115 protein-coding genes and 1 riboswitch (2 of these 116 running past the window's edge) are annotated in these 111,834 nt (G+C 68.3%); of the genes, 57 read left to right on the forward strand and 58 right to left on the reverse strand.

Annotation, left to right across the window (positions count from 1 at the left end):
- Together AB0F51_RS30480 and AB0F51_RS30485 are read left to right on the forward strand one after the other, a co-directional pair.
- A protein-coding gene (locus AB0F51_RS30480; protein WP_360285426.1) for an alkaline phosphatase D family protein crosses the window boundary here: on the forward strand, positions 1 to 294 show its end. Its footprint begins 1,353 nt before the window's first position; only the last 294 of its 1,647 coding nucleotides appear in the window; its start codon lies beyond the left edge, outside the window; its stop codon occupies positions 292 to 294.
- 152 nt (positions 295 to 446) lie between these two features.
- Complete coding sequence (locus AB0F51_RS30485) at positions 447 to 1,328, forward strand: S1 family peptidase (RefSeq protein ID WP_360285427.1); 882 nt, start codon at positions 447 to 449, stop codon at positions 1,326 to 1,328.
- 95 nt (positions 1,329 to 1,423) lie between these two features.
- On the opposite strand, the gene AB0F51_RS30490 is transcribed toward AB0F51_RS30485, so the two are convergent.
- The 3 genes from AB0F51_RS30490 to cysS form a co-directional block, all read right to left on the reverse strand.
- Positions 1,424 to 3,046 carry a cellulase family glycosylhydrolase gene (locus AB0F51_RS30490; protein ID WP_360285428.1) on the reverse strand — a complete coding sequence of 541 codons (1,623 nt, stop codon included), beginning with the start codon at positions 3,044 to 3,046 and terminating at the stop codon, positions 1,424 to 1,426.
- A 216-nt stretch (positions 3,047 to 3,262) separates the two neighbouring features.
- Entirely contained in the window at positions 3,263 to 4,219 is a 957-nt protein-coding gene (gene rlmB / locus AB0F51_RS30495; protein WP_360285429.1) for a 23S rRNA (guanosine(2251)-2'-O)-methyltransferase RlmB, read from the reverse strand.
- A 1-nt stretch (position 4,220) separates the two neighbouring features.
- Entirely contained in the window at positions 4,221 to 5,654 is a 1,434-nt protein-coding gene (gene cysS, locus AB0F51_RS30500) for a cysteine--tRNA ligase (RefSeq protein ID WP_360285430.1), read from the reverse strand.
- 107 nt (positions 5,655 to 5,761) lie between these two features.
- Between cysS and AB0F51_RS30505 the strand changes: the two genes are divergently transcribed.
- A complete protein-coding gene (locus AB0F51_RS30505; RefSeq protein ID WP_360285431.1) occupies positions 5,762 to 6,316 on the forward strand; it encodes a GNAT family N-acetyltransferase in 555 nt (184 codons plus the stop codon).
- A gap of 100 nt (positions 6,317 to 6,416) precedes the next feature.
- The gene (locus tag AB0F51_RS30510; RefSeq protein ID WP_360285433.1) at positions 6,417 to 7,706 is read left to right on the forward strand and encodes a peptidase C39 family protein; all 1,290 of its coding nucleotides are present in this window, start codon (positions 6,417 to 6,419) and stop codon (positions 7,704 to 7,706) included.
- A gap of 68 nt (positions 7,707 to 7,774) precedes the next feature.
- Here the strand turns inward: AB0F51_RS30510 and AB0F51_RS30515 are convergent, their stop codons facing one another.
- Positions 7,775 to 8,695: an NAD-dependent epimerase/dehydratase family protein gene (locus tag AB0F51_RS30515; RefSeq protein WP_360285434.1), complete on the reverse strand. Its 921-nt coding sequence runs from the start codon at positions 8,693 to 8,695 to the stop codon at positions 7,775 to 7,777.
- 115 nt (positions 8,696 to 8,810) lie between these two features.
- Between AB0F51_RS30515 and AB0F51_RS30520 the strand changes: the two genes are divergently transcribed.
- The gene (locus AB0F51_RS30520; RefSeq protein WP_360285436.1) at positions 8,811 to 9,743 is read left to right on the forward strand and encodes an AraC family transcriptional regulator; all 933 of its coding nucleotides are present in this window, start codon (positions 8,811 to 8,813) and stop codon (positions 9,741 to 9,743) included.
- Here the strand turns inward: AB0F51_RS30520 and AB0F51_RS30525 are convergent.
- Positions 9,740 to 11,437 (reverse strand): DUF2207 domain-containing protein, encoded by a 1,698-nt coding sequence (locus AB0F51_RS30525; protein WP_360285438.1) that lies wholly within the window; start codon positions 11,435 to 11,437, stop codon positions 9,740 to 9,742. The two genes, AB0F51_RS30520 and AB0F51_RS30525, sit on opposite strands and share 4 nt — an antisense overlap.
- Positions 11,438 to 11,592: 155 nt before the next feature.
- Between AB0F51_RS30525 and AB0F51_RS30530 the strand changes: the two genes are divergently transcribed.
- From AB0F51_RS30530 to AB0F51_RS30545, 4 genes are all read left to right on the forward strand, one after another.
- A complete protein-coding gene (locus tag AB0F51_RS30530; protein ID WP_360285440.1) occupies positions 11,593 to 12,840 on the forward strand; it encodes a neutral zinc metallopeptidase in 1,248 nt (415 codons plus the stop codon).
- Between the two features lie 653 nt (positions 12,841 to 13,493).
- Positions 13,494 to 14,636, forward strand: a complete 1,143-nt coding sequence (locus AB0F51_RS30535; protein WP_360285441.1) for a neutral zinc metallopeptidase — start codon at positions 13,494 to 13,496, stop codon at positions 14,634 to 14,636.
- Positions 14,637 to 14,735: 99 nt separating this feature from the next.
- A complete protein-coding gene (locus tag AB0F51_RS30540; RefSeq protein ID WP_360285442.1) occupies positions 14,736 to 14,876 on the forward strand; it encodes a hypothetical protein in 141 nt (46 codons plus the stop codon).
- Between the two features lie 9 nt (positions 14,877 to 14,885).
- Complete coding sequence (locus AB0F51_RS30545; protein WP_360285444.1) at positions 14,886 to 16,499, forward strand: neutral zinc metallopeptidase; 1,614 nt, start codon at positions 14,886 to 14,888, stop codon at positions 16,497 to 16,499.
- Between the two features lie 64 nt (positions 16,500 to 16,563).
- Here AB0F51_RS30545 and AB0F51_RS30550 read toward each other — a convergent pair whose 3' ends face one another.
- On the reverse strand, positions 16,564 to 18,249 hold the full coding sequence (locus AB0F51_RS30550) for a DUF2207 domain-containing protein (protein ID WP_360285446.1): 1,686 nt from the start codon (positions 18,247 to 18,249) through the stop codon (positions 16,564 to 16,566).
- A gap of 110 nt (positions 18,250 to 18,359) precedes the next feature.
- On the opposite strand from AB0F51_RS30550, the gene AB0F51_RS30555 reads away from it, so the two are divergent.
- The 3 genes from AB0F51_RS30555 to AB0F51_RS30565 all read left to right on the forward strand — a co-directional run bounded on the left by AB0F51_RS30555 (position 18,360) and on the right by AB0F51_RS30565 (position 25,056).
- A complete protein-coding gene (locus AB0F51_RS30555; protein ID WP_360285447.1) occupies positions 18,360 to 19,499 on the forward strand; it encodes a neutral zinc metallopeptidase in 1,140 nt (379 codons plus the stop codon).
- Positions 19,500 to 19,768: 269 nt separating this feature from the next.
- Entirely contained in the window at positions 19,769 to 23,710 is a 3,942-nt protein-coding gene (locus AB0F51_RS30560) for a Pls/PosA family non-ribosomal peptide synthetase (protein ID WP_360285448.1), read from the forward strand.
- A 53-nt stretch (positions 23,711 to 23,763) separates the two neighbouring features.
- Entirely contained in the window at positions 23,764 to 25,056 is a 1,293-nt protein-coding gene (locus AB0F51_RS30565; RefSeq protein WP_360285449.1) for a M1 family metallopeptidase, read from the forward strand.
- On the opposite strand, the gene AB0F51_RS30570 is transcribed toward AB0F51_RS30565, so the two are convergent.
- Positions 25,053 to 25,919 (reverse strand): LysR substrate-binding domain-containing protein, encoded by an 867-nt coding sequence (locus AB0F51_RS30570; protein WP_360285450.1) that lies wholly within the window; start codon positions 25,917 to 25,919, stop codon positions 25,053 to 25,055. The two genes, AB0F51_RS30565 and AB0F51_RS30570, sit on opposite strands and share 4 nt — an antisense overlap.
- 64 nt (positions 25,920 to 25,983) lie before the next feature.
- On the opposite strand from AB0F51_RS30570, the gene AB0F51_RS30575 reads away from it, so the two are divergent.
- The gene (locus AB0F51_RS30575; protein ID WP_360285451.1) at positions 25,984 to 26,955 is read left to right on the forward strand and encodes a nitrilase family protein; all 972 of its coding nucleotides are present in this window, start codon (positions 25,984 to 25,986) and stop codon (positions 26,953 to 26,955) included.
- On the opposite strand, the gene ispF is transcribed toward AB0F51_RS30575, so the two are convergent.
- From ispF to AB0F51_RS30590, 3 genes are read right to left on the reverse strand one after another with little or no spacing between them, the layout of a single operon-like run.
- The gene (ispF, locus tag AB0F51_RS30580) at positions 26,949 to 27,419 is read right to left on the reverse strand and encodes a 2-C-methyl-D-erythritol 2,4-cyclodiphosphate synthase (RefSeq protein WP_360285453.1); all 471 of its coding nucleotides are present in this window, start codon (positions 27,417 to 27,419) and stop codon (positions 26,949 to 26,951) included. The two genes, AB0F51_RS30575 and ispF, sit on opposite strands and share 7 nt — an antisense overlap.
- Complete coding sequence (gene ispD, locus AB0F51_RS30585) at positions 27,416 to 28,111, reverse strand: 2-C-methyl-D-erythritol 4-phosphate cytidylyltransferase (protein WP_360285454.1); 696 nt, start codon at positions 28,109 to 28,111, stop codon at positions 27,416 to 27,418. Before ispD ends, ispF begins: the two co-directional genes overlap by 4 nt.
- Before the next feature lie 59 nt (positions 28,112 to 28,170).
- Positions 28,171 to 28,656 carry a CarD family transcriptional regulator gene (locus AB0F51_RS30590; protein ID WP_012918679.1) on the reverse strand — a complete coding sequence of 162 codons (486 nt, stop codon included), beginning with the start codon at positions 28,654 to 28,656 and terminating at the stop codon, positions 28,171 to 28,173.
- 254 nt (positions 28,657 to 28,910) lie between these two features.
- On the opposite strand from AB0F51_RS30590, the gene AB0F51_RS30595 reads away from it, so the two are divergent.
- Positions 28,911 to 29,468: a hypothetical protein gene (locus AB0F51_RS30595; protein ID WP_360285455.1), complete on the forward strand. Its 558-nt coding sequence runs from the start codon at positions 28,911 to 28,913 to the stop codon at positions 29,466 to 29,468.
- A gap of 43 nt (positions 29,469 to 29,511) precedes the next feature.
- Here the strand turns inward: AB0F51_RS30595 and AB0F51_RS30600 are convergent, their stop codons facing one another.
- A complete protein-coding gene (locus AB0F51_RS30600) occupies positions 29,512 to 30,522 on the reverse strand; it encodes an iron-siderophore ABC transporter substrate-binding protein (RefSeq protein WP_360285457.1) in 1,011 nt (336 codons plus the stop codon).
- Between the two features lie 130 nt (positions 30,523 to 30,652).
- Here AB0F51_RS30600 and AB0F51_RS30605 point away from each other — a divergent pair, with 130 nt between their 5' ends.
- Positions 30,653 to 31,114 carry a hypothetical protein gene (locus AB0F51_RS30605; RefSeq protein ID WP_360285459.1) on the forward strand — a complete coding sequence of 154 codons (462 nt, stop codon included), beginning with the start codon at positions 30,653 to 30,655 and terminating at the stop codon, positions 31,112 to 31,114.
- A gap of 7 nt (positions 31,115 to 31,121) precedes the next feature.
- Here AB0F51_RS30605 and AB0F51_RS30610 read toward each other — a convergent pair whose 3' ends face one another.
- The 3 genes from AB0F51_RS30610 to AB0F51_RS30620 form a co-directional block, all read right to left on the reverse strand.
- Complete coding sequence (locus AB0F51_RS30610; RefSeq protein ID WP_360285461.1) at positions 31,122 to 31,838, reverse strand: VOC family protein; 717 nt, start codon at positions 31,836 to 31,838, stop codon at positions 31,122 to 31,124.
- A gap of 657 nt (positions 31,839 to 32,495) precedes the next feature.
- Entirely contained in the window at positions 32,496 to 33,173 is a 678-nt protein-coding gene (locus tag AB0F51_RS30615; RefSeq protein ID WP_343969754.1) for a response regulator transcription factor, read from the reverse strand.
- Entirely contained in the window at positions 33,170 to 34,390 is a 1,221-nt protein-coding gene (locus AB0F51_RS30620) for an ATP-binding protein (protein WP_360285462.1), read from the reverse strand. Before AB0F51_RS30620 ends, AB0F51_RS30615 begins: the two co-directional genes overlap by 4 nt.
- Positions 34,391 to 34,597: 207 nt before the next feature.
- Here AB0F51_RS30620 and phoU point away from each other — a divergent pair, with 207 nt between their 5' ends.
- Positions 34,598 to 35,314, forward strand: coding sequence for a phosphate signaling complex protein PhoU (phoU, locus tag AB0F51_RS30625; RefSeq protein WP_360285463.1), 717 nt, complete (start codon positions 34,598 to 34,600; stop codon positions 35,312 to 35,314).
- Between the two features lie 79 nt (positions 35,315 to 35,393).
- Here the strand turns inward: phoU and AB0F51_RS30630 are convergent, their stop codons facing one another.
- From AB0F51_RS30630 to AB0F51_RS30650, 5 genes are all read right to left on the reverse strand, one after another.
- Complete coding sequence (locus tag AB0F51_RS30630) at positions 35,394 to 35,921, reverse strand: hypothetical protein (protein WP_360285465.1); 528 nt, start codon at positions 35,919 to 35,921, stop codon at positions 35,394 to 35,396.
- 4 nt (positions 35,922 to 35,925) lie between these two features.
- Entirely contained in the window at positions 35,926 to 36,672 is a 747-nt protein-coding gene (locus AB0F51_RS30635) for a phosphoglyceromutase (RefSeq protein WP_360285466.1), read from the reverse strand.
- Positions 36,673 to 36,681: 9 nt separating this feature from the next.
- Positions 36,682 to 37,170, reverse strand: coding sequence for a YbjN domain-containing protein (locus AB0F51_RS30640; protein WP_360285468.1), 489 nt, complete (start codon positions 37,168 to 37,170; stop codon positions 36,682 to 36,684).
- Positions 37,167 to 38,417 (reverse strand): D-inositol-3-phosphate glycosyltransferase, encoded by a 1,251-nt coding sequence (mshA, locus tag AB0F51_RS30645; RefSeq protein ID WP_360285713.1) that lies wholly within the window; start codon positions 38,415 to 38,417, stop codon positions 37,167 to 37,169. The genes AB0F51_RS30640 and mshA overlap by 4 nt, the downstream gene beginning before the upstream one ends.
- Positions 38,418 to 38,506: 89 nt before the next feature.
- A complete protein-coding gene (locus AB0F51_RS30650) occupies positions 38,507 to 39,412 on the reverse strand; it encodes a helix-turn-helix transcriptional regulator (protein ID WP_360285470.1) in 906 nt (301 codons plus the stop codon).
- Between the two features lie 145 nt (positions 39,413 to 39,557).
- On the opposite strand from AB0F51_RS30650, the gene AB0F51_RS30655 reads away from it, so the two are divergent.
- Positions 39,558 to 40,343 carry an SDR family oxidoreductase gene (locus AB0F51_RS30655; protein ID WP_360285472.1) on the forward strand — a complete coding sequence of 262 codons (786 nt, stop codon included), beginning with the start codon at positions 39,558 to 39,560 and terminating at the stop codon, positions 40,341 to 40,343.
- Positions 40,344 to 40,387: 44 nt separating this feature from the next.
- Positions 40,388 to 41,134 carry an SDR family NAD(P)-dependent oxidoreductase gene (locus tag AB0F51_RS30660; RefSeq protein WP_360285474.1) on the forward strand — a complete coding sequence of 249 codons (747 nt, stop codon included), beginning with the start codon at positions 40,388 to 40,390 and terminating at the stop codon, positions 41,132 to 41,134.
- 1 nt (position 41,135) lies between these two features.
- Here the strand turns inward: AB0F51_RS30660 and AB0F51_RS30665 are convergent, their stop codons facing one another.
- Positions 41,136 to 41,771, reverse strand: coding sequence for a TetR/AcrR family transcriptional regulator (locus AB0F51_RS30665; RefSeq protein ID WP_360285475.1), 636 nt, complete (start codon positions 41,769 to 41,771; stop codon positions 41,136 to 41,138).
- A 302-nt stretch (positions 41,772 to 42,073) separates the two neighbouring features.
- On the opposite strand from AB0F51_RS30665, the gene typA reads away from it, so the two are divergent.
- Both typA and AB0F51_RS30675 read left to right on the forward strand, forming a co-directional pair.
- Positions 42,074 to 43,936, forward strand: a complete 1,863-nt coding sequence (gene typA / locus AB0F51_RS30670; protein WP_360285476.1) for a translational GTPase TypA — start codon at positions 42,074 to 42,076, stop codon at positions 43,934 to 43,936.
- Between the two features lie 128 nt (positions 43,937 to 44,064).
- Entirely contained in the window at positions 44,065 to 44,646 is a 582-nt protein-coding gene (locus AB0F51_RS30675) for a L,D-transpeptidase (protein WP_360285478.1), read from the forward strand.
- Positions 44,647 to 44,705: 59 nt separating this feature from the next.
- On the opposite strand, the gene AB0F51_RS30680 is transcribed toward AB0F51_RS30675, so the two are convergent.
- Entirely contained in the window at positions 44,706 to 45,200 is a 495-nt protein-coding gene (locus tag AB0F51_RS30680) for an O-acetyl-ADP-ribose deacetylase (RefSeq protein ID WP_360285480.1), read from the reverse strand.
- Positions 45,201 to 45,325: 125 nt separating this feature from the next.
- On the opposite strand from AB0F51_RS30680, the gene AB0F51_RS30685 reads away from it, so the two are divergent.
- Entirely contained in the window at positions 45,326 to 46,135 is an 810-nt protein-coding gene (locus AB0F51_RS30685) for a L,D-transpeptidase family protein (protein ID WP_360285482.1), read from the forward strand.
- A 9-nt stretch (positions 46,136 to 46,144) separates the two neighbouring features.
- Here AB0F51_RS30685 and AB0F51_RS30690 read toward each other — a convergent pair whose 3' ends face one another.
- The 5 genes from AB0F51_RS30690 to AB0F51_RS30710 all read right to left on the reverse strand — a co-directional run bounded on the left by AB0F51_RS30690 (position 46,145) and on the right by AB0F51_RS30710 (position 49,860).
- Positions 46,145 to 46,495, reverse strand: coding sequence for a DUF2516 family protein (locus AB0F51_RS30690; RefSeq protein ID WP_360285484.1), 351 nt, complete (start codon positions 46,493 to 46,495; stop codon positions 46,145 to 46,147).
- A 90-nt stretch (positions 46,496 to 46,585) separates the two neighbouring features.
- Positions 46,586 to 47,119, reverse strand: coding sequence for a hypothetical protein (locus AB0F51_RS30695; protein ID WP_360285486.1), 534 nt, complete (start codon positions 47,117 to 47,119; stop codon positions 46,586 to 46,588).
- A gap of 33 nt (positions 47,120 to 47,152) precedes the next feature.
- Positions 47,153 to 47,635 (reverse strand): helix-turn-helix transcriptional regulator, encoded by a 483-nt coding sequence (locus AB0F51_RS30700; RefSeq protein ID WP_360285488.1) that lies wholly within the window; start codon positions 47,633 to 47,635, stop codon positions 47,153 to 47,155.
- A 76-nt stretch (positions 47,636 to 47,711) separates the two neighbouring features.
- The gene (locus AB0F51_RS30705) at positions 47,712 to 48,713 is read right to left on the reverse strand and encodes an asparaginase (RefSeq protein WP_360285490.1); all 1,002 of its coding nucleotides are present in this window, start codon (positions 48,711 to 48,713) and stop codon (positions 47,712 to 47,714) included.
- 58 nt (positions 48,714 to 48,771) lie between these two features.
- A complete protein-coding gene (locus tag AB0F51_RS30710; RefSeq protein WP_360285492.1) occupies positions 48,772 to 49,860 on the reverse strand; it encodes a folate-binding protein in 1,089 nt (362 codons plus the stop codon).
- Positions 49,861 to 49,967: 107 nt separating this feature from the next.
- On the opposite strand from AB0F51_RS30710, the gene AB0F51_RS30715 reads away from it, so the two are divergent.
- Positions 49,968 to 50,792 (forward strand): LLM class flavin-dependent oxidoreductase, encoded by an 825-nt coding sequence (locus AB0F51_RS30715; protein WP_360285494.1) that lies wholly within the window; start codon positions 49,968 to 49,970, stop codon positions 50,790 to 50,792.
- 72 nt (positions 50,793 to 50,864) lie between these two features.
- Here AB0F51_RS30715 and AB0F51_RS30720 read toward each other — a convergent pair whose 3' ends face one another.
- Positions 50,865 to 52,250 (reverse strand): cation:dicarboxylase symporter family transporter, encoded by a 1,386-nt coding sequence (locus AB0F51_RS30720; RefSeq protein ID WP_360285496.1) that lies wholly within the window; start codon positions 52,248 to 52,250, stop codon positions 50,865 to 50,867.
- Positions 52,251 to 52,412: 162 nt separating this feature from the next.
- Here AB0F51_RS30720 and AB0F51_RS30725 point away from each other — a divergent pair, with 162 nt between their 5' ends.
- Entirely contained in the window at positions 52,413 to 53,669 is a 1,257-nt protein-coding gene (locus tag AB0F51_RS30725; protein WP_360285498.1) for an ATP-binding protein, read from the forward strand.
- Positions 53,662 to 54,339: a response regulator gene (locus AB0F51_RS30730; RefSeq protein WP_360285500.1), complete on the forward strand. Its 678-nt coding sequence runs from the start codon at positions 53,662 to 53,664 to the stop codon at positions 54,337 to 54,339. Before AB0F51_RS30725 ends, AB0F51_RS30730 begins: the two co-directional genes overlap by 8 nt.
- Here AB0F51_RS30730 and AB0F51_RS30735 read toward each other — a convergent pair.
- Complete coding sequence (locus tag AB0F51_RS30735) at positions 54,336 to 54,830, reverse strand: FABP family protein (protein WP_360285502.1); 495 nt, start codon at positions 54,828 to 54,830, stop codon at positions 54,336 to 54,338. The two genes, AB0F51_RS30730 and AB0F51_RS30735, sit on opposite strands and share 4 nt — an antisense overlap.
- A 164-nt stretch (positions 54,831 to 54,994) precedes the next feature.
- Here AB0F51_RS30735 and AB0F51_RS30740 point away from each other — a divergent pair, with 164 nt between their 5' ends.
- Positions 54,995 to 55,357 (forward strand): DsrE family protein, encoded by a 363-nt coding sequence (locus AB0F51_RS30740; protein WP_360285504.1) that lies wholly within the window; start codon positions 54,995 to 54,997, stop codon positions 55,355 to 55,357.
- Between the two features lie 32 nt (positions 55,358 to 55,389).
- Here AB0F51_RS30740 and AB0F51_RS30745 read toward each other — a convergent pair whose 3' ends face one another.
- Complete coding sequence (locus tag AB0F51_RS30745) at positions 55,390 to 56,922, reverse strand: hypothetical protein (RefSeq protein ID WP_360285506.1); 1,533 nt, start codon at positions 56,920 to 56,922, stop codon at positions 55,390 to 55,392.
- On the reverse strand, positions 56,922 to 57,485 hold the full coding sequence (locus AB0F51_RS30750; RefSeq protein ID WP_360285508.1) for a hypothetical protein: 564 nt from the start codon (positions 57,483 to 57,485) through the stop codon (positions 56,922 to 56,924). Before AB0F51_RS30750 ends, AB0F51_RS30745 begins: the two co-directional genes overlap by 1 nt.
- Positions 57,486 to 57,682: 197 nt before the next feature.
- On the opposite strand from AB0F51_RS30750, the gene AB0F51_RS30755 reads away from it, so the two are divergent.
- The gene (locus AB0F51_RS30755; RefSeq protein WP_360285509.1) at positions 57,683 to 58,852 is read left to right on the forward strand and encodes a molybdopterin-dependent oxidoreductase; all 1,170 of its coding nucleotides are present in this window, start codon (positions 57,683 to 57,685) and stop codon (positions 58,850 to 58,852) included.
- On the forward strand, positions 58,849 to 59,298 hold the full coding sequence (locus AB0F51_RS30760) for a hypothetical protein (RefSeq protein WP_360285511.1): 450 nt from the start codon (positions 58,849 to 58,851) through the stop codon (positions 59,296 to 59,298). Before AB0F51_RS30755 ends, AB0F51_RS30760 begins: the two co-directional genes overlap by 4 nt.
- Here AB0F51_RS30760 and AB0F51_RS30765 read toward each other — a convergent pair.
- Positions 59,241 to 60,065 (reverse strand): 3-keto-5-aminohexanoate cleavage protein, encoded by an 825-nt coding sequence (locus AB0F51_RS30765; protein WP_360285512.1) that lies wholly within the window; start codon positions 60,063 to 60,065, stop codon positions 59,241 to 59,243. The genes AB0F51_RS30760 and AB0F51_RS30765 overlap by 58 nt on opposite strands.
- Before the next feature lie 93 nt (positions 60,066 to 60,158).
- Here AB0F51_RS30765 and dtd point away from each other — a divergent pair, with 93 nt between their 5' ends.
- Positions 60,159 to 60,584 carry a D-aminoacyl-tRNA deacylase gene (gene dtd, locus AB0F51_RS30770; protein WP_360285514.1) on the forward strand — a complete coding sequence of 142 codons (426 nt, stop codon included), beginning with the start codon at positions 60,159 to 60,161 and terminating at the stop codon, positions 60,582 to 60,584.
- 160 nt (positions 60,585 to 60,744) lie between these two features.
- Here the strand turns inward: dtd and AB0F51_RS30775 are convergent, their stop codons facing one another.
- The 7 genes from AB0F51_RS30775 to AB0F51_RS30805 form a co-directional block, all read right to left on the reverse strand.
- On the reverse strand, positions 60,745 to 61,971 hold the full coding sequence (locus AB0F51_RS30775; RefSeq protein WP_360285515.1) for a choice-of-anchor P family protein: 1,227 nt from the start codon (positions 61,969 to 61,971) through the stop codon (positions 60,745 to 60,747).
- A 332-nt stretch (positions 61,972 to 62,303) separates the two neighbouring features.
- Entirely contained in the window at positions 62,304 to 62,600 is a 297-nt protein-coding gene (locus AB0F51_RS30780; protein ID WP_360285517.1) for a DUF1416 domain-containing protein, read from the reverse strand.
- A 1-nt stretch (position 62,601) separates the two neighbouring features.
- Entirely contained in the window at positions 62,602 to 63,450 is an 849-nt protein-coding gene (locus AB0F51_RS30785) for a sulfurtransferase (protein ID WP_360285519.1), read from the reverse strand.
- Between the two features lie 12 nt (positions 63,451 to 63,462).
- Positions 63,463 to 63,918 carry a DUF4395 domain-containing protein gene (locus AB0F51_RS30790; RefSeq protein WP_360285521.1) on the reverse strand — a complete coding sequence of 152 codons (456 nt, stop codon included), beginning with the start codon at positions 63,916 to 63,918 and terminating at the stop codon, positions 63,463 to 63,465.
- 276 nt (positions 63,919 to 64,194) lie between these two features.
- The gene (locus AB0F51_RS30795) at positions 64,195 to 65,184 is read right to left on the reverse strand and encodes an RDD family protein (RefSeq protein WP_360285522.1); all 990 of its coding nucleotides are present in this window, start codon (positions 65,182 to 65,184) and stop codon (positions 64,195 to 64,197) included.
- 887 nt (positions 65,185 to 66,071) lie between these two features.
- Positions 66,072 to 66,554, reverse strand: coding sequence for a thioredoxin family protein (locus tag AB0F51_RS30800; protein WP_360285524.1), 483 nt, complete (start codon positions 66,552 to 66,554; stop codon positions 66,072 to 66,074).
- 89 nt (positions 66,555 to 66,643) lie between these two features.
- The gene (locus AB0F51_RS30805; RefSeq protein ID WP_360285525.1) at positions 66,644 to 67,738 is read right to left on the reverse strand and encodes an OmpA family protein; all 1,095 of its coding nucleotides are present in this window, start codon (positions 67,736 to 67,738) and stop codon (positions 66,644 to 66,646) included.
- Between the two features lie 358 nt (positions 67,739 to 68,096).
- Here AB0F51_RS30805 and AB0F51_RS30810 point away from each other — a divergent pair, with 358 nt between their 5' ends.
- The 3 genes from AB0F51_RS30810 to AB0F51_RS30820 are packed head-to-tail and all read left to right on the forward strand — an operon-like array spanning position 68,097 to position 72,720.
- Positions 68,097 to 69,440, forward strand: a complete 1,344-nt coding sequence (locus tag AB0F51_RS30810) for a glycosyltransferase (RefSeq protein ID WP_360285714.1) — start codon at positions 68,097 to 68,099, stop codon at positions 69,438 to 69,440.
- Positions 69,437 to 71,452: a right-handed parallel beta-helix repeat-containing protein gene (locus tag AB0F51_RS30815; protein ID WP_360285526.1), complete on the forward strand. Its 2,016-nt coding sequence runs from the start codon at positions 69,437 to 69,439 to the stop codon at positions 71,450 to 71,452. The genes AB0F51_RS30810 and AB0F51_RS30815 overlap by 4 nt, the downstream gene beginning before the upstream one ends.
- Complete coding sequence (locus AB0F51_RS30820; RefSeq protein WP_360285527.1) at positions 71,449 to 72,720, forward strand: right-handed parallel beta-helix repeat-containing protein; 1,272 nt, start codon at positions 71,449 to 71,451, stop codon at positions 72,718 to 72,720. Before AB0F51_RS30815 ends, AB0F51_RS30820 begins: the two co-directional genes overlap by 4 nt.
- 105 nt (positions 72,721 to 72,825) lie before the next feature.
- Here the strand turns inward: AB0F51_RS30820 and AB0F51_RS30825 are convergent, their stop codons facing one another.
- Positions 72,826 to 73,323, reverse strand: coding sequence for a cupin domain-containing protein (locus AB0F51_RS30825; protein WP_360285528.1), 498 nt, complete (start codon positions 73,321 to 73,323; stop codon positions 72,826 to 72,828).
- Between the two features lie 70 nt (positions 73,324 to 73,393).
- Here AB0F51_RS30825 and AB0F51_RS30830 point away from each other — a divergent pair, with 70 nt between their 5' ends.
- From AB0F51_RS30830 to AB0F51_RS30850, 5 genes are read left to right on the forward strand one after another with little or no spacing between them, the layout of a single operon-like run.
- Positions 73,394 to 74,041 (forward strand): TetR family transcriptional regulator, encoded by a 648-nt coding sequence (locus tag AB0F51_RS30830; RefSeq protein WP_360285716.1) that lies wholly within the window; start codon positions 73,394 to 73,396, stop codon positions 74,039 to 74,041.
- Positions 74,042 to 74,050: 9 nt separating this feature from the next.
- Entirely contained in the window at positions 74,051 to 74,476 is a 426-nt protein-coding gene (gene arfB, locus AB0F51_RS30835; RefSeq protein ID WP_360285529.1) for an alternative ribosome rescue aminoacyl-tRNA hydrolase ArfB, read from the forward strand.
- Positions 74,477 to 74,511: 35 nt separating this feature from the next.
- Entirely contained in the window at positions 74,512 to 75,135 is a 624-nt protein-coding gene (locus AB0F51_RS30840; protein ID WP_360285530.1) for a hypothetical protein, read from the forward strand.
- Positions 75,132 to 75,782 (forward strand): hypothetical protein, encoded by a 651-nt coding sequence (locus tag AB0F51_RS30845; RefSeq protein WP_360285531.1) that lies wholly within the window; start codon positions 75,132 to 75,134, stop codon positions 75,780 to 75,782. The genes AB0F51_RS30840 and AB0F51_RS30845 overlap by 4 nt, the downstream gene beginning before the upstream one ends.
- Complete coding sequence (locus tag AB0F51_RS30850) at positions 75,779 to 76,390, forward strand: hypothetical protein (protein WP_360285532.1); 612 nt, start codon at positions 75,779 to 75,781, stop codon at positions 76,388 to 76,390. The genes AB0F51_RS30845 and AB0F51_RS30850 overlap by 4 nt, the downstream gene beginning before the upstream one ends.
- Here the strand turns inward: AB0F51_RS30850 and AB0F51_RS30855 are convergent.
- Together AB0F51_RS30855 and AB0F51_RS30860 are read right to left on the reverse strand one after the other, a co-directional pair.
- The gene (locus AB0F51_RS30855) at positions 76,356 to 77,663 is read right to left on the reverse strand and encodes a hypothetical protein (protein WP_360285533.1); all 1,308 of its coding nucleotides are present in this window, start codon (positions 77,661 to 77,663) and stop codon (positions 76,356 to 76,358) included. The genes AB0F51_RS30850 and AB0F51_RS30855 overlap by 35 nt on opposite strands.
- A 1,053-nt stretch (positions 77,664 to 78,716) precedes the next feature.
- Positions 78,717 to 78,956 (reverse strand): MoaD/ThiS family protein, encoded by a 240-nt coding sequence (locus AB0F51_RS30860; RefSeq protein WP_360285534.1) that lies wholly within the window; start codon positions 78,954 to 78,956, stop codon positions 78,717 to 78,719.
- Between the two features lie 162 nt (positions 78,957 to 79,118).
- On the opposite strand from AB0F51_RS30860, the gene AB0F51_RS30865 reads away from it, so the two are divergent.
- Positions 79,119 to 79,832, forward strand: coding sequence for a response regulator transcription factor (locus tag AB0F51_RS30865; protein ID WP_360285535.1), 714 nt, complete (start codon positions 79,119 to 79,121; stop codon positions 79,830 to 79,832).
- A 223-nt stretch (positions 79,833 to 80,055) separates the two neighbouring features.
- Positions 80,056 to 80,361, forward strand: coding sequence for a hypothetical protein (locus AB0F51_RS30870; protein ID WP_360285536.1), 306 nt, complete (start codon positions 80,056 to 80,058; stop codon positions 80,359 to 80,361).
- Between the two features lie 135 nt (positions 80,362 to 80,496).
- On the opposite strand, the gene AB0F51_RS30875 is transcribed toward AB0F51_RS30870, so the two are convergent.
- Positions 80,497 to 82,272: a bifunctional metallophosphatase/5'-nucleotidase gene (locus tag AB0F51_RS30875; protein ID WP_360285537.1), complete on the reverse strand. Its 1,776-nt coding sequence runs from the start codon at positions 82,270 to 82,272 to the stop codon at positions 80,497 to 80,499.
- 119 nt (positions 82,273 to 82,391) lie between these two features.
- Here AB0F51_RS30875 and mshD point away from each other — a divergent pair, with 119 nt between their 5' ends.
- The 3 genes from mshD to AB0F51_RS30890 all read left to right on the forward strand — a co-directional run bounded on the left by mshD (position 82,392) and on the right by AB0F51_RS30890 (position 85,030).
- Positions 82,392 to 83,324 carry a mycothiol synthase gene (gene mshD / locus AB0F51_RS30880; RefSeq protein ID WP_360285538.1) on the forward strand — a complete coding sequence of 311 codons (933 nt, stop codon included), beginning with the start codon at positions 82,392 to 82,394 and terminating at the stop codon, positions 83,322 to 83,324.
- Positions 83,325 to 83,492: 168 nt separating this feature from the next.
- Complete coding sequence (locus AB0F51_RS30885; RefSeq protein WP_360285540.1) at positions 83,493 to 84,101, forward strand: DUF6318 family protein; 609 nt, start codon at positions 83,493 to 83,495, stop codon at positions 84,099 to 84,101.
- A 455-nt stretch (positions 84,102 to 84,556) separates the two neighbouring features.
- Positions 84,557 to 85,030, forward strand: a complete 474-nt coding sequence (locus AB0F51_RS30890; RefSeq protein ID WP_360285541.1) for a hypothetical protein — start codon at positions 84,557 to 84,559, stop codon at positions 85,028 to 85,030.
- Here the strand turns inward: AB0F51_RS30890 and AB0F51_RS30895 are convergent, their stop codons facing one another.
- Entirely contained in the window at positions 85,031 to 86,104 is a 1,074-nt protein-coding gene (locus AB0F51_RS30895) for an alpha/beta hydrolase (RefSeq protein WP_360285542.1), read from the reverse strand.
- A 138-nt stretch (positions 86,105 to 86,242) separates the two neighbouring features.
- On the opposite strand from AB0F51_RS30895, the gene AB0F51_RS30900 reads away from it, so the two are divergent.
- From AB0F51_RS30900 to AB0F51_RS30915, 4 genes are all read left to right on the forward strand, one after another.
- A complete protein-coding gene (locus AB0F51_RS30900; RefSeq protein ID WP_360285718.1) occupies positions 86,243 to 88,330 on the forward strand; it encodes an RNA degradosome polyphosphate kinase in 2,088 nt (695 codons plus the stop codon).
- A gap of 10 nt (positions 88,331 to 88,340) precedes the next feature.
- A complete protein-coding gene (locus AB0F51_RS30905) occupies positions 88,341 to 89,222 on the forward strand; it encodes an NUDIX domain-containing protein (protein ID WP_360285544.1) in 882 nt (293 codons plus the stop codon).
- 151 nt (positions 89,223 to 89,373) lie between these two features.
- Positions 89,374 to 89,838, forward strand: a complete 465-nt coding sequence (locus AB0F51_RS30910) for a bifunctional nuclease family protein (protein WP_360285720.1) — start codon at positions 89,374 to 89,376, stop codon at positions 89,836 to 89,838.
- A gap of 120 nt (positions 89,839 to 89,958) precedes the next feature.
- On the forward strand, positions 89,959 to 91,284 hold the full coding sequence (locus AB0F51_RS30915) for a hypothetical protein (protein ID WP_360285545.1): 1,326 nt from the start codon (positions 89,959 to 89,961) through the stop codon (positions 91,282 to 91,284).
- A gap of 139 nt (positions 91,285 to 91,423) precedes the next feature.
- On the opposite strand, the gene AB0F51_RS30920 is transcribed toward AB0F51_RS30915, so the two are convergent.
- Positions 91,424 to 91,642, reverse strand: coding sequence for a hypothetical protein (locus tag AB0F51_RS30920; RefSeq protein ID WP_360285546.1), 219 nt, complete (start codon positions 91,640 to 91,642; stop codon positions 91,424 to 91,426).
- A gap of 3 nt (positions 91,643 to 91,645) precedes the next feature.
- On the opposite strand from AB0F51_RS30920, the gene AB0F51_RS30925 reads away from it, so the two are divergent.
- The 6 genes from AB0F51_RS30925 to AB0F51_RS30950 all read left to right on the forward strand — a co-directional run bounded on the left by AB0F51_RS30925 (position 91,646) and on the right by AB0F51_RS30950 (position 96,692).
- Positions 91,646 to 91,804 carry a hypothetical protein gene (locus tag AB0F51_RS30925; protein ID WP_360285547.1) on the forward strand — a complete coding sequence of 53 codons (159 nt, stop codon included), beginning with the start codon at positions 91,646 to 91,648 and terminating at the stop codon, positions 91,802 to 91,804.
- 219 nt (positions 91,805 to 92,023) lie between these two features.
- Positions 92,024 to 93,154 (forward strand): phosphate ABC transporter substrate-binding protein PstS, encoded by a 1,131-nt coding sequence (gene pstS / locus AB0F51_RS30930; RefSeq protein WP_360285548.1) that lies wholly within the window; start codon positions 92,024 to 92,026, stop codon positions 93,152 to 93,154.
- 121 nt (positions 93,155 to 93,275) lie between these two features.
- On the forward strand, positions 93,276 to 94,340 hold the full coding sequence (gene pstC, locus AB0F51_RS30935; protein WP_360285550.1) for a phosphate ABC transporter permease subunit PstC: 1,065 nt from the start codon (positions 93,276 to 93,278) through the stop codon (positions 94,338 to 94,340).
- A complete protein-coding gene (gene pstA / locus AB0F51_RS30940) occupies positions 94,337 to 95,257 on the forward strand; it encodes a phosphate ABC transporter permease PstA (RefSeq protein ID WP_360285551.1) in 921 nt (306 codons plus the stop codon). Before pstC ends, pstA begins: the two co-directional genes overlap by 4 nt.
- A 21-nt stretch (positions 95,258 to 95,278) precedes the next feature.
- Complete coding sequence (gene pstB, locus AB0F51_RS30945) at positions 95,279 to 96,055, forward strand: phosphate ABC transporter ATP-binding protein PstB (protein WP_360285552.1); 777 nt, start codon at positions 95,279 to 95,281, stop codon at positions 96,053 to 96,055.
- A gap of 58 nt (positions 96,056 to 96,113) precedes the next feature.
- The gene (locus AB0F51_RS30950) at positions 96,114 to 96,692 is read left to right on the forward strand and encodes a DUF4190 domain-containing protein (RefSeq protein WP_360285553.1); all 579 of its coding nucleotides are present in this window, start codon (positions 96,114 to 96,116) and stop codon (positions 96,690 to 96,692) included.
- A 31-nt stretch (positions 96,693 to 96,723) separates the two neighbouring features.
- Here the strand turns inward: AB0F51_RS30950 and AB0F51_RS30955 are convergent, their stop codons facing one another.
- Positions 96,724 to 97,164 (reverse strand): DUF2752 domain-containing protein, encoded by a 441-nt coding sequence (locus AB0F51_RS30955; RefSeq protein WP_360285554.1) that lies wholly within the window; start codon positions 97,162 to 97,164, stop codon positions 96,724 to 96,726.
- Positions 97,165 to 97,263: 99 nt separating this feature from the next.
- Between AB0F51_RS30955 and AB0F51_RS30960 the strand changes: the two genes are divergently transcribed.
- Together AB0F51_RS30960 and AB0F51_RS30965 are read left to right on the forward strand one after the other, a co-directional pair.
- Positions 97,264 to 97,830 (forward strand): RDD family protein, encoded by a 567-nt coding sequence (locus tag AB0F51_RS30960; protein ID WP_360285556.1) that lies wholly within the window; start codon positions 97,264 to 97,266, stop codon positions 97,828 to 97,830.
- Positions 97,831 to 97,855: 25 nt separating this feature from the next.
- A complete protein-coding gene (locus AB0F51_RS30965) occupies positions 97,856 to 98,572 on the forward strand; it encodes an RDD family protein (protein ID WP_360285558.1) in 717 nt (238 codons plus the stop codon).
- Here AB0F51_RS30965 and AB0F51_RS30970 read toward each other — a convergent pair whose 3' ends face one another.
- The 3 genes from AB0F51_RS30970 to thiC all read right to left on the reverse strand — a co-directional run bounded on the left by AB0F51_RS30970 (position 98,573) and on the right by thiC (position 101,629).
- A complete protein-coding gene (locus tag AB0F51_RS30970; protein ID WP_360285559.1) occupies positions 98,573 to 99,127 on the reverse strand; it encodes a hypothetical protein in 555 nt (184 codons plus the stop codon).
- Positions 99,124 to 99,681, reverse strand: a complete 558-nt coding sequence (locus AB0F51_RS30975; RefSeq protein WP_360285560.1) for a transposase — start codon at positions 99,679 to 99,681, stop codon at positions 99,124 to 99,126. The genes AB0F51_RS30970 and AB0F51_RS30975 overlap by 4 nt, the downstream gene beginning before the upstream one ends.
- Before the next feature lie 322 nt (positions 99,682 to 100,003).
- Positions 100,004 to 101,629 carry a phosphomethylpyrimidine synthase ThiC gene (gene thiC / locus AB0F51_RS30980; RefSeq protein WP_360285562.1) on the reverse strand — a complete coding sequence of 542 codons (1,626 nt, stop codon included), beginning with the start codon at positions 101,627 to 101,629 and terminating at the stop codon, positions 100,004 to 100,006.
- Positions 101,621 to 101,741, reverse strand: a riboswitch (TPP riboswitch). (Overlaps the previous gene by 9 nt.)
- Positions 101,742 to 101,857: 116 nt before the next feature.
- Between thiC and AB0F51_RS30985 the strand changes: the two genes are divergently transcribed.
- Positions 101,858 to 102,607 (forward strand): lysophospholipid acyltransferase family protein, encoded by a 750-nt coding sequence (locus AB0F51_RS30985; RefSeq protein WP_360285564.1) that lies wholly within the window; start codon positions 101,858 to 101,860, stop codon positions 102,605 to 102,607.
- 211 nt (positions 102,608 to 102,818) lie between these two features.
- On the forward strand, positions 102,819 to 103,355 hold the full coding sequence (locus AB0F51_RS30990; RefSeq protein ID WP_360285566.1) for a hypothetical protein: 537 nt from the start codon (positions 102,819 to 102,821) through the stop codon (positions 103,353 to 103,355).
- A gap of 17 nt (positions 103,356 to 103,372) precedes the next feature.
- Here AB0F51_RS30990 and AB0F51_RS30995 read toward each other — a convergent pair whose 3' ends face one another.
- The 7 genes from AB0F51_RS30995 to AB0F51_RS31025 form a co-directional block, all read right to left on the reverse strand.
- Positions 103,373 to 104,371 (reverse strand): inorganic phosphate transporter, encoded by a 999-nt coding sequence (locus tag AB0F51_RS30995; protein WP_360285567.1) that lies wholly within the window; start codon positions 104,369 to 104,371, stop codon positions 103,373 to 103,375.
- A 2-nt stretch (positions 104,372 to 104,373) separates the two neighbouring features.
- Positions 104,374 to 105,006, reverse strand: coding sequence for a DUF47 family protein (locus AB0F51_RS31000; RefSeq protein WP_360285569.1), 633 nt, complete (start codon positions 105,004 to 105,006; stop codon positions 104,374 to 104,376).
- A 138-nt stretch (positions 105,007 to 105,144) separates the two neighbouring features.
- Positions 105,145 to 105,450, reverse strand: a complete 306-nt coding sequence (locus tag AB0F51_RS31005) for a DUF202 domain-containing protein (protein ID WP_360285571.1) — start codon at positions 105,448 to 105,450, stop codon at positions 105,145 to 105,147.
- A complete protein-coding gene (locus AB0F51_RS31010) occupies positions 105,447 to 105,785 on the reverse strand; it encodes a DUF202 domain-containing protein (RefSeq protein ID WP_360285572.1) in 339 nt (112 codons plus the stop codon). Before AB0F51_RS31010 ends, AB0F51_RS31005 begins: the two co-directional genes overlap by 4 nt.
- A complete protein-coding gene (locus AB0F51_RS31015) occupies positions 105,782 to 107,056 on the reverse strand; it encodes a glycoside hydrolase family 3 N-terminal domain-containing protein (protein ID WP_360285573.1) in 1,275 nt (424 codons plus the stop codon). Before AB0F51_RS31015 ends, AB0F51_RS31010 begins: the two co-directional genes overlap by 4 nt.
- 23 nt (positions 107,057 to 107,079) lie before the next feature.
- Complete coding sequence (locus AB0F51_RS31020; protein ID WP_360285574.1) at positions 107,080 to 107,586, reverse strand: MarR family transcriptional regulator; 507 nt, start codon at positions 107,584 to 107,586, stop codon at positions 107,080 to 107,082.
- On the reverse strand, positions 107,561 to 108,523 hold the full coding sequence (locus AB0F51_RS31025; RefSeq protein WP_360285576.1) for a DMT family transporter: 963 nt from the start codon (positions 108,521 to 108,523) through the stop codon (positions 107,561 to 107,563). Before AB0F51_RS31025 ends, AB0F51_RS31020 begins: the two co-directional genes overlap by 26 nt.
- 37 nt (positions 108,524 to 108,560) lie before the next feature.
- Between AB0F51_RS31025 and AB0F51_RS31030 the strand changes: the two genes are divergently transcribed.
- Complete coding sequence (locus AB0F51_RS31030; protein ID WP_360285578.1) at positions 108,561 to 109,181, forward strand: helix-turn-helix domain-containing protein; 621 nt, start codon at positions 108,561 to 108,563, stop codon at positions 109,179 to 109,181.
- 31 nt (positions 109,182 to 109,212) lie between these two features.
- Here AB0F51_RS31030 and AB0F51_RS31035 read toward each other — a convergent pair whose 3' ends face one another.
- Entirely contained in the window at positions 109,213 to 109,869 is a 657-nt protein-coding gene (locus AB0F51_RS31035; protein ID WP_360285579.1) for a potassium channel family protein, read from the reverse strand.
- Positions 109,866 to 110,411, reverse strand: coding sequence for an acyl-CoA thioesterase (locus AB0F51_RS31040; protein WP_360285580.1), 546 nt, complete (start codon positions 110,409 to 110,411; stop codon positions 109,866 to 109,868). The genes AB0F51_RS31035 and AB0F51_RS31040 overlap by 4 nt, the downstream gene beginning before the upstream one ends.
- 174 nt (positions 110,412 to 110,585) lie before the next feature.
- On the opposite strand from AB0F51_RS31040, the gene AB0F51_RS31045 reads away from it, so the two are divergent.
- On the forward strand, positions 110,586 to 111,557 hold the full coding sequence (locus tag AB0F51_RS31045; RefSeq protein ID WP_360285581.1) for a hypothetical protein: 972 nt from the start codon (positions 110,586 to 110,588) through the stop codon (positions 111,555 to 111,557).
- A 10-nt stretch (positions 111,558 to 111,567) separates the two neighbouring features.
- On the opposite strand, the gene AB0F51_RS31050 is transcribed toward AB0F51_RS31045, so the two are convergent.
- A protein-coding gene (locus AB0F51_RS31050) for a hypothetical protein (protein ID WP_360285582.1) crosses the window boundary here: on the reverse strand, positions 111,568 to 111,834 show its 3' portion. It continues 30 nt past the right edge of the window; only the last 267 of its 297 coding nucleotides appear in the window; its start codon lies beyond the right edge, outside the window; it ends in the stop codon at positions 111,568 to 111,570.

The raw sequence follows: 111,834 nt of genomic DNA on the forward strand, positions 1-111,834 counted from the left end.
ATCCGGCAGCTGACCATGTCGCCGTTCCGCAACCCGGTCGGGCGGCACATCCAGCTCGCCAACAAGCTGCTCGACAGCCGGGTGCTGACGAAGGTGCTGCACCGGCTGGCCCGGTCGGCCCGAGTACCGGACGTCGCGGCGAGCTGGCGGACGGCGTACGGGCCGTGGTTCGACAACGGGGTGATGACGGTGACCGTGGACGGCGACGACGTCGCGGTGGACGTGGATCACGCGGCGGTCGAGCAGGGGCGGCAGGTGCTCGGCTCCACCCTGCACTACCAGATCAGGGCCTGACTTTCGATCTCCCTCACGGAGAGTGCGCGAAGGATTACCCTTACGCTCTGAGTTCGCCCGCGCACTTTATGACAGTTTCAGGTAGAACAGATCACGGTTGAGTCAAGGACGCACCCGCCCCGAGCGCGTCCTCATCGTGAGGAGGCACAACCATGAAACTCCGTCCCATCGTTGCCCTGCTGGCTACCGCCGGTCTGGCCACGACCACCGCCCTGCTCTCCACCCAGGCCAGCGCGGCTCCGGGTCCCGAGTCGATCGCCTCGGCGAGCACCATCACCTCCACCCTGGCCAAGGAAGCATCCATCCCCGGCACCGCCTGGATGACGGATGAGGCCTCCGGCCGGATCATCGTCTCGTACGACGAGACCGTGACCGGCGCCAAGTTCAACGCACTCACCGCGGTCACCAAGCGCTTCGGCAGCCAGGTCACCCTGGAGAAGCTGAACGGCAAACTCAGCAAGCACATCAGCGGCGGCCAGGCCATCTACGGTGGCGGCTACCGGTGCTCGCTGGGCTTCAACGTCCGCAGCGGTACGACGTACTACTTCATCACCGCGGGCCACTGCACCAACGCGGCCGGCACCTGGTACGCCAACTCGTCGCAGACCACCGTGCTCGGCACCCGGACCGGCACCAGCTTCCCGGGCAACGACTACGGCATCGTCCGGTACAGCTCGTCGTACACCAACCACCCCGGCAACGTGTACCTCTACAACGGTTCCTACCAGGACATCACCGCGTCGGGGAACGCGTCGGTCGGCCAGGCAGTCCGTCGCAGCGGTAGCACCACCGGCGTCCGGAGCGGCTCGGTCACCGGCCTCAACGCCACCGTCAACTACGCCGAGGGCACCGTCACCGGCCTGATCCGCACCAACGTCTGCGCCGAGGGCGGCGACTCCGGCGGCCCGCTCTTCGCCGGCAGCATCGCGCTCGGCCTCACCTCCGGCGGCAGCGGCAACTGCTCCTCCGGCGGTACGACGTTCTTCCAGCCCGTCAACGAGGTCCTCAGCCGCTACGGCGTGAGCGTCTACTGATCACCAGCGCCTGCTGATCAACAGACAACAGAACGCCCCCTGCCGGTCGCGGCAGGGGGCGTTCGTCGTTCACCGTGCGGAGATCAGTGCGCGGATCAGGAGGCCGTGCAGGTGAATCCGGTCGGGCTCTGAGCGTCCCCGCCGGGTTTGGTGACCTGGAAGCCGAACGTGGTCTTCGCGCCGGCGGCCAGGTTGCCGTTGTAGGACAGGCTCGTTGCCGTGATCGTGCCGGTGGTCCCGGACAGTGTCGCGCTCCAGGAACCGGCGATCGAGTGACCAGGCGGCAGGGTGAAGGTCACCTTCCAGCCGGTGATCGCCGACGTCCGGGTGTTCGTCACCGTGACCGGCTGTACGACGTACCCGCTGTCCCACCGGCTCTGCACAGTCGACACGGCCGAGCAGCCACCTCCCGGGTCGCCGCCACCGGTGGTCTTGCCCGTCACCACTGCCGAGGGCGCAGAGGTACCGGCGGCGTTCGAGGCCGTGACCCGGTAGCAGTAGGACGTGTCTGCCGTCAGACCGGTGTTGGTGAAGGTCGAGGCGGCAGTGCTGCCAACCTGGCTGAAGGTGCTGTTCGCGGCGCAGGCACCGACGGCCCGCTGCACCTGGTACTGGGTGGCGGCGGAAGAGCCGGTCCACGACAGTGAGACCGAGCTGGACGTAGTACCGGAGACTGCGAGTCCGCCGGGTGCGGCTGGGGCCGTGCCGCCGGGGCCGCAGCCGGAGTACACCGTTGCGCACCGCGAGGTCTCGGAGACGCCGTTCGGTCCCTTGAAGACCCGTTGGCCCCAGGTCGTCAGCTGTGTCGGGTCGAAGGCCACCGTCTGGTCGAGATAGGGCTCCGTGTTGCCGCTGTACGACCAGGCCATCCAGCCGATCCCGCGGGCCTGGGCCTCGGCCATGATGGTGTCCTCGTCGACGTTCTGGCCTTGGTGTTCATGGCCGAACTCGCCGACGATCAGCGGCAGGCCGGCCTGTGCGAACGCGTCGAAGTAGCTCTTGATCGAGGCCGCGGTTCCGTACACCTGGTACATGTGGACGGAGAAGAGCGTGTTCTGCAGCGTGTCGGCGTTCCAGACCGTCTGCGCGTTGTCGCGCATGGTGTTGCTCCAGTCCTGACCCCAGTTCGGCGCATCCACGACGAGCGTGTGCTGGAACCCGAGCGTGCGCATCCGCTGGACGGCGTTGGCAGTGGCGGTCGTCCACTGCCCCGGGTTGGTGTTGCCGATCGGCTCGTTGCCGATGTTGATCAGGACGTAGGCCTCCTGGCCGACCAGCACCTCGCGGATGCTGTTCCAGTACGTGACGGCCTGGTCCAGCGTTGCCGCGGCAGCGTCCTCGCCGTACCCGGTCGTGTCGTGCGCCTCCAGCACGCAGACCAAGCGATTCGCCTTGCACATGCTGATCACGTTGGCGACGTCGGCGGCAGGGCTCGGACCCCAGCGCTGGCCGCTGCCGAGCACCACGCGGACGGTGTTGGCGCCCAGACCTGCGATCTCGGCGTACGACCCGGTCTCACCCTGGTACCAGACGTGCGGGTGGCTGGTGCCGCGCATGACGAACGGGGTGCCGTTGGCGTCCAGCAGGTTCCGGCCGCTGATGTGGAAGCCCGGCGCCGGGGCGGCGGGCTCAGCGCCGGCCGGGGTGGACGGCATCAGCGTGAGCAGCGAGAGGATGAGTGCTGGGAGCGCTCCCAGCGACAGTAATCGGAGCTTCATGTTCGATCCTTCGGGGAATGCGGGCGCGAGCGACCGATCGCGCCGCGGGGCGGATACAACTGGCCGCGCTCGGAACCGGCTGCCGGTGACTCCGCGCGCGGACCCGAGAACTCAGAGTGGCACTTACCCGGTTAAGTGACAAGAGTTCGCGACCGCCGGCAGCAACGAAACGCCCCCTGCCAGTGATGGCAGAGGGCGTTCGGCGTGGTGCTGGAATCAGCCGCGGCGGCGGGAGATTTCGTAGAGGGCTACGCCGGTGGCGATACCGGCGTTGAGGGACTCGGTGGCCGTCGTCATCGGGATGGAGACGATCAGGTCGCAGTTCTCCCGGACCAGGCGGGCCAGGCCTTTGCCCTCGCTGCCGACGACCAGGACGATCGGCTCGGTGGCGGCCTCCAGGTCGGGGAGCTCCACCTCGCCGCCCATGTCGAGGCCGATGATCATCAGGCCGGCGTCCTTGTAGGACTTCAGCGCGCGGTTCAGGTTGGTCGCGCGGGCGACCGGGATCCGGGCCGCGGCACCGGCCGAGGTCTTCCACGCCGACGCGGTCATCGACGCCGTACGCCGCTCCGGCACCAGCACGCCGTGCGCCCCGAAGGCCGCAGCCGAACGGGTGATGGCGCCCAGGTTGCGCGGGTCGGTGACGCCGTCGAGCGCGACGATCAGCGGCACCTGGCCGGCGTCGTGCGCACGGGACAGCAGGTCGTCCGGGTGGGCGTACTCGTACGGCGGGATCTGCACCGCGAGGCCCTGGTGGGCGCCGTGGCTGGTCAGCCGGTCCATCTCGGTCCGCGGCACCTCGAGCAGGGAGATGCCGTGCTCGGTGGCGATCAGCAGCGCCTCGCGCAGCCGGGCGTCACGTTCGGTGCCTTCGGCAACATAAAGCGCGCTGACCGGAACGCCCGCGCGCAACGCCTCGACCACCGGGTTGCGGCCGTAGACCCACTCGACGGTCGCCTCGGTGTCCTTGCGGTCCGGCCGGCGGCTGCCGCGCTTCTCGGCGCGTTCCTTGGCCTTCGCCCGTTTGTGCGCGGGGTGCTTGGTGCGGTCCACCGCCTTCGGCGTCGGGCCCTTGCCCTCCAGGCCGCGGCGGACCCGGCCACCGGAACCGGCGGTCGGGTTGCCCCGGGGCTTCTTGCGGATGGCGCCCTTGCGCTGACTACTGCCTGGCACTTCAGTTTCCTTCGGTCGGTTCGGGCCCGGCGATCGTCCAGCGGGCACCCTGTGGGGTGTCCTCGACGACGACGCCGAGCGCCTTGAGCCGGTCGCGGATCTCGTCCGACGCGGCATAGTCCTTGCGTTCACGGGCGGCCTGCCGCTGGTCCAGCAGCGCCTTCACCAGGCCGTCGACGACCTCGGTGAGCTCTTCGGTGCCGCCGGCCCGGGAGGCCCACGGCTCGGCCAGCGGGTCCAGCCCGAGTACACCGAGCATCGCCCGGACGGCGGCCAGATTCTCTTGCAGGGCAGCCGAATCGCCGTCGGCGACCAGCTTGTTGCCGTCCCGCACGGTGTTGTGCAGTACGGCGATCGCGGCCGGCGTGCCGAGGTCGTCGTCCATCGCGGCGACGAACGCCTCCGGCAGTGCGGCCGCCGGCTCGACGCCACCGGTCACCTCGGTCGCCCGGCCGACGTAGCCCTCGATGCGCTGGAAACCCGTCGCGGCCTCCTCGAGCGCGGCCATCGAGAACTCAACCACCGAGCGGTAGTGCGAGCTGACCAGGTAGTACCGCAACTCGATCGGGCGGACCTGCTCGACGACGTTGCGCACGATGGCGCCGTTGCCGAGCGACTTCGACATCTTCTCGCCGGCCGCCGTGACGAGCGCGCTGTGCATCCAGAACCGGGCGAACGTCTGCCCGACCGCCTTCGACTGGGCCAGCTCGTTCTCGTGGTGCGGGAAGCGCAGGTCGAGACCGCCACCGTGGATGTCGAACTCGACGCCCAGGTACTTACCCGCCATCGCGGAGCACTCCAGGTGCCAGCCCGGACGGCCGGCGCCCCAGGGAGCCGGCCAGGAGGCGGTCCGCGGCGTACCGTCGGTGTAGCCCTTCCAGAGGGCGAAGTCGCGGGGGTCGCGCTTGCCGCGCGGGTCCGCGTCCTCGGCGGCCTCCATGTCGTCGATCCGCTGGTTCGACAGTTCGCCGTAGGCCGGCCACGACTTCACGTCGAAGTACACGTCGCCGGAGCCGTCGGGTGCGACGTACGCGTGCCCGCGCTCGATCAGCTCGCTGATCATCACCAGCATCTCCGGGATGTGCCCGGTGGCGCGCGGCTCGTACGTCGGCGGACGGCAGCCCAGTACGTCGTACGCCCAGTGCAGTTCGCGCTCGAACTCGTAGGCGTGCGCCCACCACGGCACCTGCCGCTCGGCCGACTTGGCCAGGATCTTGTCGTCGATGTCGGTGACGTTCGCGATCACGGTGACCTCGTACCCGGAGCGCTCGAGCCAGCGCCGGAGGACGTCGAACACGATCTCCTTGTAGATGTGCCCGACGTGCGGGGCACCCTGCACCGTCAGCCCACAGTGGTAGATCCCGACCTTGCCCGGTTGGACCGGTTCGAAATCCCTCACTGCTGCTGTCGCGGTGTCGTACAAGCGAAGTGTCACCAATCAAGGGTAACGGTGATTCAGCACTGCTCTTGACAATTCTCCACAGGCGGGCTTGCGCTCACCGACGGCAAAATCGGGTTGCGGCGGGTCCCTAGGCTCGACCAGTGACCATTTCCCTGCCGATCGAGACCGACCGCCTGACCCTTCGCCGCTACCTCGAGACCGACTACGACGACCTGCTGAAGCTGCAGTCCAGCCCTGAGGTCACCCGGTTCCTGCTGTACGAACCGAAGACGCCGGAGCAGGTCAAGGAGTCCCTGGCCGGCCGGCTGGCCGACGTACCGCTGGACACCGACGGCCAGGCGCTCACCCTCGCGGTGATCGAGCGGGAGACCGGCCGGCACACGGGCGAGGTCACCCTGTTCATGAACAGCGCGGCGCAGCGCACCGGGGAGATCGGGTTCGTCTTCCATCCCGACTTCCACGGCCGCGGGTACGCCGCCGAGTCGTCGGTCGAGCTGCTCCGGATCGGCTTCGAGGAGCTCGGCTGGCACCGGATCATCGGCCGGCTGGACGCCCGCAACGGCGGCTCGGCCGCGCTGCTCAAGCGGCTCGGGATGCGCCAGGAGGCGCACTTCGTCCGCAACGAGTTCCTCAAGGGCGAGTGGACCGACGAACTGGTCTTCGCGATCCTCGCCGAGGAGTGGAAAGCCCGCTGATGCCGCCGGGTGATGGCTCGGTTACTAATTAACCAAGGCTCGACACATCGCGGCACGCGTTCACCGCGACAGCGGGGACGAGCGGGTCTACCGTCGGAACATGACTGCCGCCCGTCCCCTCGCCGCCCTGATCAGCGGCGTCGTCGTGCTGAGCCTCGCGACCGTCCCGAGTGAGGCCACGAAAGTTCCTCAGCGCAGCGACATCACCTACCAGACGTGGACGTCGTCCGCCGACTTCCTCTCCGGCACCCCGGCCGGCACCACCGTCACCGGTGACAGCCTGACCTTCGGCACCGCCACCGGCACCACCTCGTACGTCGATCCGTTCGGCGACGGCTCCGCGAAGAGCTACGACCGGACGAGCTGGACGTCCCCGCTCGTGCCGACCAGCTACGGCCTGACCGAGCTGATCGCTTCGTGGAACGCCACCACTCCGCCCGGCACCTGGGTGGAGGTCGCGATGGCCGGCCGCACGGACCTCGGCGCGACCACCAAGTGGTACGTGCTCGGCCGCTGGAGCGGTGGAGACGACACCTCGGCCGGCGACATCCACCGCACCTCGGTACCGAGCCAGGGCGACACCAATGGTTCCGTTGCCGTCGACACCTTCGTAGCGGCGACCGGTCGCAGCCTGAGCAGCTGGCAACTGAAGGTCTCCCTGTACCGGCTCTCTGGGACAACCCAGAGTCCAGTAGTCAGATCGGTCGGGGCCATGGCGTCGCGGCTGCCCAGTGTGAAGAAGGTCCCCGTCAGCCCACCCGGTGGAGCCGCAGGGCAGGTGCTCGACGTACCGACGTACTCGCAGGAGACCCACATCGGCCACTACCCGCAGTGGGACGGTGGTGGTGAAGCCTGGTGCTCTGCCACCTCTACGGCCATGGTGCTCGACTACTACGGCGCCGGCCCGACTGCAGCCGAGACAGCCTGGGTCGATCCCGCAGACGCCGACCCACAGGTCGACCACGCGGCCCGCTCGGTCTTCGACTACGCCTACGACGGCGCCGGCAACTGGCCCTTCAACACCGCGTACGCCGGTACGCGCGGCCTGGACGCGTTCGTCACCCGGTTGGGGTCGCTCACCGAGGCCGAGCAGTTCATCAAGGCCGGTATCCCGTTGATCGCCTCACTCTCCTTCAAGAAGGGCGATCTCCCCGGCGCGGGCTACGGCACCAACGGCCACCTGATGGTCATCGTGGGCTTCGATGCCGCCGGCAACGTGGTCGTCAACGACCCGGCCTCTCACCTGATCGCGTCGAACGACCAGGTCCGCACCACCTACGACCGCGAGGCCTTCGAGAACGCCTGGGTTCCCCACTCGGGCGGTCTGGTCTACGTGATCCACCGAGCCGACCAGCCGTTGCCGGCGAGGACCGGCCAGACCCACTGGTAGTTCCCCCACAAACAGGAACCGCCCGTGTGCCGGGGGCGGCGTACGGGCGGTTCCGTCGTTCTTCTCAGCTAGCTCGCGAGCGCTTTGGCCGTCTCGGTGAGGACCTCGTCGAGCGGGGTGGCGCTGACGCCGAGGACTCGCTCGGTGTGGGTCGAGTCGAGCACGTGAGGCTCCTGGTCGAGGTACTGCATCTCGATGAGTTCGGCCATGATCGAGTCGGTCTCGGCCAGCTTGCTGAGCTCCTCGGCCGACATGGCCACCAACTGCGGCTCAGGTGCTCCGGCAATCTCCGCGAGGCGGCTCGTCAGGTCGCGGACCGGGAGCGTCGAGGTGGAGGGCGCATGCCAGACCTGCCCCCACACACCGTCGTACCGGCTGGCGGCGACCAGTGTGCGGGCGGCGTCCTCCACATAGGTCCAACTGTGGGCCACGTCCAGGTTGCCCGGATACGCAGCCCGCTGTCCGGTCAGCAGGCCCGGCAGTACGACGAGGTTGAAGACGGAGAGCGTGTCGACGCCGAGGAAGTCTGAGGCCCGGACCTCCGTACCCCGAACCCGGCCCGCTTGGTGAGCCTCGAGGACATCGGTCCACATCTGGGCGCGAACCCGGCCTTTCACGGTGGTCGGCGCCATCGGCAACGACTCCGTCATCGGCCCGGCAACCGGGCCGTATGGATAGGTGTTGCTCAGTACGACGTACCCGGCGCCGGTGCGTTCGGCCGTGGTCAGCAGCGCGGCCGCGAGCGGTGGCCAGTCGGTGGGCCACCGGTCGTACTGCGGCATGGCGCAGTTGAACAGAGTGGTGGCGCCCGCGGTGAGTTCGGTCAGCCGGTCGGCATCGTTGGCATCGGCGGCAACGACTTCCACCCCGGGATGACCCGAGGCGGTGCCGCGGCGAGACACCAGACGGACCTGCTCACCCGCTTCCGCCAACTGGCGAGCGACTGCCCGGCCGGTGCCACCGGCACCTACGACAACGGAAAACGACATGTGGATCCTCCAGCATTGATTTGTCCGGAACTCCACGCTAGGGAGCGGGGCCGCGTTCCGGACATGGCTACAACGCTGGAACTCATATCCAGCCGTCTGAGTTACAGTGACGATTGTGGATGTATTGAGCGACGTCCTGACCGCGCTGCGGACCGGCCGTCCGCACGCCGCGCGGACCCAGGCCGAGGCGCCGTGGGGAGTCCGCTTCCCAGCTGGTGAGGGCGCCGGGTGCCACGTCGTCATCGAGGGGTCCTGCTGGCTGCTCCCCGCGAAGGGCGAACCGATCCGGCTCACCGCCGGCGACGTCGTTTTTGTGCCGCACGGGACCGGCTACGCGCTGGCAGACCAACCGGACAGTCCATTGGTCGATTTCCGGCTCGACGATGTCGACGACGCCGCGCCTGTCGACGTCATGACGATCGAGGGCGCCGGTTCATCGACCTCTCTGCTCTGCGCCGCGTACTACTTCGACCGCGCGAACAGCCACCCGCTACTCGACGAACTGCCCGAAGTGATCCACCTACCGCTGCGGGTCGGCGGACATACCTCGCTGCGTGGCGCGATCGAACTGCTCGGCGCCGAGCTGAGCCGGCCGCGAGCCGGGACTTCCACCATCTTGTCCGGGCTGGTCGACATGCTGTTGCTGTTCGTCCTGCGGGCCTGGTTCGACGAACAGGCCGGAAACCCGGCCAGCGGCTGGGCCGGCGCTCTTGGCGATCCGGCGATCATGGCCGCGCTGCGCGGTATCCACGGCCGGCCCGACCACCCGTGGACTGTCGAGGAACTGGCCGCGCTGTCAGGACTGTCCAGGGCCAGCTTCGCGAAGCGATTCACCGACGTCGTCGGCCGGCCTCCGATGGCCTACCTGACCTGGTGGCGGATGACTCTGGCCGCCCGCCGGCTCCGCGATTCCGACGCACCCTTGCGCGCCATCGCCGGCCAAACCGGCTACGCCACCGAGTTCGCGCTAGCGAAAGCCTTCAAACGTGCGTACGGCGTTGCTCCCGGCCAGTATCGCCGGGAGCACCTCACCACTCTTCCCGGTTAGCGGGTGAAGAGCGCGCCCGTCAGGTTGGTCGTCAGGTTGCGCAGGGAGTCGGGCAGGTACTGGAGGTGCCAGCCACGCGGGCCGCGGTACCAGTGGAAGCCTTCGTCCTCTTCCTCGTTGGTGTCGGTCGCGACCAGGGCGTCGATCCAGCGCTCGGAGCCGCCCAGGACAACGGCGTACGGGAGAGCGCGGGAGCAGAGCTCGGCGTGCTGGTCGGACGGCAGTTCGCTGACGTCCATCTCCAGGAGCTCGCCGCGGATAGCCGCGACCTGGCCGAGCACGCGACCGGCGGCCGGTGCCTTCGCGGGCATGTGGCGCCCGATGACGAGCAGGCCTACGCCGACCGCGGTGACCGCGAGACCGAGCAGACCCCAGGTCGAGAGCAGGGCCAGCGCGACGGTCAGGACGACACCGAGTGCGGTGACCGCGATGCCGATGGTTGCCCACAGGGACCGGGTGCGGTCCGGGCGCTCGGTGAACCAGCCGCGCTTGACGACACCGTCGTACAGGGCGTCCTGGACCAGGCCGAGGTTCGCGCGGACCTGGCGGCCGAGCTCGGAGACGAGCACCGTGTCGTTGTCGCCGAAGATCGCGCGGATCAGGACGTTCTCGTAGCGCTGGAGCTCCTCGGCCGGCGCGTTCGCGACCCGGCGCAGCTCCCAGTCCGGCCGGGCGAACTCGGTCTCGTGCTCGAGCTCGGTGATCGTCAGGTGACCGCGCACGGCCAGGTCGATGATGGTGGCGGTGACGTCGACCGGGTCGATCCGCTCGTCGATCAGCGTGCCCACCTCACCGGGCCGCAGGTCGGCCGGCGGGGTGAAGTCGATCCGGGTGTCCTGGCCGAGGCTGAACAGCGACGCCGGTACGACGCGGCGCGGGTCGACCTGGTCGCGGCCTCGCAACCGGTACAGGATCGCCAGCGCGAGCGCGCCGAGCAGCAGCACCGCGAGCGCGGTGATCAGCTGGGCGGTGTCGGTCGAGAAGGCGCGCTTGAACGTCTTGCGGTACTCGACGATCGAGTTGGCGGCGATGACGTCCTTCGGGAAGCCGACCGTCATCCGGACCGTGTTGCCCGGCGGCAGGCCCTGCTGCTTGAAGGTCGGACCGGCCGTCTCGCCGAGCTGCGCCAGCGTGCACGGGGTGTTGCTGTCGATCGCGCCGGCGAAGCAGGAGACGTGCGTCACCTCGGGCGTGCTGAAGACGATGTTGGCGTCCTGGACCGTCAGGCTCAGCCCGGTCAGCGGCGAGAACCGCACCTCGGTGCCGTTCAGGGTGTTCACCACCGCGCCCTTGACCGTGTAGGTGAACTCGAGCACGGTGTCCCCGGACAGGTCGGCCACGGCGATCGAGCTGATGTCGCCGTTGACGCTGAGCTCTTTGTTCTTCTCGGTCCCGGCGGACTTGACCACCAGGTCCTCGATCTTCTGCACGTGGTCGACGTCGTCGGGCAGGTGGTCACGCGTGACGACGAACCGGGTGAAGGTCCCGGTCACGTTGCTCAGCTTCCAGGTCTCGGCGACCTTCAGCGAGCCGTCCTTCTCCACCCGGACGGTGCTGTCGAAGTTGGTCACGACCGGGTCGGCGGTCGCCGAACGGCCGGCCTGACCACTCTGGTCGGTCGCGCCGGCCGGTACGCCGGTCAGGGCCAGAAAACCGAGGGCACACAGAGATACCCCGAGCAGACGTCTACGCATCGCCCAATCACACCGTATCGAGAGGGTCAGCCCTGCGACCGGTCGGCCGGGGCGGGTGGAACTTCAGTCGACTTGCAGACCGCACCATACCGTGACCCCGTAGGCTGACGCGGCGGCCGCGGTGAATCGCCGGCCGACCCGCTTAGGAGCCACAGTTGTCGAACCAGCAGTGGGGCCCGCTGCCCGGCCAGCCACCGCAGTACCCGCCACCCCAGCAACCCTGGGGCGCCCCTGCCCCCACCGGCCAGTACTCCGGTCCGCCTGGCCAGTACCCCGGTCCGGCTGGCTCGTACTCCGGTCCGTCTGGGCCGTACTCCGGTCCGCCTGGGCCGCCCGGTCCGCCCGCGCCTCCGCAGTACTGGGGGCCGCAGCACCAGCAGCCGTTCGGGTGGGGACAGTTGCCGCCGCCACCTAAGAAGAAGCGTGGTGTGGCGGTGGTTTTCGGCATTCTCGGTGGTCTGCTCGTGCTGGGCGTAGCCGGCGTGGCGATCGCCTCGTACGTGCAGAAGAACGACGAGCCGACTGTCACCCGACCCGCGGTCGTGCCGACGACAGAAGGCCCGGGACCTTTCCCGACGCCCACCAAGGCGACCCTGCCGACGGCTGTTCCGACCGCGACGGCAACCACTCGGCGGCCGACGGTTCCGGTCCCCACGCGGACCACGCCTCCACCCAAGCCGCAGCTGACCGCCAACCAGGTCGTGACGGCGAACCGTCTCTACAAGACAGGTGCGCAACGCGCGGTGGGATGCCGGGAGTCGAAGGGCGGCCTGGCCACGGCATCGAAGGCATCGGCGTACTACCGAACGATCAAGCTGTGCCTGGATCGCGCCTGGCCGCGGCATGTCGTTGCTGCGGGCTACGAGTTCCGTACACCCGGCATGCTCGTGTTCGCCGGTCGCGCCACGTCGCCCTGTGGGAGCACTACGGACGGCAGGTCCTTCTACTGCCCGTCCAACCATGTGATCTACATGGAGGTCTCCGGCGACATGAGGGCCTATCGGCAGCTCCCGACTTTCGGCAGGGCCCTCGCCACGCACACCGTGGCGCACGAGTACGGCCATGCCGTCCAGGGCATGACGCGGATCCTGAGGGCGAACTATGCGCTGCAGTACGACGTGTCGGGCGCGAAGAAGCTGGAGCTGAACCGGCGGATGGAGCTGCAGGCGTCGTGTCTGGGGGATGTCTTCCTCGGGACGAACAAAGGCAGCTATGGGCTGAACGGTCAGCTGTATGCGCAGTGGCTCTACATCGTGAACTACAGCGGGGATGAGAACGCCCGAGGTGGGCCGCGGGACCACGGCAGCAGGGCCAGCCATGGCTACTGGGCCAGGCGAGGATTCGCTGCCCGGAACCCAGCCTTCTGCAACACCTTCGTCGCCCCGGCCAACAAGGTGAGCTAACCGGCTGCCTGACTAGCTGACGGGCCGGCTGGCTGGCCGGCTGGCTGGGCAGCTGACTGGGCAGCTGACTGGGCAGCTGACTGGGCGGCTGGCTGGGCAGCTGACTGGCCGACCGGCTGGCAGCCGATTGGGCGGCCGGCCGGGCAGCCGATTGGCCGGCTGGCTGGGCAGCTGAGTGGGCGGCCGGCTGGGCAGTTGATGGGTCGGCTGGCTGAGCCCGCGCTCGGCTAACGTCAGTCCTCGTGTCCAACCAGTGGCCCCCTGCGCAGCCCCCGCACCAGCCCCCGCCCGGCCAGTCTGGACCCGGCGGCCAGTGGGGTGCCGCACCGCCACCACCCGCACAAGGCGGATGGGGCCCAGCGCAACCGCCAGCCGGTCAAGGCGGGTCGGGCGCAGCGCCGCCGCCCGGGCAAGGTAGGTGGGGCCAAGCACAGGCGCCAGCCGGTCACGGCGGGTCGGGCGCAGCGCCGCCGCCCGGGCAAGGTGGGTGGGGCCCAGCGCAGGCGCCGGCCGGGCAAGGCGGGTCGGGCGCAGCGCCGCCGCCTGGGCAGGGTGGGTGGGGTGCAGCGCCGCCGCCTGGGCAAGGTGGATGGGGCCCGATGCAGCCGCCTGCCGGGCAAGGGGGGTGGCAGCCGGCGCAGTACAGCGGAGGTATGCCGCCTGGTGGGCTGCCGCACGGGATGGGCTGGGGCGCACCGCAGTTCGGCGGGCCCGGCGGTCCCGGTCCTGGTGGGCCCGGCGGGTTTGGTGGGCCTGGGCGGATGCCGCCGCGGAAGAAGGGTGGGGCGGGGAAGATCCTCCTGATCGTCGGTGGGCTGATGCTCCTCGTAGTCGTCGGGCTGGTGGCGCTCTCCGCCTCGCTCAAGGATCGGGAGCACTCCTACACCTCGCCGTACCCGACGAGCAGCTACAGCCCGACGACCGGTCCGTCCGAGAAGCCGTCGGCGGAGCCGCCCACGAGCAGCCCGACCAAGCCCGTCGTGAGCGTGCCGCCCCGCACCAAGCCGACCGCGACCAGGCCGACCGCGCCCCGGAGTACCTACAAGCCGACCAAGAAGCCGAAGCACGAGCCGACCGACCTCGACATGGTCGCCCGGAACCGGCTCTACAAGGCCGGCGTGATGGCCTCGGTGAACTGCCGGGAGTCCAGCGCCCGCCCGGCCACCGTGACCGGCGCCAGCGCCAACTACGCGAACCTGGTCAAGTGCCTGAACCGCTCCTGGCCCGCCTTGATCGCCAAGGGTGGCTCCCGGTTCCGGCCGCCGACGGTGTTGTCGTTCTCGGGCTACGTCAGTACTCCGTGCGGCACCAAGTCCGACGACGGGCCGCCGTTCTACTGCTCCATCAACGAGACCATCTACATGAACCTGCGCGAGGACATCGGCAACTACAACGCCAACTCGCAGAACTACGCCCGGGTGTTCGCCCGGATGTGGATGCTGCACCAGTTCGCCCACGAGTACGGCCACCACGTGCAGCAGATGACCGGCATCCTCCGTGCCTATTACAACCTGCGCTACGAGGCGCCGACCCAGGCGCTCGAGCTGCAGTACAGCCGCCGGCTCGAGCTGCAGGCGTCCTGCTTCAGCGACATCTTCATCGCCTCGAACAAGCGCAGCTACCCGGTCAGCGGCGAGTCGCTGCGGCAGTGGAGGTGGCTGATCGGCAACACCATCGACCCGAAGCGCGACCACGGCAACAAGGCCAACCACAAGTACTGGGCCCTCAAGGGCTTCAACGGGCGCGGCCCGGCGGCCTGTAACACCTTCGTGGTCTCCCCGCCGCGGGTGTCATAGACCACTCCGCTGGATCGGCGGGGAGACGGATAGCGGTCTTCATGGTTAGCCTGGTCCCCCGGATCACGCCGTGTGTGTCCCGGGGGGATGAGGAAGACCGTGTCTGACCACGCTTGGAGCGAGCCACCAGGGCCGCCTCCACCGGCTGCGCCTGTACTGCGTCCGTACTGGGCCGGTCCCGGCTTCACCCTGCTCGACCGCTGCACCACGTTCCCGGCTCCGGCCGGCCAGGTTTCGTGAGGAGTATCGATGTCGGACAACTGGAATCCACCCCCTGGGCGGAACCCGAACGAGCCGGAGCCGGAGGCTGACCAGCCCACCGACGAGCCGGCCCCCGGGCCCGCGCGCCGGGGTGGCCAGTCGCCCCTGTGGTGGACCGAATCCACCAAGAAGCAAAAGGAGTACCTGCAACCAGCTCCTCCTGGCGAGAAGACCCCACTGGTCCCCCCACCCAACCAACCCAACCTCACCTGGAACCTCCCGCCCTACTCCCAACCCACCACCCCCCGCCCGGCCACCGGCCCAGCCCGCCCAACCAACACCCCAGCCGGCCCCGCCCAGAGCGGTTCCGGGCATGGCGGACCTGCGCAGGCCGGTCCGGGACAAGGCGGACCCGCAGAGGGTGGATCTGGGCAGGGCGGCCCTGCCGACCGCGCCGCAGGCCCGGCCTCCGGCGGACGCCCCGTCGCCCGCCACGCCGGCCCGCCACCGAGCGGCCGTACGCCTGCCAGTGGAGCCGCCGCGGGCGGCGGCGCTGGTGTGGCTGCTGGTTGGTCGGCGACTGGTGGTCAGAGCGGAGCTCCCGCCGGCGTGGCTGCTGGTGGGTGGGTTGCGGGTGGTCAGGGTGGGGCTCCTGCGGGTGGGGGGCAGCCGCCGACTTGGCAGTATCCGCCTATTCCTATTCCGCAGCCGCCGGGTCCCGGCCGGCGGCGGAAGCCTCGGCGTACGCCCAAGGCGTTGCTGATCGGGCTCGTCGTGCTCGCCGTGCTCGTGGTCGGTACGGGCGTCACCCTGCTCGTGCGCGGCGGAGGCGACGACAAGGTGCCCGCCTCGGTGGACAGCCCGACCGCGGCACCTTCGGAGACGCCGTCAGCCACCCCCTCCGAAACCCCGTCGGTCACGCCGTCGACTCCCGCTCCGCCGACGGTCGACGAGATCGTCACCACCAGCCGCCTCTACACGGTCGGCGCCCTCAGCCCCACCCAGTGCCTGGAGCCGAAGGCGATCCCGTCCACGTACGCCGGCGCCAAGGCGTACTACGGCCTGATCCTGCCCTGCATGAACCGCACCTGGTGGCTGGCGATGAAGAAGGCCAGCCTCCCGTACCGCGCACCGAAGCTGGTCCTGTTCGCAGGTCCACTGACGACCGCCTGCGGTCGCGAGAGGGGCACCCGCGCCTTCTACTGCGGCAAGGACGAGACCATCTACATGCCGCACGCGCTCGGGGTCGCGTACTACAAGCGCAACCCGGTCTCCGGCCGCGTCTGGATGATGACCACGCTCGCCCACGAGTACGGCCATCACGTGCAGAAGCTGTCCGGCATCTACGCCGCCTCGCTCGCCCGGCAGGTGGACGCGACCGCCCCGGCGGACAAGCTGGCAGAGAGCCGTCGGCGTGAGCTGCAGGCGTCCTGCTTCGGCTCGGCGTACCTGGGTGCCGCAGGCCCCTACATCCCGCTGCGCGGTCCGCTGCTGGACACCTGGAAGGTCCTTGTCGCCAACACCGGCGACGACGCCGCCCGGCCCCGGACCTACGATCGCGGCAACCGGGTGAACAACACCTTCTGGTCGTTCCGCGGCTTCAACACCAAGAGCCCGAACGTGTGCAACACCTTCGTCGCCAAGCCCGCTCAAACCGGCTGACATTCAGTACGGCGAAAGGCCCGGGACCCCCGTAGTACAAGGGATCCCGGGCCTTTTCCGTTGCTCAGAACAACCGGCGAGCCGTCGACAGCGTGCCGCCGAAGGCGGTGACGAAGTTCGACAGGGACTCCCCGATGTCGGACAGGTGCCAGTTCTCCGGACCGGAGTACCAGCCGATCCCAGCGTCCGGGTCGTCGTCGTCATCGGTCGCAGCGATCTCCTGGGCCCACTTCTCCGTCAGCCCCAGTACTGCGGCGTACGGGAGGCAGCGCGATGCGAACTCGAGCCGGTGACTCTGCGGCAGGTCCGCCGACGTCTCGTCAGCCAGGTAGCGCTGCAGCCCGGCCACCCGACCCAGTACTGCGGCACCGCGAGCCGTCCGGGCAGGAGCAACCTGGCCGACCAGCGTCAGTACCAGTCCGGCCAGCATCACCGCGAAGCCGACCAGCCCGAACTTGGTCGCGATGGCGAGCACGATCGTCAGCACCACACCGGCTCCCAGCAGGACGAGTCCGGCGGTCGTCCACCGGTTCCGCACCGCGTCGGGCCGGCTGGCGAACCAGCCCTGCGTGACGACATCGCCGTACAGCTGCTCGCGAACCAGGTTGAGCCGCGACCGCAGTCCCTGCCCAAGAGCGGACACTCGCACGGTCTCCCCTTCGGCGAACACTGCCTCCAGCAAGGCCTTCTCGTACGGCAGCAGCTCCGGACCGCCGGCGTGGAGTCGCCGCAACTCCCAGTCCAGCTTGCCGAACTCCGACTCGCGCGGCAGCTCGACGATGGTCAGGTAGTTGCGCACGGCAAGGTCCAGCAGCGTCGCGGTGATGTCGACCACATCGGCGGTCTCGTCCACCACGGTGCCGACCTGACCGGGCCGGATCCCGTCGGGCGCCGCGAACTGCGGGCCATCCGCCCCGTCGAGTACCGGCCGCTCGGGCGCACCCGGGCCGACCTTGACCGCGTCCCGGCCGCGCAGGAACCACAGCGCCGCGGCACCCAGTACGCCGATGCCGAGCAACAGCACGCTCAGCCCGACCGTCGAGCTGTCGACAGTGAATGCGTTGCCCAGGGTCCAGCGGGTCTTGAACTCCGCGTTCGGCTTGACCGACGCCTGGCTGCTCAACCCGGTCAGGAAGGTGAGCCGCCCACCCGCCGGTACGCCGTTCTGCTCGATCTCCAGCGCGGCCGCCTCGGCCAGCTGTGACGTAGTACACGGCATGCTCGAGCCGACCCGGCCGGCGAAGCAGGTCACCCAGGTGGCGAACGGCACCGTCACCGACACGGTCGCCTTCGGGATGCCGACGCCGTACCCCTGGATGATCGGCCAGCTCACCTCGCGGCCCTCGGTCGAGTCGGCGACGACGTTGCCGACCTCGTAGCTGTAGACCACCTTGGCGGCGCCGGACACCTTGAGGCTGAGCCGGCGGCCGTTGTCGACCGCCTCGTCCTGGAAATTCTCGGCCGGCTGCCCGTTCACCGTGGCCGACACGTTGCGGATGTCGTAGGTCCGGTCCCGGTCCGAGTCCGACCGGACCCGGGTGGTCAGGGTCCGCGCGAACGTGTCGCCGCCGGCGGTCAGGTCGACCGTCTCCTTGACCTTGAGCACACCGTCACCGGTCAGCGACGCCTCCGCGGCGTATGCGGTGATCTGGTCGTCGGCGGCGTGGGCCGGCAACGTGCCGAGGGCAACGATGGGAACTGTCAGAGACACGAGCAGGGCGGCCGGCAACAGCCGGCTCTTCAGTGACATGGGTCGAGAGTAGTCTCGTGCCGGTTCGTCCTGCGAACTCCCGATCGGGATCCCGACGGGAGCAGCGCCGGACGAGTCCGACCGACATCCAGCTGAAGGGGCAACGACACGTGAGCACCCCGTACGGGTACGGCGGCCGCCCCCAGGACCGGCCCGCCCCGCCGCCCGGCGTACTGCCGCCACCGCAGCAGACGCAGTGGCGTCCTGCGCCGCCGCCGGGGCAGTACTCGCCGCAGGGGCAGTACCCGCAGCAGGTTCCGCAGTACGGGCAGCCGCAGCAGTACCCGGGGCAGTGGGGTCCGCCGCAGTACGGCGGCCCCAACCAGTTCAACGGCTTCCAGCCGCCTCCGCCGCGGCGGGGTGGCGCGATTCGGCTGGCCCTGCTCGGCTTCGGCGTCGTGGCGGTGCTCGGCATCGCGTTGGCCGTCATCGGCGTCTTGCTGGGCGGCGGCGACTCCACGGACACCGCAACTCCGCAGATCAGTGGCCCGTCGGTGGTGCCGACTCCCACGACGACCGCGCCCGAGGGCTCGGCCGAGGACTACCTGGTGAACGCGCCGATCTACCGGTCCGGCGGCCTGGGTGAGCAGAACTGCCCGGCGACCAAGCTCGGTGACGGCAGCCTCGCGGCGCAGAAGGTCTACTACGAGAAGCTGTTCAAGTGTCTGAACGATGCTTGGCGGCCGGCCTTCCAGCGGGCCGGCAAGACGGAACCCGACCCGGGCCTCGTCGTCTTCGACCAGCCGGTCAACACTCCCTGTGGCTCGTTCGCGCCGATGTCCGGCCGGGTGCTCGCCTTCTACTGCTACGGCAACCACGTGATGTACACCGACGTGAAGCAGATGAACAAGGCGTTCGGGCCGAAGGAAGACCTCGCCTACCTGATGACGATCGCGCACGAGTACGGGCACCACGTGCAAGGCGTGTCTGACCTCTTCTACGCGCGAGCCGCTTTCGTGCAGGACCACCCCGAGCGCAAACTCGAGATGTCGAGGCGCAACGAGCTGCAGGCGTCCTGTTTCGCGGGCGTCTTCAGTCGCTCGGTGGCGAAGTCGTATCCGTTCATGAACCGCCTGAAAGAGTTCGAGTTCCAGGCCAGCAACAGCTTCGGCGACTCCCCCGACACCCCCGAAGACGAACGAACCCACGGCCTCGCCACCAGCCAGGGCTTCTGGATCGTCAACGGCCTCAACGTCGGCGAAACCAAGGCCTGCAACACCTACGCAGCCAAAGAAGACCAGGTGAAGTAACCAGTACTGCGCGGGGGCCAACTCCCCCGCGCAGCCGCCACGCTTGCTCCTCCGTGGTGCTTGAGGGTTGCGGGCAGCCGTCGGGTGTTGGTGTGCCGACCGACAGGACGTAGTCCGCGGCGGCGCGCGGGCTCGCGCTCACGGCATGGGCGGACCGGCCGGAATCGGGTGCTACCTCCTGTTATTCGGCACGGAACAGTGTTGGTGGTGTTCCGCATGTTGGTGTGGAGTTGGGGGGTGCTTCTTGTTGGCGGCGTATCATCCGGGCCGTGACTTTGCGACGGGGGGACAGCGCTCCGTCCGAGCGGACGCTGGTTGACATCTTGCAGGCGACGGCCGCCACTCATCCTGACGAGCCGGCGTTGGATGACGGCAGTGTGAGTTTGAGTTATCGGGAGCTGCTGCACCACGTCACCGGGTTCGCCCGCAAGCTGACCGAGCTCGGCATCGGGCCCGGTGACCGGGTCGGCGTGCGGATTTCTTCGGGCCACAACGACCTCTACGTCGCGATCCTCGGCACCCTGCAAGCGGGCGCGGCCTACGTCCCCGTCGATGCCGATGACCCCGCCGAGCGTGCCGAGCTCGTCTTCGGCGAGGCTGCGGTGGCCGCGGTTGTCACCGACGACCTCGAGATCAAATCCCTGCGCCCAAAACCCCTCGACGACGCAGCAGACGGCTACTACGACTACCCGTACTCCGCCCGCATGGACGACCCCGGAACACCAACAACCGGTACTACGGAGGCCGGGCGCAGCACCCATCGAGCCGACGGCCCGTCGCCCGACGACGACGCCTGGATCATCTTCACCTCCGGATCGACCGGCGTCCCCAAGGGCGTCGCCGTCACGCATCGAGCCGCGGCCGCGTTCGTCGACGCCGAGGCCCGGATGTTCTTGCAGAAGGAGCCGATCGGCCCGGACGACCGCGTGCTGGCCGGCCTGTCGGTCGCCTTCGACGCGTCCTGCGAGGAGATGTGGCTCGCTTGGCGGTACGGCGCCTGCCTGGTGCCCGCGCCGCGTTCACTCGTCCGGAGTGGGATGGACCTCGGGCCGTGGCTGGTTGCCCAGGGCATCACCATCGTGTCGACCGTACCGACGCTCGCCGCGCTCTGGCCGTCGGATGCCCTCGACAACGTACGGCTGCTGATCTTCGGTGGCGAGGCGTGCCCGCCGGAGCTGGCCGAGCGGTTGGCTGTCGACGGCCGCGAGGTCTGGAACACCTACGGTCCGACCGAGGCAACTGTGGTTGCCTGCGGCGCCCAGTTGACCGGCGAAGGCCCGGTCCGGATCGGCCTGCCGCTGGACGGCTGGGACCTCGCCGTAGTCGATGCTGAAGGCAACGAAGTACCGGAGGGCGGAACCGGTGAGCTGATCATCGGCGGCGTCGGGCTGGCCCGGTACCTCGATCCGGCCAAGGATGCGGAGAAGTTCGCGCCGATGCCGTCGCTCGGCTGGGAACGCGGGTACCGCAGCGGCGATCTGGTCCGCAACGAAGCCGAGGGCCTGGTGTTCATGGGCCGGGCCGACGAGCAGATCAAGCTAGGTGGACGGCGCATCGAGCTCGGCGAGGTGGATGCGGCACTGCAGGCTCTGCCTGGCGTCAGCGGCGCGGCAGCCGCAGTACGGACTAGTGGGGCCGGGAATCAGTTGCTGGTCGGGTACGTCGTACCGGATGACCCTGAGGCGTTTGACCGGCAGGCAGCGACTGAGCGCCTAAGGGAGGAGCTGCCAGCCGCACTGGTACCGCTGCTGGCCGTTACGGACACACTGCCCACCAGGACCTCCGGCAAGGTCGACCGGAACGCACTGCCGTGGCCACTGCCCGGCATGGACACGGACGGCCCGCCTGCCGAGCTAGATGGAACAGCTGCCTGGCTAGCGGAGCACTGGACGAAGGTGCTGGGCGCAACAGTCACCGGCGCCGACAATGACTTCTTCCTGCATGGCGGCGGCAGTCTTGCGGCGGCGCAGCTGGTCTCTGCACTCAGAGAGCGGTACGCCGAAGCCACTGTCGGCGACATCTACGAGTACCCGCGGCTAGGTGCGCTGGCTGACCGGCTGGACTCCTTCAAGTCCTCTACCGTTCCAGTGGAGATCCGTGAGGTCCGACCGACTCCACCCGATACACAGCTGCTGCAGACCGCACTGACGCTGCTACTGCAGACAGTCGTCGGCGTGCGCTGGCTGGTCTGGCTCTTCACGCTGAACAACTTGCTAGCACTGACCGATGGCCCACACCCGTGGATGCGCACAGTCTCGTGGTGGTGGATCCTGGCCGGCTGGCTGATCCTGATCACCCCTGCGGGCCGCATGGGCATCGCTGTCGTCGGTGCTCGGCTCCTGCTACGCGGACTCAAACCTGGCATCTACCCCCGCGGCGGCAACGTCCACGTGCGACTGTGGGCCGCAGAGAATCTTGCGGATGCAGCAGGCGCCGCCAACCTCGCCGGAGCGCCCTGGATCGCCTACTACGCAAGGGCTCTCGGTGCGAAGATCGGCCGCGGTGTCGACCTCCACACGCTTCCACCAGTCACCGGCATGTTCACCATGGGCCGTGGCGCGTCCATCGAGCCAGAGGTCGACCTGTCCGGCTACTGGATCGACGGTGACCGGCTGCACGTCGGTACTGTCACCGTCGGCGCCGACGCCGTCATCGGCTCCCGCAGTACTCTCCTGCCTGGCGCAGAGGTCGGCCGCAACGCGGAGATCGCCGCAGGCTCGGCCGTCTCGGGCAAGGTGCCGGCAGCCGAGCGCTGGTCTGGCTCCCCCGCGACCCGGGTCGGCAAGGCCCGCCACCCGTGGCCGGACGAGCGCCCCACCCGCGCTCCTTGGTGGGTCCTCGCGTACGGCGCTGCCTCCGCCCTGATGTCGCTCCTCCCCCTGGCCGCAACCACCGCCGCAATCCTCGTACTACGCAACGCCGTCGTCGGCACCACCTCGCTGGGAGAAGCCGCCCTGCAGGCGTTGTGGGCGATCCCGCTGATGACACTGGTCGGCTTCATCACCCTCGCCCTGCTGACGCTGATAGGTGTCAGGCTGCTCGGTATCGGCATCAAGCCCGGCCACTACCCAGTACGGAGCCGGATCGGCTGGCAGGTATGGGCGACCGAGCGGCTGCTCGACTCGGCCCGCACGCTGCTCTTCCCGCTCTACGCGAGTCTGCTCACGCCCTGGTGGCTCCGGGCGCTCGGCGCAAAGATCGGCCGCGACGTGGAGGCGTCGACCGTCTTGCTGCTGCCCAAGATGACCACTGTCGGTGAGGGCGCGTTCCTGGCCGACGACACCATGATCGCGTCGTACGAGCTCGGCGGCGGCTGGCTGCATGTGGGCGCCGCCAAGGTCGGCAAGCGCGCCTTCCTCGGCAACTCGGGGATGACCGCGCCTGGCCGTTCGGTGCCCAAGAACGGCCTGGTCGCAGTACTGTCGGCCGCTCCGAAGAAGTCCAAGGCCGGTACGTCGTGGCTCGGCAGCCCGCCGGTGAAGTTGCGCCGGCAGACCATCGACGGCGACCAGAGCCGGACCTTCAACCCGCCGTTGCGGCTGAAGTTCGCGCGGGCCGCGGTCGAGCTCTGCCGGTTCGTGCCGATGATGTGCACGGTACTGATCGCGCTCGGTGTGCTGTTCGCCCTGCAGGCGCTGGATTTGTGGCTCGGACCGTGGCCGGCGTTCCTGCTGTCCGGTGCGGTGATCCTGGCCGCGGGCGCGGTCGCCGGCGGGATGGCGACCGTGGCCAAGTGGCTGATCGTCGGCAAGACGCGCGCCAGGGAGTACCCGTTGTGGAGCTCGTTCGTCTGGCGCAACGAGGTCGTCGACAACTTCGTCGAGCTGGTCGCCGCGCCCTGGTTCGCGAACGCGGCGGCGGGGACGCCGGTGCTCGCGCTGTGGCTGCGGTCGCTGGGCGCGAAGATCGGCAAGGGCGTCTGGTGCGAGACCTACTGGCTGCCCGAGGCGGACCTGATCACGCTCGGCGACGGCGCCACGGTGAATCGCGGCTGCGTACTCCAGACGCATTTGTTTCATGACAGACTCCTGTCGATGAACACCGTCACCTTCGGCCCTGGCTCGACCCTGGGCCCGCACGGCATCGTCCTGCCGGCCTCGTCGATCGGAGCGGGCGCGACCATCGGCCCGGTGTCGCTGGTGATGCGCGGTGAGAGTGTTCCGGCCGGGTCCCGCTGGGCCGGCAACCCGATCGCGCCCTGGCAGGGTTGATGGTTTCCCGTGACAAAGGGCAGCCGGGTGATGACTCAGCAGGAGACCGCTATGTGCCCACCCACGGCAACAGCGGCTACAAGGTGGAGTCCTACGAGCTGGACCTCGACTACCGCGTCAGCAGCAACCGCCTGAGCGGCAAGGCGACCATCACGGCCGTCGCGACGCAGGCCCTGTCCCGGGTGAGTTTCGACCTTGCAGACCTCCGGGTGGCCAAGGTGTTCGTCAACGGCCGCCGGGCCAGCCGGTACGCGCACCGCAACGGCAAGCTCCACGTCTGGCCGGCTCCGGAGATCGCCGACGGCGCCGAGTTCGTGGTGGACGTCCAGTACTCCGGCAACCCCGCTCCCGTCGACAGCCCATGGGGTGAGCTCGGCTGGGAGGAGCTGACCGAAGGCGTGATCGTCGCCAGCCAGCCGAGCGGCGCTGCGACCTGGTTCCCCTGCAACGACCACCCCAGCGACAAGGCGCACTACCGGATCACGATCACCACCGATTCGCCGTACCACGTGGTGGCGAACGGGCGGCTCGTGTCGCGCCGGACCAAGGCAAGCCGGACCAGCTGGGTCTTCGACCAGGCCGCACCGATGGCGACGTACCTGGCGACCGTACAGATCGGCCGGTACGACGTACTGGAGCTGGCCGAGTCTCCCGTGACCACACGAGCCGTGCTGCCCGCGTCGCAACTGCGGGACTTCCGGTCGGACTTCGGGCGGCAGCAGGACATGATGCGGCTGTTCATCAAGCTCTTCGGCCCGTACCCGTTCGGCGGCTACACCGTGGTCGTGACGGACGACCCGCTGGAGATCCCCCTGGAGGCCCAGGGCATCTCCGTGTTCGGCAGCAACCACGTGGACGGCAAGCGCGGCTCCGAGCGACTGGTAGCCCACGAGCTGGCGCATCAGTGGTTCGGCAACAGCCTGACGCCGTCCCGCTGGCAAGACATCTGGCTCAACGAAGGTTTCGCCTGCTACGCCGAGTGGCTCTGGTCAGAAGAGTCCGGCGGCCCGACGGCATCCCAACAGGTCTCCAAGGCCCACACCCGTCTCCGCGGCCTCCCCCAGGACCTCCTGCTGTCGGACCCCGGCCCCACCCTGATGTTCGACGACCGCCTCTACAAGCGCGGCGCGATCACCCTCCACGCCCTACGCCTCCACCTCGGCGACGACGCCTTCTTCGACCTCCTCCGCACCTACACCCGAACGCACCGCCACGGCTCAGTAACCACTGAGGACTTCATCTCGCTGGCAGCAACCTTCAGCAAGGACCCGTACGCCGTACAGGCCCTCTTCGCCGTTTGGCTGGACGCCACCGAGCTCCCTGCTCTGCCCCGCCGCCGTCGCTAGGTAGAGGCCTGGCTGGCGGCGGTCAGGAAGTGGGGGACGAGGGGTGTGGGGAAGGCGGGGTTCCAGGCTGCTCCGGTCCACCAGGTGGCTGCGTCGTGGTGGATGGGGATGAAGCGCACGGCGTCTGAGGCGGTTGATGCTGCGGTTGCTGGTACTACGGCTGGGCCGACGCCGGCGGCTACCAGGGCGAGCACGGTTTGCAGGTCGGCGGCTTCCTGGAGCACTAGTGGCCGGCAGCCGAGTTCGGAGTACAGGGTGGTGATCTGGGCGGTCAGGCCTGGGCCTCGTTCGGGGGTGAGGCGGATCAGGGGTCTGCCATGCAGCCACGTCGCCAGGGCTTTCGGGACGACCTCTCCGGTTGGTACTGCGAGGGCGAGTCGGTCCTTCTTCAGCCGGAGGTGCTTGAGGCCGGGTGGGACGGGCAGACGGACCAGGCCGACTTGGAGGCTGCCGGTCAGGAGTCGCTCGTACTGGACTGCCGAGGACATGTCGTCCAGCGTTACCTCGACTCGCGGATAGCGGCTCCGGAACAGCGCGACCGCCCGCGGGGCCAGCTCGATGCTGGACATGCCGAAGCCGATAGTCAGCGCCCCCTCCACCCCGAGCGCCACCTGCGCCGCCCGTCGCTCGAACACCTCGACTCTGCGCAAGACGTCCAAGGCATCGGGCAACAGCAGCTCACCCGCAGGTGTCAGCCGGGCTCCATGCCGGCCGCGGTCGAAGAGCGTCGAACCCAGTCGCCGTTCGAGCTGCTGGATCTGCTTCGTGAGTGCGGGCTGGCTGGTCGCCAGCTCGACCGAAGCCGCGCTGAAGTTCCCGCACCGGGCCACTGTCACAAATGCCTGCAGCAAGCGAAGATCCATAACTTCAGGATATGGAAGAGCGCCCAATCGCTATTGGACGGCATGAAAGATCTGGACTTCGATGATGAGCGTGAGCATCCTGCGCAGTGCCGTCGTCCAGTTCGAGGCCGTCCCCGACCGACCGGACCGCAACCTCGAGACCATCACCAGACTCGCCCGCCAGGCCGTTGCCGACGGTGCCCAACTCGTCGTCTTCCCCGAGATGTGCCTGCTCGGCTACTGGCACCTCCGACGCCACACCGCCGACCGCCTGCACGCGTTGGCCGAGCCCGCCACCGGCCCGGCCATCAGCCAGATCCGCGCCTTGGCGGTGGAACTCGACGCAGGCCTCGGCGTCGGCTGGCTCGAGACCGACGCCGGCATCCTGTTCAACTCGTACGCCGTCTGCCTGCCCGACGGCACCGTCCACGTGCACCGGAAGCTGCACGCCTTCGAGCACCCGGCGATCTCCAGCGGCTCGCGCTTCACCGTCTTCGACACGCCCTGGCAGGTCCGGGTCGGCGTCCTGATCTGCTGGGACAACAATCTCGTCGAGAACGTCCGCGCCACCGCGTTGCTAGGAGCAACCGTCCTGCTGGCGCCGCACCAGACCGGCGGGACCAACTCGGTCAGCCCGCACGGCATGAAGCCGATCCCAGCGGAAATCTGGGACAACCGACTCACCGATCCCGCTGCGGTGGAGAGAGCGTTCAAGGGCCCGAACGGACGCGAATGGCTGCTGAGGTGGTTGCCCGCCCGCGCCCACGACAACGGGCTTTTCGTGCTTTTCAGCAACGGGGTCGGTCGCGACGACGACGAACTGCGCACCGGCAACGCGATGGCGATCGACCCCTACGGCCGGATCATCGCCGAGACCCCGGCGCCCGCCGAGGCCGTAGTACTGGCCGAGCTGGATCTCGATCTGGTGCCTTTGGCAACGGGTCGTCGGTGGCTGCGCGGTCGGCGGCCGGAGCTCTACGGGATCCTGACTGAGCGCCAAGGCAACGAGTTGGACCCGAGGGCTGCCCGGTTCTCCGCGGATCCGGTGGATCAGTAGACGAGGGCGGTGGCGATGGCGGCTATGCCTTCGCCTCGGCCGGTCAGGCCTAGACCGTCGGTGGTGGTGGCCGAGACGGACACGTCGGCGGCGCAGGCGGCACTGAGGGCCTTCTCGGCCTCCTCCCGACGGGCCGCGAACCGCGGGCGGTTGCAGATGACCTGGACGGAGATGTTGCCGATCTCGAAACCGGCGGCGCGGACACGACGAGCCGCTTCGCCGAGCAGGGTGGCACCAGAGGCGCCTGCCCACTGCGGTTCCGAAGTACCGAAGTTGGAGCCGAGGTCGCCGAGTCTTGCCGCTGACAACAAAGCGTCGCAGGCTGCATGGGCCGCCACGTCGCCGTCGGAATGGCCTGACGGGCCGGCAGTTTCTTCCGGCCAGTGCAGTCCGGCCAGCCACATCGGGCGGCCTTCCTCGACGGGATGGACGTCGACGCCGGTCCCCACGCGTGGCACCTTCACGAACGACGCCTTTCCGCCAGGAGGGACTCGGCCAGCACCAGGTCGCGCGGTCGCGTCACTTTGAACGCATCCTGCGATCCCTCAACAGTCTGCACCGGTACGCCGAGCCGCTCGCACAGCATCGCGTCATCGGTCGTGCCGGCCACGTCACCGTTATGGGCCCGCCGCAACAAAGCAGGCTCGAACCCCTGCGGAGTCTGTACTGCGACCAGCGTCGAGCGGTCGGGCGTGTCGACCACGAGGCCCGTGGCGTCGACCCGTTTGATCGTGTCGGTCACCGGGATCACCGGGATGACCGCGGGCGCGCCGGCCAGAACCGCGGCAACGACTCGCTCGATCACCTCGGCGGGAACGAACGGCCGGGCCGCATCGTGGACCAGCACGCAGTCGATCCCCGCCACCGGGACCAGTTCGAGGGCCAGCCGGACCGAGTCGGTCCGTTCGGCGCCACCGGCAACGACGTGCAGCGCCACCGGACCGGAGTACGGCTCGAGCAGTTTGCGGACGTCGTCCTCGGTGCCGGGTGGCACCGCGACCACGAAACAGGCGAGGTCGGCGGCGGTCGCTGCCCGCAGTCCACGAATGGCGTGGACCAGCAGCGATTCGCCACCGACCTCTCGCAATGCCTTTGGTGCCTCACCACCGAGCCTGAGCCCGAGACCGGCCGCCGGAATGATCGCCGCAGTACTCACGACGACATCATGCCGGACGGATCAGTCGCGCGGCCCCGACTCCACTGCTGACCAGTTGGTCAGGAGGCGAGGACCTCGTCGAGGATGGCTTCCGCCTTGTCCTCGTTGGTGTGTTCGGCCAGGGCCAGCTCGGAGACCAGAATCTGGCGAGCCTTCGCCAGCATCCGCTTCTCACCGGCGGAGAGGCCGCGGTCACGCTCACGGCGCCACAGGTCGCGAACGACCTCTGCCACCTTCATCACGTCACCGGAGTGCAGCTTCTCCAGGTTCGCCTTGTAACGACGCGACCAGTTGGTCGGCTCCTCCGTGTGCGGAGCCCGCAGCACGTCGAAGACGCGCTCCAAGCCAGCCTGATCCACGACGTCACGCACGCCGACGAGATCGAGGTTGCACGCGGGGACCCGGACGACCAGGTCGTTCTGAGCGACGATCCTCAAGACCAGATAGGTCTTGTCCTCACCTTTGATCTGACGGGTCTCGATGTCCTCGATGACGGCCGCACCATGGTTGGGGTAAACAACCGTCTCGCCGACTGTGAAAGTCATATGTCACGTGCCCCTTTCCGAGTCCTATCCTACCACGCAGTCGCTGGTCCGGTTCGGGCGTTTGCGCTGGTCAGAGCCCATTTCCCGCCTTGACAAACGCTGTCCGTCGTGCCTCGCACGCGCGAGGGCGGGTCCTCAGGACTGCCCCGAAAGGGGTGGTCGCCGTCAGGTCCGGGCACGTCACTCGCTACGCTGTGCTCCGCCGGAGGCTTCAGCCTGGCGGCATCCACAGGGTTGTAGGAGAGGGAACACCAGTGCCCATCACGTTGTCCTCGCAGGCCGTCCGGCGTACCGCCCTGGCCGGAGCCGCGGTTGCTCTGAGTGTCGCGGTGACCGCCTGCGGCGCCGGCTTCGACGCCCAGACCAGCAAGCCGTACCAGCCCGCCGAGGGCACCAACGCGCAGTCCGGGCCGATCGCGGTCCGCAACCTGCTGGTGCTCGCCTCCGCGGACGGCAAGGGCGAACTGCACGGCGCGTTCGTGAACTCCGGCTCGTCCGACGACAAGCTGGTGAGCATCGCCTCCGCCCCCGCCGACCCGTCGGCCGCCCAGGGCGCCAGCACCGAGCAGCCCGGGTCCATCACGTTCAGTGGCCTCAAGCCGGCCGACCTGAAGGCCGGCGCGCTGTACACGATCCCCCCGGCCGGCAACGAGCCGGTGACGGTCACCGGCGGCAAGCCCGGTCAGATGCTCAGGGTGACCATCACCTTCGGCACGGCCGGCCCGATCACCACCTCGATCCCGGTGCTGACCACCGACCACTACTCGCCGTCGCCGCGCGCCGACGAACCCGCCGGCGAATCGCACGGCTGACGGCGGCGGGGACCACCGCAGCCCGCAGTACGGGCTGAGGTGGTCAGGAAGCGGCCTGAGCGGCCTTGGCGAGGCCCGGAAGGATCTTGTCCAGCACCCAGGGCACGCTCAGCACGCTGACCGAGCTCATCCCGGAGATGACCTGCTGATCGGTCATCAGGTAGGTGCTGCCCTTCTTGTACGAGCCGAGTGACGCGTAGACCGGGTCGGCGGCGAACTTCTCCGGCGTCATCCCGTCGATGTAGCCGACCACCACGTCCGCGTCCAGGTCGGCCAGCCGCTCCTTGCTGACGGTGAGCGCGAACTCCTTCTTGCTGTTGGTCTTCTCCAGCGCCTCGACCCCGGGCGCGTTGACGAAACCCATCTCGTTGAGGATCTGCACGCGCGGGTCACCCGGCATGTAGACGTAGTTCTCGGCGCCGTACGACAGCACCGAGATGGTCTTGCCCTTGAACTCAGGGTGCTCGGCCGCCGCCTTCGCGGTCAGCTCTTTGATCCCCGCAACCAGCTTGTCCGCCTCGGCCGACTTGCCGAGCGCCTTGCCGATGATGGTGGTCTGGTCCTGCCAGGTGGTCTGCCAGGCCGCGCCCGGGTAGGCGACCGTCGGCGCGATCTCGGAGAGCTTCGTGTACGTCGCCTTGTCGAACCCCTCGTACGGCGCCAGGATCACGTCCGGCCGCAACGCCGCCAGCTTCTCGAACGGGATGCTGTCGGTGGTGTCGAGCAATGTCGTCTTGGCCGGGTCGAACTTGTCGGCGTTCCAGGCGGTCGTGCCGGCCGGCGTCGGTCCGTAGGTCACCTTCGGCATCCCGACCGGGGTCTCACCGAGCGCGTAGACCACATCCTGGGCGTTCCACCCAAGCGTGACAATCCGCTCCGGCTTCTGCTTGATCGTCGTCTCCCCGAACGTGTTCTTCAACGTCACCGGGAACCCCGCACCGCCTCCTGCCGCGACCGGCGCAGCGTCCCCATCGGAATCACCGCCACAGGCAACCAGGGACGCAGAAGCGACCAGAGCAGCGACTGCAACCACCGCGGTACGGGACCAGGACATGGAATCTCTCCTCAGTAGCTGACAACACAACTAAGGCCAGCCTAAGCTAAGTCGATCGGTCCGGGATGTCGGGGGCGGTGGCCAGGTGGCTCCGTACCAGTGCTCGTGCGGCGTTGCAGGGTGCGGCGTCATGGCGCAGTACCTGGTCGCCACACCGGATCGCGGGCGGATCTCCTGGGTCGACTCCCGCGACTACGTCGGTGTCTTCGCCCGGCCCGTGGAAGCTGCTGCGGCCAACCACGAAGGCCGGCCGTGGGACTTGCCCGATATCCACTTCGGCTACGACCCGTACGTAGCTGAGGTCCAGAGAGCCCTCGGCGACCGCTCCTGGGAGACGCCTCGACGGCAGACGGCTCGTCTTATGGAGCAGGAGCTGACCGAGACCGCCCTACCCGTGGCTCTGGGATGGGTGAGTCCTGCGTGGGACGGGGAAGGCATGGTGCTGTCTTTCGAGCGGGCTCGCGGTGGTCAGCAACTCCTGCTGCTTGACAGCCCGCAGGGGGATCCTGGCCGGGCTGCGGAGGACATGGGAGAGCGACTGCTCGCCACCGCCCCCGCGGACTGGGACCGGTGTTTCGGGTACTCCGGTTAGCTTCGCGTCAGCGGGGGCTCAGGAGGTAGAACTCGTTGCCGTCGGGGTCCGTCATGGGGATGCGGTGGGGGTCATTGGTGTCGAGGCGGGTGGCGCCGAGGGTGGTGAGGCGGTCGGCTTCGGTTTGGGCGTCGACGCCGGCGGCCGGCGTGAGGTCGAAGTACAGGCGGATCTTGCCGGTCTTCGGGTTGACGGGCGGGCCACCCCAGGTGATCTTCGTGCCGCCGCGTGGGGACTGGATGGCGGTCTCCTCGTCCTGGTCCCAGACGAGCGGCCAGTCGAGGGCCTTGGCCCAGAAGTAGCCGACTGCCTGAGTGCCATCGCCGGCCAGGGCTCCGATGAACCCCGTGTCGGCGAGGAAGTTGTTGCCTGCCTCGATCACACAGAACTCATTGTCCTCAGGATCAGCCAGTACTACGTGCTTCGCGTCCGGCCCTTGTCCGATGTCGAGATGCCGACCGCCCAGCTCCAGTACCCGGGCCACCGTCTCCTGCTGCTCCTCCGGCGACTGACTGGTCAGGTCGAAATGCATCTGATTCGGCCCGGTCTTCGGCTCGTCGGACTGCGTGAAGCGGATCGGGAAGGCGATGTCGTCACCCGGCAGCAACACGATGCCGTCGTCGGCGTTGTCGAGCAGTTCCCGCTGCAGCACGCCGGCCCAGAACCGCGCGAGCCCAGCAGGATCCTTCGCGTCATACCCCAGCGCGAAAAGTTCAGAACCCATCTCGATCCCAGTCTCTCGATCCCCCGGGCGTCTCCCCGCCGCGATGAACTCTCAACGCTAGGCGCCCAGCCACTCACCACGCACACGAATTAACCGCACCGCCGCTGCCACCACGCGAGCAAACCGTGCCGAACGACAGGACGTACTCCCCCTTCTCTGACTTCCAACCGAGCTCCTGAGCGTGCGAGCTGTCCTTTCCGCGGAGCACCTCCTGTCGCTCCGCACACCGCACCCGCGCTGGAGCGCCTTTCGCACCGCGTAGTTGGGAGCGCCCTCCACCCGGGGGCATGAGGAGCCCCGCGCTGGCGACGCAACAGGCGCAGGGCGCGCCCGGGGTCAGCGACGGACCGGGCTGGCCGTCGCAGCTGCGTTCACCCCGTTACGTGCGCGACGCAGGAGCGCGGCTCGTGCGCCGCAGGCGTAACGGCGCGACGCAGGAGCGCGGCTACTGCGCCGCAGGCGTAACGGCGCGACGCAGGAGCGCGGCTACTGCGCCGCAGGCGTAACGGCGCGACGTAGGAGCGCGGCTCGTGCGCCGCAGGCGGGTATGGCGCAGGCGGGTGTGGCGACGCAGGAGCGCGAAGGTGGGGTGGGTGGGAGCGCTCAGGAGCGCCTGCGACGGAGGAGCGGGCGCGGGGAGTGCGTGGGGGTAAGTATTTACGCTTCGAATTTGTAGCCGAGGCCTCGGACTGTTACCAGGTGGGAGGGGTTGGAGGGGTCTTTCTCGAGCTTCGAGCGGAGGCGTTTGACGTGGACGTCGAGGGTTTTGGTGTCGCCTACGTAGTCGGCTCCCCAGATGCGGTCGATCAGTTGGCCTCGGGTGAGGACGCGGCCGGTGTTGCGCAGCAGCATCTCGAGGAGTTCGAACTCCTTCAGGGGGAGCCGGATCTCGGTGCCGGCGACCGTGACGACGTGGCGCTCGACGTCCATCCGGACCGGCCCCGCCTCCAGGGTGTCGGGGAGCAACTCGACGTCCTGGCCTCGGCGCAGTACGGCGCGGATGCGGGCGAGCAGTTCGCGGGGGCTGTAGGGCTTGGTGACGTAGTCGTCGGCGCCCAGTTCGAGGCCGACCACCTTGTCCACCTCGGTGTCCTTGGCGGAGACGATGATGACCGGGACGTTGCCGCGGCTGCGGAGCGCGCGGCAGACCTCGGTGCCGGACAGGCCCGGCAGCATCAGGTCCAGCAGGACGATGTCGGCGCCGGCCCGGTCGTACTCGTCCAGCGCGTCGGGCCCGGTCTCCGCGACGGCGACCTCGAAACCTTCCTTGCGCAGGACGTACGACAACGCGTCGCTGTAGCTCTCTTCGTCTTCGACGACCAGCACTCGGGTCACGAAGCTGCCTCCTTGGTTTTCTCCACTGACTGGGTCGGAGTCAGGGGTGGTTCGGGCTCCTCCTGGATGGCGGAGCCCGTGGGTTGCCCGGTCGCGGGATCGAGCCGCAGCGGGAGTCGGACGGTGAAGGTGGATCCCTGGCCCTCGACGCTCCACACCCGCACGTCGCCGCCGTGGATCGAGGCGATGTGCTTGACGATGGACAGGCCGAGGCCGGTACCGCCGGTCTCCCGGCTGCGGGCCCGATCGACCCGGTAGAACCGTTCGAAGATGCGTTCCAGGTCGCTGCTCGGGATCCCGACGCCCTGGTCGCTGACGGTGATCTCCACCAGGTCCCCGATCGGGTGGGCGGCGACCGCCACCCGGGTCCCGTCGGGGCTGTAATTGACGGCGTTCTCGACCAGGTTGCCGATCGCGATCGCCAGCTGGTCCTCGCTGCCCATCACCTCGAGCGCGGGGTCGGTCTTCACCACCAGGTTGATGTCGCGGTCCTCGGCGTCGACCCGGCAGCGATCCACCGCGGCCTCGATCACGCCGTTGATGTCGACCGGGCCGGGGTTCTCCAGCGGGTCGTCGCCCTGCAGCCGGGACAGCTCGATGATCTCCTTGACCAGCCGGCTCAGCCGGGCCGCCTCGATCCGCATCCGGCCGGAGAAGCGCTGGACCGCGTCGGGGTCGTCGGAGGCCTCGGAGACCGCGTCGGCGAGCAGGATCAGCGCGCCGATCGGGGTCTTCAGTTCGTGGCTGACGTTGACGGTGAAGTCGCGGCGGATCGCGTCCAGCCGGCGTTCGCGGGTCCGGTCCTCGACCAGGACCAGCACGAGCTGGCTGCCCAGCGGGGCGACCCGGGCACTCACGTACTGCGTGGCGCCGAGCCGGCCGCGGACGATCTCGAGGTCCTGCTGGCGGATCTCCCCGTCGCGCCGGACCGCCCGGACCATGGTCAGCAGGTCGTCGACCACGAGCCGCTCGCCCCGGACGATGCCGAGCACGTGCGCCGGAGCGCTGGCCTGGAGCACCTGGTCCTCGGGGCCCATCACGACCGCGGACGAGCGTAGTACGGACAAGACGGTGGCGACGCCTTTGGGCACGATCGGCTCCGGGGACACCGGAACCTTCGTCTGCGAGCGCTCGCTCAGCACCATCGCTCCGAGCGAAAGCAGAGCCAGGGCCGCGCCGATGACGCCGCCCAGCACCGCAGCCAGCGTGGGGTCCACGGGATCGATGCTACGCGGGCAACCGGCAGGGAAAGACCGAATGAGCACCCGATGACCGGAACGCGTCCTAACTGTTCATCGGGCGTTCACCACTCGTCGCCGTCCGGCAACCTCGACGGCATACGGTCCATGGTGGGCGGGAACTGTTCCGTGCCCGCGGGACCCGCCCACCGCAGGACCTGACACCACAGATCGGATGCAGACACGATGCGCGACACCTACCACGAGCAGCTCGACGACATTCTCGCCGAGCTCGAACGGATGACCCGGACGGTGTCGACCGCCGTACGCCGCTCCACCACCGCGCTGCTGACCGCGGACATCCGGCAGGCGGAGGAGGTCATTGCCTCCGACATCAAACTGGACGCGGCCGGCGAAGGCGTGGAGGAGAAGGTCTTCGAGCTGATGGCCCGCCAGTCGCCGGTCGCCAACGAGCTGCGGATGCTGGTCGCCGCGCTGCGGATGGTCGCCGACCTGGAGCGGATGGGCGACCTGGCCGCGCACGTCTCGAAGATCGCCCGGCTGCGCTACCCGGCGCCCGCGATCCCGGCCGAGCTGCAGTCGGTGATCGAGGAGATGGGTGCGGTGGCCGGCCGGATGGTCGACGGCGCCGGTGACGTGATCAAGACCCGTGACGTCGAGGCGGCGGCCCAGCTGGAGGCGGTCGACGACGAGATGGACAAGCTGCGCAGCAGCCAGTTCCGGCTGATGATGGACGACTCCTGGCCGCACGGCGTCGAGGTCGCGGTCGACATCGCCCTGCTCGGCCGGTACTACGAGCGGATCGCCGACCACGCGGTCTCGATGGCCCGGCGGGTCGTCTACCTGGTCACCGGCGAGCTCCCGGTCGCCGTCGGCGGCACCGCGGCCGGCTCCGGCGCGGGCGCCTCCGCTCCCAGCCCGAACCCCAACGGCAACGCCTGATCGGTTCATTAGTGGCTCTCAGCAACAATCTCTGTTGCTGAGGGCCACTTTTGCGATCTGTCGGCGGGCTGCCCGCCGGTCAGGTCAGGTCCACGCCGGGTGGGTCGGTGATGGGGTGATCGGTCACCAGGGCGGCGAGGATCAGTGGGGCGTCGCCGTCGCTGTGGCCGACTATTGCCGCGATGGAGCGGCCGGTGGGGTCGATCGGGCCCCAGGCGTTGAGGTCGCCGTACAGGTCCTCGGCGAAGAGAGCCGCGTACAGGTCGTCGACGGGTGAGCCGCTCTGCCAGCGCAGGAACGGGCCGTCCAGGCGGATCCTTCGGTGTGGACCCCAGTGGGCCTCCAGTGCCTTGGTCAAGGCGGCGAGGTTCGCCGTACCGACGTCCTCCGCCTCGTTCCAGTCGGCGTCGTACAGGCCGGTCAGTGCCTCGCCTTCCCACAACGGGACGATCCGGAAACCCGCGCCGACCGTGAAGGTCCATTCGCCGGTGTCCGGATCGCCCGCGGCAGCGGTCGGGCCTTCGGCCGGGATCTCGGCCGTCAGCAGCGCTTCCACCTCCGCCGCGGCACGATCCGCGTCGAAGGGCTCACCCGCCCGCGAAGTCACCGGATCAGCGGCCCTGGTTCTTGACGGCCTCGATGGCGGCTGCGGCGGCGTCCGGGTCGAGGTACTCGCCACCTGGCTTGAGCGGCTGGAAGTCCTCGTCGAGTTCGTAGTACAGCGGGACGCCGGTCGGGATGTTCAGGCCGACGACGGTCTTCTCGTCCAGGTTGTCCAGGTGCTTGACCAGCGCGCGCAGCGAGTTGCCGTGGGCGGTGACCAGGACGGTCTTGCCGTCCCGCAGGTCGGGCACGATCGCGTCGTACCAGTAGGGCAGCATCCGCTCGACGACGTCCTTGAGGCACTCGGTGGCCGGCAGGATGTCGGACGGCAGTCCGGCGTACCGGGGGTCACCGGCCTGGTCGAACTCCGAGCCGCGCTCGATCGGCGGCGGCGGGGTGTCGTAGGAGCGGCGGAACAGCATGAACTGCTCCTCGCCGAGCTCCTCCAGGGTCTGCTTCTTGTCCTTGCCCTGCAGCGCGCCGTAGTGGCGCTCGTTCAGCCGCCAGGAGCGGCGGACGTCGATCCACTGCCGGCCGGCCTCCTCGAGGGCGATGTTCGCCGTCCGGATGGCGCGGCGCAGCAGCGACGTGTGCAGGACGTCGGGCAGCAGCCCGCGCTCCAGCAGCAGCTGGCCGCCGCGGTGCGCCTCCTCGACGCCCTGGGGGTTCAGGTCGACGTCGACCCAGCCGGTGAACAGGTTCTTGGCGTTCCAGTCGCTGTGGCCGTGGCGCAGCAGGATCAGGCGGTAAGTCATACCCGCAGCCTACCGAGGCTCCAGCCAGCCCATGAACGCGTCCAGATTCCGGGTGGACTCACCGCGCTTGACCCGCCAGTCGTACTCCTTGCGGATCGACGAGGCGAAACCCAGCTCGAGGATGGTGTTGAACGACGAATCGGCGTACTCGAGCACCGCTCCGAGCAGCCGGTCCACCTCGACCGGGGTGATCGCGTGCAGCGGGACCCGGCCGTCCAGGTGGATGTCGCCCAGGTGGTCGATCGCGAAGGCGACGCCGTACAGCTTGAGGTTCCGCTCGAGCAGCCAGCGGTAGACGGCTTCGTGGTTCTCGTCCGGGCGGCGGGCGACGAACGCGTGCACGTGCACCGCCTGGCTGCCCACCGTCAGCGACACGGTCGTCTTCAGCTTCCGCTCACCGGGCAGGTCCGCGCTGAACGCCCCCGGCTCGGTCTCGGTGAAGTCGAGTTCGTTCTCGGTCAGCACCTGGCGAATCACGTCCGCCGCGGACACTCTCATCGACCAACCTCCTGGGCCAGCTCGGCCGCCATCGTCTGCTGTGCGGTCCGGTACGCCGCGAGCGTCTTCTCGGCGGTCAGTTCCCAGCCGAAGCCACCGGCATGCTTGACCGCCGCGTGGCTCATCGTCTCGCGCAGCAGCGGATCCGTCGCGATCCGGTGCAGCGCGTCGGCGAAGTCACCCACGTCGTGGCCCGGCACGAGCAGCCCGGTCTCACCGTCCGCGACCGCGGTCGTCAGCCCGCCGACGGCCGCCGCGACCACCGGCGTACCGCAGGCCTGGGCCTCCAGCGCGACCAGCCCGAACGATTCCGAGTACGACGGTACGCAGACCACCGACGCTGCCCGGTACCAATCCGCCAGCCCCGCACGAGCCATCGGCTTCACGAATCGGGTCACGTCGTCGACCCCCAGCTTGCGGGCCAGTTCCGCGTGGGATTCGGGGTGTTCCAGCCCGTTGCCGGACGGTCCGCCGATGATCGCCACCACGAGCCGCTCGCGCAGCGACGGGTCCTGCGCGAGCATCCTGGCCGCGGCCCGGATCAGGATGTCCGGCGCCTTCAACGGCTGGATCCGGCCGACGAACGCGAGCACGATCGCGTCCTCGGGCAGCCCGAGCTGCTTGCGGGCCATGGCCTGGTCGCCCGGACTGAACACGTCCAGGTCGACTCCGGGATTCACCACTCCGACCTTCGTCGGCTGCGCGCCGTACAGGCTGATCAGGGCGTCCGCCTCGTCGTCGGTGTTGGCGAGCAACCGGTCCGCGGCCTCGACGACCTGCTCCTCACCGAGCAGGCGGGCCGGCGGCTCCGGTACGTCGTCCTCGGCCAGGCTGGCGTTCTTGACCTTCGCCATCGTGTGCATGGTGTGCACGAGTGGCACGGCCCAGCGGTCCCGGGCGAGCAGACCGACCTGGCCGGACAGCCAGTAGTGCGAGTGGATCACGTCGTAGTACCCGGGCTCGCGGATCGCTTCGGCCCGGAGTACGGCGCGGGCGAAGGTGCACAGCTGGGCGGGCAACTCGTTCTTCGACAGGCCCTCGTAGGGGCCGGCGGCGACGTTCCGCACGGTGACGCCGGACAGCAGCTCGACCTTCGCGGGCAGTGCCGACGAAGTCGCCCGGGTGAAGACGTCCACCTCGATCCCGAGCCCGGCCAGCCGCTTGGCCAGCTCGACCACGTAGACGTTCATCCCGCCGGCATCACCGATCCCGGGCTGGTCCAGCGGCGACGTGTGCAGGCTGATCATCGCGACCCGCCGAAGAGGACGGTCAGGCGAGGGTTGGGTCACCCGGTCAGCGTAACTCCGCCATCGCGGACCGAAATCGGGACTTCTCCCTATCCGGCCGATCCGGCCGCGGGTGGCTCGGCGGGAAGGGCGACGGCGGGGCCGGTTGCGGGCCGTTCCGGCGCGGGCGACGACCAGCTCGCGAGCAGGCGCAGCGCCGTCTCGGAGTCCGAGCCCGGTACTGCGGAATACGTCACCAGCACCTGGTCAGGGTCACCCGACAGCTCGAGCGTCTCGTACTGCAGGGCGAGCTCGCCGACCACCGGATGGCGCATCACCTTCGTGCCGAAGCACTTGTCCCTGACGCCATGCCGGGCCCACTGGGCGCGGAACTCGGGGCTGTGGATCGACAACTCTCCGACCAGCTCCGCCAGCTCGGGGTCGTCGGGATAGCGCCCGGCGTACAGGCGGAGGTAGTCGACGCTTTCCGCCGCGACGGCCTCCCACTCCGGGTAGAACTCCCGGGCCGACTCGTCCAGGAAGACCCGGCGCGGCATGTTCCGTTCCTTGGCCGGCCAAGCCGCGAGGTCCCCGATCAGAGCCGCGGCCAGGCGGTTCCAGGCCAGCACGTCCATCCGGCGACCGAGAACGAACGCCGGTACGCCGGCCATCGCGTCGATCAGCTGCTGCAAAGCTGGCCGGACCCGCTGCACCGTACGCCGCTGCCGCTTGCGCCGGACCGGTTTCGCCAACCGGGTCAGGTGATCGCGCTCTGCCTCGTCCAGCCCGAGTACCTCGGCGACGGCGTCGAGGATCTCCTGGGAGACGTTCTCGGCGCGACCCTGCTCCAGCCGGACGTAGTAGTCGGCACTCACTCCTGCTGCCTGAGCAAGCTCCTCCCGCCGGAGTCCGGCGACCCGCCGACGGCCGCTGAACACCTTGATTCCCAGGTCTTCCGGGCGCACTCGGGCCCTTCGGGACTTCAGGAATTCGCTCAGCTCCTCACGGCGGTCCATGCGCTCCAGTATCCACAGCGCCGGGTTGCCGAGCCTGGTTCTGGCAGGACCAGGCTCGCCAGGACCCAGGCTCAGCAGAAGTCTGGGTAGGCGTCTGCCCGACGGCCAGGCTGAAGTCATCAACCGAACCACCAAGGAGTCGACGATGACCAGCACCACCCTTCAGCAGCACACCGGCAACCTCCCGCTGACCGGCCGGACCGCCGTCGTCACCGGCGCGGCCAGTGGCATCGGCGCCGCCATCGCGGAGCGCCTTGCCGCCGACGGCGCCTCGGTGGCGCTGCTGTCCCGGCGTACCGACCGGCTGGACGCGCTGGCCGATCGCATCACCGCCGACGGCGGGACCGCGTTCGGGGTCGGCGTCGACGTCACGCAGCAGGAGTCGGTCGACCGCGGGGTCGAGGTGATCGGCGAGCGGCTCGGCCGGGTCGACCTGGTCGTGAACGCGGCCGGCGTGATGCTCGCCGCACCGATCCAGGAGGCCCGTTCGGACGACTGGACCAGGATGATCGATACCAACCTGACCGGCGTACTGCGGCTGATCGGCGCCTTCACGCCCGGCCTGGTCGAGGCGGCTGCCGCCGGCGGTACGGCCGACCTGGTCAACATCTCCTCGATCGGCTCGCACCTGGTCTTCCCCGGGTACGGCGTCTACGGCGCAACCAAGGCCGCGCTGACCCAACTGTCCGCCGCCATCCGCGCCGATTTGTCCCCGTACGACGTGCGCGTGACGAACGTGGAGCCCGGGCTGACCGAGTCCGAACTGGGCACCCACCTGTCCGAGGAGGCCCAGGCGATGCTGGCCGGCATGTTCGAGGCGATCGGCCCGATCACCTCGGCCGACATCGCGGACGTGGTCGCGTTCGCGGTCTCCCGGCGGCGCGAGCTCAACCTCCGCCACATCATCGCGCTGCCGACCCGCCAGGCGTGAGACGCCGGTCCGGGCCGTGATCCCGCTGGTGGAAGACTTGGGCTATGACTTCCAGCCGTCCTGTCGCCGTTGTCACCGGAGCTAGCAGTGGGATTGGGGCCGCTTCGGCGCGGCATCTTGCTCGGGAAGGGTTTGAGGTGGTCTGTGCCGCGCGGCGGCTGGATCGGATCGAGGCCTTGGCCAAGGAGATCGACGGGCGCGCGGTGCAGTGCGACGTCACCAAGGCCTCGGACGTCGCCGCGTTGGCGGAGGCGGTTGGGGATCGGGTTGACCTGCTGCTGAACAACGCCGGTGGGGCGTTCGGGTTCGAGCCGGTCGCCGAGGCGGACCTTGAGGCCTGGCGGCAGATGTTCGAGGTGAACGTGATCGGGGTCGCCGCGGTCACCAAGTCGTTGCTCCCGGCATTGATCGCGGCCGAGGGCCAGATCGTCGTGATGGGCTCCACGGCCGGCCAGGTCGCCTACGAGGGCGGCGGCGGGTACGTCGCGGCCAAGCACGCGGCGAAGGCGGTCGTCGACACCCTGCGGCTGGAACTGTTCGACCAGCCGGTCCGGGTCTGCGAGATCGCCCCCGGCATGGTGAAGAGCGAGGGTTTCGCGCTGACCCGCTTCGACGGCGACCAGGCCAAGGCCGACGCCGTGTACGCCGGCGTCGCCGAGCCGCTCACCTCCGACGACGTCGCCGACATCGTCGCCTGGGTAGCCACCCGCCCGAAGCACGTCAACATCGACCGCCTCACCGTCCGCCCCCGAGCCCAGGCAGCACAGCACAAGGTCCACCGCGTCCTCTGAGCTACTTGGCGCGCAGCCGGTCGACCGGAGGCGAGTTGATCGGCAACGGCTCTACCGGCACAGGCAGCCCGTACGACGCGTGCAGGCGGCGGCGTACTGCTTCGACCGGGAAGGTGTCGGGGTAGATCGCGAGTTTGACCGTGACGCCCTCGAGTGTTGCTCTGAGCAACATTTCTTCGACGGCCGGGTCGGCGGCGCCGCGGTCGGTGAAGATCGAGCGGATGGCGTCCTCGATCTGGGTCACCCGGGTGGCCTTGGCGGACTCGACCTCGGCGAAGACCGGGTGGGTGGTGGGTTGCATCATCAGGCTGATCGCCAGGCGCTGGATCGGCAGGGTGGAGGCGGCCGCCATCAGGGTTCCGTCGATGATGCCGGCCAGCCGTTCGTCCGCCGTACCGGTGAGGTCGAGGATGGCGCCGATGCCGTCCAGCCAGCGGTCGAGCAGCTCGGCTGCCAGCGACAGTTTGCTGGCGAAGTAGTAGGTGACCAGGCCGCGGGAGACCCCGGCACGCTGGGTCACGTCGGAGATCGAGGCGGCCTCGTAGCCCTTCTCGGCGAACACTTCGAGAGCGGCCGCCAGGATGCGCTCGCGCGACTTCTCCCGCAGCTCACGGTTCGTACTGGCCGATCGCGGCACTGTTCTTCTCTCTCATATACCTCCCCCGCCCCGCCGCCCCAGTCAGGGCCAGAGTCCCGGGCGCCGAGTGCACCCCCACGGCCACTCGGCCCCCGGCGGCTCAGCCCCCCGAGGTTGGACCCCTCCCCAGGCGCCCACATATAGACTGTACGTACAGCGAACGAATGTCAAAGGATCGGCGGTTTCGTCGCCACGCCCGGTGACCGGTAGGATGAGATGGCTGCGCCCTGCGTCTCGAGTGGCACGTAGACCTCCCGTAGCCACCGCCTGACCTCAATCCGACTTGCTTGGAGCGCTTCCGCATGCCCCTCCGTAATGATCTGCGCAACGTGGCCATCGTGGCCCACGTCGACCACGGGAAGACCACCCTGGTCGACGCGATGCTGTGGCAGTCCGGTGCCTTCGGAGCCCACCAGCACGTCGACGAACGAGCGATGGACTCGGGTGACCTGGAGCGTGAGAAGGGCATCACGATCCTCGCCAAGAACACCGCCGTCCGGCACAAGATGGCCAACGGCGAGCAGATGACGCTGAACATCATCGACACCCCCGGCCACGCCGACTTCGGTGGTGAGGTCGAGCGCGGCCTGTCGATGGTCGACGCGATCGTCTTGCTGGTGGACGCTTCCGAGGGCCCGCTGCCGCAGACCCGGTTCGTCCTGCGCAAGGCGCTGGCGCGCAACATGCCGGTGATCCTGGTGGTGAACAAGGTGGACCGCCCGGACGCGCGGATCGCCGAGGTCGTCGACGAGACCTACGAACTGTTCCTGGACCTGCTCGACCACGACGCCGACCAGAGCGCCCTCGACTTCCCGGTCGTCTACGCCTCGGCCCGGGCCGGCCGCGCCTCGCTGACCCAGCCGGAAGACGGCGGCATGCCGGACTCCGAGGACCTCGAGCCGCTGTTCGAGACGATCCTGGCGAACGTGCCGGCCCCGGAGTACACCGAGGGCGCACCGCTGCAGGCACACGTCACCAACCTGGACGCCTCCCCGTTCCTCGGCCGGCTCGCGCTGGTCCGGGTGCACGAAGGCACCCTGAAGAAGGGCTCCCAGGTCGCGTGGTGCAAGCACGACGGCAGCATCCAGAAGGTCAAGATCACCGAGCTGCTGATCACCGAGGCGCTCGAGCGGGTGCCCGGCGAGTCGGCCGGACCGGGCGACATCGTCGCGATCGCCGGGATCCCGGAGATCATGATCGGCGACACCCTGGCCGACCCGGAGAACCCGAAGGCGCTGCCGTTCATCACCGTGGACGAGCCGGCCATCTCGATGACGATCGGTACCAACAGCTCGCCGCTGGCCGGCCGGATCAAGGGCACCAAGGTGACCGCCCGCCTGGTCAAGGACCGGCTCGACCGGGAGCTGATCGGCAACGTGTCGATCAAGGTGCTGCCGACCGAGCGTCCGGACACCTGGGAGGTGCAGGGCCGTGGTGAGCTGGCGCTGGCCATCCTGGTCGAGCAGATGCGCCGCGAGGGCTACGAGCTGACCGTCGGCAAGCCGCAGGTGGTCACCAAGGAGATCAACGGCAAGCGGCACGAGCCGGTCGAGCGGCTCACCATCGACTGCCCGGAGGAGTACCTCGGGACCGTCACCCAGCTGCTCGCGGTCCGCAAGGGCCGGATGGAGCAGATGACCAACCACGGCACCGGCTGGGTCCGGATGGAGTTCCTGGTGCCGGCCCGTGGCCTGATCGGCTTCCGGACCGAGTTCCTCACCGACACCCGTGGTACCGGTATCGCGCACCACGTCTTCGAAGGCTACGAGCCGTGGTTCGGCGAGCTACGCACCCGCCCGTCGGGTTCGCTGGTCTCGGACCGGACCGGCGTCACCACGTCGTACGCGATGGTGAACCTGCAGGAGCGCGGCACGATGTTCTGCGAGCCGGGCACCGAGGTGTACGAGGGCATGGTGGTCGGCGAGAACTCGCGCGCCGACGACATGGACGTGAACATCACCCGTGAGAAGAAGATGACCAACGTCCGGTCGAACGCGGACGAGTTCGAGAAGCTGGTCCCGGCCCGCAAGCTGTCGCTCGAGCAGTCGCTGGAGTTCTGCCGCGAGGACGAGTGTGTCGAGGTCACCCCGGACGCGATCCGGATCCGCAAGGTGGCGCTGACCCAGATCGAGCGCGCCAAGCTCGGCCGCAAGAACAAAGCCTGATTCCGCACGTAGCCCGTTCACCTGGTACGCCGATCCGGCGGGGGAAAGTTCCGGATCGTTACAAACCAGGGGACGGGTTCGTGCGTCTTATTTCATGAAAGCAACTCTGTTGGGGGAAGGAAGAGGACATGAGCATTCTGCGTAAGCTCGGCGCCACCACCACGGCGGTCGCGATGCTGGGGGTCGGCCTGCTGACCGCCACGACGGCGCAGGCCGCGGCTCCGGCCGGCAAGACCGTGGCGGCACCGAAGGTTGCGCCCAAGACCGTCGTCGCCTCGCAGGCTGTCGCCAAGAAGAAGGCGAAGAAGAAGACGGTTTTGGTCCCGGGTCGCCGGCACATCGCCAAGCAGTGCATGACCGGGCGGTACCTGTGCATCAACAAGAAGACCCGCAAGGTGATGTTCATCGTCAACGGCCGGCTGGTCGCCGAGGGTGACGCCCGCTTCGGCGGCAAGCGGACCCCGAGCCGTGAGGGCACCTTCAAGGTCTACCGCAAGTCGAAGAACCACCGCTCGTCGATCTACAAGACGCCGATGCCGTACGCGATGTTCTACAGCGGCGGCCAGGCCGTGCACTACTCCCCGGACTTCCGGGCCCGCGGCTACAACGGCGCCTCGCACGGCTGCACCAACATGCGCGACAAGAAGAAGGTCGCCTGGATCTTCGCCCACGTGAAGATCGGCGACAAGGTCCTGGTCTACAACGCCTGACCCGACGCTCTTCTCCAGCAGCGGCCGCTTCCTCCGGGAACCGGCCGCTGTTGTGCGTTTTACCCGAGCACCTTCGAGAACGCCGTGTACAGCCGCGGTTCGACGAGACAGAACACCACCCGCGCGACACGGGTGTCCGTCTCCTGCACCGTCCGTACGGCGATCTCGGCCGCCGATTCCTTCGGCCAGCCGTAGATCCCCGCCGACACCGCAGGACAAGTCAGCATCGTCACGTTCAGTTCGTCCGCCAGCCGCAACGCGTTGCGGTAGCAGGACTCGAGCAGCGCCGGATCCCTCTGCCCAGCGGTGTAGTTCGGCCCCACCACATGGATCACGTACTGCGCGGGCAGGCTCCCCGCCGTCGTCCAGCCTGCCTCGCCGGTCGGTACGCCGTTCGGGTAGCGCTCGATGCAGTCGGCCAGGATCGACGGCCCGCCGGCCCGATGGATGGCGCCGTCGACGCCGCCGCCACCGCGCAGCGCGTGGTGGGCCGCGTTCACGATCGCGTCGGCCGGCACCGTGGTGATGTCCGCCGTCGACAGCTCGATTTCCATGCGAAATAGCTTAAGGTTGGGCGGTTACCGGGTGACGGCCCGGTGCCGGCGTCCGCCTGATGCCAACCAAAAGATCTGTGAGGGCGTCCCACTGCTTGAGGGACGGATCGACTTGAGGGGTTCCGATGCGCTGGATTCGTAGTGCGCTGGTTGTTCGCAATGGGCTGGCGGCTGTGGTGGTGGCCGCGATGGCCGGTACTACGCTCACCGCGTCGGCGGCGCCGGAGTACAAGGCTGGTACTACGGAGGCGCAGCCGGTCCAGTTCGAGGTCAGTGGTGAGTTGCCGATCTACCCGAAGGCACTGTGGAGCAACGGGTCCAGCGGGGCCGTGGTGCGGAAGGTCGAGGCTCGGCTGATCCAGCTCAAGTTGCTGGACAAGCAGTGGCTGGACGACTCGTTCGGCACGATGACCCGCTCCGCGGTGAAGAAGTTCCAGACCTCCAAGGGCATTCCGCCGCTCGGGTACGTCGACGAGTTCACCTGGACCAAGCTGACCGCGGCCACCCACGAGCCGACCCAGGTCGAGCTCTACCCGCCGGCGCCGGTGGTCGACGGCAAAAAGCTCGACCCGCGCTGCGCGACCGGGGTCGCGCTGTGTATCGACAAGACCACCCGCAAGTTGCGCTACGTGGTGGACGGCGTCGTGAAGATGCAGATGGACGTCCGGTTCGGCGCCCAGAAGACCGCGACCCGCGAAGGCGGCTTCACGGTCGGCTGGAAGAGCCGCAACCACGTGTCGAAGCTGTACGACTCACCGATGCCGTACGCGATGTTCTTCAGCGGCGGCCAGGCGGTGCACTACTCGGCGGACTTCGCGGCCCGTGGCTACAACGGCGCTTCCCACGGCTGCGCCAACATCCGTGACCTGGCGAAGATCAAGATCCTCTTCAACGAGGTGAAGGTCGGCGACAAGGTGATCGTCTACCGGTCGTAGTACGGGACCTCAGAGCGGGCGTGGGCCCCGGCGGCGGCGAATGCCCCAGCCGCCGCGGCCGCGGCCGGAAGCCGCCCGGAGCGCGGGACGGGCGTCCACCAGGTAGACACCGGCGGCGACGATCCCGATCAGGCCGAAGAAGCTGAGCCAGCTCTGGAAGATCTGGGACAGCGTGAAGGTGGCCAGGATCAGCACCCAGCCCGGCTTGGTCAGTTTGTCGGCGGCGACGAACACGGCCCGCGGCCGGAACATCGCGTCGGCCAGGGCGACCAGCTTGAGACCGAGCAGCACCCACCAGATGACACCGATGGGATCACCGAACCCGGGGAACAGGTTCTGGAACGTGGCGAGTGCGAGCATGCGACGAGCCTAACGCAGGCACGGGTGGCCGACGATCCGGAAAAGCTCGGATCGCGACCACCCGTACCGGGCAGAGCCTGTGAACTACTGTCAGTCGCCGACCTTGGCGGCGGCGTCGGTGGCGGCCTTCGACGCGGTCTTCGCGGTCTTGCGGGCGCTGGTCGCGGTCGCCTTCACGTTGCGGCTCGCGGTGTCGGCGGTCTTCTTCGCGGTGGTCCGGGTCGCCTTCGCCTTGCTCACCGTGGTCTTGGCCTGGGTGACCAGGTCCTCGGTGGCCTTCTGGCTGCGGATCCGGGTGACGATCTCCTCGCCGCGGGCGGCCAGGTCGGCGTAGGTCTCCTCGGCCTGGCCGAGCACGGTGGTCAGCCCGGCCTGCGCGACCGACGGCAGCTCACGCAGCGTGGCCGGTACGGTCTTGGCGTTGGCGGCGAGCACCTCGAGGCGCTTGCTCAGCTCGGCCTGACGCTTGCTCAGCTCGGTCTGCAGCGTGGTCTGCAGGGCCTTCTGGTCCAGCTTCGCGAACCGGGTGGTGACGTCGTCGCTGACCGCGCGGAACTTCTCCACGGCCAGGTCGCCGGCGCCGGCGATCGCGTACAGGGGCGTGACGGGGGTACGGGTTGCCATCAGGCATCTCCTCGTGAGGTTTTTCAGCGGGGTCTACTGGGTGGTGCGTTTTCTTGCAGGGGTCTTCTTGGCCGCGGCGGGCTTCGTCGCCGGCGCCGCTTCCGGTGCGGGCTCAGGCGCGGGCGCTGCTTCGGCCGGGTCGTCGTTCTCCCGGACGAAGGAGGCGTACACGTCGAGCAGTACGCGCTTCTGCCGCTCGTTCAGCGCGGGGTCGAGCAGGACCGCGTCCACCACTCCCGGCGTACGCCGAGTGCCGTCCTCGCTGTCGTCCGGATCGAGGATGCCGGCTCGCACGTACAGCGTTTCCGCGGAGATCCGCAGTGCTTTCGCGAGCTGCTGCAACACATCGGCCGACGGCTTGCGCAGGCCACGCTCGATCTGGCTGAGGTACGGGTTGGACACACCGGCCAGATCGGACAGCTGCCGCAACGACAGCTGCGCATGCCGGCGCTGCTCGGCGAGGTACTCCCCCACCGAACCCACCGCACCAGCGGCACGATCACTCAACTTGGCCATGACCCCATCCTGCTAGCAGGTGCTTGCAATTGCAAGCAGGGTGGGCGTGAGCCCGCTCACTACGGGGCGTGACGGGTCAGCTGAAAGCTGGGATGTGCGGCTGGACCGAGCCGACGCGGATTCCGCCGCCGTAGAGAGGCGAGTGCTGCTGCTCGTCGAGGATCTCGTGGTCGAGGCCGAGCTTGCGAAGCGTCGCGGCCATCACCACCGCGCGGGCGCGCGGCGTACCGTCGTCGATCTTGACGGCGATGCCTCGGCCGTCGGCGAGGCCTACGGCGTAGACGCTTTCGGCGCCGGCCTTGCAGAAGAGGCCGGGGATGGCCTTCATCAGGGCGGTTTCGTCGCGCCTACTCCCGCTGGCGTACTCCGGGTAATCGCGGAAGGCGTTCGCTATCCGGCCTTCCAGGGTGTCCGAGGAGGCCGCGGCGAAGTACCCGAAGGACCGCGCCAGGCCCGACAGGGTGATGGCGAGGATGGGGGCGCCGCAGCCGTCGACCGCGACGTACGAGACCTTTTCGCCGGCCGTGTCCTCGACGGCGGTGCGGATCGCCTGCTGCAGCGGGTGCTCCGGCGAGCGGTAGTCGTCCCGGCCCCAGACGCCGTCGGGGCTCTTGGCGCGGGCGTCGTCGTGGAACGGCCAGTCGTTGACCACGCAGGTCGCGATCATCGCGGCGTGCTTGCCGGAACAGTTCATCGTGATCGGCTCGAGCCCGTGCCCGGCCCGGACCCACTCGTCGCGCGCCTGCTCGTCGATCGGGTACGCCGGTGGCGTCCGCAGCGCCGACTCGTCCAGGCCGGCGCCGGCCAGGATCCGCCGTACGCCGGTGAGGTGGAACTCCTCGCCCGAGTGTGACGCTCCGGCGAGCGCGAGCAGTTCGCCGTCCAGCTCCAGGCCGCTGCGGAGCATGCCGAGCGCCTGCATCGGCTTGTTCGACGAGCGCGGGAACATCGGCTGGTCGATCACGCCGGCCGCCCACTCGACGGAGCCGTCGGGCGCGGTCACCACGACGGAGCCGCGGTGATGGCCCTCGACGAATCCGCTGCGGACGACGTCGGCCAGGATCACAGGTTCGGTCACGGCTGAACTGTACGGCGCGGGGGTCAGGAGCAAAAACCCACGTTGGAGATGATTCGGCTCACAGCCGGGCGCGGACGTGCAGACCCACCTCGGGGTCGACCAGCAACTCCTGGGTCGCGGTAACTGTCGGCTGGTCCTCGGCGACGACCTCGAGCACGGCGGCCGGGTCCACGTTCCGCTTGATCAGCGCGAGCGCGATCGGCCCGTACTCGTGGTGGCGCGCCGCCGAACCGATGAAGCCAACCTGCTTCTCACCGACCCGTACTGCGTAGCCGTGCGCGGGCAGGTGGTCGACAGAGCCGTCGAGATGCAGCCGGACGAGGCGGCGCGGCGGGCGACCGAGGTTGTGCACGCGCGCGACGGTCTCCTGGCCGCGGTAGCAGCCCTTGTCCAGATGAACGCCGACGCCCAGCCACCCCAGCTCGTTCGGGATGGCTCGCTCGTCGGTGTCGAGCCCGAGCCGCGGTGCGCCCGCCTCGATCCGAAGAGCTTCATAAGCCCAGACGCCGGCCGGAGGTCCGGCCTGCGCGGCGAACGCCTGGAGTTCGGCGCGCGGGAGGAACAGTTCATGGCCGCCCAGCGAATCGGCCCCGGATCGCACCAGCGGCTGCGCCGCTGGTGCGGAAGAAGAAGAGGGAGCGGCGCCGGCGGCGGGGGCCGGGGTGGCGCCAGCGGCGGGGGCGGGAGTGGCGCCGGAGGCGGGGGGTGGGCCGGGGCGCCAGATGATGGCGTAGTTGGGGGTTACGTCGGTGATTTCGACGCGGGACATGAAGACCATCTTCTGGAGCCACTCGACCAAGGCCGCGGCGGCGCCTGGCTCGGTGTGGAGCCAGAAGGTTTCGCCGTCGTCGACGCCGTACATCGCGTGCTCGACGTGTCCGGTCGGGGACAGCAGCAGCGCCGTGGTCGACGTGCCCGGCCGCAGCCCTTCGAAGTACTGGCTGGTGAGCGCGTGGAGCCAGGTGAGCCGGTCAGGGCCGGTGACGGTGACGACGTCGCGGTGCGAGAGGTCGACGAACCCCTTGCCCGCGGCCAGCGCTCGCTGCTCGCGCAGGTCCGAGCCGTAGTGCGCGGCAACCCCGGCGTCCAGGCCGTCCGCCTCCACGGCCGCCGGAAGATCCAGGAGCGGGCTGCGCGTCAGTGACATGTCACCAGAGTACGTCCCCCGGCGTACGCCGACTGCCTCCTGCCGTGGGATGTGGACAACACCGCCCCTCGCGACGCTGGAAGGACCAAATCGAGAGGAGCAGGACGATGACGAACAGAGCATTCCGCTTCGGGGTGGTGGGCAGTCCGGACCGCGGCGTCGAGGCGTGGCAGCAGACCGTACGCCGGGCCGCCGATCGCGGCTACAAGTCAGTGTTGATGCCGGACGGGCTCCAGTTGCTGTCGCCCTTCCCCTCCCTGGCCGTGGCCGCCATGACCGCTGACATCCGCGTAGGCACCTTTGTCGCCGCCGCACCCTTGCGGAAGCCGCGAGCTGCCGCTTGGGACGCGCACACGCTGTCTGTACTCACTGGCGGCCGTTTCGACTTCGGTATCGGCACCGGACGTCCACAGGTCGAGCAGCAGGCGGCTGAACTGGGGCTGCCGTTCGGGTCGGCCAAGGAGCGCCGCAATCAGGTGCGGGAGACCCTGGACCACCTGCAGGAGCTCGACGGCGACCAGCACACGCCGATCATGCTCGCGGCCGGCGGACCCCGCAGCCTCGCGCTGGCGGCGGCCAGGGCCGACATCGTCTCGCTGGCGAAGCCCGCCCTGGCTCCGCGTGAGGAGATCCGGCAGCTCACCCAGGAACTGCGCGAGCTGGCCGGCTCACGCGCAGACGACATCGAACTGGCGATGAACCTGTTCGCCGCCGGTACTGCGGAGCTGCCGCCGTGGACCAAGCAGGCGACCGGAGCGACACCCGAGGAACTCGAGAAGAGCGGCACCTTGATGCTGTTGCGCGGAAGCCCGTGGGAGATGGCCGATGAGCTGCAGCGACGGCGAGACGAGTTCGGGGCGTCGTACATCACCGTCAACGCCACCTACCTGGACGACCTGGCCCCAGTGGTCGAACTGCTCGACGGCCGGTAGACAGCACGCTGCCTGCCAGTTCCCGGACGGATCGGGAGCTGACAGGCAGCGTGGAGGGGTGGGTCAGATGGTCTAGTGGGCCGGCCCGACGTCTACCGCGTCAGCCGGACGGGAAGTGGGCTCCGGTACGTCGCCCGCATGGGTATCGCCGGCCGCGAAGGCCGCCTCGTCGAACGGATCCTCACCGGAGAAGACCTGGCGGGCCTGTTCCTTGTCGAACCCGCCGGTCCAGTGGCCGACCAGCACGGTGGCGACCGCGTTGCCGGCGAAGTTGGTCAGCGCCCGCGCCTCGGACATGAACCGGTCGATGCCGACGATCAGTCCGACGCCGTCGACCAGGTCGGGCCGGTGCGACTGCAGCCCGCCGGCCAGGGTCGCCAGGCCGGCGCCGGTGACTCCGGCGGCACCCTTCGAGGCGACGATCATGAACACCAGCAGGGAGATCTGCTGACCGAGGGAGAACGGCTGGTCCATCGCCTCGGCGATGAACAGCGACGCCATCGTCAGGTAGATCGCCGTCCCGTCCAGGTTGAACGAGTAGCCGGTCGGGACGGTGATGCCGACCACGGACTTGTCCACCCCGAGGTGTTCCATCTTGCCGATCAGTCGCGGCAGCGCGGTCTCCGACGACGAGGTCGAGACGATCAGCAGGAACTCGCGACCGAGGTACCTGAGCAGCTGGAAGATCGACATCCCGGTGGTGACCTTGAGGATCGTGCCGAGCACCACCAGGACGAACAGCGCACAGGTGATGTAGAAGGCCAGCATGATCTTGCCCAGGCTGACCAGGGCGTCCCAGCCGGTGGCGCCGACGACCGCGGCGATCGCACCGAAGGCACCGATCGGCGCGACCCACATGATCATCGCCAGCACCTTGAAGGCGAGCCGCTGGATGTGCCCGATGCCGGTCAGGATCGGCTGACCCGTCCGGCCCATCGCCTGCAGGGCGAAACCGATCAGCAGCGCGACGAACACGGTCTGCAGCACCTGGCCCTCGGTGAGAGCGGAGACCAGCGTCTTCGGGATGATGCCGAGCAGGAAGTCGGTGGTGCTCTCGTGCCCGCCGGCGGCCTGCTTCTGGCCGGTCTCACGCATCTTGTCGGTCAGGTTGAGCCCGGAACCCGGCTGGACCAGGTTGCCGACCACGAGACCGATGGCCAGCGCGACCGTCGACATCACCAGGAAGTAGCCGAGCGCCAGACCGCCGACCTTGCCGACACTGGCGGCCTGCCGGACCGACCCGATGCCGAGCACCAGGGTGCAGAAGATGATCGGGCTGATCATCATCTTGATCAGGTTGACGAACCCGGTACCGAGCGGTTTCAGCTCGACCGCGAAGTCCGGGAAGATGAAACCGACGCCGATGCCGAGCAGGACGGCGACGATGACGGCGATGTAGAGGAAGTGGGTCCGGTCGTTGCGGACGGGTGTCGGGCGGGGTGTGGTCGGGCTCGCCATGGGGGACTCCTGATCGGCCGGCGGGCGGGGTTGTCAGTAACTGTGACGTGACGCACAGGCGAACAGCGGATTTCGTTCATATCGTTCGCGATCGAATCACCCCGGTCCGGCCCGGCCCGCCTGAGGCATGCCACCGGTGGCACTGGTGTGCACAATGTCGGCATGAGTCGCCGACCGTGGGAGCTGCGCCGCCAGGTGTTCTGGCTGCAGACCGCCACGGTCCTGGTGATGATCGTGCTGATCTGGATCGTGCTGCTGTCCCGCAGCCGCACGCAGGCCGAGCGGGACGCCGCCGCGGCCGGGATCGCACCGCCCGGCTGGCAGGACCTGATCGAACTCGAACTCCGCTCGATGCTCGGTGTCGCCAGCCTCGTGCTCGGCATCGCGGTGGCCGGCAACGCACTGGTCAGCTGGCGGGTCCGGCACACGACCCGCGGGATCGGTACCCAGCAGCTCGCCTGGATGCTCGACTTCTACGAGGGCGTACTGCGCGCCGCGCGCGAAGGCCTGTTGCTGATCGACTCGGACGGCCGGGTCCAGCTGGTCAACGACGAGGCCCGCCGACTGCTCGGCCTGCCCACTGTCCCGCCCGACTCGACGGTCGACGACCTTCAGCTGCCGGTCACCTTGTCCAGCCTCCTGCGCACCGGACGGACGGCGTACGACGAACTGCATCTGGGGGCTCACGGCGTTGTCGTGGTCAACCAGCAGCCGGCCCGGTCCGGCCGGATCGTCACGCTGCGGGATCACACCCAGTTGCAGGCGTTGCTCGGTGAGCTCGATGCGATCCGCAGCCTGGCCGAGTCGCTCCAGGCGCAGAACCACGAGGCCTCGAACCGGCTGCACACGGTCGTCAGCCTGATCGAGATCGGCCGGCCCGAACGCGCCCGGGAGTTCGCGGTCTCCGAACTGCAACTTGCCCAGGCGATGACCGATCGCGTGGTCGGCACCGTCGGCGAACCGGTGCTCGCCTCGCTGCTGCTCGCCAAGCTCGCCCAGGCCCAGGAGCGTGGCGTACTGCTCACACTCGAGCTCGGCTCCGAGGCGCTGCACACGAGACTGCCCGCGCAGGACATCGTCACGGTCGTCGGCAATCTGCTGGACAATGCGATCGAGGCCGCGCGCGGCGGCAGTGCGCCGCGAAGGGTCGAACTGAGGGCGGCGGCGAGTATGGAGTTCATCGACCTGGCGGTGACCAACACCGGTGCCGAGCTGGGGGCCACCGAGCTGGCCCGGATGTTCGACCGCGGCTGGACGACGAAGGCCGAGCCGGGTCATGGGCTAGGGCTCGTGCTGGTGCGCAGTACGGTCGAGCGCTGGCAGGGGACGTTGATGGTCGATCCGGATTCCGAGCTGGACGACGTACCGGCGTTGACCGTCCGGGTGCGGTTGCCGCGGGCGGTGAGTGCCGGTGCCTGACCTGCGCGTGCTGGTGGTCGAGGACGATCCGGTCGCCGCGGAAGCGCATCGCGTGTACGTCGACCGGTTGCCCGGCTTCGTCTGCGTCGGCCTTGCCGGTACTGCGGCCCGCGCGTTGCACGTACTCAGCCAGGAGCAGATCGATCTCGTCTTGCTGGACATGAACCTGCCGGACGGTCACGGACTCGATGTGGTCCGGCGAATGCGTGCCGCTGGCAACCAAACTGATGTGGTGGCGGTGACGGCCGCGCGCGAAGTCGCCGCAGTACAGGCTGCTGCGCGGATCGGGGTGGTGCAGTACGTCTTGAAGCCGTTTGCCTTTGAAACGTTGAGGGATCGGCTCACTGCGTATGCGCGGCAGCGTCGGGCGGCGGAGTCCGGCCAAGTCGTTCACGACCAGGACGAGGTCGACCGGTTGTTGCACCCGGCAACTGTTTCTTCCGTGCCGAAAGGGCTGGCCGGGTCGGTGCTGGATCGGGTGGTGCAGCTGCTCGGCAATCGCGAGGGTTGGACCGCTGAGGAGGTTGCGGCGTCACTTGGAACGTCGCGAATCACGGCTCGGCGCTATCTGGAGCACTTGGCCGACCAGGGCCAGGCATTACGCACTCAGCGCTACGACGGGCGGAGCGGGCGACCCAAGGTCGAGTACTGCTGGGTTTCGGAGAGTTAGGCGCGGATGAGGGTCGCCCAGAGGTGGGGCTGGAGCGGGAGGCCTTCGGCGGCCATGTCGTAGGCCCACATCAGCTCGCCCTTGACCAAGCCGTAGAGCCGGTGGCCGGCGGCGACCTCCTTGGCCGTGGCGGTGCGCGCCACCACGTCCGTGCGCATCTCGATCTTGGCGCCCTCGATCTCGCCGTACCAGACCTCCGCGAAGCCGGTCGGGTGCGCGAGCACCACCTCGAGCTTGTTCTCCGGCTTGGGCCGCCAGAACCCGGTCTCCATCGCGAGCGGACGCTCCCGCTTGCCGTCCTCGCCGACCACGAAGGTCTGGCTGACGTAGTGCAGGAACGGCTTGCCGTTGTGGCTGAAGTCGATCTGCTGCCCGAACTCGAACTTCTCGATCGTCGGGTAGTCCCCGTGCCCGCGGCCCTCCCACCGGCCGAGCAGCCAGGCGAGCGGCATCAGGTCGGGGTGCAGGTCCTGCGAGATCTCGAACGCCATCGCGGGATCAGCTCGCGGTACGGCCGCGGAGCAGCCGGTAGACGACGTACGCCGAGAACCAGCCCATGAACACGGTGACGAGCACCAGCAGGGTCGTGAAGATGACGTGTAGCACGATGGTCAGTCTAGGGGATCGGCACGGCGCTCTGAGCTACGGTGGCGTGATGTCCCGCACGCTGGTGATCAAGCTGACCGCAGGAGCCGACGAACCCGAGCGAGCCAACCAGGCGATGACAGTGGCCGCGACGGCGGTTGCGTCGGGCGCCCAGGTGTCGCTCTGGCTGACCGGAGAGGCGGTGTGGTTCGCCGTACCGGGCAGGGCGGAGCAGTTCAAGCTCCCCCATGCCGCTCCCCTGACCGACCTGCTGGCCGCAGTACTGGCCGGCGGTCAGCTGACGGTCTGCACTCAATGCGCCAAACGCCGCGACCTCACCGAAGCAGACCTACTCCCAGGCACCCGCATAGCCGGCGCCCCCGCCTTCACCGAAGAAATCCTCAGCCCCGACGTACAGGCGATCGTCTACTGATCTTCTGTACGCCGGTGCGGCTGTAGTTCGGGTTATTCGCCCATTCCGCGGCCGCCGTCTCGGCTGGGGCCCCTGTCGGTGCGGAGCTCGGCTGCGCGGGCACCGGCGTTCTTGCCGCCGACTCCGGCTCCGACGGGTTCGCCGGTGCGCTGACGGGTCGCCTCGGCTGCGGGTGCGTGGTCGGCCTGCTGGAAGTCCCGCAACTTGTTGATCTCGTCCTGGGACATGCCCGGACGCTGGCCGTTCTGCTCGGTCCGGTCGGTCTGGTTGGCGCCTTGCTGCTCACGAGCGGCGCTGAGGGTCTTCTCGACAGCATCCGGCTGGACCGACGCAGCCTGGCCGTCAGCCTCCGGACCTTGCACGCTGGTCTGCTGGACCTGATCCGGGCGCTCCTCGGTGTTCCGGGCCTCCTCCTCGGCGGCCGCCACCTGGTCACCCCCAGTCGGGAACCCAGGCTGAGGCCCAGCCACCCCCTGCTCAACCTGCTCGACCCGCCGCTCTCCCTGCTCCAACCCGTCCTGGTCCAGGCCCTCCTGGTCCACCCCAGGCTGCTGCGGGTCCTCACCAATCACCGCCGGCGCCGCGCCATCCTCATCAAGCACCCGATCCTGATCCAGCCCGTCCTGGTCAACCCCAGGCTGCTGCGGGTCCTCACCGATCACCGCCGGCGCCGCACCATCCTCATCAAGAATCCGGTCCTCATCGAGTCCGTCCTGATCGACTCCGGGCTGCTGCGGATCCTCACCAATCACGGCAGGCGCCGCGCCATCCTCATCAAGCACCCGATCCTGATCCAGCCCATCCTGATCCACCCCAGGCTGCTGCGGATCCTCACCGATCACCGCCGGCGCCGTACCGTCTTCGTTCAGTACTTCGGGCTCGTCGCGCTGCTGGTCCTCGACCGCCTGCTCTTCCTGGCGCTGCTCCTGGACCTCGTCGAGCACCTCGTCGGCAACCACAGCCGTCGCTCCAGCGGCGGCTGCGGCCGGAGCCACATCGCCTCCGCGAGCTTCTTCCGTCTTGCGTTCCTCGTCGCGCCGCTCGTTCTCCTGCTTGGCCTTGTCCGCGGCGTCGCGCGCCTCGCGTTCGGCCTGCCGATCCTGGACAGCGTTGTCCTGGCCGTCACGATCGGGATCGCGACGCTCGTCGACGATCTCCCCGGTCTCCACGTCGCGGTCGCGGTTGTCGTCGATCCCGTTGTCGTTGCGGTCGCGGTTCTGCTCGTCGGTCTCCCGCTCCCGGTCGAGCTCCTCCGGCGTCAGGTCCGGGTCGTTGTCCAGCCGGTCCCGGTTCTCCTGGACCCTCCGTGCCTCCGCCTCGAACAGCGCGGACCGCTGGTCCTCGGACAGCCCGTCGACGGCCCGGGCGAACTCCGGGTTGTTCCGGCGCTCGTCCATCATCTCGCCGATGAGCTCCCGGAGCTCCTCGAGCCGCGCGCTGTCCCGCGTCTCCGGGTTGCGCAGCCGCTGGGCTTTCCGGGCGTTCCGCCGACGGCTCAGCTTGGTGGTGATCATCCGGATGATCTGGTACATGTCCCGCAGCGCGTCTTCTTCGATCGACGCCATCAGGCCACCTCGCTCGCGTAGACGGAGTACCCGAAGCCGGCACTGGCCGCCACCGGGCCTGCTTCGGGTTGGGTCGCGTACAGGTGCAGCTCGGCGCCGGGTCGTAGCCAGACTGCCAGATGACGCCGCCGGCCGCGCCACTCCAGCGGGATCCGCGGGTCGTCGCCCGGCCCGACGAAGACCGGCTGACCCCAGTGCCGGCGGGCGAGCTCCAGCTGGCCAGGCCAGTGGTCGTCGAGGCCGTCCTCGGCGTCGCCGATCTCGTCCGGACCGATCTCGTACGCCGACCACCCACTGCGCGGGCTGTCCGGGAGCACGGCGTCGGGGAGCACCAGCATCACCGTCTCGCGCGGTGTGACGAGCCCCCAGGTGTAGCGGTTCGGGTCGATGTTGCCGGGAGCCCAGGGACGCCAGCCGGTGGCGGCGGTGACCCGCGACACCAGGGCGCGGATCGCGTCCAGACCGGTCTCGGGCGGACCCCAGACCCGCTTCCAGTCGGACACCTCCGCGAGGTCGGCCAGGGCGCGCTCGTCGTCGTCCGACGACCGCTGCTGCGTCCTCACCTGTCCCACTCCTCTCACTCGAACCTTCCTAGCCTAAAGGTGCGGGGTAGCACTTCGCTCGGACGCAAGGGCTCGGCCTGTGGATCCCGGGGGTCGTTCGGGAGCTGTAAGCGGGGCGTACGGCGTACGGGGAGCGTTCGTGAGCGTTAAGCGGGAGCGGGCGGACGGCGGCGGATTTGTCGGCTGTGATGAGAGGTATGAAGTTGCCGCAGGCTCCGACGGAGGAGTCGTTCCCGTCGCCGTTGCACCATCCGCGGGTGGCCACCGTGCTCGGCCGCTGGCTCGGCGTGGCGATCACGATCTGCTTCCTGACCGGTTTGTTCAGTCATTTCCAGCAAGCCACGCCGGGCTGGCTGGTGATCCCGAGCCGCCCGGCTTCTCTGTACCGCGTGACGCAGGGACTCCATGTCCTCAGCGGGCTCGTCTCGGTACCACTCCTGCTGGCGAAGCTCTGGACCGTCTACCCGAAGCTGTTCGCCAAACTCGCCTGGCCGCCGAGCCGGAAGGCGCTGACCACGATCCTCGAACGCGCCTCGATCCTGGTCCTGGTCTCGGCGCTGGCCCTCGAACTCTTCATCGGCTTCCTCAACACGCTGCAGTGGTACCCCTGGCCGTTCCCGTTCAAGGAAACCCACTACGCGCTCGCCTGGACCATCATCGGCGCCCTGCTCGTCCACCTGGCGGTCAAACTCCCGCTCATCACCGCCCACTGGCGCCGAACACCGGCCGACCGTACGCCGGTACCGCCGCCCGCCGACTCGTTGCCTCCAGCAATCACCGGACTGACCCGGCGCGGCCTGTTCCGTACCGTGGCCGGCGCGGGCGCCTTGGTCGGGATCACCTCGATCGGCCAATCGGTACCCGCTCTCGGGCCGGTCGCAGTACTGGCTCCACGCAAACCGAACATCGGCCCGCAAGGTCTCCCCGTGAACCGCACCGCCAAGGATGCCGGCGTTGTTGCCGTCGGCGACGACTGGCGCTTCACCGTGATCGGGCCTAGCCGGCTCTCCTATTCACTCGACGAACTGCGCGCGCTGCCGCAGAGCTGGTCGCAGTTGCCGATCGCGTGCGTCGAAGGCTGGAGTCAGGCCGCTCGCTGGGAGGGCATCCGGGTCCGTGACCTGCTGAGACTCTGCGGCGCACCGGAAGGATCGCGCGTCCGGGTCGTGTCGATGGAGAAGGGCGGCTTCTACGCCACCAGCGAGCTGCCATCCCAGTACGCCGAAGACCCCCTCACCCTCCTCGCCCTTCGCCTGAACGGCACCACCCTCGACCTCGACCACGGCTACCCCGCCCGAGTCATAGCCCCCAACCGCCCCGGAGTCCTGCAAACCAAGTGGGTTCACCGCCTGGAGGTCCTGACATGAAAGCGCGGATTCTGCTTGGCGTATTCGGCGGTGGGATTGGGTTGTGGGGTTTGTGGTTGCTGCTGGGGGCGTTGAGTGTCGATGCGTTAGTGCGGTTGCCGCTGTGGCTCGGGGGCGCGGTGCTGGTGGACGACTTCTTGCTGGTGCCGTTGACGCTGGTGGCCGGGTGGATGCTTGCTCGTTGGTCAACGGGTCCTGGTCGTCACCGCGTGGTGGATGCTGTCCGGACGACCGGGCTGTACGTCGGGCTGACGACATTGATTGCGATCCCTTTGCTTGTCAGGCAAGGAAAAGGGGTCAACCCGACGGTGTTGCCCCGCGACTATCTGCGCGACTGGTTGTTGCTGGAGGCCACAATTGTGGCCGCCGGCGTCCTCGGGGTTGCCAGTCAGCGCTTGATGTTCAGGAGGTCGCGGGCCTCGTCCGGTGACATCGGCGGGCGCTGAGCGAGGGTGGCGAGCGTCGCGGCACGCTCGACCAGTTCGGCGTTGTGCGTCACCGGCTGCCCCTTGGCCAGCGTGAGGGTGTCCTCCATCCCGACCCGAAGGTGTCCGCCCTTCGACAGGGCGGCCAGCGCCACCGGCAGCGTCGTACGGCCAACGCCTGTCGCTGACCAGGACGTCACGCCGGCGGGTAGGCCGTTGACCGCGGCAACCAGCGCGTCCGGCGTACCGGGCATGCCACCGGGGACACCCATCACCAGGTCGCAGTGGACCTTGCCGCCGTACGGGAGCCCGAACTTGTCGAGCAGCCGGTTCAGCGCCGCGACGTGACCCAGGTCGAACAGCTCGAACTCCGGCACCACCTCGCGCTCCTGGCTGAGCTGGTACAGCTCGGTGACGAACGGCCAGGGGTTCATGAAGACGTCGTCGCCGAAGTTGACTGTGCCCATCGTCAGCGAGCAGGAGTCCGGCGCGGCGTCCAGGACGCGCAGCCGGTGCTCGAACGGATCCGTCACGGCACCGCCGGTGGACAACTGGACGATCAGCGCGGTGTTCTCCCGGACCGCGGCCACCGTCTCGGTCAGCCGGCCCAGATCCAGCGTCGGCCGGTGCTCGGCGTCGCGGATGTGGATGTGGATCATCGCGGCCCCGGCGGCCTCGCAGCGTTTCGCGGTCTCCACCAGTTCCTCGAGCGTGGTGGGCAGGGCCGGACAGTCCGCCTTCGCGGTCTCGGCGCCGGTGGGAGCAACAGTGATCAACGTCGACGTCATGGACGAATCGTGCCAGATCTGGACCTTGAACGGGACATTTGCCTGTGTGGGACCTCGATTACCGGACGATATCCCGCACGGCAGGATGGAGCCATGAGAGCAGTAGTACAGCGAGTCAGCCAGGCGTCCGTCACCGTCGAGGGCGAGGTGGTCGGCGCGATCGACCAGCCCGGCCTGGTCGTCCTGCTCGGTGTCAGCCATGACGACACCGCCGAGAAGGCGGCCGCGCTGGCCGCGAAGATCTGGACGCTGCGGATCCTCCGCGACGAGCGGTCCTGCGCCGACGAACAGGCGCCGATCCTCGCCATCAGCCAGTTCACCCTGTACGCCGACACCCGCAAGGGCCGCCGCCCGTCCTGGAGCGCCGCCGCTCCCGGCCCGGTCTCCGAACCCCTGTACGACGCGTTCTGCGTCGCGCTGGAAGCCCTCGGCGCCAAGGTCGAGCGCGGCCGCTTCGGCGCCGACATGTCCGTTGCCCTCACCAACGACGGCCCGGTCACCCTGATCCTCGACGCCTGACCCCGAGCACCCGCCCCCGGGGTTCTTCGGACGCATGAGCCGGCGGTGGAACGACAGGACCCCCGGAGCCGGATCTCGAGGATCCGGACCCGGGGGTCCTGGAGTTACCTGGCTGAATCGGTGAGGTTCGGCTCAGCGAGGTGAGGGAGTGATGGCTGGATCAGCCGATCACACCGGCGGCCGAGTGGCCGAGGACAACCTTGGTGTTCAGGCTGTAGACGTCGATCACCAGGGCGTTGACGGACACGTACCGGCTCTGACGCACGACCTGGTTGAAGGTCAGCTTGGCGACACCGGGGATGTCCAGTACTGCGTTCGGGCCGGTCGCGACGGCGTAGGTCTTGTTGCCGACCTTGACCGAGGCAACGCTGGAGGAGTGGTCCAGGCCGACCTTGCCGTCCTTGGTCTTCCACGCGGAGGCAGCGGACTCGATGGCACCGATCCGCAGGTTGCCGACCCGCACACCCGCGATGTGCGAGGTGAACTTGATCGCCGACTTCTCGGCGCCCATGTAGCCGTTCTTCGTGGTGTAGACCGCACCCACGTAGGCGACGTTCGGGACGACGAGCTCGGCGGTGGCGTTGCGGACGGTCTTGCCTTCCGTGCCCTGGCAGGTGGCCTGGTAGGCGGTCTTGCCCGACTTGACCAGGTTGTCGACCTTGACCGTCGAGCCGTAGGCGTCACCGACCACCATGGCCGTGGCCGGCTTGGTGATCTCGGCGCGGGTCTTCAGGACCGCGACGTCGACACCTTCGGGGATGTAGCGGTTCTTCACGGTCGCGTGCAGCACGACTGCCTGCGAGTACGAGTAGATGCCGGCGCTGGTCTTCACGCCACCGACACGGTTCAGCACCATGTAGCCCAGGCCCGGGATGGCGACCTTGAAGTTCGGGCTCGGCTTCAGCAGGGACGGAACGTTGACGCCGCCGATCCGGACCGCGGCGAAGGTGGTGTTGCCGGCGTAGGACAGCTGGCCGTTCTTGTAGACCGAGGTGGTCGTGGTCTTCGCACCGACCAGGTGCACCAGGCCACCGACACGGATGTCGGCCGCGGTCGCGTTGCTGGTCACGCCGTTGCCACGCGCGTCGTTGAACGAGTACGTGTCGGTCGTGACGGTCTGGGCGATCGCCTGGTTGTTCACGTTCGCGGTGGCCAGGTCGTTGCGGTCCGACGAGTTCGGCTTGGTGGTGCAGCTGAACTGGCTGACGACCGTCGGGCCACTGCCCACGACGCCGGCCTGGACGTCGGTACCGAAGGCGTAACCGCTGTAGCCGAACACCGGCGCGGCGGACGCCGAACCCGAGGTCAGCGCGATCGTGGAAGCTACGCCGACAACCGCCGCAACTCCGACGGCAGCGAGCTTCTTGTATCCAATGCGGGGTCTCATGACCCCTCCTCCCTGATCAATGACTTAGCCCTAGTGAGCGGGCCAGGACACAGACACAACTCACCCGGTCGCAGTAGGTAACGACAACGGTGTGCTCCGAGATCAAACCGTTACCAAATGGAGTACGTCGTGAGAAACGCGATCTTGCGCGTAACCCGCACGCGTGAGATCTACGCCACCCCTGTTTGCCTGACGCAACAACGAAACCCCTGTGCCGAAAGGAGGATCGGCACAGGGGTCACGGGGTACGGGGTCGGCGTACGGGGCCCGGACAAGCCGAAGAGCCCGTCGCGCAAGCAAACGGGCCCTTCGGGGTCAGCAAACTATCGGGGTCAGACGGCGACCGCCACCTCGGCCACCTCGCCGTACTGCGCCGTCACCTGGCGGTCGACCGGGTCGGCCTTCGGCGCCAGGGTCCGCAGGGTCCAGGTGCCGGGCGCCGCGAAGAAGCGGAAGTGCCCGGTCGCGGAGGTCGGGACCTCGGCCGTGAACTCACCAGTGGAGTCGAGCAGCCGCACGTAGGCGCCGCCGACCGGCTCCTCGCCGCGCAGTACCTGGCCCTGGATCACGGCTTCCTTGTCGACGTCGACGCCCTTGAGATCCAGGCCGCCCTTCTTGGCTCCGCACATGTCAGGCCTCCCCTGGCTCGTCGCCGAGTGCCACCGGTACGCCGACCAGCGAACCCCACTCGGTCCACGAACCGTCGTAGTTCTTGACGTTCTCCTGGCCCAGAATCTCGTGCAGCACGAACCAGGTGTGCGCCGAGCGCTCACCGATCCGGCAGTACGCGATGGTGTCCTTGCCGAAGTCCACGCCGGCGTCGGCGTACAGGGTCTTCAGCTCGTCGTCGGCCCGGAAGGTGCCGTCGTCGTTGGCCGCCTTGCTCCACGGGATGCTGGCCGCGGTCGGGATGTGACCCGCACGCTGGGCCTGCTCCTGCGGCAGGTGGGCCGGGGCGAGCAGCCGGCCGGCGTACTCGTCGGGGCTGCGCACGTCGACCAGGTTCTTCACGCCGATGGCGTCCTTGACCTCGTCGCGGAAGGCGCGGATCGCGAGGTTCGGCTCCTTGGCCTGGTACTGCGTGGGCTCGCGCTTGACCACCTCGTCGGTCAGCTCGCGGCTGTCCAGCTCCCAGCGCTTGCGGCCACCGTCGAGCAGGCGGACGTCACCGTGGCCGTAGAGCTTGAAGTACCAGTACGCGTACGCCGCGAACCAGTTGTTGTTGCCGCCGTACAGCACGACGGTGTCGTCGTTCTTCACGCCCCGCTCGGACAGCAGGTCGGAGAACTGCTGCTGGTTGACGAAGTCGCGGCGGACCGGGTCCTGGAGGTCGTCGCGCCAGTCCAGCTTGATCGCACCGGCGATGTGGCCGGCGTCGTACGCCGAAACGTCTTCGTCGACCTCGATCAGGACGACGTTGGCGTCACTCTTGTGCTCCTCGACCCAGTCGGCCGAGACGAGAGCGGATTCCCTGCTCATGGATGCTGCTCCTCAGGTGGTGGTGGTAGCGGTTCTTGGCGTACGAATGCGGTGAATCAGCAGATAGGCCTCGCAACCGAGGCAGAGCCCGACGGCGGCGTTCACGAACGCGGCGACCAGGGCGAATCCGGTGGCGACCACGCCGAGCAGCTCGGCGCCGGTCAGGTAGCCGATCAGGCCGACGACGGCGAACACGAGCCCGACCAGCTGCGCGAACCGCGGCGGCGCGGCGTCCTCCAGCTCCTTCGGCGCGCCCAGCCGCGGCCGGACAACCTGCTTGAACAGCAGCCCGTACGGCGAGGCCTGGACGCCGAAGGCAACCGAGATGGCGAACACGACCGCCTGGACCGCCAGCGGCCACGGGTTGTTCAGCACCAGAGTGAGTGCCAGCACGACCGTGGTCAGCGCCGCGGCGAACCGGAGCCCGCGCGGGTCGACCTGGGGTTGCACTGCCGTCTTGGTGGACATGACGACTCCCGGAAGGAGGGTGGTTCGAGCCGTGCCCGCCCGGGGATGCGGGGAGGCGGCGTACTGGGAACCGTGCTCAGCTACCGGTTCCGGAGCGCTCGGGACGCCGCCTGGTCAGTGGGGACGACACAGGGACGAGCGCATGCGGCAGTTGTCCACTGCCCTGCGCTTGGTCAGCCATGTCGTGTAAGCCACGATCACGAGAGTACGGAAGCTGGCCGGGACCACCACCAATGGTCCCAGCCAGCGAGACAACTGATCACATTCTGGACAGCCTCAGCGGCGTGGCTGCTCTCCGACGACAACGTTCGTGGCGGCCACCTTGTCGTGCAGGGCCTGCTTCTTGTCGTCCCAGAGCGGCCAGAGCACGTTCACCAGGCTGAGCAGACTGAAGAGCGAGCCGACGCCCCACGGGATCGCACTGAGCAGGCTGAGCCCGTTGTAGAGGCCGAACCGCTTGGCCACCGCGATCCCCGGCGGCGGCCCGGGGACGTCACGGAGCCGGACACTGATGCCGACGGCCCGCTTGCCGAGCGTGGCGCCGGTCTTGGTGAGGAAGAAGTACTCGTACACGAAGGCAGCCGCCAGGCCGATCAACGTCGCCGGGATCGCCCACTTGTACACCTCCCAGGGGAGGCTTGTGCTGAAGCTTGAGTCTCCTGCCGCGGCTTGATCGAAGATGTCCTGCTGGTAGTCGAGGATCACCTTCATGTACTGCCAATAGAAGTAGCCAGTCAGCGGCAGGGTGACGAAGAAGACGATGAGGCCGTCGAGAAAGCGCGCGAGCACCCGCTTCCACCAGCCGGCCAGCGGTTGACCGTCCGGCGTCGCCTTGACGTTCGTCGGACCGTAGCCATATCCCTGCTGCAGATGCCCAACTTGCGGGCCATAACCCTCGCGGCCCATGCCCGGCTGCCCTAGCCCGGGTCCGAAGCCCTGCTGCCCCTGGCCTTGGCCGTACTGCCCCTGGCCGGGCTGACCCTGGCCGGGCTGACCTTGGCCGGGCTGACCTTGGCCCTGCAGGCCTTGGTGGCCCTGCTGGCCGTATGGCGTCTGCTTACCTTGCTGGCCTTGGCCTGGCTGTCCATGGCTCTGCCCCTGGCCCTGGCCTGCTTGGCCGGCGCCTGCTGCGGGCTGCCCGAACTGACCCTGGTACGGCGGCGGGCCTTCGCGGGGGCGGCGGTAGTCCGTCCAGAAGCCACCGTCCCAGTACCTCTGCTGCGTGGGGTCCTGAGGATCGTCGTACCAGCCGGCGGGGAAGCTCATCGCCAAAGCATCACGCACCGCAAGGCCATCGCGCCATCCGGGGCAGCGGATTTCTCCGGCAGGTGATCCCACGCCTGCGCCACGCTCGCTCCTCCGTCGCTCACCCGGCGCTAGCTCCCGCCCGCCCTTGGGCGCTCCTGCGTCGCGCGAAGGCGAGAGTAGGCACCCACCTGGGCAGGGCCGCGTGCATCTCGCCTGGAGATCCCCGCGCCTGCGCGATGCGCGCTCCTTCGTCGCTCGCACAGCGCTAGCTCCCACCCACCCCTGGGCGCTCCTGCGTCGCGCGAAGGCGAGAGTAGGCACCCGGCCGAGGGAAGCCGAGCGTCTCGTTAGCTGGCAGCGCCGGGTTTGCTCGCCTCCACCAACCTGGCGAGAGCCGCTTGCGGGGTCAGCCGTCGGGCGCCGGGGACGGCGATGGTCGCACCGGCGGTTGATGCGGCTTGTGTGCCGACCGACAGGAGGTCATCCGCACTCGGCGCCGGCCGCACGCTCAGGGAGCAGGCTCATGGGCAGGAATCGGGGGAGTACATCCTGTCGGTCGGCACACCAAAGCCGGACTCACCGGTTGACGAACGCGGCTCACGTTGTCGGCTGAAGATCCTGCCCCGGCCGGGTGCCTACTCTCGCTTTCGCGCGACGCAGGAGCGCCCAGGGTGGGTGGGAGCCAGCGCGGCGTGAGCGACGTAGGAGCGAACGTGGCGCAGGCGTGGGATCTGCAGGTTGGTGGAGGCGAGCTCCGATTCGCATTGCCAGCTGGCCAGTTGCTCGGCCTCACCAGGCCGGGTGCCTACTCTCGCTTTCCGCGCGACGCAGGAGCGCCCAAGGGCGGGCGGGAGCCAGCGCCGTGTGAGCGACGAAGGAGCGAACGAGGCGCAGGCGTGGGGAATCTACAGCTGCCTGGAAGTCGAAGCGTCAACCGCCAGCCCAAGAGCCGCGATCACATCCGCCTTGCGCGGCTGCCCGCTCGCCCTCGTCACAATCGCCCCATCCGCATCGAGCACCAGCACAGTCGGCGTCCGCATTATGTCCAGCCGCCGGACCAGCTCCAAATGCGACTCCGCGTCAACCTCGACGTGCCGCACCCCGTCGACCATCGACTCGACCTCAGCCAACGTCCGCCGAGTCGCCCGGCACGGAGCGCAGAAGGCCGACGAGAACTGCAGCATCGTCGCCCGCTCGCCGAGCTCGACGCCCAGCTCCGCCGCCGTGACCCGCTCAGCCGCCACCGAACTGTCCTGCACTGCTTCTTCCTTCTCATTCGGCCGGATCGCCCGCGTCCCGCGGAACCGCCCGTCGAAGCGGGATTTGAGCACGCTCAGCACGACGCCGACGGCGACCGCACTGACCAGCGCAATGATCCCTGGGCTCATGACAATCCAGCGTACGTCGGTCGCCAATACCCTCAACCGCCCGTTCACCCCTCGGACCTGACCGCCCTATTCGACCCCGAGCGGGGAAATCATCCGGCGACGGTGATGACCACTCGGCGGTTTTTCTGGCGGTTCGCGTCGGAGGTATTGGGAACGGCCGGCGCCGCCTCGCCGAAACCTTTCGTCGTGATCCGCGCGGCGGCAAAGTGCTCGGTCTTGATCAGGTAGAGCGCGACCGCCTGGGCCCGCCGTTCGGACAACCGCAACCCGTACGTCGCGTCGCCGCGATCGTCGGTGTGACCTTCCACCCGAAGCTTCGCGCCCGGCGACGCGGCCTTGATCTTCAGCGCGATCGCATGCAAAGCCTTGGCCGCATCCGGCCGGATCGTCGCCTGGTCGGTGTCGAACAGCACATCCCCGGGAGCGACGTACGACGTCTTGCCCTCGCCGGTGAACACCTCGACCTTCTCCTGGCCGGGCAGCTTGCGCGACTCCAGCCGGGCCGGATCCACATCCACATCGGGCAACCGGACTTCGGGTACCTTCACCGTCGGAACCCGCAGGTCAGGCAGGCCGCCGTCACCTTTCACGAACCCACCGGGTCGAGCTGCACCATTACGCGAAACCCCACGCCGTACTACGCCCTCGCGGGTCACCGTCGGGAGGACGCCTTTGGTCTCGACCTGGCAGATCTGTGGCGAGCTGACGGCAGGAGCCACCTTTCCCACCACCGTCACCCCGGGGAACTGTTTCCCGGTCAGAGCCCCGCCCGGGATCGTCACAGGCGGGATGGTCGCGCCGGTGATCTTGACGGCGCCCAGGCAGCCGCCCGGAGCGTCGTACTGGATCACGCAGCCGGCGTCGATCGTCTGCGCCGGGACGGTGAATCCCTCCATCGCGGTCTTCTGTTCGCCGCTGGACTTGTCGGCATAGGTGAGCGCCGGAACGACGACCTCGGGCACGGTGACCGGAGGCAACCGGCGCACGCTGCGGCCGGGACCAGGTGCGCATTCCGGGGCGACGGCAGGCGTCGTAGTGCTGGTCGACGGCGTCCCCGAAGCCGGCGAGGTGGTCACCGACGACGGCACTGACGCTGGCAGGGACGGCGACGACGGGACCGACGCGACCGAGCCCCCGGACGACCGCTGCTCCTGGTCACCGCAGGCCACCAGCGAACTGATCACCGCAATCGCGAGTAAACAACTTCCCAGCCGGCCCGACCCATTTTGCATTGGCCAAGTGTGGCACGCCGCGCGAACCGGCGGAAATGCAGTCGCAACCGACATGACCCAACGATTAATACAGTGTGAACGATTCCACCGCCGTACTGCGATCGGCGGCTTGCGCGGGTTTCGGTGCCGGTCGCACCGCGTTGACTGTGACCCCGGCGCCGACTATTTTCGACCCAGGCCGGGGGCAGGTTGATCTCTGCCCGCAGTCGTCCGCGGGACGGCTGACGTGAGGTCCGGCCGAGGCGTCACCTGTCCCAACGGGGTGTGGGGCGGGTGAGATTCGACCGCTGCGCGCGGTGGGGGGTTGACGATGATCATGCCGAGTACGCCCACGAGCCGACTGAGTCTGGCCGAACTGTGGGACCGCATCACCCATTTCTCCGTTTCCGTGGACGACCTTTCGCAATGGCGGAATCTTGTTCCGCTGGCGATCGCCGGAATCGTCGTCTGGGCCTTGTGGCTCTATCGATTCTTTTTATCCCGGCTGGCCGAACCGATCGAGAACGACTTCACCACCACCACTTCGGTGGTGGTGCCTTCTTTTCATGAGGATCCTGACATTCTGATGCGCTGCCTGGAAAGCTGGCGGCAGCAGAATCCGGACGAAATCATCATCGTCCTGGACGTCGCGGACACCGAGGCCTACGAGCGGCTGGTCGCGCTCGACGACCCGCGGATCAACCCGATCCTGTTCAAGCACGCGGGCAAGCGATCGGCACTCGGCGTCGGGATCCGCGCCGCGTCCTCCGAGGTCCTCGTCCTGGTCGACTCCGACACGAGCTGGCAGCCGGGCCTGCTGAAGGCCGTGCAGCGTCCCTTCCTTGATCCCGACGTCGGCGCGGTGAGCACCCAGCAGAACGTGCACGAGCGGAACACCAGCATCTGGCGCCGCGTCGCCGACTGGTTGGTCAACCTCCGGTACTACGACTACGTACCCGCGATGGGCCGGGCGGGTGCGGTCGCCTGCGTCTCGGGCCGGACCGGCGCATACCGCCGCAGCGTCGTCATGCCAGTGCTTGAGAACCTGGAGAACGAGTTCTTCCTCGGCCGCCGCTGCATCGCCGGCGACGACGGCCGGCTCACCTGGCTGGTGCTCGCCTCCGGGTACAAGACCGTGCACCAGTCGTCGGCCCGCGCGGTGTCGATGTTCCCGGCAACCTTCCGGGCGTTCGCCAAGCAGCGGATCCGGTGGAGCCGCAACTCGTACCGCTGCTACCTGACCGCCGTCTGGAAGGGGTGGCTGTGGCGGGTGCCCCTGGTGACGAAGGTGACCGTGCTGCAGATCCTGCTGACGCCGGTGACGATGGGCATCACCGTCGGCTACATGGTGTTCAGCCGGCTCGAGATGACCTGGCAGAGCTATGCGCTCGCGGGCAGCTGGCTGATGATTGCCCGGGGCATCCGCGGGATCTCCCATCTCCGCAGGCATCCGGCCGATCTCCTGCTGCTGCCGGTCGTCACCGTGACGGTCATCCTGATCGCGCTGCCGATCAAGCTGTACGCGTTGCTGACGATGAACAAACAAGGCTGGCTGACCCGCTCGGAAGGCCTGGTCGGCGGCGAAGGCCAGGACGCCGCCTCGCTCCTCCCCGCCAAGGATCCCGCAACCAACAAGCTTGCCGCCAAGGAACTGCAGACGGAGCCGGCCTCATGACTGCCCCCAAACGCAAACTGTTGCGTGCGGCAACCGTCGTCGGCGTACTCGGCGTGGCCGGCCTGGTCTGGATGCAGTCAACCGCGTCCGGGACCACCGAGTCGACACCGACGCCGACCCCGAAGCCCAGCACGGTCAAGCCGGGCAGTACGCCGACTCCGCCCGACGCGACCCAGCCGACCGTGGCCGGTGAGGCGAAGGACGACAAGACGATCGACCGGCTCCCCTACCCGGGCGACCCGGAGACCGAAGCGGCGTACGTGGCGGACGAGGATCGCCGGCTGGTGGAGGTTCGCACCGTCGACTCGCTGGCCCGCTGGAGCAAGACGTCACTCAGTTCGCCGTACCGGATCGCCACCGGTTCGGCGTACACGCTGGTGCTGACGCCGCGGCGGGAGGTCTACACGATCAAGGATCTGCTCGGGCTCGCGCCGCAGACCTTCATCCGGCAGCCGGACGGCGGCTACCTGCTGTCCGAGCATGTCGTGATCCAGAACGGCGCGACGCTGAACCTGGCCTCGTCCGGTGGGCTCAACCTGCGACTGGCCAGCGACCAGAACGGCTTCGTCTCGATCGTCAACTACGGCGGCGTGCTGAACGTGCAGGGCGCGAACGGCCGGCCGGTCAAGATCTCCAGCTGGAACCGGGACACCGACGGTGCGGACACGCTGACCAACGACGGCCGCGCGTACCTGCGCTCGCTCGGCGGCCAGGTCCGGTTCCGGTACGCCGAACTGTCCGACCTCGGCTTCTGGAGCGGCCGCACGGGCGGCCTGTCCCTGACCGGTACCGACCGGCCGAACAGCGGCTCGCTCGACAAGCTCGGCGAGACGATGCGGGTCGGCAAGCGCGCCGCGAAGGAGCGTGAGGCGGCCAACGGCACGAAGAAACCCGAGACCGGCGGCATCGACCTGCGGGCCGGCAAGAACAGCCTCAGCCAGGTGCTCCCAGCCGGCAAGCTGCCGCTGCCCGAGGTGGACATCGCGGACCCGGAGTACAGCTACGTGTCCGCGCTGATCCAGAACACGACTGTCAAGCGGAACGCGTTCGGCCTGTTCGCGGCCAGCGCCAACGGACTCGACATCCGGGACAGCAAGTTCGACGACAGCTTGGTCGACGGCCTGGTGATGCACCGCTACGTGACGAACGCGGTGGTCGACTCCAGCTCCGCGGACGGCAACGCCGGCGACGGTTTCGTCCTGTCCAGGGCGACGACCGGCATCGTGCTGTCCGAGATCGAGGCCAACGGCAACCATCGCAACGGGCTGACCATGTCCGGGCTTCCGCTGGCCGACGGCCCGAGCGCGACCGGCTCCAGCCTGGGCAGCTACGGCAACAACACCGTCTCCAACAGCAAGCTGGCGAACAACGCCCGGTACGGCGTCGAGGTGATCGGCGGCACCAACATCGGCGTCAACGCGAACGACCTGCAGGGCAACGACATGGGAGTGGTCGTCCGGGGCGGGGCCGAGGACGTCTCGGTGGTGGGCAACCGGGTGACCGAACCGATCCGGCAGGGCATCGCGATCCGTGACGGCGTGAACAAGTCGGTGGTGACCGGCAACATCGTCACCGGCGGCAACACCAGCGTCTACGTCCGCGACTCGGCCGCCACCGTGCAACGCAACACCTTGTCGGACGCCGACTCGCACGCAATCTCGCTGGTCGGCGCGGTGAGCGCGACGAAGGTCACCGAGAACACCATCAGCGGCCGCGGGCCGAGCGCGATCGATGCCAAACGCGCCTCGGACGTCAACATGCACCGCTGGAACAACGACGAGGACCACTGGCACGACACCACGCCGTTCGTGGTCACCCTGAAGCGTTTCCTGCAACCCTTGACGGCGATGTGGCTGTTCCTGGCCGCGCTGCTGATCTTCACCGCGGCCCGCGGCTCACGCCGGGTCCGCCGCATCGTCCACCCGTACGCCGACAAGGCGCCGGTCACCGACGGCCGGACCGTGTCCGCCGCCTCGGTGCCGGTGCCCGACGACCATTTGGGAGCCAGATGACCCGGCTGAGCCGGCTGCTCGAACTGACCAGGCTGAACAAGCTGACCCGGCGGGAACTGATCATCGCCGGCAGCGCGGCCGGGGTGGTCCTGCTCGTCGGCGGGGGCATCGTGGCCGCCGCCTGGCCCGACAACTCCGCCTCGCCGCTGCCGACGGCCGGGCCCTCGATCCCGGTCGTGCCACCAGAACCGAGCATCCCGACGATCACCGACGACCCGACCGATCCGCCGTCCACCGGCTCGACGGCCGCACCGAGTGCGTCGGAGTCGCCGGACCCGGGTGAGGAAGAAGAGGGCAAGGACGGCAAGCGCAAGCCTGCCGAGGCGCCGGTGCTCGCCAACGCGCCGGCCGCCGGGCAAGGACCGCTGCCGAACTCCGCGGTGGTCAGCTGCCCCGACGCGACCGTCACCGTGACGGACAGCAAGAGCCTGGAAGAGGCCCTGACGAAGGCTGCACCCGGCACCAGCATCGCGCTCCAGGACGGCAAGTACGCCGGGAAGTTCGTCGCCCGGGCCTCCGGTACCGCGGCACAGCCGATCTGGTTGTGCGGCGGCGCGGGCGCAGTACTGGACGGCGAGAACATCAAGGGTGGTTATGTCTTCCACCTCGACAAGGCGAAGTACTGGCGGCTGGTCGGCTTCACGGTCACGAACGGCCAGAAGGGCGTGATGGCCGACAGCACCGTCGGGACGGTCGTCCAGGGCCTGACCGTGCACGACATCGGCGACGAGGCGATCCACCTACGGGCGAACAGCACGGACAACGTCGTACTGAACAACACGATCAGCAAGACGGGACTGCGCCGGGACAAGTTCGGCGAGGGCGTCTACATCGGCTCCGCGGTCAGCAACTGGTGCACGGTGAACGACTGCCAGCCCGACCGCAGCGACCGCAATGTTGTCAAGGGCAACAAGATGTCGCAGACCACGTCGGAGGCCGTCGACGTCAAGGAGGGCACGACCGGCGGACTGGTGGAGGGCAACACCTTCGACGGTTCGGCGCTGACCGGCGCCGACTCCTGGGTCGATGTCAAGGGCAACAACTGGCTCATCCGGGGCAACAGTGGGGTCAAGTCGGTTCAGGACGGGTTCCAGACCCACCAGATCCTGAAGAACTGGGGCGACCACAACCTGTTCACCGGTAACGTCGCCACCGTCGACGGGCCGGGCCTGGCCTTCGCACTCCGCCCGGCCGTCGCCAACGTGGTTGCTTGCGACAACAAGTTCACCGGGGCCGGCGAAGGCCTCAGCAACGTCACCTGCCACTGACCCACCCCGTACTACGTCTCGTCGCCGACCGACCCGATCCTCGTCCTGCCCGCCGCCCTGAGGGTCAACCCTCGGGGCCGGGCCGGCACGTCTTGAGGTGAACCCTCAGGACCGGGCTGCCGCCAGGTGCGCGAACGGGGGCGGGCCGAGGATCTCGATTCCGCCGTTGTCGCGGCCCGACTGCTCGATCCGGCTGAAGTCGACCTGGTGATCGGCGCCTTCGACGTACGGCTCGCTGGCGCCGAAGAAGAAGTCCTGCCCGACGCCCGGCGTGATCAGGCAGAGGATCCGCGCGGTCTCCGAGGTGACCAGGAACGCATGCGGCAGGCCGCGCGGCACCATCCCCATCCCGCCCGCACCGACCTTGCGCTCGGTGCCGTCCAGGTGCATCAGGATCTCGCCCTCCATCACGATCATCGTCTCCTCCACCTCGGGGTGGGTGTGCAGCGGCGTGACCTTGCCGCGCTCCATCACGTCCTCGAACAGCAGGTAGCTCCCGCCGGTCTCCTCGGCGGTGGCCAGCCAACGGTGCACGCCGCCGCCGGCGAACCAGCGCAGGTCACCTTCCCCGGCGTTCCTGACGATCGCTTCCCGTCCACTCACTGTCCCCATCTCCTTCGCTTGTGAGACTTAGGTCTCACCATGAGAGTGCGGTATCATTTCTGGCGTGTCAATGCCCTACGAACTCGGCGGCCGGAGCCGGCAGAAGCAGCGCACCAGGGATGCCCTGGTAGCAGCCGCCCGCGAGCTGGTCGCGTCCGGACTGACGCCGACCGTCGAACAGGCCGCCGCGGCCGCCGAAGTCTCCCGCCCCACGGCCTACCGGTACTTCCCGAACCAGCGCGCGCTGCTCTCAGCAGCCCATCCCGAGACGGCGGCCACCACGTTGCTGCCGCCGGACGCGCCCACCGACGTGAGCGAACGCCTGGCGGCCGCGATCGACCGGTTCGCCGCATTGATCACCGACACCGAGGAACAGCAGCGCACGATGCTGCGCCTCTCCCTCGAGGCCGATCCCGCCGAGCGAGCGGCGCTCCCACTGCGCCAGGGCCGGGCGATCGCCTGGTTCGAGGAGGCACTGGATCCGCTGAGCGGCGAACTGTCGAAGGAATCCGTTCACCAGTTGGCGATCGCGATCCGCAGCGTTGCCGGGATCGAGGCGCTCAGCTGGCTGCTCGACGTGGCGAAACTGCCCCACGAGGAGGCGATCGCCTTGATGAAGTGGTCTGCCCAGTCCCTGCTGTCCGCGACCCTGGCCGGCTCACCGCCGCCCGTCGGTCCTCGACAAACAGGAGGCGTTCAGCGGCCGGGATCGGATTGAATGGAGTCCATGGAGACCGGGCTGATCGTGCGCCAAGGCGTCGTCATTCCCGAAACCGAGCTGTCCTGGCGGTTCTCCCGGTCCAGCGGGCCCGGTGGCCAGTCGGTGAACACCACTGACAGCCGGGTCGAGCTCAGCTTCGACGTGGCCGGCACCACCGCGCTGAACGACGTACTGAAGGCCCGTGCGCTGGAGCGACTTGAGTCGCGGCTGGTGGACGGCGTACTGACCGTGACCGCGTCGGAACAGCGGTCGCAGTGGCGGAACCGGGAGGCTGCCCGGACCCGGCTGGCCGCGCTGATCCTGGAGGCGATCGCGGCACCACCCCGGAAGCGGCGACCGACGCGGCCGAGCAAGAACGCGGTCCGGCGGCGGCTGGACGAGAAGAAGCGCCGGGGTGAGACCAAGCGCCTGCGCGGACGACCGACCGACTGACCGGCGGCGGCCCTCTGGGTAGTTAGGCTTCCACCGTGCAGGAACAAACGGGGAGCGGTGACCGGGAGGAATTGCCGGAACTGCAGGACATCAAGGTGCGCGGCCGGTCGCTGCGCACCTGGGGAATCAGCGCGGCGGCGGTGCTGCTGGCGATCTCGGCGGCGTTCGGCGGCCTGAAGAAGGCCGAGGCCGAGGTTCCGCAGGTGGCAGCCGGTACGGCGATCGACGCCGGCCAGTTCGAGGTGACGATCCAGCGGGTGGTCGTGGTCAAGGACCTCAAACCACTGTTCCAGCCCGACGAGGGCGGAGCGCTGATCGCCGTGGTGACCAAGCTGAAGGTCACCGACGACACCGGGGTGAGCCCGCCCAGCGACCTGATCCGGCTGATCGGCGTACCGGGGATCAAGGACACCGACCCGCCGGTCGGCACCACCAATCTTCGCGACGCGACCCGCAACCCGGTGCTGACGCCCGGGTACGGCGAGGACGTCGCGTACGTCTGGAAGTTGCCCAAGGCAAACTCGCTGCCGGCCGACGTCAACCTCACCGTGCAGCACTACGAGCACATCGAGGAGTCCCTGCTCGACAGCCACGAGAAGTGGATGCCGGACGCCGTCGCGGCCGAGAGCAACGTCAAGGTGAAGGACAACCGGAAGTGAGCGCGCCACCCCCGCTGGAGCAGGCGGCCCAGCAGCCACCCCCGTTGGAGCAGGCGGCCCAGCACGACTCCACCCGGCGCAGGGTGCTGAACGTCGCTCTGGTGATCATCGTCCTGGTCACGATCGTGGGTCTGTACCGGCTGACGCCGACCCAGCAGGACATCCAGCAGCCGGTCGAGGTGAACGGCATCGTCGGCAAGCCGGTCAAGACGCCGCGGTTCGAGCTGACCGTGCGCAGCGTGCAGGTCGGCAAGAAGCTGCGGATCCCCCGCTCGGCACCGGATCGCGACACGCTGTCCGACTTCGTCGTCATCGACGCGACGGTGAAGGCGACCCGGGAACCGATCCACCTGAGCAAGGTGTCGATCAAGGCCGCCGACGGAACCGTCTACCTCGGCGCCAACCGGGCCGGCCTCGACCGGGTCGACCTGACCGGGTTCGAGTTCGCACCGGACATCCCTGCCCAGGGTTCGTTCGTGGTGGAGATGCCCGCCGACCAGTTGCCGGGGGCGGTACTGCAAGTGATGGAGAAGGCGATCTTCACCGATTTGGAGCCACAGGCAACAATCCCGCTCGGCGTGGAGAAGGACCAACTGGACGGGCTGCGCAAGGACGTGGCGATCCTCAACGCCGCGGACGCCTCATGAGCAGCGCCCGACGGGCCCGGCCGGGCTGGTTCCGGAAGAACACACCGGCACTGGTGTCGCTCGTCCTCACAGTGCCTCTGGCCGGCTGGTGGACCACCCACGCCGACTACAAGTCCTGGTACGACGCTGAGCCGCGTGATGCCGTCACCATCGCGGCGGGCGGCACGTCGTACGCGGATGCCACCTGGTACGCCGCAAGTGTCGAGGTGGACCCTCAACCGACGCGCAAGAACGCAGTACCGGATCCGCTGCCCGAGGGGACGACCCGGGTGCGGGTCTACTTGCGGCTGCAGGTGGACGACGTGAAGAAGCTCGAGTCGGTGAGCGGCTGCCAGGTGCACCTGCGGGCACCGGACGGGCGGATCTGGGACGAGTCGATCATGGAAGACGAGTTCCAGGACCGGCCCACGGGCTGCACCGGCGGGTACGACGACAAGCCGGCCTCCTACCGGGACCCGAAGATCGCGCAGTACTACCTGAAGCCGCAGGCCGGGAAGCCGTTCGAGACGGTGGCCGTGTTCGTCGTACCGGCCTCGGTGGCCTCATCGGTCCAGCCGACGGTCACCTGGGCTACTAGGCTTCCTGAGTATCTGGCATTCCCGAGGTAGCGGCGGTCAGGTCGGCCACACCCTTGTCCTCCTGCGGTCCCGACGAGTGCGCCGCGTGCGTCCTGGTGCCCGGCCGCAGGTAGCCGGCCAGGCCGCCGATCATCCGGTCGTACGCCGCCGCCAGCAGGCTGACCTGGAGCATGATCTTCAGGCCGTCGGTGACCAGGTTGAGCGGCTCGTCGATGACCATCCAGAACCGCAGCGAGTGCGGGCCAAGCACGAACTCCTTCAGGAAGATCCACACCTCGCTGGCCAGGAACGTGACCACGGCCCAGGCGAGGAAGTAGCCGAGCATCGGCCGCAGCCCGGACCGGACCACCAGCCGGAACGCGTCCGCCACCGGCGTCCAGCGGTCCTTCCAGTCCGACACCACCGAGTTGCCGGCCACCCGGACGATCTTCGGGGTCTGCTGCCAGCGGTTCGTGATCCGGTCGAACTTCCAGCGTCGCTCGATCTTCTGCGCCTTGTGCACGGCGCGGCCGTAGATCACCGCGGTCATCGTGATCCACATCAGCGGCAGCACCGCGGCACTCCACAGGTCACCGACGCCGGCCGCCACGAAGCCGGTCACGGTGTCCCAGATCTCGCGGACCTTCTCGACCCCGAGCAGCTGGTCGAGCACCCAGCTGTAGGAATCCTGCAGCCACGCCCAGAACTGACGTTCCTTCAGCCAGTCCTTCGGCGACGGGATGAACGAGGAGGCCTGGTAGATCACCACGAAGATCCACAGCGCCTCGAGATAGGTCACGAACAACCGGCGTACCGGGCCGCCTGCTGTGTTGCCCTTCTTCTTGAAGAGGAACCGCAGCAGGTACGCCGTCAGGCCGAGCCCGATGAACAGCCAGGTCGAGAGCGACTCGAGCCCGGTCGGGGGCGGAGTGGTCGTCCCGCCGTTGAGAGTGGTCGCGACGGTCTCGTTGACCTTGTGGACAGCCAGTTGGTACTCGTAGTCGAGCGCCTCGGCCTGCAGGAACTTGTAGGCGGCGTAGAACGCCAGGAACGGCAGGAGCGCCACCGTCAGCGCGTCGAGCGGCCGATTCTCCTTGCCAGGCTCAACACCGTCCGGCGCCAGCACCCCTTCGGCCACCGCCCTGCGATGGAAGGGCAACTCGCCTCGCAGTACCAGGAACATGGCCACATACATCGCCAGCGAAATCACCACCAGCAAAGCCAGCACGGCGATCCCGGCCGCCTCGGCCTTCGCCCCCGCCTGCACAGCCACCCACTGCAGCCCCCGATGCGCCAGCTGCGCAATCAGGAAAACAGCCAGCAACCGCGGCCAAGCTTTCCCAAACAAACTCCCCGCACGCCCCACCGTAGTGAGCAACGTCCCCGATTCCATCGCCACAACCCAGCAATCTACCCGCCCCCAGGTCCGCCCCACCCCTCCCCAACCCCACCCACCCCCACCCCTGCGTCCAGCCCGTCGAGCCAGCCACCCCCCCTTGGGGCCAGCCACCCGAGGTCAGCCACCCGCCCTGACCACCCACCCACGCGCCACGCCCGCCGGTCCTCCCCGTTCCCCTGCCGGGCGCCTACCCCACCCACACGCCCACCTCACCCCAGACGCTCCGCTTGTTCCCCCTGCCAACGGCCCGCCGCGCTCGTTTTGCCCACCCGCTCGCCCCGGCCAGCTCTACGCGACCACTTGCCCACCCACCCCGCCCGCCGACGCGGCCAACCGCCCCAGTCGCCCGCCCTGACCGCCCACCCACACGCCCCACCCGCCGGCTCTCCCCGTTCCCCCTGCCGGACGCCCCACCCACTCGCCTTGCCCGTCCCCTCGACCCGAGCCCTACCCGACCACTTGCCCACCCACCACGCCCACGGCCCGGTACGCCGCTCGCCCGGCCACTCCTCCCGCTCCCGGACACTGCGCCCGCTCGCCCTGCCGGACGCCCCACCCCACGCACCCCCCCGAACGATCCGACACCCGCGCCGCCCGAGCGCTCCGGCACCCGCCCGCTCCACCCGCTCGCCGGCTCCGCCCAACCGCTTGCCCCACACTCCGCCCGCCGACGCAGCCAACTCGCTTCGTCGGATGCCCCGCGCGCTCCGCCCGCCCGCCAGCTCTGCCCCTCGCCCCGCCTGACCGCTCTGCCGATCGCCGGCTCGGCACGGCCGCCAGCCGACACCCCTCAGCCCACTCGGATCGCCAGGACTCCCCTGCCCGCGAGCTCAGGCACTCGCGCCTTGCCCGGCCACTCGACCCGCTCACTGGCCGGCCCGGACGCTCAGCTCACTCGGCTTGCGGACCGCACTGCACGCTCGCCTACTCCACGAGCTCTCTTCGGCGGACCGCCCGTTGTTGCCCGGCGGCGGTCTGTCAGCCGCCGGCGAAGGGAGGTAGGGCGTCGACGAGGGCGCCTTCGGAGAGGGGGGCGTCGAGGTCTACCCGCTCGCCGTCGAGCAGGAACGTGCAGATGCCGAGCACTCTGGCGAGCTCCGGCCGGCCCTCGGAAACGGTGCCGACCAGTTCCTTCACCGACGCCGCCCGGGCGGTCGCCGTGGACTCGCCCGCCGCCGACCGCGCGGCGGCGAAGTACCTGATGGTCACTTCCGGCATTTGAGTCGGGCCTCACTCATCGGAGTTGTCGTCGGCTATTATGTCAGCTTGCTGTTGCTATCCAGTGTGACTCGGGCCCCCGGCAATGACGCCGCTGGGGCCTGACGTGCATAAGGACCGGGTCGCCCACCAGAGATCCGACGACCAGCACAAGGAGACAGCGTGAGCACGTTGCTTCTGCTGACGAACGCACTGCAGGCTTCCACCGAGGTCCTGCCGTCGCTCGCCCTGCTGCCCCACCAGATCCGGATCCTGCCCGCCGAAGTCGCCGCCCTCGTGGACGCGCCGGACGCCGACGCGGTCCTCCTCGACGCCCGCCGCGACCTGGTCTCGGTCCGCGGGGTGTCCCGGCTGATCCGCACCACCGGCATCGACGTACCGCTGATCCTGGTCGTCACCGAAGGCGGCTTGACCGCGGTGAACGCCGACTGGGGCGCCGACGACGTGCTGCTCGACACAGCAGGCCCCGCCGAGATCGAGGCCCGCCTCCGGCTGGTGATCGGCCGCCTGGCCGCCGTACGCAACGAAGACCCCGACACCTCCCTGATCCGCAGCGGCGACGTGGTGATCGACGAGGCCTCGTACACAGCGAAGCTGAACGGCCGAGCGCTCGACCTCACCTACAAAGAGTTCGAACTTTTCAAGTTCCTCGCCCAGCACCCCGGCCGCGTCTTCACCCGCGAGCAGCTCCTCCAGGAAGTCTGGGGTTACGACTACTTCGGCGGCACCCGCACAGTCGACGTCCACGTACGCCGCCTCCGCGCCAAGCTCGGCCCCGAACACGAATCCCTCATCGGCACCGTCCGCAACGTCGGCTACCGCTTCGTCATCCCCCCGACTCCCACCCAAAGAGAACCAGCCGAAACCCCCGCCTAACCCCGCCCACCGAGGCCAGCCCTCGCGGCAGCGACACCACCACAAACAGCTGCCTGAGCGCGCCCGCACTACCCGCCACTGCGGCGCGATCACCTCGTCGTTTTCCGCCTGAAGGCTGCAGTTCTGGGCATTCTGGACTGGACCGGGTCGTCGTCAGCGCCTTGGACCAGAGCGTATTTCTCCTGCTACCGTGCGTATCCGGTCCTCCCACGGAAGGTGACCGATGGCGCACGCCGCTCCGACTTCGCACCGCAGAGGTGCGCGAGCTTCACACCGCAATCACCGCGCGGACGGCCCGGTCCAGCTCACCACCTGGCTCGGCCTGACCTTCGCCCTGCTCCTCGGCCTGGCGCTGACCGGCCGCACCCACGTGGGCATCCACGCAGCAGGGCTGACCCTCCTCATCATGCTCATCCCCCTCACCCTGGCCGTCTACATCGCGGCCTTCCGCCACGGCCCCGGCTCCCCCAAAGCCGCCATCATCACCGCCGTAGCCCTCACCCTCACCCTCCTAAAACTCCTCTTCTAACCAAAGGCCGCGCTCACCAGGCGCCAATCCGCACCACCTGGGGATGAACAAGCCCGGGTATGCGCGAGCCCGGGTATGCGAACGCCCGGGCGCCTCTCGAGGAGAGGTCGGCCCGGGCGCGCGCCGTAGTACGGGTCAGGAACCGATGTTGATCCGGTCCGTCGGGCCCGGGGTGTACGGGTCGTGCGCGGCCAGGTAGTTGGCGAACGCGTCGATGTCCAGACCGCCGAAGAACTTGTCGGTCGCCGTGGTGAAGGCCGGGAAGCCGTCACCACCGTCGGACAGGAAGTTGTTCGTGACGATCCGGTACGTCGTACCGTCCACCAGCGGCTGGCCCGCGATCTTGATCGAGCCCGCCACCACCTTGGCGCCCGGCGCCGCGGCCGGGTTGTAGGTGTAGGTGATGCCGGCGACCTGGAGCACCTTGTTCGACGCCTGGTTGACGCCGGAGAACTGCTGCTCCAGCAGTGCCTTGATCTGCGTCCCGGTCATGTCCATCGAGACCAGGAAGTTGTTGAACGGTTGCACCGTGAATGCCTGGCCGAACGTCACCGCTCCCGCGTTCGAGGTGAGGTCCTCCCGGATACCACCCGGGTTCATGAACGCGACCACCGGCGTTTTGCCGTTGGTGACGGTCGAGGCGTCGGCCAGCTGCGCGTCCGCGATCAAGTTGCCCAGCGGGGATTCCTGCGAGGCGTCCGGCGTCTTCACCACCGACGACGTGGTGATGTGGCCGATCACCTTGTTTTCGATCGGCGCGACCAGGGTCTGGTACTTCGTGATCAGCTTGGTCAGGTCACGGTCCTTGGGAACGTCCTGGGTGACGATGCGGTTGTTCGCCAGCGTGTTGATCCGGTCCACGTCCTTGGTGGCCAGGTCGATGCTCAGCCGGACCTCGGTGACAACCTTGCCGAACGACGCGGCGCTGGTGACCAGGCGCGGCTTGCCCGCCGGGTCGTTGATCGAGCAGTTGTACGCCTGGTGGGTGTGGCCGGAGATGATCGCGTCGATCGCCGGGTCGAGCGTCTTGGCGATGTCGGTGATCGGGCCGGAGATCCCCGGGCAGCTGTTGAACGCCTTCGGGTCGGACGGCAGCCCGCCCTCGTGCAGCAGCACGACGATCGCCTCGACACCGTCCTTCTTCAGCTTCGGCACCAGCGCGTTGGCGGTCTCCACCTCGTCCTTGAAGGCCAGGCCCTGGACGCCGGACTTGGTAACGATGTTCGGCGTGTTCTCCAGCGTCATGCCGATGAACGCGACCTTCTGGCCACCGCGGAACGTCTTCACCGTGTACGGCGCGAACAGGGTCTTGTTCGTGTTCTCGTAGAACACGTTCGCCGACAGGTAGTCGAAGTCGGCCCCCTCGAACTCCTCCTCCGGATCCGGGCAGGAGTTCTGGTTGTTCTGCCCGTCACCGTCGTCCAGGCAGCCACCCTTCTGCATCCGCAGCAGTTCCTTGTAGCCCTCGTCGAACTCGTGGTTGCCGACCGACGTGGCATCCAGACCCATCTTGTTCATGGCCTCGATGGTGGGCTCGTCGTGGAACGCCGCCGACAGCAGCGGCGAGGCCCCGATCAGGTCGCCCGCTGCGACGGTCGCGGTGTCCTGCCCCTGCGCCTTGGCCGAAGCGCGCAGCAGCTCCAGCTGCGTCGCCAGGTACTCCGCGCCGCCGGCCGGTATACCGTTCACGTTGCCGCCGGAACTGGTCGCGCGGTTGGGCGCCAGGTTTCCGTGGAAGTCGTTGATCGCGAGCAGCTGGATCTGGGTGTGCGTCGGCTTGGGTTTCGCCGGCGCAGCCTGGGTCACGGTTCCCCCCGTGGCCAGCCCGAGTACCACGGCGGCGCCGGCGGCCACCAGGGCAACAGCCCGGGGTCCCCTCAGCCACGTCTTGTCTCGTCCTGTGAAGGCCATTTCTTCTCCGTCATCGTTTCGATCACCGCTGGTGCGCGGTTCCCGGAAAATTACCCTGCAACGGCGTGGCTGACCAAGGACTCGGCGATGAACTGAGCAGGACCTTTTACGGTATCGAGGTGACCCTCGAAGTCGTTCCCTCACCGCTGCCCCCGGCCACCACCGCAACCGTCACCGAGCTCGCTCGCTCGGCTGCTCAGAGCGACGAAGTGAACCCACTCTCCGAGCACACCCTGCTGCACCTCAACGGAGAGCACCCAGGCGACTCCCACTTCCTCGCATACGCGGGCGAACCAGGCTCGTCCGACCTCGCCGGGTACGCCGCACTGGGCCCCGACGGATCCGCCGAGCTGGTGGTAGACCCGCAGTACAGGCGCAAGGGCTTCGGTACTGCGCTGCTGCGGACGCTGCTCGACCATGGCGGCTCCGCGTTGCGGGTGTGGGCCCACGGGCGCCTACCCGGGTCAGATGAGCTCGCAGGACGACTCGGGCTGGGAGTCGCGCGAGAGTTGTATTTCTTACGCCGTACCAGCGGACCAGTACCGGCGGCAGTGTGGCCGGACGGGATCTCGGTGCGCACCTTCGTACCGGGCCAGGACGACAGCGCATGGCTGGCCGTGAACGCAGCCGCCTTTGCCCACCATCCAGAACAGGGCAGCTGGACACAGGCAGACCTTGCAGACCGGCTACAGCAGCCCTGGTTCGACCCAGCGGGTTTCTTCCTCGCCGTCACGGCAGACGACTCGGTCGCCGGCTTCCACTGGACCAAAGTGCACGAAGACGAAGGCGACGAGCCCTTCGGCGAGGTGTACGTCGTCGGCGTCTCCCCTGACCACCAGGGCACCGGCCTGGGCAAGGCCCTGACCCTCGAGGGCATCCGCCACCTGCAGGAAGACCGAGGCCTCTCCTCAGTCGTCCTCTACGTAGACGGCACCAACACCGCAGCCCACACCCTCTACACCAACCTGGGCTTCACCACAGCGGCCCTGGATGTCCAGTTCGCCCCCGTGAACGACGTCACACAGAGTTCACCGGATAACTCCGCGTCATAATCCCCACCCCCGCCCGTCCCACCCACAACCAGGAGCCGTCCGAGCCACTTACCCCCAGCCGGGCGGCTCCTGGCCCCCACCCACTTATCCACAACCTGCACCAACTGACACTGCACCCCGCTCCCACCTCCCGCTACGATCAAGATCGACTACGGAGAGGTGACAACCGTGACTACCCGCAACAGGCAAGCCACCGCCCTAACCCTGGCCTGCCTCTGCGCCGCACTACTAACCGGCTGCAACAACGCCAGCCCCGAAGCCGGCCGCCCCAACACCGCGCCGCCGACCACGAGTTCGGCCCCAACGGCGACTGAGTCTGCAACCAAGCCACCCACAGACGTGCCTGCAACTCCGCCCGTGCGCCCGAAGGAAGCTCTAGGGCTGAGCCTGGCGGCCGCCGAATCCTTCGTTTACTACTACAGCGACCTTTTGAACTACGCGTCCGACACTGGCGATCCTCGTGCACTGCTCACCAATAGCGACTCCGGTTGCGAGCGCTGCCGGCTGTATGCCGACTTCGTCAAGACGTCCAACGCACGTAATGGACTCTTGACCGGGGACTACCACGAGCACACGAAGGAGGTCTCTGAGCTGCTTCGCGGCTCAAGTGGCCGACTCGGCGGTTCCGCAATCGTCACTGTCGGCGGTTATGTCAGCAAGCAGACAAAGTCGGCTACTCCGATCACCAGCAAGCCGACGACCTACAAGCGCGAACTCGCACTGTCGCCACAAGGTGGCAACTGGGTGATGTACGAGATGAAATTCGTCGAACAATGAAGCGGATGAACGGCAGTTCCAGCCTGGCAGCCCTGCTCTGCGTTGGACTTATTCACGCGGCCACGTCAAGCCTCGCTGACGCCACTTCGGACGAGGGCAAGCGCAGTGTTGTCCAACCGATGTCCCAAACGACGGTGACCCCACCGGTCACTACGGGAAAGGGCACGAAGGACGGCATTCAGGTGGATGCCAGGGCGAACGACCGTGATCGCTTCGAGAGTAACTCTCGGCCTCAGAGGGGGACACGTAAGACCCAGAAAAATAAGGGCACCTCAGGCATGGCGAGAGATAGACTTAACCCCGTCGGCCCTGTGGCACACGATGATCTCCGCCTCGACATTGGTATTTGCGGGCACCGAGGTAACGCCCCCGGATTGACCAGGTGCCTGCCCGCACTGGACGAACCAGATGAGCCAGTCGAGTCGAACCAGCCCGAGCCGACCCAGAGCGCGGTCGTGGCAATCCGGATCCCGCGGCCGGAGGACGTCCGCTGGGAGCAGGTTTTGGCCGAGAGCAAGAACGTCCTGTTTCCGAAGCTTAGGGTCAAGGTTCAGCCTGTGGGGCGGACGTTGGTGAATCTGGACACGATTGTTTATACGGACCAGGCCAAGCTGTCTACGGCAACTGTGACGTTGCTGGGGTTTCCGGTGGTGGTTGAGGCTACGCCGATGAGTTATACGTGGAATTTTGGTGACGGGGCATCAGCGACGACCACCACGCCGGGGCGGCCTTATCCGGCCAAGGACATCACGCATAAGTACATGAAGAAGGGTGGGGTGGGGCTGACCCTCACGACTCACTATGCGGCTCGGTTCAACGTTGCTGGGACCGGGTGGCAGTACGTGGATGGGCTGGTGCCGATTACTGGGCCTGCTACTCCGTTGCAGGTTCGGGAGGCTGTGCCGGTGTTGGTTGAGCCGGGGCGGTAGTTAGGCGGCGGGGTTTAGGGCTTGGCGGATTGCGTTGGTTAGGTGGGTTCGGGCTGATTGGGTTTCGCCGGGGAGGGTGAGGATGTTGGCGAAGCCGTGGACCATGGTGGGTTCGCAGGTGTGGGTTACGGGGACGCCGTCGGATTTCAGGCGGGTGGCGTATTCGTTGCCTTCGTCTCGGAGGGGGTCGAAGCCGGCGGTGACTATGTGGGCGGGGGCCAGGCCCGACAGGTCTTCTACCAGGAGTGGGGAGACCAGGGGGTCGGAGCGCATGGCTGGGTTTGGGGTGTAGTGCTCTCGGTACCAGGTGATGTCTGACTCGGTGAGGAAGAAGCCTTCGGCGAAGAGGTCTCGGCTGGGGCGGCGGCCGACCAGGTCGAGGGCCGGGTAGATCAGGATCTGGTGGGCCGGGGCCGGGAGGTTTCGGCGTACGCATTGCTGGGCTACTACCGCGGCGAGGTTGCCGCCGGCGCTATCGCCGCCGACGCCTACGAAGGCTGGGTCGGCGCCCAGGTCCTCAGCGTGTTCGAGAGCCCAACTGAACGCTGCGATCGCGTCCTCGGCCGCCACCGGCGCCTCAGCCTCAGGTGCGAGGCGGTAGTCGACGGACAGGACACGGATGCCGGCATCGTCGGCCAGTGCGCGGCAGTACGCGTCGTGGCTGTCCAGGTCGCCGACCACCCAGCCGCCTCCGTGGAAAAAGACCAGCAGGCCGCCAGCAGAGGTGGGAGCGCTGCGCGGCACGTACAGGCGTGCTCCCAACTGGCCATCCGCGCCACGGACGGTTAGCTCGGTCACCCGCAGGAGCTCCCGGGGGTGGCTGGCTACCAGCTTCGCCGAGGTCAGCAGGTTCGCCCGAGCCGTCGCGACGGACTGCTTGTTTGTGCCCGGCAAGAACCCTTCCAGCCGCAGCAACAGCTGAAGATCAGGGTCGAGGACGTTGCCGTCGATCTGAATCGGCGCGCCCGCCAGCTTCCGACGGATAGCGGGTGGCAGGGCCGTCACAGGCTTGAGGGCATTGCCCTGCACCGTCTCCAGGGCGGCCCGCAGCAACGTGTCCAGTCGTCGGTTCACAAGGAGTGACGCTAGCAACAAGGTCCGCCTCGGCACCTACGCAACCTGCTGTTCACCCGGGGATGCGATGCTGGTGACGTGGCTGGAGACTTGTTGGCGTCGCACAACCGGGAGTACGACGTCGAGCCCCCGTACGACATCACGGAGGCCGGCGATCTGCCGCAGGACCGGTTCTCGGATCGCGAGCTGAGCTGGCTGGCGTTCAACCAGCGGGTGCTCGAGCTGGCCGAGAGTGACCGGATCCCGCTGCTCGAGCGCGCCAAGTTCCTCGCCATCTTCGCCAGTAACCTGGACGAGTTCTACATGGTCCGGATCGCCGGGCTGAAGCGGCGGATCGCCGCCGGCGTCGCAGTACGGGCTGCCAGTGGGTTGCTGCCGCGGGAGGTTCTGGACCGGAGCCTGAGCCGCAGCCGTGAGCTGATGGACCGGCAGGCCGAGACCTGGCGCAAGGTGGTGCTGCCCGCGCTGGTCGAGGAGGGCATCGACATCCTCCGCTGGGACGAGCTGAGCACCGACGAGCGCGAGACGATGACCAGGTTCTTCCGGGACCGGGTCTTCCCTGTGCTGACCCCGCTGGCCGTCGACCCGTCGCACCCGTTCCCGTACATCTCCGGCCTGTCGCTCAACCTGGCCGTCGTCGTCCGCAACCCCGACACCCGTGGCGAGCACTTCGCCCGGGTGAAGGTGCCGCCGCTGCTGCAGCGGTTCGTGCAGGTCGCCGAAGGCCGGTTCGTACCGCTCGAGGACGTCATCGCCGCCCACCTGGGCCAGCTCTTCCCCGGTATGGAGGTCACTCAGCACCACACCTTCCGGGTCACCCGCAACGAGGACCTCGAGGTCGAGGAGGACGACGCGGAGAACCTGCTCGCCGCGCTCGAGAAGGAGCTGCTGCGGCGCAAGTTCGGCCCGCCGGTCCGGCTCGAGGTGGAGGAGTCGATCGACCCGAAGGTACGGGCCCTGCTGGTGTCCGAGCTGGGTGTCACCGAGGCAGAGGTGTTCGAGCTGCCCGGCCCGCTCGACCTGCGCGGCCTGTTCGCGATCGCCGCGCTCGATCGGGGCGACCTGAAGTTCCCCGCCTTCGTCCCGTCAACCCACCCGCACCTGGCTGAGGTGGAGACCTCCAACCCGGCCGACATGTTCCATGCGCTCAAGCAGCGCGACGTCCTGGTGCACCACCCGTACGATTCGTTCTCGACCAGCGTGCAGCGGTTCATCGAGCAGGCTGCCGCCGATCCGCACGTGCTCGCGATCAAGCAGACCCTGTACCGGACCAGCGGTGACTCCCCGATCGTGGACGCCCTGATCGACGCCGCCGAGGCCGGCAAGCAGGTCCTGGTCCTGGTCGAGATCCAGGCGCGTTTCGACGAGCAGGCCAACATCAAGTGGGCCCGGCAACTCGAGCACGCCGGCTGTCACGTCGTGTACGGCGTGATCGGGCTCAAGACGCACTGCAAGCTCTCCCTGGTGGTGCGCGAGGAGCCGGACGGCCTGCGCCGCTACGCCCACATCGGGACCGGCAACTACCACCCCAAGACAGCTCGCCTGTACGAGGACCTCGGCCTGCTCACCAGCGACAAGGTGGTCACCGAGGACATCGCGCACCTGTTCAACCACCTGTCCGGTTTCGCCCGTACTGCGGGCTACCGGCGACTCCTGGTCGCGCCTCAGTCCGTACGCCGGGGTCTGCTCGAGCGCATCGAGCGTGAGGTGCAGCACCACCTGGCAGGCCGACCAGCCCGAGTGCGGCTCAAGGTGAACAGCCTGGTCGACGAGGCCATCTCCGATGCGCTGTACCGCGCGTCGCAGGCCGGCGTACCGGTCGACCTGTGGATCAGGGGTATCTGCACGATTCGCCCGGGAGTGCCCGGTCTGTCGGACAACATCCGGGTCCGCAGCGTCCTGGGCCGCTTCCTCGAGCACAGCCGCGTGTTCTGGTTCGAGAACGGCGGCGAGCCCGAGGTGTGGATCGGCTCGGCCGACCTGATGCACCGCAACCTGGACCGCCGTGTCGAAGTACTGGTCCAGCTGAAGGAGCCGGATCACGTCACCGAGCTCGGTGACCTGTTCGACATGGGTTTCGACGAGCGGACCGGGTCCTGGTGGCTGCAGTCCGACGACAGCTGGCAGGCGCGGCTGAGCGATCCGGACGGCCGGCCCCTGCGCGATCTGCAAGAACGCCTGATCGCAACGCGTGGACGGCGCCGCCAACCGGACCCCATTACGTAGGGTTGACACCGTGAGCAATCCCGCGACCGTGATCGCCGCGGGGGGTGTCGTCTGGCGGGACGACCGCGACGGGCGGCGGATCCTGCTGGTGCACCGCCCCCGGTACGACGACTGGTCCCTGCCCAAAGGCAAGCTGACCCCGAACGAGCATGTCCTGTCGGCGGCCCGCCGGGAAATCGAGGAGGAGACCGGTCAGCAGGTCCTGCTCGGCCCACCGCTCGGCATCCAGCGGTACGACGTCCGCAAGAACGGCAACACGGTCCCGAAGATGGTGCACTACTGGTCGGCCCAGCTGACCGGCGATGAGCGGGAGTTCGTGCCCAGCGACGAGGTCGACAAGTCCGAGTGGCTGCCGGTCGAGAAGGCCCGACGCCGACTCAGCTATCCGCGCGATGTCGAGATCCTCGACGCTCTGGACAAGGTCACTCCGGTCCTCTCCACGCTGGTCCTGCTCCGCCATGCCGAGGCGGTCAAGCGCAAGGACTGGGAAGACAAGGACACCAAGCGGCCGCTGAGCGGGTTCGGCCTGGCCACCGCCGACCGGCTGGTCGACGTACTGGCCGCTGTCGGCGTCGACCGGATCCTCAGCAGTGACGCCGAGCGTTGCCTGTCGACAGTCAGCCCGTACGCCGAGGCGACCGGCCGGAAGATCCATGTGCATCCGGAGATCTCCCAGCGCAGCTACGAGGACCACCCGTCGAAGCTCGAAGGGATCGCGTCGACCGTCTGGAGGCCCGGCCGGGTCACCGTGGTCTGCTCGCACCGGCCGGTGCTGCCGGCGCTGTCGAAGGAGCTCGGCCTGAAGGTCGGCAAGTTCTCCCCCGGCGCCTTCGTTCTCGCCCACCAACTCGAGGGCGGCCGGCAGGTCCACGAACGCTTCCGAGCCCCTTAACCGCGACCCCTCACAGTCCGGGCACAATCTGTTTCCCGTTCCGGCAACAGCCATGGGCGATACCGGATGACGTCGGCCGGGGCGGGTATGTTCCTACTGAGGCGTCCCACCGGGCGCCGGGGCACGGAGAGGTCGGGGCGCCATGACGACGATGCGAGAGCTCACTCTGATCGGGATCCGGATGGAGTCGCCCGACCGGGCGCCGGTGATGATGCTGCGCGAGACCGAGGGCTACCGGTACCTGCCGATCTCGATCGGTTCGGTCGAGGCCACCGCGATCGCCTACGAGGAACAGGGCCTGCGCCCGTCCCGCCCGCTCACCCATGACCTGATGCGCGACGTGATCGAGGCGTTCGGCGTCACCATCGAGGCGGTGGAGATCGTCGAGCTGCGCGACGCGGTCTTCTACGCCGAGCTCGTCCTCGGCAACGGCGCCCGCGTCTCGGCCCGGCCGAGCGACTCGGTCGCCCTCGCGGTCCGGCTCGGTACGCCGATCCGCTGCACCGAACAGGTGCTCCAGGAAGCCGGCGTGGCCACCCCGGAAGAGGAGCAGGCCGAGCTCGAACGCTTCCGCCAGTTCCTCGACGGCGTCGCCCCCGAGGACTTCTCCAGCTAATCGGTTGCAACAAGCTGCAAACAGTCTTCTGCACGCCGTACTACATGCGCTAAGTTGCGCCGACGCACTGGCGGCCGGGGGTCGACTCGCCAGGCATTCTTCTCTGGGGGTCCACGCTCGATGCGCAAGCCACTCGCCGTAGCCGCTGCTGCCCTGATGCTGCTCGGCAGCATCCAGCTCCCGGCCCAGGCCGCAGGGCCGGAGGCGCCCACCGACCTGCAGATCAGCTGGGTCTCGCCCGCCAACAAGCTGGTCAAGATGACGTGGGCCGACGGTGGCGAGGCCAACATCGTGCGGGTCGAGTACCAGGACGGCCATCAGGTGACCAGGTTCACCAGCAAGCCAGGTACGCCGAACGAGTGGACCAGGGCCGGAGAGGCACTGGTCGCAGTCGACCGGGTCGCCCGCATCAGCGTGGTGAGCATCGACGCGGCCGGCGCCGAGAGCGCACCGGTCGTGTCGCCGTGGTTCGACTCCATCGGCGCTCCCCTGCCGACCTTCACCAGTGCTGTGCCGCTCGCCGACAGTTCGCTCAAGCTGAACTGGTCGCTGGCCCCCGTCCCCGTCGACACGACACCTGGCGATCCTCTCGACCTGCCGTCGACTGGTGAGGTGGTGAAGCTAGCCGTCGCCACGACTCCCAACGCCCCCGGCAAGTCGTTCACCCTGCCGGCGGGCACCACCACCTTGACCATTCCGCCGCATCCGCGCCCGTATCCCGTCGACATCCTGACGACCAACGAGTGGGCCATCCGGGGCGGCTACTCAGGCTCGTCGCGTGTGGTGTTCAACGAGACGGCGGTGGGTCTCTCGGTACCCGCGACCAACGTGTACTCGCAAAGCCTCCCGTTCTCCATCGTCGCCGGCACGCGGCTGTGCGCGAACGCGCAGGTCAACTGCCCCGACCCGGCGAACCCGTTCGTCGCCAACCCCGGCATCCGGACCTTCCTCCAGGCTCGTCCGGACGCCACTCGCCCCTGGAAGACAATCGGCACGTATGCCAACCAGCAACTGCGGTTCATCGCCAACGTTCGCCTGTACGGCGGCCAGCAGTACCGCCTCTACATCCCGAGCTGGTCCCACCTGAACGGCCGCGAACTCACAGTCGCTCCTGCAGCCTCGACCTCCGCCCGGTACTCCGCCACGCAGGCGAAGTTCGCCGTTGTGGGGTTCAACACCAGCACCGCGGCAGTCGGTCAGATCGTCAAGACGACTGTCGACGTCCTGCCGGCCGGGACGGTGAAGGCTGACCTGCAGTGGTACGACGGCAAGGTCTGGCGTCACGCCACCTACATCTCCCTCACCAAGGGCAAAGGCACGTTCTCCTTCAAGGCGGCGGGACGTGGCACCAGCCGGTACTGGCGAGTGGTCGTCCCCAAGATGACCATGAACGGCCTCCCGATCGTGGCAACGGCCAGCAAGCCCTTCAAGCTCACCGTGCGGTAAGGAGCTGGCGACGACAGCTGCTGGGGATGCGGACGAGGTCCTCATCGACCGCCACAGCTACGGTCTCTACCCCTACGAGGTCCTGCGGATCACCGTCGTCACGATCGACGCGGCAGGCGTCGAGTCCACACCGGCCGACTCACCCTGGTTCGACGCCATCCGGTCGCCGCAGCCCCAGCTCACCGACGCCGGCCTCCTCGTCGGTCCGGACCGTCACCACGTACGCCGACTTCGTCACGGCCAAGTTCGACAAGTCCGTCGCCCGGGTCGGCGAGACGATGACCGCGAGCGTCGACGTACGCCGGCCGCCACCAACCGGGCCGCTCTGCAGTACTTCAACGGTTCGGCCTGGCGTCACTCGATGGACATCGCCCTGGTCAACGGCAAGGGCACGGTGAGCTTCAAGGCCTCCGGCCGCGGCACCACCAAGAACTGGCGGATCGCGGTGCCGGCGATGACCTACAACGGTCTGCCGATCGCGGCAACAGTGAGCCGGACCTTTCCACTTTCCGTCCGCTGAGTCGGTACCGGACCGTGACCCAACAAGTGTTTTAGTCACTCTGGGTCACGGTCCTTAACTCAGTTCATCTGCTGGCCTTCTGACGGCACGCCAGCCGTCGTCAGCGCTACCGGAACCGTTCACCGCTCGTTCACCCGGCACGAGCCACCCGGTCATCTGGTCTCCCTACCGTCTGTGGAAGTTCAAGAAGTCTGAATCCCGCAGAAGGGCAACACTCTCGTGTCCGTCAATCGCCTGCTCCGCGTCGGCACCGTCGCCGTGGCATCCCTCGGCGTCCTCGCCCTGAGCGCCTGTGGCTCCGACCCGGAGTCGTCCGCGAACCCCGGCAGCACCAGCTCGTCCTCCGGTGGCGGCGACTGCCCGAAGGGCACCCTGAACGCCGAGGGTTCCTCGGCGCAGAAGAACGCCATCGAAGAGGTCATCAGCAAGTACAACAACGACAAGTGCACCGACGTCAAGGTGAACTACAACCCGACCGGCTCCGGTGCGGGGATCAAGCAGTTCAACGCGGGCCAGGTCGACTTCGCGGGCTCGGACTCGGCGCTGAAGACCGAGGCCAAGGACGGTGGCGAGGCCGAGGCCGCCGCGGCCGCCAAGCGCTGCCAGGGCAGCCCGGCGCTGAACCTGCCGATGGTCATCGGCCCGGTCGCGATCGCCTACAACGTGGACGGTCTGGACAAGCTGGTCGTCGACGGCCCGACCGCCGCGAAGATCTTCCAGGGCACCATCAAGACCTGGAACGACCCGGCGATCGCCAAGCTGAACCCGAACGCCAAGCTGCCGAGCGCGCCGATCGCGGTCTTCTTCCGCTCCGACGAGTCCGGGACCACCGAGAACTTCACCAAGTACCTCGAGGCCGCCGGTGGCGGTGCGTGGACCGGTAAGCCGGCCAAGAAGTGGACCGGCACGGGCGCCGGCAAGGAGAAGTCCGCCGGTGTCGCCGAAGGCGTGAAGAGCACCAAGAACTCGATCACCTACGTCGAGTGGAGCTACGCGGTCGACAACAAGCTGGGTGTCGCGTCGGTCGACACCGGCGCGGGCCCGGTCGAGCTGTCCGCCGAGTCCGCGGGCAAGGCGCTGGCCGCCGCGAAGCCGGCCGGTACCGGTAGCGACCTGGCGATGAAGCTCGACTACGCGACCAAGGCGCCGGGTGCCTACCCGATCATCCTGGTCACCTACGAGATCGCCTGCAGCAAGGGCCTGCCGGCCGAGAAGACCGCGCTGGTGAAGAGCTTCCTGACGTACTTCGCCAGCGCCGACGGCCAGTCGACGCTGACCGAGCTGAACTACGCGCCGCTGCCGGAAGAGATCCGCACCAAGGTCGACGCCGCCATCCAGGCGATCAGCTGACCGCACGAACCATCGCAGTACGGCGTGATGCGAGCCCCGGCCGTTCCGGTGATCCGGACGGCCGGGGCTTCGGCTCGCCGGCTCGCCACCCCGCACCGACCAGGCGCTTGGAGCAGCATCGATGAGTAGTACAGACGGCACGGCCCCGCCCGACCGGCCGACCGGCCCCACTCCCCGGCAGAAACTCGAGCTCGGCCCGGTCGGGCACCTCGGCGACCGGTTGTTCGCCGGACTCGCCCGCGGCTCCGGCGGCCTGGTGGTCGTCATCGTCGCGTTCGTCGGCATCTTCCTGCTCGCGCTGGCGATTCCCGCGCTGGCCGACAACCAGAGCAGCTTCCTGTTCTCCCGGATCTGGGAACCGGGCGGCCCGGCGCCGAAGTTCGGGATCGCGGCGCTGTTCTACACCACGCTGGTCAGCTCGATCATCGCGATGCTGATCGCGGTCCCGATCGCGGTCGGCGTCGCGCTGTTCACCACCTACTACTCGCCCAAGCGGCTGGCCGCGCCGGTCTCGCACGCGATCGACCTGCTGGCGGCCGTCCCCTCGATCATTTACGGGCTGTGGGCAATCATCTTCTTCGCCCCGATCCTGCGCCCGGTGATCGACGGCCTGAGCTCGGCGCTCGGCTGGATCCCGCTGTTCGAGAAGCCCGCCACCGACAACCTCGGCGTCGTCTTCACCGCGTCCGTCGTCCTGGCGATCATGATCCTGCCGGTGGTCACCGCGATCAGCCGGGAGATCTTCGCCCAGACGCCGATCACCCATCGCGAAGGCGCCCTGGCGCTCGGCGCGACCCGCTGGGAGATGATCCGGATGGCGGTCCTGCCGTACGGCCGCTCCGGTGTGGTCAGCGCCTCGATGCTCGGCCTGGGCCGCGCGCTCGGCGAGACCGTCGCAGTACTGATCATCTTGTCGGTGCCGAACGGCAACGACCCGTGGAACTCCTCGATCTTCGCCGGCGGCGAGACGTTCGCGTCGAAGATCGCCAACAACGCCGCGGAGTTCGACTCACCGGAGAAGACCGGCGCCTACATCGCGGCCGGTCTGGTCCTGTTCGTGGTGACCTTCCTGGTCAACTCCGCCGCCCGCCTGATCGTCGCGCGCAGCGGCCCCGGCGGTAAGCGTCCGCGCCGCAACCGCCGGGCCGGGACCAACCCCGCCCAGACCGAAGGAGCCGCCTCGTGAGCACGCTCGCAGCCAACAAGCCGGCGTACGACGGGCAGACTCTCGACCTGACCGGCAAGTCCGGTGCCCGGGCGTTCAAGAACACCCTGGCCACCGCGCTGATCGTGCTGTGCTTCCTGATCGCACTCGTTCCGCTGCTGTGGATCCTGTGGACCGTGGTCAGCAAGGGGTACAACCTGTTGCTGGATCCGAACTGGTGGTCCCAGTCGCAGCGCGGCATCACGGTACGCCGGGTCGGTGGCGGCGCGTACCACGCGATCATGGGCACCCTCATCATGGCGCTGATCTGTGCCGTGATCGCGGTGCCGATCGCCATTCTGGGCGCGATCTACCTGGTCGAGTACGGCAAGGGCACCAAGGCCGCCAAGGTGGTCAGCTTCATGATCGACATCCTCACCGGGGTGCCCTCGATCGTGGCCGCGCTGTTCATCTACGCGGTCTGGATCACTGTGCTCGGCTTCAACCGGGTCGGCTTCGCGGTGGCGCTCTCGCTGGTCCTGCTGATGCTGCCGGTCGTCCTGCGCTCCACCGAGGAAATGCTGAAGCTGGTACCGGACGAGTTGCGCGAAGCGTCGTACGCGCTCGGGGTGCCGAAGTGGAAGACGATCCTCAAGGTGGTCATCCCGACCGCGTTCGGCGGCATCATCACCGGCGTGATGCTCGGCCTGGCCCGGGTGATGGGCGAGACCGCGCCGCTGCTGATCCTGGTCGGCTACTCCAAGAACATCAACCTGAACCCGTTCGACGGGTTCATGGGCGCCCTGCCCACGATGATCAACCAGGACCGGACCGAGCTGGCCCTGCAGCCGGCCGCCGACCGGGTCTGGGCCGCGGCCCTGACGCTCATCCTGCTGGTCCTCCTCCTCAACGTGCTGGCCCGCGTGATCGCGCGCTTCAGCACCATCAAGTCCCACTAGCCCGAGAGGTTCTGAGTCGATATGGCAAAGCGCATCGAGGTCAGCGGCCTCAACGTCTACTACGGCGACTTCAAGGCCGTCGAGGACGTGTCGATGACGATCGAGCCCCGCTCGGTCACCGCGTTCATCGGCCCGTCCGGCTGCGGCAAGTCCACCTACCTGCGCACCCTGAACCGGATGCACGAGGTGATCCCCGGCGCCCGGGTCGAGGGCAAGGTGATGCTGGACCAGCAGGACCTGTACGCCAGCGGCGTCGACCCGGTGGCGGTCCGCCGGGTGGTCGGCATGGTGTTCCAGCGGCCGAACCCGTTCCCGACCATGTCGATCTTCGACAACGTCGCGTCCGGCCTGAAGCTCAACGGGGTCAAGGATCGCAAGAAGCTCACCGAGGTCGTCGAGGCCTCGCTCAAGGGCGCGAACCTGTGGAACGAGGTGAAGGACCGGCTGGACAAGCCCGGTGCGGGTCTGTCCGGCGGTCAGCAGCAGCGGCTGTGCATCGCCCGGGCGATCGCGGTCGAGCCCGAGGTGATCCTGATGGACGAGCCCTGCTCGGCCCTGGACCCGATCTCGACGCTGGCCATCGAGGACCTGATCGAGAAGCTCAAGGACCGGTTCACCGTGGTGATCGTGACCCACAACATGCAGCAGGCGGCCCGGGTCTCCGACCAGACCGCCTTCTTCAACCTGGCCGCGACCGGCAAGCCCGGCCGGCTGGTCGAGATGGGCCCGACCAAGCAGATCTTCTCCAACCCGGGCGAGAAGGCCACGGAGGACTACATCACCGGCCGGTTCGGCTGATCTGTCCCCCTGTCGTAGTAGTGTCTGTGCCTTCTCAACGTTCTAGAAGGGGACCGTGGTGAGCACTCCGACGCCTCCCGGCGACGACCCGAACAACCCGAATCGGCCCGAGGACACGCCTGGGCAGCCGGGTGAGTACGGGCAGCAGTCCGATCCCTACCAGCAGCCTGGGCAGCCTGGGGGCTATGGGCAACCAGGTCAGCCTGGGTACGGTCAGCAGCCGGGTCAGCCCGGCTACGGCCAGCAGCCTGGTCAGTACGGCCAGCCCGGTCAGCCCGGTTACGGCCAGCAGCCCGGCTATGGGCAGCAGCCTGGTTATGGTCAGCAGCCCGGTCAGCCTGGCTACGGCCAGCAGCCAGGTGGATACCCGGGCCAGCCCGGCTACCCCGGCCAGCAGGGCGCCTACGGCTACGGCGGCGCCGCGCCGCAGAACAACACCCCGCAGACCCTGGCGATCATCGGCATCGTCTGCTGGTTCTGCTGCTCGCCGGCCGCGATCATCCTCGGCTTCATTGCCCAGGGCAAGTTCCGCGAGCAGGGCAAGTCGGACACCCTGGCCAAGGTCGCCTGGATCGGCGGCATCGTGGCCTTCGCGCTCGGCATCCTCGGCTACGCCTCCGGCGCGGTCGGCCGCTGAGCCACAGTAAGCACCTGGTACGGCGTCGCCCTCAGTTCAGGTTGCGGGCGACGCCGTAGACCAGCAGGACGACGGCCAGGACCTTGATCGCACGGTCGACCAGCCGCGGGTCCGGGCGGAGTCTGGGCAGTCTGACCAGCCGGGTCCGCTCGAGTGCCCAGGCCAGCAGTTGGTAGCCGACGGCAACGCCGATCAGCGGACCGATCACGAGCACGACCGGATTGAAGTGCCAGGCGGCGACGAGATCGCCCCGCAGCAGAGCAGCGGCCATCCGGGTGCCTCCACAGAACGGGCAGTTCAGGCCGGTGGTGGCATGCAGCAGGCACGGGATGCCGAGCTGACGTGAGCCGGACAACTGGTAGACCGCTGCCAGTACGAACCCACCGACACCGACGGCCGCGAGACCGAGTACCTGCCGCCCAGGCGGCTCGACCGGCCCCTGCGGGCGGAGTACGACGGTTGGCTGGGTCACGTCCCCAACGGTAACTCCTGCTGCCAGGGATCCCCGACGGTGGCTTGGCCGTCCGAAGACGGGCAGTACGATCCCGGAGCGCCCTCCGAAAGGAATCTCGTGAGCACCCCTCCCTCGCCGTACCCGGGTCAGTTTCCGCCGGGACAACCCGGTGACCGCAGCAACAGCCCGTACCAGCCCGGTCAGCCGGTCTACGCGCCTGGTGGCTCCCACCTGCAAGGCGGCTACGGCTACGCGCCGCCCGGACGGTATGCGGAGTGGACGACCCGCGTCGGTGCCTCGCTGATCGACAGCATGGTCCAGTTCCCGCCCGTCGCCATCGGCTTCGGCGCAGGGCTGGCCATCAACGGCGACAGCCAGGAGCTCACCCCGGCCGCCGGTACGGCGATGGTGCTGGGCGTCGCGCTCAGCGGGCTGCTCTGGTTCTGGAACCGGGTGATCAAGCAGGGCAGGACCGGACAGTCGGTCGGCAAGCGGGTCACTGGGCTGAGGATCGTCTCGGCGCGGACCGGGGAGACCATCGGTATCGGCAGGACCTTCGTCCGGGAGATCTGCTCGTACCTGATCAACTACCTCTGTTTCCTCAACCTGCTCTGGCCCCTGTGGGATGCCAAGCAGCAGACGTTGCACGACAAGGTCGTCTCCGACCTGGTGATCAAGCTCTGATTCGAGAGCGCAAGAAAGGACTTCTGTGACCACCCCTCCCCACGGTCCTGAGGACCGCCCGCAGGATGTACCGCGCCAACCGGGTCAGCCCGGCTACGGTCCGCCGCAGTATGGGCAACCTGGGCAATACGGGCAGCCGGCGCAGCCGCAGTACGGGCAACCCTCGCCGTACGGGCAGTACGGCCAGCCTGCGCAGCCGCAGTACGGACAGCCTGGGCAGTACGGGCAACCCGGGTCGGCGTACGGGCAGAATCCCTACCCGCAGGGCTATGGGTACGGCTACGGCGCTCCCGGTGGTGGGGCCGAGCTGGCGGGCTGGGGCTCCCGGGTGGCCGCGTCTCTCCTGGACGGCCTGGTCGCCGGCGTACCGGGGACCATTGGCTACGTCATCTTCCTGGTGAACATCGCCGGCAAAGCCGACTCGTCCATCGACCCCGGCCCCGATCCGTTCGCCGTCATCGTGCTCTTGGTCGGTGTCCTGATCACCATCGGCCTGTGGGTCTGGAACCGGGTGATCCGGCAGGGCAACACCGGTCAGAGCATCGGCAAGAGCGTGCTGGACATCAAGCTGATCGACTCCGGGTCCGCCCAGCCGATCGGCCCGGGCCGGGCGTTCCTGCGCGACTTCCTGCGAGCCATCTTCGACCAGGCCTGTCTGCTCAACGCGCTCTGGCCGTTGTGGGACGACCAGAAGCAGACCTGGCACGACAAGGTGATGTCCACCTACGTCATCAAGGTCTGACTACTTCGAGAGCAGCAGGCCGGCGCAGAGCACGGACCAGAGCACGCTGGTGAAGGTACCGATGATGAATCGCTCCGCCACCGCCTGCGGCGTCACCGACGCCGGCTGGTCCGGACTGCGCAGCTCCGGGTAGCGCGCCAGGCCCTTGATGGCCAGCACGATCGCCAGGCCCTCGGGCCAGCCCGCCACGATGGAGCCGTAGATGGCGCCGCGCTCCAGCGCACCGATCAGCGCGCCGCCTCGCAGTACCTCACCGGCCTGCTGGGTCGACTGCGACCTGGTGTTGCCGCGGTCGACCAGTGCCAGTACAGAAGTCGTCAGTGGACCTCCACCGGCTACCGCGAGGGCACCGGAGGCCAGGAGGAGTATGTTCCACCAGGTCTCCCGCCAGCCTTGTACGCCGTGCCCTGCCAGCAGCAGGATCGCCGCGGCGGTCAAACAGGCCAGCATGAAGCCACTGATCACGATCTCCGGCGTGGAGCCCGACTTGGGCCACCACGCCAGTACGGCGAGCACCAGGCTGACACCGGTCAGCACCAGCACTGCTGCCGTCATGCAGCCTCCCCTGCCTCGAGCAACTCAGCCGCGAGCACCCGGCCGCGCTGCTCCTCGGCGAACCCTGCCGCCTGCGCCCGCTGGGTCACAGCGGACTGGCTGATCCCAAGCTTCACGCCGATCTCCCTCCTGGTCAGCCCTTCCGACAGGAGGTCGGCCACTGCCCAGCCGCGCTCGCTGCGGCGACGTAGTACCGAGGCCACCAGCCACATGACGCTCTCCACCTGCTCGGCCGCGTGCTTGTTGCTGCCGACCACGCTCACGTGATGGGGACTGGACTTGGCGCGGTTGACGGCTTCGCGAGCGAAGATGAAGGCGTCCCCGCTGCCGGCCCTGGTACTCCGCGGCAGCGGCAGGTCGACCGGACCGAACCCGAGGCCGACATGCCAGACCTCGGCCCGGAGCAACTGGACGATCACGTCGATGGTGGCGCGGGCGTCGGAGAGCACGCCCTGGACCTCGTCGCCCGCGGTGCGCTCGAACTTGCGCAGCAGCCCGACCCGCCGGGGTCGCCGGTTCAGCGTATTCAGTAGCTCGGGTACGAGATCGCCCATGCTTCCGCTGTCTCGCTGATCTACCGTGAGAACGAAGACCATCGCCCTGCTCACCTCCTTCCCAACGCAGATTAAGGCTACAGTCTTATTCACGCAGAGTGAAGGGAAAAACCTGAACCGGTTCGGCCAATCACTGACAGTGATCACCCCGACGGCCACCAGTTCCCCCATTCTCCGCTGGATTCCGCGCTTCGCGCACCTCGACGCCCCGTCACCTTCACACCCAGTCAGGACGTATTCCGCCCCTCCAGCCCATTTTCACCCGCGGACCCGACGGTCTCGATTTCCTTCGAGAGCCGCCGGGCAGCGGCGCCTCCCCGGGTCAGTCAGCCAGGGGGAGGTAGAGCTTGTTGTCCTTGGCTCGGAAGGTTTCGGACATTTCCGCGAAGCCTGCTTCGATCGCCTCGGCGGAGTCCAGGCCGTTCTCCTCGGCGTACTTGCGGATGTCGGCGGTGATCCGCATCGAGCAGAACTTCGGCCCGCACATCGAGCAGAAGTGGGCCGTCTTGGCGGGCTCGGCCGGCAGCGTCTCGTCGTGGTACGAGCGGGCCGTGTCCGGATCCAGCGAGAGGTTGAACTGGTCCTCCCAGCGGAACTCGAACCGGGCCCTCGACAACGCGTCGTCCCAGTCCTGCGCGTGCGGGTGCCCCTTGGCCAGATCGGCCGCGTGGGCAGCGATCTTGTAGGTGATCACCCCGGTCTTCACGTCGTCGCGATCCGGCAGCCCGAGGTGCTCCTTCGGCGTGACGTAGCAGAGCATCGCGGTCCCGAGCCAGCCGATCTGGGCCGCGCCGATCGCACTGGTGATGTGGTCGTACGCCGGTGCGACATCAGTTGCCAATGGCCCCAATGTGTAGAACGGCGCCTCCCCGCAGAGCTCCTCCTCGAGCCGGACGTTTTCCGCGATCTTGTGCATCGGCACGTGTCCCGGGCCCTCGATCATCACCTGGACGTCGTGCTCCCAGGCGATCTTGGTCAGCTCGCCCAGCGTCCGCAGCTCGGCGAACTGGGCCGCGTCGTTGGCGTCCGCGATACAGCCCGGACGCAACCCGTCGCCGAGCGAGAAGGTCACGTCGTACTGGCGCAGGATCTCGCAGAGCTCGGCGAAATGCGTGTACAGGAAGGATTCCTGGTGATGCGCGAGGCACCACGCGGCCATGATCGAGCCGCCGCGCGAGACGATGCCGGTGATCCGCCGGGCGGTCAGCGGCACGTACCGCAGCAGTACTCCGGCGTGCACGGTCATGTAGTCGACACCCTGCTCGCACTGCTCGATCACCGTGTCGCGGTAGACCTCCCAGGACAGCTCGGTCGGGTCACCCTTCACCTTCTCCAGCGCCTGGTACAGCGGCACGGTCCCGATCGGCACCGGCGAGTTGCGCAGGATCCACTCGCGCGTCTCGTGGATGTTCTTGCCGGTGGACAGGTCCATCACCGTGTCCGCGCCCCACCGGGTGGCCCAGACCAGCTTCTCCACTTCCTCTTCGACCGAGCTGGACACGGCCGAGTTGCCGATGTTGGCGTTCACCTTCACCAGGAACTTCTTCCCGATGATCATCGGCTCGGCTTCCGGATGCCGGTGGTTGGCCGGGATCACCGCCCGGCCGCGGGCCACCTCGGCCCGGACGAACTCCGGATCCATGTTCTCCCGGATCGCGATGTAGCGCATTTCCTCCGTGATCGTCCCGGCCCGCGCATGCGCAAGCTGGGTCAGCGGCTCACGACCGGCGATCCAGTCCCGGCGTACCGGCGGAAGACCCGCCTGTACGTCGATCTGCGCGGTCGCGTCGGTGTACGGCCCGGAGGTGTCGTAGAGGTCGAAGTGCTCCCCGTTGGTGAGCTGCACCCGCCGCTGCGGAACCCTGAGCTCACCGGTGTAGATCTTCTCCGATCCAGAGATCGGCCCGGTGGTAACGCTCGGGCGGACAGAGTTGTCGATGGTTGTCACGATGCTGCTCCCTACGCCGGAATTACCCGGACAGGTTCGGCGGTCGGCGGCACCGGGTCTCCCCAGCCGCCCTCTCAGCCCGCTTTCGGCGCGAGCTCCCGCGATGTCAACTTGTCGCCCGTCACTCTAGCCACAGCCCCAGTACTGCGTACTCAATCCGCGCGCCCCGCGGCGAGCATCACAACGCCGATCGGTGTGCCGCCAGGGCCGACCCGGTACCGTCGGGCCATGCGAGACATCCTGTACCCGCCGGTGATCGGCCTGGCCAAGACCGCCTTCAAGGTGCTCGACCTGCGCTTCACCATGGTCGGGACGGAGCACATCCCGCGCACGGGCGGTGCGGTGCTCGCGGTGAACCACATCAGCTACGTGGACTTCGTGATCGGCGGCTTCGGCGCCCAGCCGAGCAAGCGGCTGGTCCGGTTCATGGCCAAGGAGGTCCTCTTCCGCAACCGGTACTCCGGTCCGCTGATGCGCGCCATGCACCACATCCCGGTGGACCGCGGCGCGGGCGCCGGCTCGTACCGGCAGGCGATCCAGTACCTGAACGACGGCGAGATCGTCGGGGTCTTTCCCGAAGCCACCATCAGCCGGTCGTTCGAGCTGAAGGAGTTCAAGTCCGGCGCGGTCCGGATGGCCGCCGAGGCCGGCGTCCCGGTGATCCCGATGATCCTGTGGGGCACCCAGCGGATGATGACCAAGGACCACCCGCGCGACTTCTCCCGGCACCAGCGGGTCTCCATCACCGTCGGCGAGCCGATCCCGGTGAGCAAGGACGAGGACGCCACCGAGGCCACCACCCGGCTGCGGACCACGATGGCCGAGATGCTCGCCCGCACGATCAGCGCCTATCCCGAGAAGCCGGCCGGCGCCTGGTGGCTGCCCGCGTCGTACGGCGGGAGCGCGCCGACCCCCGAGGAAGCCGACCGGCTGGACGCCGAGGAACTGCGCAACCGCGCGGCGCGCCGGCGCAAGTAGACCGGTTTGCCCCTCCGCGACACTCGGCAAGTAGACCGGTTTCCGCCTCGGCGGTAACCGCCATCCGGACGAGGACTTGACCCGGCGGCCACCTGGGGGTAGCAAGAACCCTTGAATGTCGAAGCAGGACCTGGGGGGTCCCTCTCGACGGCAGGCTGGTCGCGCTCCCGCCCCGGGCGCCACGCCTGCGGTCATCGGGCTGGGTGGGGGAATGACGATTTTGTACGGATCAGAGGAAGAGCTGCATCTCTTCGAACCGGGGAAGCTGAGTATTCCGAGCAACGTCGCGGAGGAGATTCCGGACGTCGGGGTCTACTTCCTCTACTGGGCGACGCAGAACCTGCGGCCGGACCAGGCCCGGGAGATCGAGTCGGCGGTGAACGGCCGGCGCTGCCAGAACGGCTGGTTCCCGCTGGAGAGCCTGGACGGTCTCGGCCGCCGCGGCTCGTGGCGCGGCCCGCTGACCTATCTGGCGCAGATGACCGCGAAGGACTCCGCGATCGTGAAGGCCTGGGCCACCATCAACATGGCGCCCAGCGCCGACAAGGACCGGATCGAGGCGACGGCCGACCGGCTGCTCTACCAGCAGGGCCACGCGGCCGCCGCGACCTGGGTGATGGCCGTCCGGCCGCAGGCCTTCCTGAGCCTCACCCTGCTCGGCGACTCGCTCTACAACAACTGGGAGAGCGCGGTCGCGACCCTGCGCCCCAAGGACCTCGCGAAGTCCGTACGCCGCTGGAACCGCTGACTCCCCCAGTCGCGCGGTTACTCGAGGATCAGGTGCGCGATCCCATAGACGCCGGCCGCGACGACACCGGCGGCGGGGATGGTCAGCACCCAGGCGGTCACGATGCCCTTCGCGACGCCCCAGCGAACCGCTGACAGCCGCTTGGTGGCGCCCGCGCCCATCACCGCTGAGGTGATCGTGTGCGTGGTCGAGACCGGCGCGTGCAGGCCGATCGCCATCACGTAGAGCACGGTCGCCGCGACCGCCTCGGAGGCGAAGCCGCGAGCCGGGTCGAGGTGGATGATCCGGCGGCCCAGGGTGCGCATGATCCGCCAGCCGCCGGAGTACGTGCCCAGCGAGATCGCGGTCGCGGCCGAGATCTTCACCCAGGTCGGGATGCCGTCGCCCTTGTCGACGTGCCCGGTGGTGAGCAGCGCCAGGAAGATCACGCCCATCGTCTTCTGGGCGTCCTGCAGACCGTGCCCGAGCGCCATCGCGGCCGCCGACAGCGACTGCGCCAGCCGGAACCCGCGGGTGGTCTTGCCCGGGTTGCTGCGCCGGAAGATCCACAGGATCGCGGTCATCAGCAGGAACGCGCCGAGGAAGCCGATGGCGGGCGACAGGATCATCGGGATCACGACCTTGTCGAGGATCCCGCTCCACAGCACCACGCTGGTGGAGGCCAGCCCGGCGCCGACCAGGCCGCCGATCAGGGCGTGCGAGGACGACGACGGCAGGCCGAAGTACCAGGTGATCATGTTCCAGGTGATGGCGCCGACCAGGGCGGCGATCACCACCACCAGGCCGTGCTGACCGGTGGGCACGTTGATGATGCCCTTGCCGACGGTGTCGGCCACCTCGGTGCCCAGGAAGGCACCGACGAAGTTCATCACCGCCGCCATCACCAGGGCCACCCGGGGCGTCAGCGCCCGGGTGGAGACCGACGTCGCGATCGCGTTCGCGGCGTCGTGGAAACCGTTGGTGTAGTCGAAGGCGAGCGCGATGACGATGACCGCGATGACGAGCGCGAGCTCCACGCTCAGCTCTCCTTGACGGCGATCTGTTCGACCGAGTTCGCGACGTGCTCGAAGGCGTCGATGGCGGCCTCCAGCAGGTCGACCACGGTCTTCACCTTCATCACCGTCAGCGCGTCGAACTCGCCGCTGAACAGCTTCGCGATGATCCGGCGGTGGACCGCGTCACCGGTGTTCTCCAGCCGGTTGATCTCGATCCAGTACTCGGCCAGGTCCTTCATCGTGCGCAGCCGCGGCATCGTCTCGGCGGTCAGTGCCGCCATCCGCTGCAGCACCTCGATCTGCTCGGCCACCTCGGCCGGCAGACTGGTGAGGGAGAAGAGGTGGACGTTGTCGACCGCCTCCTCCATGTAATCCATCACGTCGTCGAGGTCGGAGGCCAGCCGGTAGATGTCCTCCCGGTCGAACGGGGTGACGAAGGTCGAGTTGACCCGGCGGATGATCGAGTGGGTCGTCTCGTCCGCCGCGTGTTCGGCATCCTTCATCTGGACGGCGATCTGTTGGCTCGCCGACAGTCCTGATCCGGCCGTGCTGCCGAGCAGCTCGGCCAGGATGCGGGATCCGTCGACCAGGTGATTGGCGGATTCGGTGAAAAGGTCGTAGAACGTCGGGTCGTTCGGACGCAGACGTAACGGCACTTCAAGCTCCGGGTGAACGAGGGACAAACCGTGAACATGCTAGGGGCAACGGACCGCTGACGGAGCATCCGCCTGCTCAAGGTACCGCGAGATGATGAACACGTAGACTCAGCGCGACCGGAAAGTGACCGAAAGAACTCAGCGTGTCACGACCGCATAGAGGTCGAACACGCCGACCAGCAGCACCAGACCGGCCGCCAGCCGCAGTACTCGGCGCGATCCCAGCTCGGTCGGCTGGGCACCCCGGCGGTAGACCGCGCTGACAGCGGCCCAGCAGGCCAGCGCCAGCACGGTGACGACGATGCCGAGGCCCAGCCGGACGTTCGACGTACCGTGGCCGGAGGCAAGCAGCAGGCCGCCGTTCACGACCAGACCGAGCGCCGTACGCCGCCAGGCGAGCAGCGTGCGCTCCGGCTGGAGACCCGGATCACGCTCTGTGTTCATCGCCACAAACTGAACACAAGGCCGATGAGGCCGACCACGGCGATGGTTGCCCCTAGCACCAAAGGCAGCTTGGTCACCGGAAGTGGGCCGCCGGTCCGCATCGCGGTCAGATTTGACTGCCAGCGGCGAAACGCCCCGGCGGTGGTGGCGATCCCGGCGGCTACCAGGACAACGCCGATGATGCGAGCAGGCCAGCGGTCAGGCCCGAGATCCAGGAACTGTACTGCGGACAGGCCACCCGCGTAGCAAGCCAGCGAGGTCCGCAAGTAGGCCAGATAGGTGCGCTCGTTGGCCAGCGTGAACCGGTAGTCGGGCTCCTGCTCGGGCGTGCTCATCCGCAGCTCAGCAGGCCATTGTTCTGCTTCAGCGTGAGCACCCTGCGGACACTGCTCTGGAGCATGCCCGCGAATGCCTTGTCCTGCTCGGCTTTCGCCACCAACGCGTTGATCATGACGGAGGTGAGCGAGGCCTTGGCGGTGATCACGATGTCGCCGCCCGCCGCGACGAACCGGGTCGCCCGCTGGCCGGCGGGCACGGACGCGACCTCTGCCGCCGCCCCGACGTCGTCGGTGATCACGACGCCGCCGTACCCGAGGTCGCCGCGCAGCATGCCGCCGATGATGGTCGGCGAGAACACGGCGCGGTTCTTCGGATCGATCTTCGTGTAGGTCACCGTGGAGACCATCACCAGGTCCGAGCCTGCCTGGATCCCGGCGGCGAACGGCGCGAGGTCGTCGTCGTTGCGGGTGGTGACCGTGTCGACCACACCCGACGAGAAGTCCGTGTTGCCCTTGACCCGGCCGAGGCCCGGGAAGTGCTTGACCGAGGTCATCACCCCGGCCTCGTGCATCCCCTTGATGAACGCGGTGACGTGCGGCCCGACCTCGGCCGCGGTGTCGCCATACCCACGATCCAGCGCACCGATCGGCGCATTGCCATCCCCAAGAGAAGCCGGTACTACGTCCGCGACGGGCGCGAGGTCGAGATTGACCCCCGCCCGCTTGAGCTGGCCGGCCCAGCCCTTCGCGCGGGCTGTGAGCTTCTCGTCGGACCAGGTCGCCTGCACGGTCGCGGAGGGGATGCGATCGAAGCCGGAACCCTTGAGGCGCTGGATCTGGCCGCCTTCCTGGTCTGCGGCGACGAGAGGGCGGATGCCTTTGACTGTGGCGGTGGTGGCCGCCGCGGCCATCGCAGTACGGGTGTGGGAGGCACTGCCGCCGGGGCCCATCAGCAGGAGGCTGCCTGGCTTCTGGGCGCGGGCTATGGCTCGCTCTGCCGAGGTCATGCCGTTGGTGCTGATGCCGGTCATGATCAGCTGCGCCGCTTGTTCTTTGGGGGTCAGCTGCCGCAGCTTCTGGTCGACGCATGCCGTGCCTGGCGTCTGGCTGGGCGTCTGGCCGGGTGTCTGGCCGGGTGTCTGGCTCGGTGTGGTTGAGGGGGTTGTCTGGGACGGCGTTTGGGTTGGGGTGCTCGGCGACTGCCGGGTGATCGAGGAGGAGGGCGCAGTACTCGGGCCTGCTGTCGGGCTGTCCGAGTTGCTACAACCTGCGAGCAGCAGAGTGGCCGCAGCCGCTACCGCCATGGCCCGGCGTCGAGTGGTCTTCATCACGGCCATTCTTGCCCACGGCGCTAGCCGGCAGGGGTACCGGAGGGCTTTGCTTCCCACAGAGCGCTGTCGTACGAGCCGCCGGACTGCCTGGCCAGCGCTGCGCAGATCTCCCGCAACTGGTCGACCTGCTCGCGGGTGAGCGCGTCGAAGACGGCCTGCCGGACAGTCTCGACGTGACCGGGCGCGGTGTCCCGGAGCTTCTGGCGGCCTTCCTCGGTGATGATCGCGACCTGACCACGGCGGTCCGACTCGACCCCCTCGCGGCGCACCCAGCCGACCTTCTCCAACCGGTTCACGGCGTGCGAGAGGCGGCTGCGTGAGCCGAGGGTGGCGACGGCGAGCTCACTCATCCGCAGCCGGCCGTCCTTGGCGTCGGACAGCCGGACCAGGATTTCGAAGTACGTGTGCGGCATGCCGGCGTCGCGTTGCAGCTGCTGCTCGATCCGGCTGTTGACCACTCGCTGGGCCGCAATGAACGCTCGCCAGGCTCGCTGCTCTTGGTCATCCAGCCATCGTGGTTCCGCCATTGTCGCAGCGTAACGAGATCCTGGTCTTCGCGCCGCCTGGGCGAGCCGTGATCAACAGAACGGCGAGCCCACAGATCAGCATGCCGACGGCCGCGAGTGCGCCGATGGTCTCACCGAACAGCAGGAAGGCGAAGACCATCGTGGTCGGCGGCACCAGGTAGAGCAGCGAACTGATCCTGGTTGCGCCGGACAGCTTGAGGTTGACGAGGTACAGGCCCCAGCCGCCGCCAGTGGCCAACAAGACAAGCCACAGCACTGCGCCGTAGAACGGCAACTGGTGAGGCACGGTCAGCTGTCCGGTACTGGCGGCTACAGCGACGAAGAAGGCGCAGGAGACGAGACTCTGCAAGCACAGGGCGTCCAGCAGGTTGGTAGTCGGCTTTCGCCGCCGTTCCCAGACAGTGCCGGCCACTAGTCCCAGAAGACCACCGATGGGGAGCAGGAAGAGGACTAGTGAGCTTCGGCCCAGATCGTCGGCGACTACGAGCGCGACGCCTGCTAGGCCGAGTAGGAGGCCGGCCCACTGCCGCGGGCTGACCCGCTCTCCGAGCAATGGTCCGGCCACCGTGGCGATCAGGATCGGCTGCAGGGAGCCGATGAGAGCCGTGACGCCGGCAGAGATGCCGTGGTCGATGCCGGTGAAGATCAGGCCGAGGTAGACGCACTGGGTGAGGAAGGCCATCACTGCGTGCGTGATGACGTCTCTGCGGGTCAGCTTCGGCCTGCGCATCAGCAGTACGGCGGCAGCCAGGCCTCCGGCGACCAGGTAGCGCCAGGCGAGCAAATCAAAGGCAGACGTGTACTCCGTGCCCCACCTCGCGCCGATGAAGCCGCTGCTCCAGAACACGACGAAGCCCGCGCCGGCCAGGATCGGCAGGACCCGCGGCTTGGCGGCCCGGCGTACCGGCTGGTCCTTTTGCAGCTGCGTGGTGGTCATGGGGTTAAGTAACCATACCGGTCGGTATACTGTCAGTATGGTTGTTCAGCAGGCGAGACTTCTGACCGACCGCGGTGAGCGCGAGGCGGCGCGGTTGACGCCCGCGGGAGAACGCATTCTCAGCGCGGCGTCGACGTTGTTCTACGAGCGCGGGATCCGCACGGTCGGCGTCGATGCGATCGCGGACGCCGCCGAGGTGACCAAGAAGACCTTGTACGACCGATTCGGGTCGAAGGATCGGTTGATCGCGGCGTACCTCGAGCAGCGGAACCGGGTCTGGCACGCGTTCCTGGACGACCAGCTGGCGCAGCGCCGGCCGGAGTCGCCGGAGGAGATGATCCTCGCGCTGTTCGCGGCACTGACCGACTGGCTGGCGGAGTCGCGCCGAGGCTGCGGTTTCATCAACGCGAGCGTGGAACTGGCGGCGCCGGACCATCCCGCGATGCCGGTGATCGTGGCGCAGAAGCAGTGGATGCGGGCCGAGTTCATGGCGCAGGCGGAGCTGGCCGGCTTCGCCGACACCGGCGAGCTCGCGGACCGGTTGCTGTTGCTGCACGAGGGTGCGCTGGTGTGCTTCCGGGTGGCGGCAATGGAGTCCGCACCCGAGGTCGCACAGCGCGCCGCGGCCGACCTGCTGGCGACCTGGCCGCGCACCTAGCCGGTGCGCGCTTCGGGGTGATGCGCTGAGGTCAGGTGCGTTTGGCGACGGTCAGGCCGACGAGGCGGGACACCACCATCGCGACGTACCCGAGACCGGCCAGCTGCTCGAGCATCACCACGGACCGGCCCCACGAGGTGATCGGGACGATGTCACTCAGCCCGGTGCTGGACAGCGTGGTGAAGCTGAGGAACAGCAGTTCCATCCAGGTGCGATCGTCCTGCGGGTTCACCGCGGCGGTGAAGCTGCCCGGGACGAGCGCCTGGACGAAGACGAACACGTAGGCGAAACCCCAAGCAACCAAGGTGAAAGTCGCCCCGGTCGCCCAGAGCTCGTCGGTGCTGACGTCATGGTCGGACAGCATGTACCGGAGCAGGCTGTAAGCCGCGTAGAAGTAGAACACCGCGTGGAGCGCGCCGGAGATCACCACGACAGCCACTGACGGCCAGAACACATCCACCAGCGAGAGCACCACGGCCGGGATCCCGAGGCCGACGCTGATCCAGGTGAGGCCGGGTGTGGACCGTACCGAGAACACCGCGAGGGTCAGGACGACGATGCCGAGGATCTCGAAGCCGACCCGGCCACCTCGCGAACCCTCCATCGCGGGGTAGACCAGCACACCGAGCAACTGAACGACCAGCAGGATCGCGGACGGGTTCCGCCGAGCGCCACGGAGCAGATTCATTCGGTCGCCTCGCGCGACGCGATGATCGCCTGCCGGCGGGCCAGCCGGTGGCTGCGGCGGATCTCCGCCTCTCGCATCCGGCGGTGATCCTCGTCGGTCTCCGGCACCACCTGCGGTACGGGCCGCGGCTTGCCCTCCTCGTCGACCGCCACGAACACCAGGTACGCCGTCGCGACGTGCACCTGCGGACCGACCGCGTCCCACCGATCGGCGGTGATCCGGACGCCGATCTCCATCGAGCTGCGGCCGGTCCAGTTCACCTGGGCGGTGAAGTGCACCACGTCACCGACCCGAACCGGAACTAGGAAGACCATCTCGTCCATCGACGCGGTGACCGCGGGACCACCCGAGTGCCGGGCCGCGACGACACCGGCGGCCGAGTCGACCAACGTCATGACGACGCCGCCGTGGATGGTGCCGAGCAGGTTGGTCTCGTGCTGCGCGGTGAGGTGCGACAGCGACAACCGAGTGGCCGACGCGGGGCGACTCGCCACCGTCTGGTGCGCAACGGGTGAGCTGTCTGCGCTGGGCGTGGCGGGCATGGTGTCGCTCCTCGATGCTGATTCGACCTGGTCGCTCGCTTGATGCTGGGTTGACCGATCGGTCCTGGTTGGTCGGCCACCGCAGGATAACCGCCCACTTGTCCACAGCCCCCAAAAGCACCGACCACCACCCACCCAAACCCTCGTACTTTCCCTGTCGAGGAGGTGGACACCATGACCATCCACAACAACCCCACCAAACATGCCCCAGGCAACCACCCCACGGGCGCCCGCCGCGCGCCGGGGCGACATCCGTTGGTGCCGTTGTCTCCGGCCGAGGGGGCGCACCTGGTGCGGCTGAGTCTCGAGGCCGCCGCCGAGTGCGGCCTGCGCGGACACTACGACAGCCGCGGCGCCCTCATCCTGCAGTTCCACCCAGCCGAGCACGGATCGGCGCCGGCGGAGAAGTTCGAAGCTGGACTGACAAATCTGGCGAGGCTCGTGGCCGGCGAGCGACCGGACCACTGGCCACGCCTGGTCAGCGAGCACTTCGACACCCTGGCTAGCTCACTCCGCCGCGGCGCCCCACCGCTACCAGCAGATCCGCAACGCGAGCTCCTGCAACGCCTCGTCCCCAAGGACTCACTCGACCCACGGCTGACCGGCGCGGCACCTGAGTTCGTGCCAGGCCTGTTGTCGGTGCCGAGCGCGAACACCGACGGCACGATCACGATGTACTTCGACCCAGCGAGCAACCTCGGCCTCACCTGGGCCGAGGCGGAGACCCACGGTCTGCGCAACCTGCGCGCCATGACCGATTCCGTCGCCTACGCGGAGTACGACGGAACGCGCGTGGCCATGATCAGCGGGAGCAGCTTCGCGGCATCACGGGCACTCGTGCTCGACACCGTCCTCCGCGAGTCGTTGCACGTGGAGAATCCGCAGTACGGCGTACTGGCGGCGATGCCGGCCCGGCACCTACTGCTGGTGCACGTGATCACCGACCTGTCCGCCATCCCGGCCCTCGGCATGATGCTCAACCTGACCGGCCGCTCCCACGCCACCGACCCCGGCCCGCTGAGCCCCTGGGTCTACCTGGTCACCCAAGAAGGATGGCAACTGGCAACGCGAGCAACCGACACCCCAGGCCCAGCGCTGTCACCTCGTCTCGTCGCCCTCCTCCACGAACTCGGCCGACGAACATGACGCGAGGTGGTCAGGCGTTCGGCCTCGTGCGCAGCAACCACCACAGGCCGAGAATCGGCAACACGACAGGGAGGTATCCATAGCCTTGCCCGAAGTGGGACCACACGGTTCGGTCGGAGAACAAAGCGGGTTCGGCGTAGCTGAGCGCTCCGATGCCGATCACGCCGAGCAGTTCGATCGAGCATGCGCAGATGGCAACCCGACGGGCGCGGTTGCCGATCGTCAGGCAGACTGCGGCGACGACGTAGATGACCGCCGCGACGGCTGACAGGCTGTA

This window comes from Kribbella sp. NPDC023855 (genome assembly GCF_040639475.1).
Classification (GTDB): Bacteria; Actinomycetota; Actinomycetes; order Propionibacteriales; family Kribbellaceae; genus Kribbella.

Coding starts and splice junctions, on each gene's coding strand:
- AB0F51_RS30535 (WP_360285441.1), top strand. CDS start 13,494: ATGCCGCCTGGTGGGCTGCCGCACGGGATGGGCTGGGGCGCACCGCAG.
- AB0F51_RS30870 (WP_360285536.1), top strand. CDS start 80,056: ATGGCGCACGCCGCTCCGACTTCGCACCGCAGAGGTGCGCGAGCTTCA.
- AB0F51_RS30830 (WP_360285716.1), top strand. CDS start 73,394: ATGCCCTACGAACTCGGCGGCCGGAGCCGGCAGAAGCAGCGCACCAGG.
- AB0F51_RS31005 (WP_360285571.1), bottom strand. CDS start 105,450: ATGAACACAGAGCGTGATCCGGGTCTCCAGCCGGAGCGCACGCTGCTC.
- AB0F51_RS30675 (WP_360285478.1), top strand. CDS start 44,065: ATGAGCATTCTGCGTAAGCTCGGCGCCACCACCACGGCGGTCGCGATG.
- dtd (WP_360285514.1), top strand. CDS start 60,159: ATGAGAGCAGTAGTACAGCGAGTCAGCCAGGCGTCCGTCACCGTCGAG.
- AB0F51_RS30720 (WP_360285496.1), bottom strand. CDS start 52,250: ATGGCGAGCCCGACCACACCCCGCCCGACACCCGTCCGCAACGACCGG.
- AB0F51_RS30755 (WP_360285509.1), top strand. CDS start 57,683: ATGAAGTTGCCGCAGGCTCCGACGGAGGAGTCGTTCCCGTCGCCGTTG.
- mshA (WP_360285713.1), bottom strand. CDS start 38,417: ATGATCAGCCTGCACACGTCGCCGCTGGACCAGCCCGGGATCGGTGAT.
- AB0F51_RS30780 (WP_360285517.1), bottom strand. CDS start 62,600: ATGTGCGGAGCCAAGAAGGGCGGCCTGGATCTCAAGGGCGTCGACGTC.
- AB0F51_RS30640 (WP_360285468.1), bottom strand. CDS start 37,170: ATGAGAGTGTCCGCGGCGGACGTGATTCGCCAGGTGCTGACCGAGAAC.
- AB0F51_RS30525 (WP_360285438.1), bottom strand. CDS start 11,437: ATGCGTAGACGTCTGCTCGGGGTATCTCTGTGTGCCCTCGGTTTTCTG.
- AB0F51_RS30660 (WP_360285474.1), top strand. CDS start 40,388: ATGACTTCCAGCCGTCCTGTCGCCGTTGTCACCGGAGCTAGCAGTGGG.
- AB0F51_RS30695 (WP_360285486.1), bottom strand. CDS start 47,119: ATGGCAACCCGTACCCCCGTCACGCCCCTGTACGCGATCGCCGGCGCC.
- pstC (WP_360285550.1), top strand. CDS start 93,276: ATGAGTAGTACAGACGGCACGGCCCCGCCCGACCGGCCGACCGGCCCC.
- AB0F51_RS30850 (WP_360285532.1), top strand. CDS start 75,779: ATGAGCAGCGCCCGACGGGCCCGGCCGGGCTGGTTCCGGAAGAACACA.
- AB0F51_RS30635 (WP_360285466.1), bottom strand. CDS start 36,672: ATGACTTACCGCCTGATCCTGCTGCGCCACGGCCACAGCGACTGGAAC.
- AB0F51_RS31045 (WP_360285581.1), top strand. CDS start 110,586: ATGACCATCCACAACAACCCCACCAAACATGCCCCAGGCAACCACCCC.
- AB0F51_RS30875 (WP_360285537.1), bottom strand. CDS start 82,272: ATGGCCTTCACAGGACGAGACAAGACGTGGCTGAGGGGACCCCGGGCT.
- AB0F51_RS30515 (WP_360285434.1), bottom strand. CDS start 8,695: ATGTCGTTTTCCGTTGTCGTAGGTGCCGGTGGCACCGGCCGGGCAGTC.
- AB0F51_RS30690 (WP_360285484.1), bottom strand. CDS start 46,495: ATGCTCGCACTCGCCACGTTCCAGAACCTGTTCCCCGGGTTCGGTGAT.
- AB0F51_RS30710 (WP_360285492.1), bottom strand. CDS start 49,860: ATGTCACTGACGCGCAGCCCGCTCCTGGATCTTCCGGCGGCCGTGGAG.
- AB0F51_RS30745 (WP_360285506.1), bottom strand. CDS start 56,922: ATGGCGTCGATCGAAGAAGACGCGCTGCGGGACATGTACCAGATCATC.
- AB0F51_RS31040 (WP_360285580.1), bottom strand. CDS start 110,411: ATGCCCGCCACGCCCAGCGCAGACAGCTCACCCGTTGCGCACCAGACG.
- AB0F51_RS30610 (WP_360285461.1), bottom strand. CDS start 31,838: ATGGGTTCTGAACTTTTCGCGCTGGGGTATGACGCGAAGGATCCTGCT.
- phoU (WP_360285463.1), top strand. CDS start 34,598: ATGCGCGACACCTACCACGAGCAGCTCGACGACATTCTCGCCGAGCTC.
- AB0F51_RS31015 (WP_360285573.1), bottom strand. CDS start 107,056: ATGAAGACCACTCGACGCCGGGCCATGGCGGTAGCGGCTGCGGCCACT.
- AB0F51_RS31020 (WP_360285574.1), bottom strand. CDS start 107,586: ATGGCGGAACCACGATGGCTGGATGACCAAGAGCAGCGAGCCTGGCGA.
- AB0F51_RS30800 (WP_360285524.1), bottom strand. CDS start 66,554: ATGAGCCCAGGGATCATTGCGCTGGTCAGTGCGGTCGCCGTCGGCGTC.
- AB0F51_RS30970 (WP_360285559.1), bottom strand. CDS start 99,127: ATGACGGCAGCAGTGCTGGTGCTGACCGGTGTCAGCCTGGTGCTCGCC.
- AB0F51_RS30550 (WP_360285446.1), bottom strand. CDS start 18,249: ATGTCACTGAAGAGCCGGCTGTTGCCGGCCGCCCTGCTCGTGTCTCTG.
- AB0F51_RS30990 (WP_360285566.1), top strand. CDS start 102,819: ATGACGATTTTGTACGGATCAGAGGAAGAGCTGCATCTCTTCGAACCG.
- AB0F51_RS30860 (WP_360285534.1), bottom strand. CDS start 78,956: ATGCCGGAAGTGACCATCAGGTACTTCGCCGCCGCGCGGTCGGCGGCG.
- AB0F51_RS30570 (WP_360285450.1), bottom strand. CDS start 25,919: ATGGATCTTCGCTTGCTGCAGGCATTTGTGACAGTGGCCCGGTGCGGG.
- AB0F51_RS30490 (WP_360285428.1), bottom strand. CDS start 3,046: ATGAAGCTCCGATTACTGTCGCTGGGAGCGCTCCCAGCACTCATCCTC.
- AB0F51_RS30760 (WP_360285511.1), top strand. CDS start 58,849: ATGAAAGCGCGGATTCTGCTTGGCGTATTCGGCGGTGGGATTGGGTTG.
- AB0F51_RS30700 (WP_360285488.1), bottom strand. CDS start 47,635: ATGGCCAAGTTGAGTGATCGTGCCGCTGGTGCGGTGGGTTCGGTGGGG.
- AB0F51_RS30785 (WP_360285519.1), bottom strand. CDS start 63,450: ATGAGCAGGGAATCCGCTCTCGTCTCGGCCGACTGGGTCGAGGAGCAC.
- AB0F51_RS30910 (WP_360285720.1), top strand. CDS start 89,374: ATGCGAGAGCTCACTCTGATCGGGATCCGGATGGAGTCGCCCGACCGG.
- AB0F51_RS30765 (WP_360285512.1), bottom strand. CDS start 60,065: ATGACGTCGACGTTGATCACTGTTGCTCCCACCGGCGCCGAGACCGCG.
- typA (WP_360285476.1), top strand. CDS start 42,074: ATGCCCCTCCGTAATGATCTGCGCAACGTGGCCATCGTGGCCCACGTC.
- AB0F51_RS30735 (WP_360285502.1), bottom strand. CDS start 54,830: ATGGCGTTCGAGATCTCGCAGGACCTGCACCCCGACCTGATGCCGCTC.
- AB0F51_RS30575 (WP_360285451.1), top strand. CDS start 25,984: ATGAGCGTGAGCATCCTGCGCAGTGCCGTCGTCCAGTTCGAGGCCGTC.
- AB0F51_RS30545 (WP_360285444.1), top strand. CDS start 14,886: ATGTCGGACAACTGGAATCCACCCCCTGGGCGGAACCCGAACGAGCCG.
- AB0F51_RS30685 (WP_360285482.1), top strand. CDS start 45,326: ATGCGCTGGATTCGTAGTGCGCTGGTTGTTCGCAATGGGCTGGCGGCT.
- pstB (WP_360285552.1), top strand. CDS start 95,279: ATGGCAAAGCGCATCGAGGTCAGCGGCCTCAACGTCTACTACGGCGAC.
- AB0F51_RS30795 (WP_360285522.1), bottom strand. CDS start 65,184: ATGAGCTTCCCCGCCGGCTGGTACGACGATCCTCAGGACCCCACGCAG.
- AB0F51_RS30485 (WP_360285427.1), top strand. CDS start 447: ATGAAACTCCGTCCCATCGTTGCCCTGCTGGCTACCGCCGGTCTGGCC.
- AB0F51_RS30725 (WP_360285498.1), top strand. CDS start 52,413: ATGAGTCGCCGACCGTGGGAGCTGCGCCGCCAGGTGTTCTGGCTGCAG.
- AB0F51_RS31035 (WP_360285579.1), bottom strand. CDS start 109,869: ATGAATCTGCTCCGTGGCGCTCGGCGGAACCCGTCCGCGATCCTGCTG.
- AB0F51_RS30655 (WP_360285472.1), top strand. CDS start 39,558: ATGACCAGCACCACCCTTCAGCAGCACACCGGCAACCTCCCGCTGACC.
- AB0F51_RS30985 (WP_360285564.1), top strand. CDS start 101,858: ATGCGAGACATCCTGTACCCGCCGGTGATCGGCCTGGCCAAGACCGCC.
- AB0F51_RS30600 (WP_360285457.1), bottom strand. CDS start 30,522: ATGTCCTGGTCCCGTACCGCGGTGGTTGCAGTCGCTGCTCTGGTCGCT.
- AB0F51_RS30915 (WP_360285545.1), top strand. CDS start 89,959: ATGCGCAAGCCACTCGCCGTAGCCGCTGCTGCCCTGATGCTGCTCGGC.
- AB0F51_RS30715 (WP_360285494.1), top strand. CDS start 49,968: ATGACGAACAGAGCATTCCGCTTCGGGGTGGTGGGCAGTCCGGACCGC.
- AB0F51_RS30790 (WP_360285521.1), bottom strand. CDS start 63,918: ATGTCCACCAAGACGGCAGTGCAACCCCAGGTCGACCCGCGCGGGCTC.
- AB0F51_RS30740 (WP_360285504.1), top strand. CDS start 54,995: ATGTCCCGCACGCTGGTGATCAAGCTGACCGCAGGAGCCGACGAACCC.
- AB0F51_RS30590 (WP_012918679.1), bottom strand. CDS start 28,656: ATGACTTTCACAGTCGGCGAGACGGTTGTTTACCCCAACCATGGTGCG.
- AB0F51_RS30605 (WP_360285459.1), top strand. CDS start 30,653: ATGGCGCAGTACCTGGTCGCCACACCGGATCGCGGGCGGATCTCCTGG.
- arfB (WP_360285529.1), top strand. CDS start 74,051: ATGGAGACCGGGCTGATCGTGCGCCAAGGCGTCGTCATTCCCGAAACC.
- AB0F51_RS30820 (WP_360285527.1), top strand. CDS start 71,449: ATGACCCGGCTGAGCCGGCTGCTCGAACTGACCAGGCTGAACAAGCTG.
- AB0F51_RS30815 (WP_360285526.1), top strand. CDS start 69,437: ATGACTGCCCCCAAACGCAAACTGTTGCGTGCGGCAACCGTCGTCGGC.
- AB0F51_RS31010 (WP_360285572.1), bottom strand. CDS start 105,785: ATGAGCACGCCCGAGCAGGAGCCCGACTACCGGTTCACGCTGGCCAAC.
- AB0F51_RS31025 (WP_360285576.1), bottom strand. CDS start 108,523: ATGACCACCACGCAGCTGCAAAAGGACCAGCCGGTACGCCGGGCCGCC.
- AB0F51_RS30650 (WP_360285470.1), bottom strand. CDS start 39,412: ATGGACCGCCGTGAGGAGCTGAGCGAATTCCTGAAGTCCCGAAGGGCC.
- AB0F51_RS30810 (WP_360285714.1), top strand. CDS start 68,097: ATGATCATGCCGAGTACGCCCACGAGCCGACTGAGTCTGGCCGAACTG.
- AB0F51_RS30510 (WP_360285433.1), top strand. CDS start 6,417: ATGACTGCCGCCCGTCCCCTCGCCGCCCTGATCAGCGGCGTCGTCGTG.
- AB0F51_RS30680 (WP_360285480.1), bottom strand. CDS start 45,200: ATGGAAATCGAGCTGTCGACGGCGGACATCACCACGGTGCCGGCCGAC.
- AB0F51_RS30775 (WP_360285515.1), bottom strand. CDS start 61,971: ATGAGACCCCGCATTGGATACAAGAAGCTCGCTGCCGTCGGAGTTGCG.
- AB0F51_RS30925 (WP_360285547.1), top strand. CDS start 91,646: ATGGACATCGCCCTGGTCAACGGCAAGGGCACGGTGAGCTTCAAGGCC.
- AB0F51_RS30975 (WP_360285560.1), bottom strand. CDS start 99,681: ATGGGCGATCTCGTACCCGAGCTACTGAATACGCTGAACCGGCGACCC.
- AB0F51_RS31030 (WP_360285578.1), top strand. CDS start 108,561: ATGGTTGTTCAGCAGGCGAGACTTCTGACCGACCGCGGTGAGCGCGAG.